The organism is Pseudomonas sp. 05N431 (assembly GCF_056397005.1).
In genome coordinates, this window is sequence record NZ_JBFTMN010000009.1 from 54,173 (window position 1) to 169,273 (window position 115,101).

General features: G+C 59.5%; 96 protein-coding genes, 5 tRNA genes and 2 pseudogenes (2 of these 103 only partly in view). 51 read left to right on the forward strand and 52 right to left on the reverse strand.

What is annotated here, in order from left to right; genetic code table 11:
- From AC1DIG_RS16740 to AC1DIG_RS16750, 3 genes are all read right to left on the reverse strand, one after another.
- On the reverse strand, positions 1-129 hold the 5' portion of the coding sequence (locus AC1DIG_RS16740; protein WP_477768189.1) for a lipoprotein-releasing ABC transporter permease subunit. It extends 1,116 nt beyond the left edge of the window; only the first 129 of its 1,245 coding nucleotides appear in the window; the start codon lies at positions 127-129; its stop codon lies beyond the left edge, outside the window.
- A 66-nt stretch (positions 130-195) separates the two neighbouring features.
- The gene (lolD, locus tag AC1DIG_RS16745; protein ID WP_173859959.1) at positions 196-879 is read right to left on the reverse strand and encodes a lipoprotein-releasing ABC transporter ATP-binding protein LolD; all 684 of its coding nucleotides are present in this window, start codon (positions 877-879) and stop codon (positions 196-198) included.
- 7 nt (positions 880-886) lie between these two features.
- Complete coding sequence (locus tag AC1DIG_RS16750) at positions 887-2,137, reverse strand: lipoprotein-releasing ABC transporter permease subunit (protein ID WP_477768190.1); 1,251 nt, start codon at positions 2,135-2,137, stop codon at positions 887-889.
- A 94-nt stretch (positions 2,138-2,231) separates the two neighbouring features.
- On the opposite strand from AC1DIG_RS16750, the gene AC1DIG_RS16755 reads away from it, so the two are divergent.
- On the forward strand, positions 2,232-2,816 hold the full coding sequence (locus AC1DIG_RS16755; protein ID WP_477768191.1) for a PilZ domain-containing protein: 585 nt from the start codon (positions 2,232-2,234) through the stop codon (positions 2,814-2,816).
- 13 nt (positions 2,817-2,829) lie between these two features.
- Positions 2,830-3,552, forward strand: a complete 723-nt coding sequence (locus AC1DIG_RS16760; protein WP_477768192.1) for a glycerophosphodiester phosphodiesterase — start codon at positions 2,830-2,832, stop codon at positions 3,550-3,552.
- A 42-nt stretch (positions 3,553-3,594) separates the two neighbouring features.
- On the opposite strand, the gene sthA is transcribed toward AC1DIG_RS16760, so the two are convergent.
- A complete protein-coding gene (sthA, locus tag AC1DIG_RS16765) occupies positions 3,595-4,989 on the reverse strand; it encodes a Si-specific NAD(P)(+) transhydrogenase (protein ID WP_216744799.1) in 1,395 nt (464 codons plus the stop codon).
- A gap of 210 nt (positions 4,990-5,199) precedes the next feature.
- The gene (locus AC1DIG_RS16770) at positions 5,200-6,180 is read right to left on the reverse strand and encodes an FAD:protein FMN transferase (RefSeq protein ID WP_477768193.1); all 981 of its coding nucleotides are present in this window, start codon (positions 6,178-6,180) and stop codon (positions 5,200-5,202) included.
- Positions 6,181-6,593: 413 nt separating this feature from the next.
- On the opposite strand from AC1DIG_RS16770, the gene tcuC reads away from it, so the two are divergent.
- On the forward strand, positions 6,594-7,895 hold the full coding sequence (gene tcuC / locus AC1DIG_RS16775; protein WP_477768194.1) for a tricarballylate/proton symporter TcuC: 1,302 nt from the start codon (positions 6,594-6,596) through the stop codon (positions 7,893-7,895).
- Between the two features lie 121 nt (positions 7,896-8,016).
- Here tcuC and AC1DIG_RS16780 read toward each other — a convergent pair whose 3' ends face one another.
- The 6 genes from AC1DIG_RS16780 to AC1DIG_RS16805 all read right to left on the reverse strand — a co-directional run bounded on the left by AC1DIG_RS16780 (position 8,017) and on the right by AC1DIG_RS16805 (position 17,663).
- Positions 8,017-9,456 carry an efflux transporter outer membrane subunit gene (locus AC1DIG_RS16780; RefSeq protein WP_477768195.1) on the reverse strand — a complete coding sequence of 480 codons (1,440 nt, stop codon included), beginning with the start codon at positions 9,454-9,456 and terminating at the stop codon, positions 8,017-8,019.
- 9 nt (positions 9,457-9,465) lie between these two features.
- Positions 9,466-11,616 carry a glycosyltransferase family 2 protein gene (locus tag AC1DIG_RS16785; protein ID WP_477768196.1) on the reverse strand — a complete coding sequence of 717 codons (2,151 nt, stop codon included), beginning with the start codon at positions 11,614-11,616 and terminating at the stop codon, positions 9,466-9,468.
- A 1-nt stretch (position 11,617) separates the two neighbouring features.
- The gene (locus AC1DIG_RS16790) at positions 11,618-12,883 is read right to left on the reverse strand and encodes a hypothetical protein (protein ID WP_477768197.1); all 1,266 of its coding nucleotides are present in this window, start codon (positions 12,881-12,883) and stop codon (positions 11,618-11,620) included.
- On the reverse strand, positions 12,880-14,091 hold the full coding sequence (locus AC1DIG_RS16795) for an HlyD family secretion protein (protein ID WP_477768198.1): 1,212 nt from the start codon (positions 14,089-14,091) through the stop codon (positions 12,880-12,882). The genes AC1DIG_RS16790 and AC1DIG_RS16795 overlap by 4 nt, the downstream gene beginning before the upstream one ends.
- Before the next feature lie 772 nt (positions 14,092-14,863).
- Complete coding sequence (gene ampC / locus AC1DIG_RS16800; protein WP_477768199.1) at positions 14,864-16,030, reverse strand: class C beta-lactamase; 1,167 nt, start codon at positions 16,028-16,030, stop codon at positions 14,864-14,866.
- Between the two features lie 169 nt (positions 16,031-16,199).
- On the reverse strand, positions 16,200-17,663 hold the full coding sequence (locus AC1DIG_RS16805; protein ID WP_477768200.1) for a glyceraldehyde-3-phosphate dehydrogenase: 1,464 nt from the start codon (positions 17,661-17,663) through the stop codon (positions 16,200-16,202).
- A gap of 168 nt (positions 17,664-17,831) precedes the next feature.
- Here AC1DIG_RS16805 and mfd point away from each other — a divergent pair, with 168 nt between their 5' ends.
- From mfd to AC1DIG_RS16830, 5 genes are all read left to right on the forward strand, one after another.
- A complete protein-coding gene (mfd, locus tag AC1DIG_RS16810; protein WP_477768201.1) occupies positions 17,832-21,281 on the forward strand; it encodes a transcription-repair coupling factor in 3,450 nt (1,149 codons plus the stop codon).
- Between the two features lie 10 nt (positions 21,282-21,291).
- On the forward strand, positions 21,292-21,858 hold the full coding sequence (locus AC1DIG_RS16815; RefSeq protein ID WP_477768202.1) for a CsiV family protein: 567 nt from the start codon (positions 21,292-21,294) through the stop codon (positions 21,856-21,858).
- An 11-nt stretch (positions 21,859-21,869) separates the two neighbouring features.
- A complete protein-coding gene (locus AC1DIG_RS16820) occupies positions 21,870-24,560 on the forward strand; it encodes a DEAD/DEAH box helicase (RefSeq protein ID WP_477768203.1) in 2,691 nt (896 codons plus the stop codon).
- Positions 24,561-24,755: 195 nt separating this feature from the next.
- On the forward strand, positions 24,756-25,154 hold the full coding sequence (locus AC1DIG_RS16825) for a MerR family transcriptional regulator (protein ID WP_477768204.1): 399 nt from the start codon (positions 24,756-24,758) through the stop codon (positions 25,152-25,154).
- 150 nt (positions 25,155-25,304) lie between these two features.
- Positions 25,305-26,204, forward strand: coding sequence for a hydroxymethylglutaryl-CoA lyase (locus AC1DIG_RS16830; protein ID WP_477768205.1), 900 nt, complete (start codon positions 25,305-25,307; stop codon positions 26,202-26,204).
- 589 nt (positions 26,205-26,793) lie between these two features.
- On the opposite strand, the gene AC1DIG_RS16835 is transcribed toward AC1DIG_RS16830, so the two are convergent.
- Complete coding sequence (locus AC1DIG_RS16835) at positions 26,794-28,491, reverse strand: AMP-binding protein (RefSeq protein ID WP_477768206.1); 1,698 nt, start codon at positions 28,489-28,491, stop codon at positions 26,794-26,796.
- A gap of 251 nt (positions 28,492-28,742) precedes the next feature.
- On the opposite strand from AC1DIG_RS16835, the gene AC1DIG_RS16840 reads away from it, so the two are divergent.
- From AC1DIG_RS16840 to AC1DIG_RS16855, 4 genes are read left to right on the forward strand one after another with little or no spacing between them, the layout of a single operon-like run.
- Positions 28,743-29,906, forward strand: a complete 1,164-nt coding sequence (locus AC1DIG_RS16840) for an isovaleryl-CoA dehydrogenase (protein ID WP_477768207.1) — start codon at positions 28,743-28,745, stop codon at positions 29,904-29,906.
- An 11-nt stretch (positions 29,907-29,917) separates the two neighbouring features.
- Positions 29,918-31,525: a carboxyl transferase domain-containing protein gene (locus AC1DIG_RS16845; protein ID WP_477768208.1), complete on the forward strand. Its 1,608-nt coding sequence runs from the start codon at positions 29,918-29,920 to the stop codon at positions 31,523-31,525.
- A gap of 13 nt (positions 31,526-31,538) precedes the next feature.
- Entirely contained in the window at positions 31,539-32,354 is an 816-nt protein-coding gene (locus AC1DIG_RS16850) for a gamma-carboxygeranoyl-CoA hydratase (RefSeq protein WP_019689590.1), read from the forward strand.
- The gene (locus tag AC1DIG_RS16855; protein ID WP_477768209.1) at positions 32,354-34,303 is read left to right on the forward strand and encodes an acetyl/propionyl/methylcrotonyl-CoA carboxylase subunit alpha; all 1,950 of its coding nucleotides are present in this window, start codon (positions 32,354-32,356) and stop codon (positions 34,301-34,303) included. Before AC1DIG_RS16850 ends, AC1DIG_RS16855 begins: the two co-directional genes overlap by 1 nt.
- 42 nt (positions 34,304-34,345) lie before the next feature.
- Here AC1DIG_RS16855 and AC1DIG_RS16860 read toward each other — a convergent pair whose 3' ends face one another.
- Entirely contained in the window at positions 34,346-35,011 is a 666-nt protein-coding gene (locus AC1DIG_RS16860; protein WP_477768210.1) for a LexA family protein, read from the reverse strand.
- 129 nt (positions 35,012-35,140) lie between these two features.
- Between AC1DIG_RS16860 and AC1DIG_RS16865 the strand changes: the two genes are divergently transcribed.
- The 3 genes from AC1DIG_RS16865 (at position 35,141) to AC1DIG_RS16875 (ending at position 37,318) form a co-directional block, all read left to right on the forward strand.
- Positions 35,141-35,482, forward strand: a complete 342-nt coding sequence (locus tag AC1DIG_RS16865; protein WP_477768211.1) for a DUF6124 family protein — start codon at positions 35,141-35,143, stop codon at positions 35,480-35,482.
- Between the two features lie 520 nt (positions 35,483-36,002).
- The gene (locus AC1DIG_RS16870; RefSeq protein ID WP_477768212.1) at positions 36,003-37,154 is read left to right on the forward strand and encodes a M14 family metallopeptidase; all 1,152 of its coding nucleotides are present in this window, start codon (positions 36,003-36,005) and stop codon (positions 37,152-37,154) included.
- Entirely contained in the window at positions 37,154-37,318 is a 165-nt protein-coding gene (locus AC1DIG_RS16875; protein ID WP_477768213.1) for a hypothetical protein, read from the forward strand. Before AC1DIG_RS16870 ends, AC1DIG_RS16875 begins: the two co-directional genes overlap by 1 nt.
- Here AC1DIG_RS16875 and AC1DIG_RS16880 read toward each other — a convergent pair.
- Positions 37,312-37,854, reverse strand: a complete 543-nt coding sequence (locus AC1DIG_RS16880) for a cytochrome b (RefSeq protein WP_477768214.1) — start codon at positions 37,852-37,854, stop codon at positions 37,312-37,314. The two genes, AC1DIG_RS16875 and AC1DIG_RS16880, sit on opposite strands and share 7 nt — an antisense overlap.
- A complete protein-coding gene (locus AC1DIG_RS16885; RefSeq protein ID WP_477768215.1) occupies positions 37,851-38,942 on the reverse strand; it encodes a catalase family peroxidase in 1,092 nt (363 codons plus the stop codon). The genes AC1DIG_RS16880 and AC1DIG_RS16885 overlap by 4 nt, the downstream gene beginning before the upstream one ends.
- 160 nt (positions 38,943-39,102) lie before the next feature.
- Between AC1DIG_RS16885 and AC1DIG_RS16890 the strand changes: the two genes are divergently transcribed.
- The 4 genes and pseudogenes from AC1DIG_RS16890 to AC1DIG_RS16905 all read left to right on the forward strand — a co-directional run bounded on the left by AC1DIG_RS16890 (position 39,103) and on the right by AC1DIG_RS16905 (position 42,106).
- Positions 39,103-39,609 carry an RNA polymerase sigma factor gene (locus AC1DIG_RS16890; RefSeq protein ID WP_054596561.1) on the forward strand — a complete coding sequence of 169 codons (507 nt, stop codon included), beginning with the start codon at positions 39,103-39,105 and terminating at the stop codon, positions 39,607-39,609.
- Positions 39,606-40,358 (forward strand): anti-sigma factor family protein, encoded by a 753-nt coding sequence (locus tag AC1DIG_RS16895; RefSeq protein ID WP_477768216.1) that lies wholly within the window; start codon positions 39,606-39,608, stop codon positions 40,356-40,358. The genes AC1DIG_RS16890 and AC1DIG_RS16895 overlap by 4 nt, the downstream gene beginning before the upstream one ends.
- 2 nt (positions 40,359-40,360) lie before the next feature.
- Positions 40,361-40,705 (forward strand): annotated as a pseudogene (gene zapE / locus AC1DIG_RS16900) (AFG1/ZapE family ATPase); the annotation flags it as partial.
- A gap of 87 nt (positions 40,706-40,792) precedes the next feature.
- Entirely contained in the window at positions 40,793-42,106 is a 1,314-nt protein-coding gene (locus AC1DIG_RS16905; protein ID WP_477768217.1) for a leucine-rich repeat-containing protein kinase family protein, read from the forward strand.
- Between the two features lie 64 nt (positions 42,107-42,170).
- Here AC1DIG_RS16905 and AC1DIG_RS16910 read toward each other — a convergent pair whose 3' ends face one another.
- Positions 42,171-42,875 (reverse strand): YebC/PmpR family DNA-binding transcriptional regulator, encoded by a 705-nt coding sequence (locus AC1DIG_RS16910; protein ID WP_347927353.1) that lies wholly within the window; start codon positions 42,873-42,875, stop codon positions 42,171-42,173.
- Between the two features lie 219 nt (positions 42,876-43,094).
- On the opposite strand from AC1DIG_RS16910, the gene AC1DIG_RS16915 reads away from it, so the two are divergent.
- Entirely contained in the window at positions 43,095-44,888 is a 1,794-nt protein-coding gene (locus AC1DIG_RS16915) for a type VI secretion system Vgr family protein (protein WP_477768218.1), read from the forward strand.
- A gap of 139 nt (positions 44,889-45,027) precedes the next feature.
- On the opposite strand, the gene AC1DIG_RS16920 is transcribed toward AC1DIG_RS16915, so the two are convergent.
- Positions 45,028-45,888 (reverse strand): LysR substrate-binding domain-containing protein, encoded by an 861-nt coding sequence (locus tag AC1DIG_RS16920; protein WP_477768219.1) that lies wholly within the window; start codon positions 45,886-45,888, stop codon positions 45,028-45,030.
- A 111-nt stretch (positions 45,889-45,999) separates the two neighbouring features.
- Here AC1DIG_RS16920 and AC1DIG_RS16925 point away from each other — a divergent pair, with 111 nt between their 5' ends.
- The 3 genes from AC1DIG_RS16925 (at position 46,000) to AC1DIG_RS16935 (ending at position 48,842) form a co-directional block, all read left to right on the forward strand.
- Positions 46,000-47,109, forward strand: coding sequence for a 2-aminoethylphosphonate--pyruvate transaminase (locus tag AC1DIG_RS16925; RefSeq protein ID WP_477768220.1), 1,110 nt, complete (start codon positions 46,000-46,002; stop codon positions 47,107-47,109).
- Between the two features lie 149 nt (positions 47,110-47,258).
- The gene (gene phnX / locus AC1DIG_RS16930) at positions 47,259-48,086 is read left to right on the forward strand and encodes a phosphonoacetaldehyde hydrolase (RefSeq protein ID WP_477768221.1); all 828 of its coding nucleotides are present in this window, start codon (positions 47,259-47,261) and stop codon (positions 48,084-48,086) included.
- Between the two features lie 198 nt (positions 48,087-48,284).
- Positions 48,285-48,842: a cytochrome b gene (locus AC1DIG_RS16935; protein ID WP_477768222.1), complete on the forward strand. Its 558-nt coding sequence runs from the start codon at positions 48,285-48,287 to the stop codon at positions 48,840-48,842.
- On the opposite strand, the gene AC1DIG_RS16940 is transcribed toward AC1DIG_RS16935, so the two are convergent.
- Positions 48,829-49,761, reverse strand: coding sequence for a 1-aminocyclopropane-1-carboxylate deaminase/D-cysteine desulfhydrase (locus AC1DIG_RS16940; RefSeq protein WP_477768223.1), 933 nt, complete (start codon positions 49,759-49,761; stop codon positions 48,829-48,831). The two genes, AC1DIG_RS16935 and AC1DIG_RS16940, sit on opposite strands and share 14 nt — an antisense overlap.
- 176 nt (positions 49,762-49,937) lie before the next feature.
- Positions 49,938-51,977 (reverse strand): oxidoreductase, encoded by a 2,040-nt coding sequence (locus AC1DIG_RS16945; RefSeq protein WP_477768224.1) that lies wholly within the window; start codon positions 51,975-51,977, stop codon positions 49,938-49,940.
- Positions 51,978-52,187: 210 nt separating this feature from the next.
- Between AC1DIG_RS16945 and AC1DIG_RS16950 the strand changes: the two genes are divergently transcribed.
- The gene (locus tag AC1DIG_RS16950; protein WP_477768225.1) at positions 52,188-53,303 is read left to right on the forward strand and encodes a nitrilase-related carbon-nitrogen hydrolase; all 1,116 of its coding nucleotides are present in this window, start codon (positions 52,188-52,190) and stop codon (positions 53,301-53,303) included.
- A gap of 3 nt (positions 53,304-53,306) precedes the next feature.
- Positions 53,307-54,347, forward strand: a complete 1,041-nt coding sequence (locus AC1DIG_RS16955) for an AraC family transcriptional regulator (RefSeq protein ID WP_477768226.1) — start codon at positions 53,307-53,309, stop codon at positions 54,345-54,347.
- A gap of 359 nt (positions 54,348-54,706) precedes the next feature.
- On the opposite strand, the gene AC1DIG_RS16960 is transcribed toward AC1DIG_RS16955, so the two are convergent.
- The 12 genes from AC1DIG_RS16960 to AC1DIG_RS17015 form a co-directional block, all read right to left on the reverse strand.
- The gene (locus AC1DIG_RS16960; RefSeq protein WP_477768227.1) at positions 54,707-55,606 is read right to left on the reverse strand and encodes a DUF2242 domain-containing protein; all 900 of its coding nucleotides are present in this window, start codon (positions 55,604-55,606) and stop codon (positions 54,707-54,709) included.
- A 271-nt stretch (positions 55,607-55,877) separates the two neighbouring features.
- Positions 55,878-57,737 carry a SurA N-terminal domain-containing protein gene (locus AC1DIG_RS16965; RefSeq protein ID WP_477768228.1) on the reverse strand — a complete coding sequence of 620 codons (1,860 nt, stop codon included), beginning with the start codon at positions 57,735-57,737 and terminating at the stop codon, positions 55,878-55,880.
- 101 nt (positions 57,738-57,838) lie between these two features.
- Positions 57,839-57,915: transfer RNA gene (locus AC1DIG_RS16970), tRNA-Asp, on the reverse strand.
- Positions 57,916-57,968: 53 nt separating this feature from the next.
- Complete coding sequence (locus AC1DIG_RS16975) at positions 57,969-58,241, reverse strand: HU family DNA-binding protein (protein ID WP_002552737.1); 273 nt, start codon at positions 58,239-58,241, stop codon at positions 57,969-57,971.
- A gap of 147 nt (positions 58,242-58,388) precedes the next feature.
- Entirely contained in the window at positions 58,389-60,785 is a 2,397-nt protein-coding gene (lon, locus tag AC1DIG_RS16980; RefSeq protein WP_477768229.1) for an endopeptidase La, read from the reverse strand.
- A 197-nt stretch (positions 60,786-60,982) separates the two neighbouring features.
- Entirely contained in the window at positions 60,983-62,266 is a 1,284-nt protein-coding gene (clpX, locus tag AC1DIG_RS16985) for an ATP-dependent Clp protease ATP-binding subunit ClpX (RefSeq protein ID WP_105344075.1), read from the reverse strand.
- A 106-nt stretch (positions 62,267-62,372) separates the two neighbouring features.
- Positions 62,373-63,014: an ATP-dependent Clp endopeptidase proteolytic subunit ClpP gene (gene clpP / locus AC1DIG_RS16990; RefSeq protein ID WP_054596540.1), complete on the reverse strand. Its 642-nt coding sequence runs from the start codon at positions 63,012-63,014 to the stop codon at positions 62,373-62,375.
- A 92-nt stretch (positions 63,015-63,106) separates the two neighbouring features.
- Positions 63,107-64,417 carry a trigger factor gene (gene tig, locus AC1DIG_RS16995; protein WP_145019567.1) on the reverse strand — a complete coding sequence of 437 codons (1,311 nt, stop codon included), beginning with the start codon at positions 64,415-64,417 and terminating at the stop codon, positions 63,107-63,109.
- 401 nt (positions 64,418-64,818) lie between these two features.
- Positions 64,819-64,894, reverse strand: a tRNA-His gene (locus AC1DIG_RS17000).
- 77 nt (positions 64,895-64,971) lie between these two features.
- Positions 64,972-65,056 (reverse strand) — tRNA-Leu (locus AC1DIG_RS17005).
- Positions 65,057-65,114: 58 nt separating this feature from the next.
- Positions 65,115-65,190, reverse strand: a tRNA-His gene (locus AC1DIG_RS17010).
- Positions 65,191-65,222: 32 nt separating this feature from the next.
- Positions 65,223-65,299: transfer RNA gene (locus AC1DIG_RS17015), tRNA-Arg, on the reverse strand.
- A 275-nt stretch (positions 65,300-65,574) separates the two neighbouring features.
- On the opposite strand from AC1DIG_RS17015, the gene folD reads away from it, so the two are divergent.
- Both folD and pbpG read left to right on the forward strand, forming a co-directional pair.
- Positions 65,575-66,429 (forward strand): bifunctional methylenetetrahydrofolate dehydrogenase/methenyltetrahydrofolate cyclohydrolase FolD, encoded by an 855-nt coding sequence (gene folD, locus AC1DIG_RS17020; RefSeq protein WP_477768230.1) that lies wholly within the window; start codon positions 65,575-65,577, stop codon positions 66,427-66,429.
- 294 nt (positions 66,430-66,723) lie between these two features.
- Entirely contained in the window at positions 66,724-67,665 is a 942-nt protein-coding gene (gene pbpG, locus AC1DIG_RS17025; RefSeq protein ID WP_477768231.1) for a D-alanyl-D-alanine endopeptidase, read from the forward strand.
- Between the two features lie 82 nt (positions 67,666-67,747).
- Here pbpG and AC1DIG_RS17030 read toward each other — a convergent pair whose 3' ends face one another.
- Positions 67,748-68,425: a peptidase C39 family protein gene (locus tag AC1DIG_RS17030; RefSeq protein ID WP_477768232.1), complete on the reverse strand. Its 678-nt coding sequence runs from the start codon at positions 68,423-68,425 to the stop codon at positions 67,748-67,750.
- A gap of 210 nt (positions 68,426-68,635) precedes the next feature.
- Here AC1DIG_RS17030 and AC1DIG_RS17035 point away from each other — a divergent pair, with 210 nt between their 5' ends.
- A complete protein-coding gene (locus AC1DIG_RS17035) occupies positions 68,636-68,806 on the forward strand; it encodes a hypothetical protein (RefSeq protein ID WP_477768233.1) in 171 nt (56 codons plus the stop codon).
- Between the two features lie 86 nt (positions 68,807-68,892).
- Here the strand turns inward: AC1DIG_RS17035 and AC1DIG_RS17040 are convergent, their stop codons facing one another.
- Entirely contained in the window at positions 68,893-69,642 is a 750-nt protein-coding gene (locus AC1DIG_RS17040) for a TerC family protein (protein WP_477768234.1), read from the reverse strand.
- 29 nt (positions 69,643-69,671) lie between these two features.
- A complete protein-coding gene (locus AC1DIG_RS17045; protein WP_477768235.1) occupies positions 69,672-69,923 on the reverse strand; it encodes a hypothetical protein in 252 nt (83 codons plus the stop codon).
- Between the two features lie 135 nt (positions 69,924-70,058).
- Between AC1DIG_RS17045 and nhaR the strand changes: the two genes are divergently transcribed.
- Positions 70,059-70,958, forward strand: a complete 900-nt coding sequence (nhaR, locus tag AC1DIG_RS17050; RefSeq protein WP_477768236.1) for a transcriptional activator NhaR — start codon at positions 70,059-70,061, stop codon at positions 70,956-70,958.
- 4 nt (positions 70,959-70,962) lie between these two features.
- Here the strand turns inward: nhaR and AC1DIG_RS17055 are convergent, their stop codons facing one another.
- Entirely contained in the window at positions 70,963-72,117 is a 1,155-nt protein-coding gene (locus tag AC1DIG_RS17055) for an MFS transporter (protein WP_477768237.1), read from the reverse strand.
- Between the two features lie 326 nt (positions 72,118-72,443).
- On the opposite strand from AC1DIG_RS17055, the gene sstT reads away from it, so the two are divergent.
- Complete coding sequence (sstT, locus tag AC1DIG_RS17060; RefSeq protein ID WP_477768238.1) at positions 72,444-73,676, forward strand: serine/threonine transporter SstT; 1,233 nt, start codon at positions 72,444-72,446, stop codon at positions 73,674-73,676.
- A gap of 66 nt (positions 73,677-73,742) precedes the next feature.
- Here sstT and AC1DIG_RS17065 read toward each other — a convergent pair whose 3' ends face one another.
- Positions 73,743-74,252, reverse strand: a complete 510-nt coding sequence (locus AC1DIG_RS17065; RefSeq protein WP_477768239.1) for a DUF1993 domain-containing protein — start codon at positions 74,250-74,252, stop codon at positions 73,743-73,745.
- Positions 74,253-74,484: 232 nt separating this feature from the next.
- Between AC1DIG_RS17065 and AC1DIG_RS17070 the strand changes: the two genes are divergently transcribed.
- The 3 genes from AC1DIG_RS17070 (at position 74,485) to AC1DIG_RS17080 (ending at position 77,140) form a co-directional block, all read left to right on the forward strand.
- Complete coding sequence (locus AC1DIG_RS17070) at positions 74,485-75,186, forward strand: VIT1/CCC1 transporter family protein (protein ID WP_477768240.1); 702 nt, start codon at positions 74,485-74,487, stop codon at positions 75,184-75,186.
- A 153-nt stretch (positions 75,187-75,339) separates the two neighbouring features.
- Positions 75,340-75,711 (forward strand): hypothetical protein, encoded by a 372-nt coding sequence (locus AC1DIG_RS17075; protein WP_477768241.1) that lies wholly within the window; start codon positions 75,340-75,342, stop codon positions 75,709-75,711.
- A gap of 61 nt (positions 75,712-75,772) precedes the next feature.
- Positions 75,773-77,140, forward strand: coding sequence for an erythromycin esterase family protein (locus AC1DIG_RS17080; RefSeq protein ID WP_477768242.1), 1,368 nt, complete (start codon positions 75,773-75,775; stop codon positions 77,138-77,140).
- A 6-nt stretch (positions 77,141-77,146) separates the two neighbouring features.
- On the opposite strand, the gene AC1DIG_RS17085 is transcribed toward AC1DIG_RS17080, so the two are convergent.
- Positions 77,147-77,809 carry a dienelactone hydrolase family protein gene (locus tag AC1DIG_RS17085; protein ID WP_477768243.1) on the reverse strand — a complete coding sequence of 221 codons (663 nt, stop codon included), beginning with the start codon at positions 77,807-77,809 and terminating at the stop codon, positions 77,147-77,149.
- On the reverse strand, positions 77,802-78,509 hold the full coding sequence (locus AC1DIG_RS17090; protein WP_477768244.1) for a phosphoribosyltransferase: 708 nt from the start codon (positions 78,507-78,509) through the stop codon (positions 77,802-77,804). The genes AC1DIG_RS17085 and AC1DIG_RS17090 overlap by 8 nt, the downstream gene beginning before the upstream one ends.
- Before the next feature lie 376 nt (positions 78,510-78,885).
- On the opposite strand from AC1DIG_RS17090, the gene AC1DIG_RS17095 reads away from it, so the two are divergent.
- From AC1DIG_RS17095 to AC1DIG_RS17110, 4 genes are read left to right on the forward strand one after another with little or no spacing between them, the layout of a single operon-like run.
- Positions 78,886-79,851, forward strand: a complete 966-nt coding sequence (locus tag AC1DIG_RS17095; RefSeq protein ID WP_477768245.1) for a ribose-phosphate diphosphokinase — start codon at positions 78,886-78,888, stop codon at positions 79,849-79,851.
- A gap of 49 nt (positions 79,852-79,900) precedes the next feature.
- Positions 79,901-80,719 (forward strand): polysaccharide deacetylase family protein, encoded by an 819-nt coding sequence (locus tag AC1DIG_RS17100; protein WP_477768246.1) that lies wholly within the window; start codon positions 79,901-79,903, stop codon positions 80,717-80,719.
- On the forward strand, positions 80,716-81,990 hold the full coding sequence (locus AC1DIG_RS17105) for a putative glycoside hydrolase (RefSeq protein ID WP_477768247.1): 1,275 nt from the start codon (positions 80,716-80,718) through the stop codon (positions 81,988-81,990). The genes AC1DIG_RS17100 and AC1DIG_RS17105 overlap by 4 nt, the downstream gene beginning before the upstream one ends.
- Positions 81,942-84,329, forward strand: a complete 2,388-nt coding sequence (locus tag AC1DIG_RS17110) for an exo-beta-N-acetylmuramidase NamZ domain-containing protein (protein ID WP_477768248.1) — start codon at positions 81,942-81,944, stop codon at positions 84,327-84,329. The genes AC1DIG_RS17105 and AC1DIG_RS17110 overlap by 49 nt, the downstream gene beginning before the upstream one ends.
- 24 nt (positions 84,330-84,353) lie before the next feature.
- On the opposite strand, the gene AC1DIG_RS17115 is transcribed toward AC1DIG_RS17110, so the two are convergent.
- Positions 84,354-85,241: a universal stress protein gene (locus AC1DIG_RS17115; RefSeq protein ID WP_477768249.1), complete on the reverse strand. Its 888-nt coding sequence runs from the start codon at positions 85,239-85,241 to the stop codon at positions 84,354-84,356.
- Positions 85,242-85,481: 240 nt separating this feature from the next.
- Complete coding sequence (locus AC1DIG_RS17120) at positions 85,482-86,393, reverse strand: universal stress protein (protein WP_477768250.1); 912 nt, start codon at positions 86,391-86,393, stop codon at positions 85,482-85,484.
- Positions 86,394-86,707: 314 nt separating this feature from the next.
- On the opposite strand from AC1DIG_RS17120, the gene ftsH reads away from it, so the two are divergent.
- The 3 genes from ftsH (at position 86,708) to fnr (ending at position 89,844) form a co-directional block, all read left to right on the forward strand.
- Complete coding sequence (gene ftsH, locus AC1DIG_RS17125) at positions 86,708-88,531, forward strand: ATP-dependent zinc metalloprotease FtsH (protein WP_477768251.1); 1,824 nt, start codon at positions 86,708-86,710, stop codon at positions 88,529-88,531.
- The gene (locus AC1DIG_RS17130) at positions 88,528-88,953 is read left to right on the forward strand and encodes a potassium channel family protein (RefSeq protein ID WP_477768252.1); all 426 of its coding nucleotides are present in this window, start codon (positions 88,528-88,530) and stop codon (positions 88,951-88,953) included. The genes ftsH and AC1DIG_RS17130 overlap by 4 nt, the downstream gene beginning before the upstream one ends.
- Positions 88,954-89,091: 138 nt before the next feature.
- Positions 89,092-89,844 carry a fumarate/nitrate reduction transcriptional regulator Fnr gene (gene fnr, locus AC1DIG_RS17135; RefSeq protein ID WP_477768253.1) on the forward strand — a complete coding sequence of 251 codons (753 nt, stop codon included), beginning with the start codon at positions 89,092-89,094 and terminating at the stop codon, positions 89,842-89,844.
- A gap of 49 nt (positions 89,845-89,893) precedes the next feature.
- Here the strand turns inward: fnr and AC1DIG_RS17140 are convergent, their stop codons facing one another.
- Positions 89,894-90,814 carry a universal stress protein gene (locus tag AC1DIG_RS17140; RefSeq protein ID WP_477768254.1) on the reverse strand — a complete coding sequence of 307 codons (921 nt, stop codon included), beginning with the start codon at positions 90,812-90,814 and terminating at the stop codon, positions 89,894-89,896.
- Between the two features lie 226 nt (positions 90,815-91,040).
- Here AC1DIG_RS17140 and AC1DIG_RS17145 point away from each other — a divergent pair, with 226 nt between their 5' ends.
- A complete protein-coding gene (locus AC1DIG_RS17145; RefSeq protein ID WP_477768255.1) occupies positions 91,041-91,604 on the forward strand; it encodes an N-acetyltransferase family protein in 564 nt (187 codons plus the stop codon).
- Positions 91,605-91,657: 53 nt separating this feature from the next.
- Here the strand turns inward: AC1DIG_RS17145 and AC1DIG_RS17150 are convergent, their stop codons facing one another.
- Together AC1DIG_RS17150 and AC1DIG_RS17155 are read right to left on the reverse strand one after the other, a co-directional pair.
- Entirely contained in the window at positions 91,658-92,578 is a 921-nt protein-coding gene (locus tag AC1DIG_RS17150; RefSeq protein WP_477768256.1) for a universal stress protein, read from the reverse strand.
- Positions 92,579-92,717: 139 nt separating this feature from the next.
- Positions 92,718-93,956: an MgtC/SapB family protein gene (locus AC1DIG_RS17155; protein ID WP_477768257.1), complete on the reverse strand. Its 1,239-nt coding sequence runs from the start codon at positions 93,954-93,956 to the stop codon at positions 92,718-92,720.
- A 672-nt stretch (positions 93,957-94,628) separates the two neighbouring features.
- On the opposite strand from AC1DIG_RS17155, the gene AC1DIG_RS17160 reads away from it, so the two are divergent.
- Positions 94,629-95,555, forward strand: coding sequence for a universal stress protein (locus AC1DIG_RS17160; protein WP_477768258.1), 927 nt, complete (start codon positions 94,629-94,631; stop codon positions 95,553-95,555).
- Between the two features lie 227 nt (positions 95,556-95,782).
- Positions 95,783-96,430: a YceH family protein gene (locus tag AC1DIG_RS17165; protein WP_477768259.1), complete on the forward strand. Its 648-nt coding sequence runs from the start codon at positions 95,783-95,785 to the stop codon at positions 96,428-96,430.
- Positions 96,431-96,457: 27 nt separating this feature from the next.
- Here AC1DIG_RS17165 and AC1DIG_RS17170 read toward each other — a convergent pair whose 3' ends face one another.
- Entirely contained in the window at positions 96,458-97,276 is an 819-nt protein-coding gene (locus AC1DIG_RS17170; protein ID WP_477768260.1) for a shikimate 5-dehydrogenase, read from the reverse strand.
- A gap of 247 nt (positions 97,277-97,523) precedes the next feature.
- Between AC1DIG_RS17170 and AC1DIG_RS17175 the strand changes: the two genes are divergently transcribed.
- The 3 genes from AC1DIG_RS17175 (at position 97,524) to AC1DIG_RS17185 (ending at position 98,574) form a co-directional block, all read left to right on the forward strand.
- Entirely contained in the window at positions 97,524-97,841 is a 318-nt protein-coding gene (locus AC1DIG_RS17175) for a hypothetical protein (protein ID WP_019692815.1), read from the forward strand.
- A gap of 249 nt (positions 97,842-98,090) precedes the next feature.
- Positions 98,091-98,285, forward strand: coding sequence for a hypothetical protein (locus AC1DIG_RS17180; RefSeq protein WP_054596479.1), 195 nt, complete (start codon positions 98,091-98,093; stop codon positions 98,283-98,285).
- A gap of 106 nt (positions 98,286-98,391) precedes the next feature.
- Positions 98,392-98,574 (forward strand): hypothetical protein, encoded by a 183-nt coding sequence (locus tag AC1DIG_RS17185; RefSeq protein ID WP_477768261.1) that lies wholly within the window; start codon positions 98,392-98,394, stop codon positions 98,572-98,574.
- Here the strand turns inward: AC1DIG_RS17185 and AC1DIG_RS17190 are convergent.
- Positions 98,571-99,632: an AI-2E family transporter gene (locus AC1DIG_RS17190; protein ID WP_477768262.1), complete on the reverse strand. Its 1,062-nt coding sequence runs from the start codon at positions 99,630-99,632 to the stop codon at positions 98,571-98,573. The two genes, AC1DIG_RS17185 and AC1DIG_RS17190, sit on opposite strands and share 4 nt — an antisense overlap.
- A 163-nt stretch (positions 99,633-99,795) precedes the next feature.
- Between AC1DIG_RS17190 and trhP the strand changes: the two genes are divergently transcribed.
- Complete coding sequence (gene trhP, locus AC1DIG_RS17195; protein WP_477768263.1) at positions 99,796-101,121, forward strand: prephenate-dependent tRNA uridine(34) hydroxylase TrhP; 1,326 nt, start codon at positions 99,796-99,798, stop codon at positions 101,119-101,121.
- Between the two features lie 150 nt (positions 101,122-101,271).
- On the opposite strand, the gene AC1DIG_RS17200 is transcribed toward trhP, so the two are convergent.
- The 3 genes and pseudogenes from AC1DIG_RS17200 to AC1DIG_RS17210 form a co-directional block, all read right to left on the reverse strand.
- Positions 101,272-102,093, reverse strand: coding sequence for a methyl-accepting chemotaxis protein (locus tag AC1DIG_RS17200; RefSeq protein WP_371917673.1), 822 nt, complete (start codon positions 102,091-102,093; stop codon positions 101,272-101,274).
- Positions 102,094-102,129: 36 nt separating this feature from the next.
- Positions 102,130-102,954: pseudogene (locus AC1DIG_RS17205) on the reverse strand (cache domain-containing protein); the annotation flags it as partial.
- A gap of 107 nt (positions 102,955-103,061) precedes the next feature.
- Positions 103,062-104,378 (reverse strand): Na+/H+ antiporter family protein, encoded by a 1,317-nt coding sequence (locus AC1DIG_RS17210; protein WP_477768452.1) that lies wholly within the window; start codon positions 104,376-104,378, stop codon positions 103,062-103,064.
- 392 nt (positions 104,379-104,770) lie between these two features.
- On the opposite strand from AC1DIG_RS17210, the gene AC1DIG_RS17215 reads away from it, so the two are divergent.
- On the forward strand, positions 104,771-106,918 hold the full coding sequence (locus AC1DIG_RS17215; RefSeq protein ID WP_477768264.1) for a methyl-accepting chemotaxis protein: 2,148 nt from the start codon (positions 104,771-104,773) through the stop codon (positions 106,916-106,918).
- Between the two features lie 131 nt (positions 106,919-107,049).
- Here AC1DIG_RS17215 and AC1DIG_RS17220 read toward each other — a convergent pair whose 3' ends face one another.
- From AC1DIG_RS17220 to AC1DIG_RS17230, 3 genes are read right to left on the reverse strand one after another with little or no spacing between them, the layout of a single operon-like run.
- Positions 107,050-108,363, reverse strand: a complete 1,314-nt coding sequence (locus AC1DIG_RS17220; RefSeq protein WP_477768265.1) for an ATP-binding protein — start codon at positions 108,361-108,363, stop codon at positions 107,050-107,052.
- Complete coding sequence (locus AC1DIG_RS17225; RefSeq protein ID WP_477768266.1) at positions 108,360-109,028, reverse strand: response regulator transcription factor; 669 nt, start codon at positions 109,026-109,028, stop codon at positions 108,360-108,362. Before AC1DIG_RS17225 ends, AC1DIG_RS17220 begins: the two co-directional genes overlap by 4 nt.
- Positions 109,028-109,342 carry a PepSY domain-containing protein gene (locus tag AC1DIG_RS17230; RefSeq protein ID WP_477768267.1) on the reverse strand — a complete coding sequence of 105 codons (315 nt, stop codon included), beginning with the start codon at positions 109,340-109,342 and terminating at the stop codon, positions 109,028-109,030. Before AC1DIG_RS17230 ends, AC1DIG_RS17225 begins: the two co-directional genes overlap by 1 nt.
- 152 nt (positions 109,343-109,494) lie before the next feature.
- Between AC1DIG_RS17230 and AC1DIG_RS17235 the strand changes: the two genes are divergently transcribed.
- Both AC1DIG_RS17235 and queD read left to right on the forward strand, forming a co-directional pair.
- Positions 109,495-110,574, forward strand: coding sequence for a patatin-like phospholipase family protein (locus AC1DIG_RS17235; protein ID WP_477768268.1), 1,080 nt, complete (start codon positions 109,495-109,497; stop codon positions 110,572-110,574).
- A gap of 94 nt (positions 110,575-110,668) precedes the next feature.
- Positions 110,669-111,025, forward strand: a complete 357-nt coding sequence (gene queD, locus AC1DIG_RS17240) for a 6-carboxytetrahydropterin synthase QueD (protein WP_477768269.1) — start codon at positions 110,669-110,671, stop codon at positions 111,023-111,025.
- Positions 111,026-111,233: 208 nt separating this feature from the next.
- On the opposite strand, the gene AC1DIG_RS17245 is transcribed toward queD, so the two are convergent.
- On the reverse strand, positions 111,234-114,038 hold the full coding sequence (locus AC1DIG_RS17245; protein WP_477768270.1) for a C2H2-type zinc finger protein: 2,805 nt from the start codon (positions 114,036-114,038) through the stop codon (positions 111,234-111,236).
- 144 nt (positions 114,039-114,182) lie between these two features.
- Between AC1DIG_RS17245 and codA the strand changes: the two genes are divergently transcribed.
- Positions 114,183-115,101, forward strand: partial view of a cytosine deaminase gene (gene codA / locus AC1DIG_RS17250; protein ID WP_477768271.1) — the 5' portion only. Its footprint extends 320 nt past the window's final position; 919 of the gene's 1,239 nt are visible here — the first part of the coding sequence; the start codon lies at positions 114,183-114,185; its stop codon lies beyond the right edge, outside the window.

The window sequence follows — 115,101 nt, forward strand, 5'->3', positions numbered from 1 at the left end:
CACGATCATCGCCAGCACGCCCAGGGCGAGGCCGATCATCGAGGTCATCGAGATAAACGAAACAAAGCGATTGCGGCGCTTGGCGCGGGTATAGCGCGTGCCGATAAAGATCGATAACGGTCTGAACATTCGCTGGGGCACCGTATAAAAATAAAAGACCCGACACGCTTTTCAGTCGTGCCGGGTTTCGGCCAATCAGATGGGAGTCAGGCGACCTTCCTGCAGGTGCAGGACACGGTCCATCTGGCGAGCCAGGTTCATGTCGTGAGTCACCACCAGGAACGCGGTGCGCATCGAGGTGCTGAGCTCCAGCATCAAATCCTGAATGCCCTGGGCGGTGTGCGAGTCGAGGTTACCGGTCGGCTCATCGAGCATCACCAGCCCCGGCTTGTTCACCAGCGCGCGGGCGATGGCCACGCGCTGACGCTCACCACCGGACAGTTCAGCCGGTTTGTGCTCCAGACGATGGCCCAGCCCTACCCGCTCCAGCAAGGCCGTAGCGCGCTGACGGGCTTCCGGGATCGCGGTGCGGCCGATCAACAGCGGCATGCAGACGTTTTCCAGCGCAGTGAACTCGGGCAGCAAGTGGTGGAACTGGTAAACGAAGCCCAGCGAGCGGTTACGCAGCAGGCCACGGGCCTTTTCGTTGAGCGCCGACAGCTCTTCACCGGCCAGCCAGACACTACCTTTGGTCGGCGTATCAAGGCCGCCGAGCAGGTTGAGCAAGGTACTTTTACCGGAACCGGAGGTACCGACAATTGCCACGCGCTCACCCGGATGCAGCTCCAGCTGCAAACCGGACAACACCACCACCGATTCCGGGCCTTCCTCGTAGGCTTTACCCAGGTCGCGGCAACTCAAGACTGCTTTAGTACTCATACCCAAATCACTCATAACGTAGCGCCTCCGCAGGCTGGGTGCGCGCAGCACGCCAGGCTGGATAAAGGGTGGCGAGGAAACTCAGGACCAACGCCGCGCCGCTGACCATCAACACGTCTTCGGCCATCAGTTGCGACGGCAAGTAGTCGATGAAGTACACGTCGGCGTTAAGGAATTTGTGCCCGATCAGGCCTTCGAGGGCGGAAATCGCGGCGCTGACATTCAGTGCGGCGAACATCCCGACCACGGCACCGATCGCCGTGCCGACCACGCCGATCACCGTGCCCTGGACCATGAAGATCGCCATGATCTGGCCCGGCGTGGAACCGAGGGTCCGCAGGATCGCGATGTCGCCCTTCTTGTCGTTCACCACCATCACCAGCGTCGAAATGATGTTGAACGCGGCCACCGCAACGATCAGCAGCAACAGCAGGCCGATCATGGCTTTTTCCATGCGGATCGCCTGATACAGGTTGCCGTGGGTGCGGGTCCAGTCACGAGCGTAGTAGTGGTCTCCGCCCAGGTTCTGGGCGATGTTCCATGCGGTGCGAGGCGCCTGGAACAAATCGTCGAACTTCAGACGCAAACCCTGGACCTGATCCGGCTTCCAGCGATGCAGGCGCGCCAGGTCATCCAGATTGGTCAGCCCCAGGTAGCCGTCCAGCTCACCGGCGCCGACATGGAAAATGCCGACCACGGTGAAGCGCTTCATCCGCGGGAACATCCCGGCCGGGGTCACGGTGACTTCCGGCGCAACGAAGGTCAGCTTGTCGCCGAGACCCACGCCGAGCTTGGTCGCGGCCTTGTCACCGATCACGATGCCAAAGCTGCCCGGCGACAAGTCGTCGAGTTTGCCCTGCGTCATGAAGTTGTCGATGATCGAGACTTTGCGTTCCTGATCCGGGTCGACGGCATTGAGCAGGACTTTCTGCACCTGGCCGTTGTTGGTCAGCAAGCCCTGCATCTGGGTGAACGGCGCAACCGCCACCACTTGCGGGTTCTGCTGGACCTTGGCGGCCAGGCTTTGCCAGTCGCTGATGGGCTCACCAGACTCGATGGTCGCGTGGGGCACCATGCCCAGCACGCGGGTGCGCATCTCATGATCGAAGCCGTTCATCACCGATAGCACCACGATCATCACGACCACGCCGAGGGCGAGTCCGATCATCGAGGTCAGGGAAATGAACGACACAAAATGATTGCGACGCTTTGCACGGGTATAACGCGTGCCGATAAATACGAAGAGAGGTCTGAACATGTCGGGGCTTGTTCGGAGGGAAAAGGAACGTCCTTGTGGCGGGGGTCGATAACCAGCTTTACACTCAGACCACCGCCGCTACCATGGGTTCGCCATGTCGACATTAGATGAAGAAGATCGCCGCGAATACTACCGTATCGAGGACACGATCGCACTGGAAATTCGGCCCCTGTCTGCCCCCGAAGCAGCAGGCCAGGAAGTGTTGCAGGATGCTTCCCCGCTGTTCAACCTGCTCAGCGAACTGCACCTGAGCGAATTCGAGTCGCAGCACTTGCTGCGCCAGATCAGTGAGCGGGACCGAAACACCGCCAACTACCTGAAGGTCATGAACAAGCGCATCGACCTGCTGAGTCAGGTCGTGGCGCAAACCGTGCTCGGCAAGTTCGGTGAGCCGCAGCACGTGGTGCTGTCGGAAGGTGGCATCGAGTTCGAGCACCACCTCGCCTACCCGGCCGGCAGCCATGTGGCAATCAAGCTGTTGTTGATGCCGCAAGCGCTGGGCCTGCTGTTGCGGGCCAAGGTTACTCACTGTGAACCGGAAAGCTTCGGCACCTTTGCGATCGGCGCCGAGTTTGAAGCCCTGACCGATGCGCAACGACAACTGCTGGCCCGCTATATCTTGCAGAGGCAGGCGCATGAGCGACGCCTGGCACGCGAGCAAAACGAATCAGGCAATTAATTAAGGAAGACCCGTGACCCTAATCTACGGCCACCGCGGCGCCAAAGGCGAAGCACCGGAAAATACCCTGAGCAGTTTCCAGCAATGCCTCAAGCACGGCGTACGCCGCTGCGAACTGGACCTGCACCTGTCCATGGACGGCGAGTTGATGGTCATCCACGACCCGACGCTCAAGCGCACCACCGAGCGTCGTGGCAAGGTGGTCGAGCATTCGGCGGCAGAACTGGTGACCTACGATGCACGCAAGGGTGGTCCGGGCTGGATCAAGCCCTGCCCGATTCCTACGCTGGAAGAATTGTTCGAAAAATGCGATTTCGAGCACTGGCAGCTTGAAGTCAAAAGCGCTTCACGCACCCGCGCAGCGACGACGGTGCTGGCGATTCGCGAAATGGCGCAGCGGTTTGACTTGCTGGACAAGGTCACCATCACCTCGAGCTCACGCGAAGTGCTGAAAGCCGCAGTGGATCTGGTTCCGGATGTGTCGCGTGGACTGGTCGCCGAATATGCCTGGCTCGACCCGCTGAAGGTCGCGCAAAGTTATGGCTGTGAGATTCTTGCGCTGAACTGGACCCTGTGTACGCCGGAACGCCTGCAGAAGGCGCAGCGACAAGGTCTGCATGTGTCGGTATGGACAGTCAACGAACCCGCGCTGATGCGCAGGCTCGCTGATTTCGGCGTTGACAGCCTGATTACAGACTTTCCCGGTTTGGCCAGCGCCACGCTCGAGAATTGCTGAAATCGGTCTCCCCGGCCGGCTCAGGCCACCGGCCGGAGCCGCTCAAAAAAGCCGGTTGAGGCCATCGTAGGCCGCTACCCGATAGGCTTCGGCCATGGTCGGGTAGTTGAACGTGGTGTTGACGAAGTACTTCAAGGTGTTCTGTTCACCCGGCTGGTTCATGATCGCCTGACCGATGTGGACGATTTCCGATGCCTGGTAACCGAAGCAGTGCACGCCGAGCACTTCCAGCGTCTCGCGGTGGAACAGGATCTTCAGCATGCCTTGCGGCTCACCGGCGATCTGCGCACGCGCCATGCTCTTGAAGAACGCCTTGCCGACTTCGTATGGCACTTTGGCCTGGGTCAGCTCTTGCTCGTTCTTGCCGATCGAGCTGATCTCCGGAATGGTGTAGATCCCGGTCGGTACGTCGTTGACGAAACGCCAGCTGTTGTTATCGACGATGCTGCCAGCGGCCGAACGACCCTGGTCGTGGGCGGCACTGGCCAGGCTCGGCCAGCCAATCACGTCGCCTGCGCCGTAGATGTTCTGGATGCAGGTGCGATAATTCTGGTCAACTTCGATCTGGCCACGGCTGTTGACCTTCACGCCGATGTTTTCCAGGCCCAACGCGTCGGTATTACCGGTACGGCCGTTGCACCAAAGCAAGGCGTCGGCCTTGATCTTCTTGCCGGACTTGAGGTGCAGGATCACCCCGTTGTCCACGCCTTCAACGCGATCGTAATCTTCGTTGTGGCGCACAGTGATGTTGTTGTTACTGAAGTGGTAGCTCAGTGCCTGAGAGATTTCCGAGTCGAGGAAGCTCAGCAACTGACCGCGGTTATCCACCAGCTCGACGAGCACGCCCAGACCACTGAAGATCGAGGCGTATTCGCAACCAATCACGCCGGCGCCGTAAACGATGAGTTTGCGCGGGGTGTGGCCGAGGCTGAGGATGGTGTCGCTATCGTAGATACGCGGGTGATGGAAATCGATGTCGGCCGGGCGATACGGACGCGAGCCGGTGGCGATGATGATGTGCTTGGCCACCAGTTTTTCGACCACGCCGTTGGCGCAGACCACTTCGATGGTCTGCTCGTCAGCGAAGCTGCCGGTGCCGAAGAACACGTCGACCCGATTGCGCGCGTAGTAACCGGTACGCGAGGCGACTTGTTTGGAAATGACTTTTTCGGCGCTTTTCAGTACGTCCGGGAACGAGAACCAGCGCGGCTCACCAATGGCCCGGAACATCGGGTTGGTGTTGAACTGCATGATCTGCCGGACCGAGTGACGCAAGGCCTTGGACGGGATAGTGCCAAGGTGGGTGCAGTTGCCGCCGACCTGGCGACGACTATCGACCATCGCCACTTTGCGCCCTGCTTTGGCGGCGTTCATTGCCGCGCCTTCTCCCGCCGGGCCGGAACCCAACACCACCACGTCGTAGTTGTAGACAGCCATGCGTACTCCTCAGAACAGGCCGCGGCACCCCGTTGGCACCTGCGGCTAAATCATGCCGGCCTTGCGGCATGAAGGAACAATTTGGGGTCAGTCGAGAACCCGGACACAGTCTATAGAAGCGTCAACGCCGCGCACATTAACCCTTGGTCGCGTCGTAGGCTAGTTTTGCCTGCACTACAACGCCAACAATGAGTGTTCATGACAGCATATTTACTTGGCTTTTTCGGCGCTCAGGCGATCAAAAGCCTGACTGGTTCGCGTGACAAAGCCTGTATCGGTTCGAATCACAAAAAATGCACCGATGTCATGCTTTTCGGCGTAGTCCCAACCGCGCTCGGGGCCGAGAATCAGCAACAGCGTCGATAAGCCATCGGCCATCAGCGTCGAAGGATGAATCACCGTGACGGACGCCAGGGTATGGGTAATCGGTGCGCCGGTTCGGGCATCGAACGTGTGGGAATAGCGCCGGCCATCCTGCATGAAATAATTGCGATAGTCGCCTGAGGTCGAAACGCCGTTGCCATCCAGCGTGATCACCCGCTCGACAACCTGCTGGTCATCGCGCGGCTCCTCCAGCGCAATCTTCCAGGGAGTACCGTCGAGTTTCTTGCCGACAGCCTTGAGCTCGCCCGTGGCATCGGCGATGAAACTGTCGATACCCATTTCCTGCAATTTCGCAGCAATCCTGTCGATGGCATACCCGGCGCCAATGCTGCCGAAGTCAACCTCGACCGGCGCGTCTTTGCATAGCTGATCGCCTTCAATCCGCAGATGCGCATAACCGACGCGTTGTCGGGCCAAAGCCAAGGCTTCGGCGCTTGGGACTTTTTCATCGCGCGATTGTGGGCCGAACCCCCAAAGGTTCAGCAGCGGCTCCACTGTCAGGTCGTAGGATCCATCGCTGGTCTCTGACAGTTGCTCGCCAACCTTGACCAATTGCAAGACCGGCGCCGGCATTGGCTGACAGCTATTGGCCGGCAAACCATTGAATCGCTCGATGTCGGAGTCACTGCGGTAGGTCGACAGCTGCCGGTCGATCTCGGCCAGAATCAACTCGACCTGCTTCTGCACCTCGACCGGCCCGGGCGTCCCCGAATGGCGGATGTATTTGATCGAATACGTGCTGCCCATGGTCGGGCCGCCAAAGCTCTCCATGGAATCGCCGCTACCGCAGCCTGACAGAGCACCCATCAGCACAATGAGACCGCCCAGCTTCCTGTTCAACAAATCCCACGCCCCCCAATGAACTCCCTGACAGAACGCCAAGGCCAGCCATTATGCGATAGAAGTGTGGGAGCGGGCTTGCTCGCGAAGAACGATGACGCGGTCCCCTGGTGGACCGCGGCGCCCTCTTCGCGAGCAAGCCCGCTCCCACATTTGATCGGCATCGCTCATTTCACTGTTTTTAAATTCACTCGCGTCCGGGAATTGGCCTGGCTAATGGCTATAACGTTTAAGCAGCACGCTAACTATTGGTTGCCTACCGTTCCTCTTACACATATCGTTACAAAACTGTTCGAGGCACCGGCGCAGACCAGACCCGTCAGTAAGGATGTTTCAAGACCAGGGATTTCTAACAAGACAGCCAAAGTGAGTAAGATCAAATGGCCTCGACTACGGGCAAAGGCAAAGCGATTTTTCGCGTTGTCAGCGGCAACTTCCTAGAGATGTTCGACTTCATGGTCTATGGCTTCTACGCCACGGCCATCGCAAAAACCTTCTTCCCTGCAGACAGCGCTTTCGCTTCCCTGATGTTGTCACTGGCCACCTTCGGTGCCGGCTTCCTGATGCGCCCACTGGGTGCAATCTTTCTTGGCGCCTACATCGACCGTCACGGCCGTCGCCAAGGCCTGATCATTACCCTCGCGCTGATGGCTGCCGGCACCGTGTTGATTGCCTGTGTGCCGGGTTATGCAACCCTTGGCGTCGCCGCGCCCCTGATCGTGCTGCTCGGTCGCTTGCTGCAAGGCTTCTCGGCCGGCGTGGAGCTGGGCGGTGTGTCGGTTTACCTGGCAGAAATCTCGACGCCTGGCCGCAAGGGCTTTTTTGTCAGCTGGCAGTCCGCCAGCCAACAAGCAGCGGTAGTGTTTGCCGGTTTGCTGGGCGTAGGCCTCAACCACTGGCTGAGCCCCGAGCAAATGGGCGATTGGGGCTGGCGCGTACCGTTCCTGGTCGGCTGCATGATCGTTCCGGCGATTTTCATTATTCGTCGCTCGCTGGAAGAAACCCCTGAGTTCCAGGCGCGTAAACATCGCCCTTCCCTGCAGGAAATCGTCCGCTCCATTGGTCAGAACTTCGGTATCGTACTGGCCGGCATGGCGCTGGTGGTCATGACTACCGTGTCGTTCTACCTGATCACCGCCTACACCCCGACATTCGGCAAAGCCGAACTGCACCTATCGGACTTCGACGCGTTGCTGGTCACCGTATGCATCGGCCTGTCGAACTTCTTCTGGCTGCCGGTAATGGGTGCGCTGTCCGACAAGATCGGTCGTAAACCACTGCTGCTGGCGGCGACCATTCTGGCGATCCTGACGGCTTACCCGGCACTGTCCTGGCTGGTCGCCAACCCGAGCTTCAGCCATCTGCTGATCGTCGAGTTGTGGTTGTCGTTCCTCTATGGCTCGTACAACGGCGCCATGGTGGTGGCCCTGACCGAAATCATGCCGATTGAAGTCCGTACCACCGGTTTCTCCCTGGCCTACAGCCTGGCGACCGCGACCTTTGGCGGCTTCACTCCGGCGGCCTGTACCTACCTGATCCATGTGCTGGACAACAAGGCAGCACCGGGTATCTGGTTGAGCGGCGCTGCGGTGCTTGGCCTGATCGCAACGCTGGTGCTGTTCCGTGGCAACCGGCATGAGTTGCGGACTGCGCAGGCGGCTGTAGTCGGCGGCGCCCGCTAAGTCGTCTTCGCGGGCAAGCCCGCTCCCACAGGTTCGGTGGCGTTCACACAATCGTGATCCCACCGCGATTCCAATGTGGGAGCGAGCTTGCTCACGATGAGGCCAGCACAAACATCCCACATCATCGATTCGCCATTTTCACCGACTGACTCCACCCCCCGCCCAGCGCCTTGTACAAGTCCACCTGATTGATCTCCCGCGCCAGCTCCATTTGCGTCAGCTTCTGCTGCGCGTCGAATAACGAACGCTGCGCGTCCATCGTCGAAAAATAGCTGTCCATCCCCGCCTCGAAGCGCAATCGGGATTGTCGGTAGGCTGCTTGATAATCCGCCACCAGACGCTTCTGATAGTCGACCTGGGTGAGCATCTCCTGACGGGCGTTAAGGGCATTGGCGGCTTCGCGGAAAGCGTTCTGCACCGTGGCTTCATACGCCGCCGTCTGCCCGTTGAACCGTGCATGGCTGGCGTCCACCTGCGCCTTTCGCGCACCGCCGTCGATCAGGGTCAACGACCCCGCCAGAGCCACCGACCAGAACTCGGCCGGCGCACTCAACAATCGCGAAAAATCACCGGTCAGACCGCCTACCGCCGAGGTCAGCGAAAAGGTCGGGAAGTACGCGCTGCGGGCTGCGCCGATGTCCGCATTGGTAGCTCGCAACAAGGCTTCGGCCGCCATGATGTCGGGCCGCCGCGCAATCAGTGACGACGGCAACCCGGCGGGCACATCGGCGGTTGCCAACTGCTCACCCAGAACGCCAGTGGGCAACAACCCAACCGGCACCGACTGCCCGACCAACACCTGCAGCGCATTCATGTTCTGCGCCACCTGCATGCGGTACGTGTTGATCTGAACCGCCGCCGTGTTGGTCTGCGCATCCGCCTGGTGAACATCGATTTGAGCACTGGAACCCATGTTGTAGCTCTTGCGCAACAACTCACCGTAGTGGTCCTGGGACTTGTAGGTGTTTTGTGCGAGATCGAGCAGATTCTGATTGGCCTTGAGGCTAAGCCAGGTGCTGGCCACTTCACCGATCAACGCCAGGCGAGCTGTCTGATAGTCCGCCTCGGTCGCCTCGAAGCGTGCGCCTGCGGCGTTTCGCTGACTGCGGATGCGCCCGAACAGGTCCAACTCGTAAGACGTGAAGCCACCGCTGGCCTGAAAGGTGTTGGACGTGCTGCCTGAACTCACGCCACCTCCCTGCGTCCTGACCTGTGACGGAAACTTGCTGCGGCCGGCGTAGGTGTTGAGTCCGATGGAGGGAAACAACCCGGATTCGGCACCGGCGTACCCTGCCCTCGCCTCCTCGACGCCCGCCTCGAACTGACGCAGGCTGCGATTATTCTTCAAGGCCAGGTCGATCAACTGGCGCAGTCGGTCATCGAGCACGAAGCCGTGCCAATCCTTGTCGAACGCCTGTTTGGCGCTGCAACAGTCGCTGGCCGAACTGGCTGGCCATTGCTGATCGATCGGCGCCTCCGGTTTCTCGTATTTGGGTTCCAGAGAACAACCACCGAGCAATAACAGCGACATGAAACATGAGGTGGATAAGCGTCTATTCATGAGGCGCACCTACAAACGTTGGCCGAGCAAGGCTCGTAACGGAGTGAGAAGGAAAGCCCAAAGACCTGAGCGGGTGGCGCTGATTTGCGGCAGTGGTTGCTGACGCGAACGGAGGCTGATCGGGCGTAATCCAGGCAGTGAGCTGTAGGACGGCGCCTTGACCGGCCGCCACGAAGGCGGCGCCGTGCGCTTCTCGCCGAGCAACGAACGCCGCAACAAGGTGCCGAAAGCCAGGCCTGGTTCAGCCTTGCCGACCACGTTTACCGGCGCGTCACTGAACAACCGCGCGATCAGCCGGCGCCGAAGCGTTTCGTCAAGGTCGACGAACCTCAAGCCCAAACGGTCCTCGCCGTGATGACGCATGACCTCGATATCCAGCCAGCCAAGTTTATTGATCCATACCTGCCCCCGCAGCCCGGGCTTGATCAATGACGCAACGGCACAGGAAATAGAGGCGCCACTCAGCGAAATATCCACCAGTTGGCCCGCCAGGGTTTTGCCGGCGAAGCGCAATCCACTGGGTTTATCGAAAGGAAAGCGCTCTTCGCCGTGCAAGCGCGGCCGGTCAACACACGCCACCAGGGTGGCCAGGTTGTAGATCAGCGCGACCACCGTCCAGCACAGGTTGAACAGCATATTGCCGTCGAACGCAGCCGCGTTGCTGATGGTGATATAAGCGCCTATTTGCGAGAACAGTGTCAGTGCAAAAAAGAATCCGAACAGTTTCCAGTGGACCGTTGTGCGTGAACGATCCAGGCCCTTTGCCGTGACCTTGAAGGGGCGCCCGAACGGCCGGACCATGGCGCTGATAATCGTCGCCGTCACCGCCAGTGAGGCGACGATTTGGGTGACCTCGGTAAAAATCGGCAAGGTTCGCCGGTCAGTGACCCACGTCCCGTAGCCCCAGAATGCAATCAACGCCGGCATGCCGAAGGCCATGAAATCCGCCGGATGAGCGTAGAACCCGGCAATACCGAAATACCAATACAACACCGGCGACACCAGCATCATCAGGATGAATGGCTTGGAGAACCAGTGCATCAAGCCATGCACGAAGTGCAGCCGTTCATTGAGTGAGTAGCCACGACCGCGCAAGGGGCCCTCTTTGAGCAGCGCGACCTGGATCGTCCCCAGGCACCAGCGCCCACGCTGATTGATGTACTCGGTCAACCCCTCGGCGGACAAGCCGATCGACAGCCGCTCATTCAACCAGCGGGTGACGTAGCCTTTTTGCTGCAGACGTAAGCTGGTGTAGATGTCTTCGCAGACCGAACCCGTCGGAAAGCCACCCATTTCAGTGATCAGATCACGCCGCACGACAAACGAAGTGCCCACGCAAAACGCGGTATCCCAACCATCCTTGGCCGGCTGGTAGACGTCGAAGAACACTCGCTGCTCATCGACCCAGCAATTGGATGAACCGAGGTTGTGCTGAATCGGATCGGGGTTGTAGTAGAACTGCGGCGTCTGCACCAGGCCGACCTTGGGGTCTTCGAACAATCCCAGGGTGCGCATCAGGATCGGCTGCTGCGGGGCGAAGTCGGCGTCGAGCACCAGTATGTACGGCGCATTGCTGCTGGCCGCCGACAGACGCAGGCCGTTGTTCAGGTTACCGGCCTTGGCGTGGGAATTATCGGGACGTCGGGCGTATTGCACACCGACCTCGGCGCAATAGTCACGCAACCAGTCGCGGCGGGTATCGTCGAGCACCCAGATAGTCACGTTGGGGTAGTCGATCGCCTGGGCGGCGATGATGGTTTTTTCCAGGATCTCGAGGCCTTCGTTGTAGGTGGCAATGAACACATCCACCGCCGGCACCGAGTGGCCCAGGGCGCGCAAGCGTTGTTCCCCGGCATCGGCACTGGCGTGGTGATCCGAGCGACAGAGCAGGACGATGATCGAAAATAGCGTGTAGCCGATCGCCAGCATTTCGAAAAACAGGAACGTGTAAGCCCAGACCGTGGCAAACCCTGCGTGTCCATCGGGCAAGGTGTCGCGAATCCGCCAGGCCACGTAATTGATCAACAACAGCGCGGTCAAGGCGCCGAAACCGGCACGTGCCGCCCATTGATCACGGTGCGTCAGGCTGGCGAACAGAATCACCGCGACCACGGTCCAGAAATTGATTTGCACAAGTTGCAGCGTGTCCAGTGCCTGCATGTCAGTCAGCCTCTTGAAAACCGGTAAAGGGGTTGATGCCGGTAGCAGCGATCGCGGCCCATGCTGTAGCGCCCAAGTGAGGCAGGTGGTAATAGAAAAAGTCGTTGGTTGTTGAGTCCGGGCCGATGGCCAACCCGGTGCTGATACGCGGGGCGGGTGTTGCAAACAGCCAGCCATTGCCGGCCTGTTGGGCCAGCAACACATTCCACAGCGGCTGCGCCTTTTCCTTCATACCGCTCAAGCCCGCCACGGCGGCGGTTTGCGCGGTGCCCTCGGTCCATAAACCGTCCGGGTCGCGGTTGAAGCCATACCCGGCACCCGAGCGGTGCGCCTGATCGACAAACGTGAAGACGCGTCGCCAGTCCGCAGGAGGATCACTCAAGGCGATCAAAGGCCAGATCTGTGCGTCCAATCCCGAACGCTGACGATCCGAGGTTCGACCATCCTTCCCGGTGCCAATCAGAAAGCGCCCTTCCCCCGCATCCCACTGACTCGACACGAATTGCCGGGCAATCTGCGCCTGGTGCGCCGAGCCCGGGTCAGGCGCAACCGTGTTGAGTGCAGCCCAGGCCGCCGCCAGGTCGACGTTGTGTTCGGTGGACTTCCAGGTCTGCTGGATCTGCTTGGGGAAATACCCGTAGTAACCGCCGCTGAAACCAGCCGGAGCCTGTCCGTCATAAGTGTTTTTCCCGGACCACTGCAACACCCTGCGAGCGGCCTCCAGGTAGGAGGAATCACCGCTCTGGCGCAACGCCTCCAACAACGCCAACGCGGCCCAGGCCTGATTACCGGTGGCACTGCTGACCTGATAGGCGTCCTGATTCCAGGCATTGCGCTCGATGCTCCAATAGCCTGGCAGGCGCATCGACGACGAACCCACCGGGCCTGCCGCGTAGGCATTGCGCAAGCGTCCATCCTGATATTCCGGGTCATGAGTCGTGGCGAAAGCCAGTGCATCGGCAATCCGTCGCGCCGACTCGGCTTTACCACAGGCAAACAAGGCGATGCTGGCCAGAGCGTTGTCGTAGGTGAACGCAACCCCACGCAACGCCTGGATCGGCGCCGGCTGACCATCCAGCGGCGGGTAGCTGGCCAGCAACACCGGCCCCTCCGCTTGCGATTGCACCGCATGATCCAGCGCTGCACACGTCATCGCCGCCAGTTGCGGCTTGGCCGGCGTCGCCAGCGCAGATCCCCCGCTGCTCATCAGCATCACCCCGATCAGGCCCGGCAGCCACGGCCATTGCACAACGTTGCGCGGACTCATGAGTGAGACACCTCGGCACTGGCCCACATCCCTGGATTGCAGGTCATGGCGCGCTGGCTGTCGGTGAGGTCAGCGGCAAAAGTACCGACGACGTACACCGAGTTCTGCTCGGCAAACGGGAAAGGAACGCTGTAGCTGTTAGGGCGAATATCCTTGGTGCTGGATAACAACTGCACGACATTGGCCTTGAGTGGTTCGTCCAGGCCATGGATTCTCACCGTCAGGACACTGTCGTGATCAATCTTGCTGGCCATGCGTTCAGGAAATACTGCAACGACATAGCTTTCTTGGCAGTTGGTGGCGCGCAGCAAGGTCGACCCGGCCTGCACCACCGTCCCTTGGGGCGCCAACAGCTCTTGAACGGTGCCGGACGAATACGCCGTGACCTCATAGCCAGCCGTCAACTTGACCCGATTCTGTTCGGTTTCGATCAGGTGGTTGAGATTGTCGAGTTCGCGTTGATAGGTCTCGCGGTTGCGGGCCTGATTTTCCAGGCTCAGTTTCAGGGTGGTCATCTGCGCGCTGAGGTCAAACATGCGCAACTGATCAGGGTCAAGGTAGACCTGCTTATTGGCGGCATTGACATCACCGTCATTGATTCGCAGCTGTGAACGGACGGACTCTGCCGCCCCCTCCAACGAGGCCAACTTGGCTTTCGAGGCGGCGACGACCGCGCCACTGACCGCCCCTTGAGTGAACAACTCGAGGTTGCGATCGAGGGTTTCCTGTGCGTCCGTCAAGCGCGCGCTGGCGGCAGTGCTCTCGGCCTTCAGCGCACGTTGTGCATAGAGCTGACGAGTATGAAACGCCGATTGATAGCGCTGACTGGTTTTCTCCAGTTCGTCGTAATACTGCTGGTCGTGCTCAGCCTGGCTGGCCGATGATGATAGCTCCTGCTCCAGGGTCAAACGCCGGGTTTGCAGGGTCAACAATGTCTCCTGGTTAGCCCGCGGGTTTTCAACCACCGCAATCTTCTGGCCCTGGGCGAAGGTCGAACCGGGTTTGACCTCAAGCGAATTCACCACGCCCTCGATAGGTGTCGTCAGCAGAATGACCGGTGCATTCAAAATTGCCCGTGTCGCCGATGTCGACACCAGCGGCATCAGCAACGTCGAGAGCAACAGCCAGATGATAAATACCAGGACACCCAAGCCCACCAGACGCGGCAACAGGGACCATGAAAAAAACCTTGAGCGTTCTTCTGCCATGTTTAATTCTCCCAATAAGCCATGAATACACACGGCTATATGTCAGCACTGCGCAGCCGTCATGCCCGATTAGAACGTAACCGCGAAACACATTAAGCAGGATCAACGAAAGCGGATCATCAACTCCCCGGACAGCAATAAAGCCAGCACGGTTTATTTAGATTCAGTGTGATGTGAGCAGGAATAAGTTCCCTGTCTTTTTGGAGTATTAGTTGCCATCATGACGCACATTAAAACGCCACCATCTTTAAAACAGCACTGCCAAAGTTGTGCCAAAGTTGTAAAAGTCACCGTGAATACTTGCCCGACAGTACAGGCTATTTGCTGTCACCCAGCCCCGGCCGATGCCGACGCTGACAGGGGGAGACACTAATTTCAGCACTAGTCGCTGTCAAGCATCGAGCCATTCAATAAAATGGCGTCAATTATTGAACGCGCCCTGTATTGGATCCACGCAAAGCAAGTAACAGCACTCGCCCATTGCAACTGCTTATTTTATTTGAGGATTTTTTTATTATTGAATTTTTATAGCTGTGACATGTCGGGATTTACAGCGCTCTGATTGGGCAGGCATCAAGAATAAAACGATATAACTACACCACACCGACCGGACATAGCAGACGACGCATGAACACTTCCAATTTAATAGATGATGTCTAATTGCTCCCTATAATGAACCGCTGCACATGAAAACGCCCCGACAAGTCGGGGCGTTTTCATGTGCAGCCAAGGCTTAGCGCAGCAACGCTGGCGGGTTCACACCGGCCGCCACTCAGTTCTCTGCCAGCTCACTCAGGATTCGATGCGCCAGACGAACCCGGGGCTCGTTGGGGTAACTCTTGTTGGCCAGCACCACGATGCCAAACTTCTTCTCGGGGACGAAGGCTGCATAAGCAGAGAATCCGCCGGTCGAGCCGGTCTTGTTGACCCAGACTGCCTCCTGGGGTGCCAGGGGCGGGTTCAATGCCGTGACGACATGGCTGTCGTAAATCATCTTGTCGGCGTTGCCTTCAACCAGTGCACTCAGTTGCACCGGGTAGTCGTACTGCTCCCAGATCAGGTCTTGAGTCATCGGCCCCACCTGGAAATAGCCCTTGTGCGTTTCCATCAGTGCGCGCCCAAGTTTTGCTTCGACCTTCGCGACTCCCAGATTGGCTTCGACAAAGCGAATCAGGTCCGTGGAGCTGGTTTTTACCGAGTAGGCCTCGTCACCCAGCACACCGGAATTCAACCTGACCGGGACATCCTGCTTGTTGTAACCCTGAGCATAGAGCGACAGCTTGCTCGCCGGGATGTTGATGAAGCTATTAGGCATACCGAGTGCCGGGAAGAGTCGCTGCTCCAGCGCCACCGCGAACGGCATCTTCATGCTGATCGCCGTAATCATGCCCAGCGCCCCGATGCTGGGGTTGGCATAGGTTCGTTGAGCACCCGGCGCATACGTCGGCTGCCACGCCTTGAAGTAGTCCATCAGCTGTTGGTTGTTCTGTACCTGATCAGGTACCTGCAAGGGGAAGCCGCCTGCGGTATGGGTCGCCAGGTTGATCAGCGTCGCTTTATCGAACGCGCTACCCGCAAGCTCGGGCAGGTACTTGCCGGGGTGGTCAGTGAGTGAAAGCTGACCGTTGACCTCGGCGTAGGTCGCCAGGGTGACCGTGAAGGTTTTACTGATCGAGCCGATTTCAAACAGTGTGTCGCTCGTGACCTTCTGCTGTGTTTCCTTTGAGGCCACGCCGAAATTGTAGAATTGCTGCTTGCCATTGTCGGTCACCGCAATGGCCAGGCCGGGAATGTTGTACTGCTGCATGACCTTCTGAGCGGCATCTTGCACGATGCGATCGATAGCCGACGGTTCGGCATTCGCCATGGCGAGGTTACCGAAAGAGACGGTGGCCGCCAGCAATAGCAATGCTGCGCAAGGTTTTCCGATAAAACGCATTCAATTTGCCCTCAAGTCTTTTTATTCGCGGACAAACCTATCACCTTGATGCGAAGGCTCCAGCAGCGATGTATCACAGAATGTTTCGCCAACGCGGTTGGCCGGCCAGACAAACCGCACAAACAAAAACGCCCCGACAAGTCGGGGCGTTTTCAGGTGCGGCTAAGGCTTAGCGCGGGAATGCTGGCGGGTTTACACCGGCCATGTCTTCCATCACGCGAACCACCTGGCAGCTGTAACCGAATTCGTTATCGTACCAAACGTACAGAACAACGCGGTTGTCTTGGGTGATGGTTGCTTCAGCGTCCACAACACCTGCGTGGCGCGAGCCAACGAAGTCGGTGGAAACCACTTCCTGCGAGTTGACGAAGTCGATTTGCTTATGCAGATCGGAGTGCAGCGCCATGTAGCGCAGGTACTCGTTCATCTCTTCACGGGTGGCGGCTTTCTCAAGGTTCAGGTTGAGGATTGCCATCGACACGTTCGGTGTTGGAACACGGATCGCGTTACCGGTCAGCTTGCCGGCCAGCTCAGGCAGGGCCTTGGCAGCAGCGGTCGCAGCACCGGTCTCGGTGATTACCATGTTCAACGCGGCGCTACGACCACGGCGATCGCCTTTGTGGAAGTTGTCGATCAGGTTCTGGTCGTTGGTGTACGAGTGAACTGTTTCAACGTGACCATTGACGATGCCGAACTTGTCGTTCACAGCCTTGAGCACCGGCACAATGGCGTTGGTGGTGCAAGAGGCCGCGGAAACGATCTTGTCGTCAGCGGTGATTTCACCGTGGTTGATGCCGTGAACGATGTTCTTCAGCTTGCCTTTGCCAGGCGCGGTCAGAACAACGCGGTCGATACCCGGGCAGGCCAGGTGCTGGCCCAGGCCGTCGGCGTCACGCCACACACCGGTGTTGTCCACCAGCAAGGCGTCTTTGATGCCGTACTGGGTGTAGTCCACTTCAGTCGGGCTCTTCGCGTAGATAACCTGGATCAGGTTGCCGTTGGCGGTGATGGTGTTGTTGGCTTCATCGATGGTGATGGTGCCGTTGAACGAACCATGAACCGAATCGCGACGCAGCAGGCTGGCGCGTTTGGTCAGGTCGTTTTCAGCGCCTTTACGCACAACGATGGCGCGCAGACGCAGGCCGTCGCCACCACCGGTTTTTTCAATCAGGATGCGCGCCAGCAGACGGCCGATACGACCGAAGCCGTACAGTACAACGTCGGTGCCTTTACGTGCGCTAGCGTTCTGCTGGCCTACAACGTCAGCCAGTTCTTCACGGACGAACTGCTCGGCAGTGCGGCCTTTGCCTTCGGCCTTGAATTTGACCGCCAGCTTGCCCAGGTCAACCGAAGCGGCGCCGAGCTTGAGCTCGCTCATCGCTTTGAGCAGCGGGAATGTTTCGTGAACGGACAGTTCGGCGTCATCGGACTGACGATGGCGAGCAAAGCGGTGAGCTTTGAGAATCGCGATGACAGACTGGTTGATCAGGCTGCGGCCATAGATCGAGCTCACCACGTTGTTATTGCGGTAAAGCTGACCGATAAGCGGAATCATCGCTTCTGCGAGTGCTTCACGGTCGATCCATTCACCAAGACACTGGTCGGGCTTCTGAGTCACGGGAACCTTCCACATGTAGGGGCTGAAAAAAGGGGCTACATTATGCCGCCGAGTCGTCTGCGGAGCAATGCACGCCTATCGCAACATGGTTTTCCTTTCGTCGGCAGTAGTCTGCAACTGACAGCCGGCACTTTCGCCCGCTACAATTACCGACTTTGTCGCAACGCTGGAGCTCAACCTTCCGTGCCCGTTCTGCGTCTACCGCTTCTCCCTGCCGCGGCAGGTAAACAGCATTGGGGCAACCTGCCCGGTGCCGCCCTGAGCCTGGCCATTGCCGAGGCCGCCAGCGCTGCCAAGCGCTTTACCTTGCTACTGACCGCCGACAGCCAAAGTGCCGAACGGCTGGAACAGGAGCTGAGTTTCTTCGCCCCCGATTTGCCGGTGCTGCATTTCCCGGACTGGGAAACCCTGCCTTACGACCTGTTCTCGCCGCACCAGGACATTATATCGCAGCGCATCGCCAGCCTGTATCGCCTGCCCGAGTTGAGCCATGGCGTTTTGGTAGTGCCGATCACCACCGCCCTACATCGCCTGGCCCCCACCAAGTTCCTGCTCGGCAGCAGCCTGGTGCTGGATATCGGCCAGAAGCTCGACGTCGAGCAAATGCGCACGCGACTGGAAGCCAGCGGCTATCGCTGTGTCGACACCGTTTATGAGCACGGCGAATTCGCGGTGCGCGGCGCGCTGATCGACCTGTTCCCGATGGGCAGCAAACTGCCCTACCGCATCGACCTGTTCGATGACGAAATCGAGACCCTGCGGACCTTCGACCCGGAAAACCAGCGCTCCATCGACAAAGTCGAATCGGTCCGGCTGCTGCCCGCCAAAGAATTCCCGCTGCAAAAAGAAGCCGTGACCCGTTTCAAGGCACGCTTCCGTGAGCGCTTCGATGTCGATTTCCGTCGCTGCCCGATCTTCCAGGACCTGAGCAGCGGGATTACACCGGCCGGTATCGAGTACTACCTGCCGCTGTTCTTCGACGAAACCTCGACGCTGTTCGACTACCTGCCGCAGGACACCCAGGTGTTCTCCCTGCCGGGCATCGAACAGGCAGCGGAGAATTTCTGGAACGACGTGCGCAACCGCTACGAAGAGCGCCGCGTCGATCCATCCCGACCATTGTTGCCGCCGGCCGAGCTGTTCCTGCCGGTGGAAGACTGCTTCGCACGTCTCAAGAGCTGGCCACGGGTGGTCGCCAGCCAGCAAGACGTCGAAACCGGTGTCGGCCGCGAACGTTTTCCCGCTACACCGTTGCCAAACCTGGCCATCGAAGCCAAGGCCAACCAGCCGCTGGAAGCACTGGCAAACTTCCTCGATGGGTTTTCCGGTCGTGTGCTGTTTACCGCCGAGTCGGCCGGTCGCCGCGAAGTGCTGCTGGAACTGCTGGAACGCCTGAAGCTGCGGCCGAAAACCGTCGACAGCTGGCCGGATTTCGTTGCCAGCAAAGAACGCCTGGCGATCACCATCGCACCGCTGGACGAAGGCCTGGTGCTGGACGATCCGGCCCTGGCACTGATCGCCGAAAGCCCGTTGTTCGGTCAGCGAGTGATGCAGCGCCGTCGCCGCGAGAAACGCGCCGACGCCAATAACGATGCCGTGATCAAAAACCTCACTGAACTGCGCGAAGGCGCGCCAGTGGTGCATATCGATCATGGCGTTGGCCGTTATCTGGGCCTCGCGACCCTGGAAATCGAAAACCAGGCCGCCGAGTTCCTGACCCTCGAATACGCCGAGGGCGCCAAGCTTTATGTGCCTGTGGCCAACCTGCATTTGATCGCCCGCTACACCGGCAGCGACGACGCACTGGCGCCGCTGCACCGCCTCGGCTCCGAAACCTGGCAGAAAGCCAAACGCAAAGCCGCCGAACAGGTGCGTGACGTCGCCGCCGAACTGCTCGACATTTATGCTCGCCGCGCGGCCCGCGAAGGTTATGCCTTCGCCGATCCGAAAGCCGATTACGCCACCTTCAGCGCCGGCTTCCCGTTCGAAGAAACCCCGGACCAGCAAACCACCATCGACGCAGTGCGCGAAGACATGCTCGCGCCGAAACCGATGGACCGCCTGGTCTGCGGTGACGTCGGTTTCGGCAAGACCGAAGTGGCGATGCGCGCGGCATTCATTGCCGTGCACGGTGGCCGTCAGGTGGCGATCCTGGTGCCAACCACCCTGCTCGCCCAGCAACACTACAACAGCTTCCGCGACCGCTTCGCCGACTGGCCGGTAACCGTGGAAGTGATGAGCCGTTTCAAGTCGACCAAGGAAGTGAATGCCGCGGTCGCCGATCTCGCCGAAGGCAAGATCGACATCGTCATCGGCACGCACAAACTGCTGCAAGACGACGTCAAGATCAAAAACCTCGGGCTGGTGATCATCGACGAAGAACACCGCTTCGGTGTTCGTCAGAAGGAACAGCTCAAGGCCCTGCGCAGCGAAGTCGACATCCTGACCCTGACCGCCACGCCGATTCCGCGGACGCTGAACATGGCGGTGTCGGGCATGCGCGATCTGTCGATCATCGCCACGCCACCAGCGCGACGCTTGTCGGTACGGACCTTCGTCATGGAACAGAACAAGAGCACGGTCAAAGAGGCCCTGCTCCGTGAGCTGCTGCGTGGCGGCCAGGTCTATTACCTGCACAACGATGTGAAAACCATCGAGAAATGTGCAGCCGATCTCGCTGAACTGGTGCCGGAAGCACGGATCGGTATTGGCCACGGGCAGATGCGCGAGCGCGAACTCGAACAGGTGATGAGCGACTTCTACCACAAGCGCTTCAATGTGCTGATCGCCTCGACCATCATCGAGACCGGCATCGACGTGCCGAGCGCCAACACCATCATCATCGAGCGTGCCGACAAGTTCGGCCTGGCGCAGTTACACCAGCTGCGTGGCCGCGTCGGTCGCAGTCACCACCAGGCTTACGCCTACCTGCTGACACCGCCGCGCCAACAGATCACGCCAGACGCGGAGAAACGCCTGGAAGCGATTGCCAATACTCAGGATCTCGGCGCGGGCTTCGTGTTGGCCACCAACGACCTGGAAATCCGTGGCGCCGGCGAACTGCTGGGCGACGGCCAGAGCGGGCAGATCCAGGCCGTCGGTTTCACCCTGTACATGGAAATGCTCGAACGCGCGGTGAAATCCATCCGCAAGGGCGAGCAGCCAAACCTTGATCAACCGCTGGGTGGCGGTCCGGAAATCAATCTGCGTTTGCCGGCGCTGATCCCGGAAGACTACCTGCCGGACGTCCACGCACGACTGATCCTCTACAAACGCATCGCGTCGGCGACCGACGAGGATGGCCTCAAGGACCTGCAAGTGGAGATGATCGACCGCTTCGGCCTGCTGCCGGAACCGACCAAGAACCTGGTGCGCATGACCTTGCTGAAACTGCAGGCCGAGCAACTGGGGATCAAGAAAGTCGACGGCGGCCCGCAAGGCGGTCGTATCGAGTTCGGCGCACAAACGCCGGTCGATCCGCTGGTGCTGATCAAGCTGATCCAGGGTCAACCCAAACGCTACAAATTCGAAGGCGCCACGATGTTCAAATTCATGGTGCCGATGGAGCGCCCGGAAGAGCGCTTTAATACAGTGGAGGCGCTGTTTGAGCACCTCACTCCAAAATCTGCTTGAAGGACGCCGCATGCGCCTGTTTCGCTCATTGACCCTGTTGTTGACCCTCGTAGCCCCGACGGCTTTTGCCGACAGCTTGTATCAGGTTGAAATGATCCTGTTCCGCCAGAACGCCGTGCCGGCCATTACCAGCCGCACCGCACCGGAAGACTGGGCTGCCGGCGCACGGCCGATCAGTGCCGACAGCCTGCGCACCCCAAGCCTCAATGCCGAGGCCGAAAAACTGCGCGCCAGCGGCGATTACACGGTGCTGCTGCACAAGGCCTGGCAACAGAGTCTCGGCGAGGACGCGAGAAAAATCTCGATCAGCGACGGCAAGGAGCACTTCGGCCAGTTTCCGATCGAAGGCTCGCTGAACCTGAAGCTCGGGCGCTTCACTGATGTCGATGCGAACTTCTGGGTCAACCAGTTCGATGCCTATGGCCGGGTTACCGCCAGCGAACGCCTGAAGCAGCAAAGCCACACCAAAAACGGTCAGCTCAACTACCTTGACAACGGCCACCTGGCGCTGCTGATCAAAATCACTTCGCTGACTGCACCTGCGCGTTCGCCAGTCCCTGACGTTCTCCCGGACTGATTGAAGTCCCCATGCCCCCGAACCTGAGCAAACCCTTGGCCCCCTCATGGGTCAGCCGATTCAAGGAACAAAGCCTGGAGCGTGGCCGCCGCTACGCACTGGAAAATCGCGTCAGGATCGTCGAGGCCGGCGACAGCACCATCACCGCCAGTTGCGAAGGCTCTGGCGGCAATGTTTACCGCCAGACCATTACGCTGCGCGAATCCACCAAAGGCACTCTGTTACTGGTCGATGCAACGTGCAGTTGCCCGGTGCGCGTTAACTGCAAGCATTGCGCTGCAGTGCTGCTCAAAGTCCAGGAAACCCTTGAGTACCCGGCCGCCGCCAAAGACGCCGAGCTGCTGGAAAAACTTCAGGCGGTCCTGGAAAACCGTACACCCGCACCTTTGCCACAATTGCTGGTGGACAATGTGCAACCGGTGCCGCGCCTGTGGCTGGCGAGCATCGAGTTCAGCGCCTTCGAACCGCGCAACGGCAAAATGCAGCGCTACATTCAGCACCGTGCCGCGCTGTCGTTCAACTATCTGGATGAATATGTCAGCGGGCAGAAAAATGCCGACATCCTGATCCGACAGGAACAGCAAACGCTACGAGTCAAACGTCAGCCGGACGTCGAAAAAGCCTACCGGGAACAGCTGAGAATCCTCGGATTCAGAGTGGCGACCCGCCAAAGTAAAGCCTTGCCGGAAAGCGCCGGCGAACTTTATGAGATGGTCAACGACAGCGCCTGGCTGACGTTCACCCTCAATGAGCTGCCCAAGTTGCGCACCCTAGGCTGGGAGCTGCAGATTGACGAAGACTTCGGCTTTGACCTGACGGCGGTCGATGACTGGTACGCCACGGTCGAAGAGGCGCCAGAGCGCGACTGGTTTGATCTGGAGCTGGGGATTATCGTCAACGGCGAGCGCCTGAGCCTACTGCCGATCCTGCTGAACCTGATGCGCTCGCACACCGAGATTCTCAACCCGGAACGCCTGGCCAGACGCCGCGACGACGAGTTGATTCTGGTGAACATTCCGCACCGTCCGAACTCCGAATACGGCCCGCTACAGGTCGCGCTGCCGCTCGGCCGTTTAAAGCCGGTACTGGCGACCCTCGGCGAGTTTTACCTGCAAGAGCCCGGTGAAACCAAACTGCGCCTGAGCAGCGCCGATGCCACCCGCCTGAATCCGCTGGAAGATATGCCCCTGCTTTGGGAAGGTGGCGAGCACATCCGCACCTTCGCCCAGCGCCTGCGTGACATCAAGGACTACACGACCGAGGCACCCGAAGGGCTGAACGCCACATTACGGCCTTACCAGCTTGAAGGCTTGAGCTGGATGCAGTCGCTGCGGCAACTGGAAGTCGGCGGCATCCTTGCGGACGACATGGGCCTAGGCAAAACCCTACAGACCCTGGCGCATGTGCTGACCGAGAAAAACGCCGGCCGCCTCGACCGGCCATGCATGGTGGTGATGCCCACCAGCCTGATTCCCAACTGGCTCGACGAAGCGGCGCACTTTGCTCCGCAACTCAAAGTGCTGGCGCTGTATGGCACCGGACGCAAAAAACACTTCGAGCAGTTGGCCGAATACGACCTGATTCTCACCACATACGCGCTGCTGCCCAAGGATGTCGAACGCCTGGCGGCGCAGCCATTGCACGTGCTGGTGCTCGACGAAGCGCAATACATCAAGAATCCCAACAGCAAGGCCGCTCATGCGGCGCGAGAGCTCAATGCCCGCCAGCGCCTGTGCCTGAGCGGCACTCCGCTGGAAAATCACCTGGGCGAGCTGTGGTCGTTGTTTCACTTCCTGCTGCCCGGCTGGCTGGGCGACGTGAAAAGCTTCAATCGCGATTACCGCGTACCGATCGAAAAACGCGCCAGCGATGTACGACTGCAACACCTGAACGGTCGGATCAAACCGTTCCTGTTGCGTCGAACCAAGGAACAGGTCGCCACCGAACTGCCGCCGAAAACCGAGATCGTCCATTGGGTCGAGCTCAACGAGGCGCAGCGCGACGTTTACGAAACCATGCGCCTGGCCATGGACAAGAAAGTCCGCGACGAGATCACCCGCAAGGGCGTGGCTCGCAGTCAGATCATCATTCTTGAAGCGCTGCTCAAGCTGCGTCAGGTGTGCTGCGATCTGCGCCTGGTCAATGAGGCCGCCCTGCCCACGCGCGGCAGCACCTCGGGCAAGCTCGACAGCCTGATGGAAATGCTTGAGGAGCTGTTCGAAGAAGGCCGCAAAATCCTGCTGTTTTCACAGTTCACCTCGATGCTGTCGCTGATCGAAGACGAACTGAATAAACGCGGCATCGCTTACGCGCTGCTGACCGGGCAAACCCGCGATCGACGCACGCCGGTGAAAGACTTCCAGAGCGGAAAGCGTCAGATTTTCCTGATCAGCCTGAAGGCAGGCGGCGTCGGCCTGAACCTGACCGAGGCCGACACGGTGATCCACTATGATCCGTGGTGGAACCCGGCGACGGAAAACCAGGCCACCGACCGCGCATACCGGATCGGCCAGGAGAAGCCGGTGTTCGTCTACAAGATGATTGCCCGCGGCACCGTCGAAGAGAAAATCCAGCACCTGCAAAAGGAAAAATCCGACCTGGCGGCCGGTGTACTGGATGGGCGTTCGACCGGGGACTGGAGGCTGCAGACCGACGATATTGAAGCGTTGTTTGCACCGCTGCCGCATAAGTCGAAAGGATAGCGACGGCGGCCAGACTGCCTTTGCGAGCAAGCACACGCTAAACCGGGCTCAAACATCAAATCCCATGTTCAACACCGATCCAGTGTGTACGGGCTTGCTCGCGAAGGGCCCGCCGGAGTAATGAAGATCATCACCCTTGACGTTTACGTCAACCTGACATTAGCTTAGCGCCATGACCTTTTTGCGAGCGCGTCCATGAGCAGCCAGACCTACAGCATTTCCGACCTCGCCCGCGAGCTCGACATCACCACCCGCGCCATTCGCTTTTACGAAGAGCAAGGCCTGCTCAGCCCCGAGCGTCGCGGCCAGGAACGTATCTACTCGCCACGTGACAAGGTCAGCCTGAAGCTGATCCTGCGTGGCAAGCGCATCGGCTTTTCCCTGGCTGAATGCCGCGAACTGATCGAACTCTACGACCCCACCAGCGGCAATCAGAAACAGCTGCACAGCATGCTGGCAAAAATCGCCGAGCGCCGTGAACAGCTTGAGCAGCAACTGCTGGACATCGAGCAGATGAAACTGGAACTCGACACCGCCGAAGAGCGCTGTGTCCAGGCGCTGGAACAGACGATCAAGAACCAGCAGACGGTTTAGCAGGTCTACGCAATCCACTGTGGGAGCGAGCTTGCTCGCGATGAGGGTGTGACATTCAACATTGATGCTAGCTGAGAGTCCGCCATCGCGAGCAAGCTCGCTCCCACAAGGTTCTCCGAACATTCAAGCAATCACAACAGGTCCATTGCCATGTCCCTCCCCACCCACGTACGCCTGATCGAAGTCGGCCCACGCGATGGTCTGCAGAACGAAGCCCAACCCATCAGCGTCGCGGACAAGGTGCAGTTGGTCGATGCACTCAGCGCTGCTGGCCTTGGCTATATAGAAGTCGGCAGTTTCGTTTCGCCGAAATGGGTACCGCAAATGGCCGGCTCGGCCGAGGTGTTCGCGCAGATCCAGCGCAAGCCTGGTGTGACCTACGGCGCACTGGCGCCGAACCTGCGCGGGTTCGAAGACGCGGTGGCTGCCGGGGTCAAGGAAGTCGCGGTGTTCGCCGCCGCGTCCGAATCCTTCTCGCAACGCAACATCAATTGCTCGATCAGCGAAAGCCTGGCGCGCTTTCTGCCGATCATGGACGCCGCCCGGCAACACGGTGTCAGCGTGCGCGGTTACGTGTCCTGTGTGCTCGGCTGCCCTTACGAGGGTGATGTGGCGCCTGAGCAAGTCGCCCTGGTTGCACGCGAGCTGTACGCCATGGGCTGCTACGAGGTCTCCCTCGGCGACACCATCGGCACCGGCACCGCTGGCGCGACACGCAAGATGTTCGAGGTGGTCTCAGCCGACGTGCCGCGGGACAAACTGGCCGGGCATTTCCACGACACCTACGGTCAGGCCATGGCCAACATCTATGCCAGCCTGCTGGAAGGGATTGCGGTGTTCGACAGTTCCATCGCCGGCCTTGGCGGCTGCCCATACGCCAAGGGTGCCAGCGGCAACGTCGCCACTGAAGACGTGCTGTACCTGCTCAACGGCCTGGGTATCGAGACCGGCGTCGACCTGGAAAAACTGATTCTGGCCGGCCAGCAGATCTGCAACGTCCTGGGCCGCCCGACCGGTTCACGCGTGGCCAAGGCCCGTAGCGCCCAGTGATGTATCCGGGTGTTACCGCAACCGCAACAAAACGAGTAACACGGAAACAACCTGACCGAATTTTTATGAACGATTTGTCCTACAAAATTCTAAGATGTTGTTTTTAAAGGACTTTAAAAAGTTGGCATGGCTTCTGCTATCTCTATGGCATAACAAGAATAAAAAGCAGCAAACCTAATAAAAATAAGACGTAACGACTCTGACATAACAAAAACAACACGGCAGAGACGCAGCTAACAGATTTTTTTGGAGAAGGTGTGCTTTTCAGGGTGCTGCTTGCAGTAACCCGCAACCGGGCAGAGAACAATAAAACTACCTTCAGGTAGCTCCCGAACTGGTTGGATCGCTTGGCGAAAAAGCAGATCAGCGCTCAAAAAAATACGTTTGCTCTTGACCCCGGATGGGGGTCGCCCGAAACAGCGGTAAAGGGTCACGGTTGCCAAAAACAACAACAGACCGCCCCTTAATAATAAAAAAAGAGCAGGCAACGACAAATTAAAGGGGAGCTTCGGCTCCCCTTTGTGCTTCCTGGCGTTCAGGTTTTGGTCGCGCATCCTGTGGGAGCGAGCTTGCTCCCACAGGATTGTCGTTAGCCTTTATTGGCTTTCAGCTCCTCGATACTGATCTCGCGCATCCGGAATTTCTGGATCTTGCCGGTCACGGTCATCGGAAACTCCTCGACGAACTTGAAGTAGCGCGGCGTCTTGAAGTGCGCGATGCGCTCCTTGCACCAGGTTTGCAGCTCTTGCTCAGTGGCGCTGTGGCCCGGGTGAAACTTGATCCAGGCAACGATCTCCTCACCGTACTTCTCACATGGAATGCCGATGATCTGCACATCCGCTACCGCCGGATGGGTGAAGAAAAACTCTTCCAGCTCTCGCGGGTAAATATTCTCACCACCGCGAATGATCATGTCCTTGTTACGTCCGGCGATGCAGACGTAACCCTCTTCGTTCATGGTCGCCAGATCTCCGGTGTGCATCCAGCCAGCCTGATCGATCGCCTCGGCCGTGCCTTGCGGGTTGTTCCAGTAACCGAGCATCACGCTGTAACCGCGAGTGCACAGCTCACCGATGGTCCCACGGGGCGCCAGATTGCCCGCCTCATCGATGATTTTGCTTTCCAGCTGCGGCTGGGTGCGGCCGACCGTGGTGACGCGCAACTCCAAATCGTCTGACGGACCGGTCTGTAACGACACCGGACTGGTTTCCGTCATGCCATAGGCAATCTGCACTTCGCTCATGTGCATTTCGCTGATGACCCGGCGCATGACTTCAATCGGGCACGTTGCCCCGGCCATGATCCCGGTACGCAGCGTCGACAGGTCGAACTCTGCACGGCGCGGTTGATCGAGCATGGCGATGAACATGGTCGGCACACCGTACAACGCGGTGGCTTTCTCTTGCGCAACAGTGGTCAACGTCAGCAACGGGTCGAAGGCGTCGTTGGGGTAAATCATGGTGCTGCCATGAGTAACGCAACCCAAATTGCCCATGACCATGCCGAAGCAGTGATACAGCGGCACCGGGATCACCAGGCGATCATCGGCGGTCAGCCCGAGGCTTTCGCCGACCATGTAGCCGTTGTTGAGGATGTTGTAGTGACTGAGGGTCGCGCCCTTGGGGAAACCCGTGGTGCCCGAGGTGTATTGAATGTTCACTGCCTGGTCGAAATGCAGGCTGCTTTGCCGTGTCTTGAGCTGTTCAACCGGCACCCCGACGCCAAGATCCGCCAGTTGCGACCAAGGCAAAAAGCCTGATGGCGGTTGCGCGTCGAGGCTGATCACGCCGCGCAAATCCGGCAGGCGCTCAGAGTGCAGGCGGCCAATGGATTGCTCGGCCAGTTCCGGTGCCAGGCCTTGCAGCATAGCGTGGTAATCGGACGTCTTGAACGAGCCAGCACACACCAGCCATTGGCAGCCGGACTGCTTCAGCACGTACTCGAGTTCGGAACTGCGATAAGCCGGATTGATGTTGACCAGAATCACCCCGATCTTCGCGCTGGCAAACTGGCTGATGCACCACTGCGCACAGTTGGGCGCCCAGATACCGAGACGGTCCCCCGTCTGTAAACCCAGCGCCAGTAGCGCTCTGGCGCGCAAATCGACCACTTCGGCCAATTGCGCCCAGCTGTAGCGAAGTTGCTGATGACGCACCACCAATGCGTCACCCTGAGGATACTTCGCGACGGTGTTATCGAACGCTTGGCCAATGGTCATCGCCAGCAAGGCTTTATCCTGTGAACCACGGCTGTAGCTGTGCTGTGGGGGAGCACTGTGTTGATCCATGACGACCCCTATTGTCTTTTTTAGTGGGTGAGACGGTTGAACCTTTGCCAGTGACAGGCTTAGCTGCTCCTACACAAACGGTTCGATTTTCAACCTCGAAACTGCCCCTACTCTCGCTCAAGTTGACGTTAACGTAAAGGGTGATTGACAGCCATTCGTCACAGGCTTACGTTAACGTAAAGGTGACAGTCGATTCGGCGCGCAGTGCAGTCCGATTCTCCATTTATAAAAACAAGTTTGAAGGTGCCCCCATGAGCTATCCGACCCTGAACTTTGCCCTCGGCGAAACCATCGACATGCTGCGTGACCAGGTCCGCTCCTTTGTCAGCAAAGAGATCGCCCCGCGCGCAGCACAGATCGATATCGATAACCTGTTCCCGGCTGACTTGTGGCGTAAATTCGGCGACATGGGGTTGCTGGGGATTACCGTTCCAGAAGAATACGGCGGCGCCGGTCTGGGCTATCTGGCGCACGTGGTGGCCATGGAAGAAATCAGCCGTGGCTCGGCCTCGGTTGCCCTGTCCTACGGCGCGCATTCCAACCTCTGCGTCAACCAGATCAACCGCAACGGCACCCATGAACAGAAAGCCAAATACCTGCCAAAGCTGATCAGCGGCGAGCACATCGGCGCCCTCGCCATGAGCGAGCCGAACGCCGGCTCCGACGTGGTTTCGATGAAACTGCGCGCCGACAAACGTGGCGACCACTATGTGCTCAACGGCAGCAAGACCTGGATCACCAACGGCCCGGACGCCAATACTTACGTGATCTACGCCAAGACCGACCTGGAAAAGGGCCCGCACGGGATCACCGCATTTATCGTCGAACGCGACTGGAAAGGTTTCAGCCGCAGCAACAAATTCGACAAGCTCGGCATGCGCGGTTCGAACACCTGCGAGCTGTTCTTCGATGACGTTGAAGTCCCGGAAGAAAACATCCTGGGCGTGCTCAACGGTGGCGTAAAAGTGCTGATGAGCGGCCTCGACTATGAGCGCGTGGTGCTTTCCGGCGGGCCAACCGGGATCATGCAGGCCTGCATGGACCTCATCGTCCCGTACATCCACGACCGCAAACAGTTCGGCCAAAGCATCGGCGAATTCCAGCTGATCCAGGGCAAGGTCGCCGACATGTACACCCAACTCAATGCCAGCCGCGCCTACCTGTACGCAGTGGCACAAGCCTGCGAGCGTGGCGAAACCACCCGCAAGGACGCTGCCGGCGTGATCCTTTACAGTGCCGAACGCGCCACGCAAATGGCTCTCGATGCGATCCAGATTCTGGGCGGCAACGGCTACATCAACGAATTCCCGGCAGGCCGTCTGCTGCGTGACGCCAAGCTGTATGAAATCGGTGCGGGCACCAGTGAGATCCGTCGCATGCTGATCGGTCGTGAACTCTTCAACGAAACCCGCTAACGGAGCTGTCCATGGCAATCCTGCACACCCAGCTCAACCCCCGTTCGGTGGAGTTCGCGGCCAACAGCGCGGCGATGCTTGCCCAAGTCGACGCCCTGCACACCCTGCTCGCTCAGGTCCAGCAAGGCGGCGGCGCCAAGGCCCAGGAACGGCATACCTCACGCGGCAAACTGCTGCCTCGTGAGCGGATCAATCGCCTGCTCGACCCCGGTTCGCCTTTTCTGGAAATCAGCCAACTCGCCGCTTACGAGGTCTACGGCGAAGATGTCCCTGCCGCTGGAGTGATCGCCGGCATCGGCCGGGTCGAAGGCGTCGAATGCATGATCGTCGCCAACGACGCGACCGTGAAAGGCGGCTCGTACTACCCGCTGACGGTGAAAAAGCACCTGCGCGCCCAGACCATCGCCCAACAGAATCGCCTGCCGTGCATCTACCTGGTGGACTCCGGCGGCGCCAACCTGCCGCGTCAGGATGAAGTGTTCCCGGACCGCGAGCACTTCGGGCGGATCTTCTTCAACCAGGCCAACATGAGCGCCATGGGTATCCCGCAGATCGCTGTGGTCATGGGCTCCTGCACCGCCGGTGGCGCTTATGTGCCAGCCATGGCCGATGAAGCGATCATGGTCCGTCAGCAGGCAACGATTTTCCTTGCCGGCCCGCCGCTGGTGAAAGCCGCGACCGGTGAAGTGGTCAGCGCCGAAGACCTGGGCGGTGCCGATGTGCACTGCAAGATTTCCGGTGTGGCCGACCACTATGCTGACAGCGACGAACACGCGCTGGCGCTAGCTCGGCGCAGCGTTGCCAATCTCAACTGGCGCAAGCTGGGCGAATTGCAACAACTTACGCCTATCGCACCGCTCTACAGCAGCGACGAGTTGTACGGCGTGGTGTCAGCCGACGCCAAGCAGCCGTTCGATGTGCGTGAAGTCATCGCGCGGCTGGTCGACGGTTCGGTGTTCGATGAGTTCAAGGCGCTGTTTGGTACGACGCTGGTCTGTGGTTTTGCACACCTGCACGGCTACCCGATTGCGATTCTCGCCAACAACGGAATCCTCTTCGCCGAAGCTGCGCAAAAAGGTGCGCACTTCATCGAACTGGCCTGCCAGCGCGGGATTCCCTTGTTGTTCCTGCAAAACATCACCGGCTTCATGGTCGGTCAGAAATACGAAGCCGGCGGCATTGCCAAGCACGGCGCAAAACTGGTCACCGCCGTGGCCTGTGCCAAGGTCCCGAAATTCACCGTGATCATCGGCGGCAGCTTCGGCGCTGGCAACTATGGCATGTGTGGACGGGCCTACGATCCGCGGTTCCTGTGGATGTGGCCGAACGCACGCATCGGCGTGATGGGCGCCGAGCAAGCCGCGGGCGTGCTGGTACAGGTCAAGCGTGAACAGGCTGAACGCAGCGGTCATCCGTTCTCCGACGCCCAGGAAGCCGAGATCAAGCAACCGATCCTCGATCAGTACGAAGAACAGGGCCACCCCTACTATTCCAGCGCCCGGTTGTGGGACGACGGCGTCATTGACCCGGCGCAAACCCGCGACGTGCTGGCCCTGGCCTTGTCCGCATCGCTGAATGCACCTATCGAACCGAGCCGCTTCGGCGTGTTCCGGATGTGATCTGGAGAAAACCATGAGCGACTTCAATACCCTGGAACTGCTGACCGACCCGCGTGGTTTCGCCACACTGTGGTTGAGTCGCGAGGCGAAAAACAACGCCTTCAACGCCGAAATGATCCGCGAACTGATCCTCGCGCTGGACAAGGTCCAGAGCAACCCGAGCCTGCGTTTTCTGCTGGTGCGCGGGCGTGGCAAGCATTTCAGCGCTGGCGCTGACCTGGCCTGGATGCAGCAATCGGCCGAACTCGATTACCACACCAACCTCGACGACGCCCGCGAGCTGGCTGAGTTGATGTACAACCTGGCCAAGCTGAAAATCCCGACGCTGGCGGTAGTCCAGGGTGCGGCCTACGGCGGCGCATTGGGCTTGATCAGTTGCTGCGACATGGCGATTGGTGCCGATGACGCGCAATTCTGCCTGTCGGAAGTGCGCATCGGTCTGGCGCCGGCGGTGATCAGCCCTTTCGTTGTGCAAGCCATCGGCGAACGGGCCGCGCGCCGTTATGCACTGACCGCTGAACGTTTCAGTGGCCAACGTGCTCAGGAAATCGGCCTGCTCAGCGAAAGCTATCCGGCCAGCGAACTGGAGTCGCAGGTCGAACAATGGATCAACAATCTGTTGCTCAATAGCCCACACGCCATGCGCTCAAGCAAGGAGCTGCTGCGTGAAGTCGGCAACGGTGCCTTGAACCCGGCGTTGCGCCGCTACTGTGAAAATGCGATCGCCCGAATTCGTGTCAGCCCTGAAGGTCAGGAAGGCTTGCGGGCGTTCCTGCAGAAACGTCCGCCCAGTTGGCAGCCCGAATCCACTACCAAGGAGCTGCGTTGATGAGCGCCCCTGTTCTCACCACCTTGCTGGTTGCCAACCGTGGCGAAATTGCCTGCCGAGTGATGCGCACCGCCAAGGCGCTGGGCCTGACCACCGTGGCCGTGCACAGCGCCACCGATCGCGATGCGCGGCACAGTCGCGAGGCAGACATCCGCGTTGACCTGGGTGGCAGCAAAGCTGCTGACAGTTACCTGCAAATCGACAAACTGCTCGCTGCCGCCAAGACCAGCGGCGCTCAGGCGATTCACCCGGGTTATGGCTTTCTCTCGGAGAACGCCGGATTTGCGCGCGCCATTGAAGCCGCCGGTTTGATTTTCCTCGGCCCACCCGCTTCGGCCATTGACGCCATGGGCAGCAAATCCGCCGCCAAAGCCTTGATGGAAACTGCGGGTGTGCCGCTGGTACCGGGTTATCACGGCGAAGCTCAGGACCTGGAAACCTTCCGCGATGCCGCCGAGCGCATCGGCTATCCGGTGCTGCTCAAGGCGACTGCCGGTGGCGGCGGTAAAGGCATGAAAGTGGTCGAGGACGTCAGCCAATTGGCTGACGCCCTGGCCTCGGCGCAGCGTGAGGCGCAATCTTCGTTCGGCGATTCGCGGATGCTGGTGGAAAAGTACCTGCTCAAACCACGGCATGTGGAAATCCAGGTCTTCGCTGATCAGCACGGTAACTGCCTGTACCTCAATGAACGTGATTGCTCGATTCAACGTCGCCACCAGAAAGTCGTCGAAGAGGCGCCGGCCCCCGGCCTGAGCGCGCAACTGCGCAAAGCCATGGGGGAAGCGGCAGTCCGTGCGGCGCAAGCGATCGGTTATGTCGGCGCAGGCACCGTGGAGTTTCTGCTGGATTCGCGCGGTGAGTTCTTCTTCATGGAGATGAACACGCGCCTGCAGGTCGAACACCCGGTCACCGAAGCCATCACCGGTCTCGACCTGGTGGCGTGGCAGATTCGCGTCGCCCAAGGCGAGCCGCTGCCCATGACGCAGGCGCAGGTGCCGTTGCGCGGCCATGCGATTGAAGTGCGTTTGTATGCCGAAGACCCAAGCAATGACTTCTTGCCGGCCACCGGCCACCTGGCGTTGTACCGCGAGTCAGCCGCGGGCCCGGGCCGGCGCGTCGACAGTGGTGTCGAGGAAGGCGACAGCATTTCGCCGTTCTACGATCCGATGCTCGGCAAGCTGATCGCCTGGGGCGAGGACCGCGAACAGGCACGTTTGCGGCTGCTGAGCATGCTGGATGAGTTCGCCATTGGCGGGTTGAAGACCAACATCAGCTTTCTGCGTCGAATCATCGGACACCCAGCCTTCGCTGCGGCTGAGCTCGACACCGGATTCATCCCACGTTATCAGGACCAATTGCTGCCAGCGCCAAACGAACTCAGCGATGCGTTCTGGCAAGCCGCCGCTCAAGCCTTTGCGCAAAGCCAGGCACACCACGTACGCGCTGATGACCCGGGTTCGCCATGGGCTGTTGGCAGCGGTTTCCGTGCCGGGTTGCCGGCAGAAACCACGCTGCACTTAAGCTGCGAAGACCAGGACCGGGCCATCATCCTGGCACCGGCCGACACCCGTAACGCGGAGCTCAACGGTGAGCAATTGCTGGTCGAACATCACGGCGTGCGCCGTCAGCATCGCGCCATCCGCCAGGGTGAAATCCTGTACCTGCAATGGGAAGGTGAGCTGCGCTGCATCAAGCCTTACGACCCTATTGCCGCGGTGGAAGCCAGCCATAGTCATCAGGGCGGCCTTACGGCGCCAATGAATGGCAGCATCGTCCGTGTATTGGTAGCGCCGGGGCAAACGGTCGAAACCGGTGCGCAACTGGTGGTACTGGAAGCCATGAAAATGGAGCACAGCATTCGTGCGCCCCATGCAGGTGTGGTGAAGGCCTTGTATTGCCAGGAAGGCGAGATGGTCAACGAAGGCAGCGCGTTGGTGGAACTGGAATAATCGCGGTCTGATGACAGGTCCTACGCCGTAGGACCTGTCTGATTAGAACTTGGCAGTTGCCTGCACCACAACTCCGATAATTCGGCACTCGTCGGTAAACAGGGCTTTCGGATAGGTCGGGTTCAGCGGCACGAGATACCGTTGACCGCCCTCTTCGATCAATTTGCGGAACGTCGCTTCGGCGCTGTCTGGCCACTGCGCGATCACCAGTTTTCCGGGCACGGCTTCAACCGCCGGGTCGACCAGAATCAGCATGTCTTGCGCAATACTGATGCCACTCGGTGCAGTCATCGCATCACCGACCACGACCAGCCAGAACGCCGGACCTTGGGCGTGATAATCCGATAACTCGTGACGCCCCTTGGCATAAGCAGCTGGCGCAGCCTCGCGCACCTCACTGATACCCTGCCAGTCACTGACAGGGTAACGGAAGTACGGGTTGTACTTTTGCGCCAGCGACACTTCGTAATCGCCCTCTTGCAGCTCGTCATTCGCAAGCTCGGGCTCCCTGATCACCAGGGCGACTTCGAGAAACCCCAGCCCCAGCTCCCGAAGCACCCGGTTCATATCCTCGAGGCTGGGCTGGCGACGCTTGTTCAGCCAATGGCCGACGCCGCCCTGAGACATTGCGAGACGCTCTGCGAGCTTTTCCTGAGTGATTTTGAGTTCACTCATCTTGGCCTTGACCAACTCAATCCATTTATCCATGGGCGGAACAATACTTCGTGTAGTCGGACCCTCAACACACACATTGTAGTATTTAATTTCTCGTCATAAATACAGATTGTACTAGGATTAAGGTTATTCAATCGCCCCACCTACGGAGCATTACCCACCATGGACAGCACCCGCAAAGACACGACCGAACAAGACATCGACACTAACTTCACCTCGCTCAAGGGCTGTGCAGCAGCCCAGCGCGCCCTGGATTATTACTTGAAACCAACTGTTTCAGAATTTGAAGTCGCAGAACGTTTTTTCGATGTAAACCGTAACGTCAGCAGTGAAGAGGCTCTGGTCCATGCATCGGACTTGCTGCGCTGTGCGGCCGCGACCGCTTACGAGTCGGCAGACAACCTGCATGGCGCAAGCCGCGATCTGGCATTTTCAGTGGTACACATGATCGACATGGCCAAGGCCATGGTGGACAGGTCCCTGGACGGTGACCGGAAAGATTGAACGGAGAAAAACGATTAGAGAACGCTGCGATTTGAATCAAGCCGCAGACGTTTGGGGACGCCACAGGAAAATTTTCCAATGAGGCGGATGAAAACATTTGACTTGCAAATGATAATGATTATTATTGCATGCAGCTGGTCGCGAGATCAGTCGATAGACCAAGAGACCTTAGGTCGGACTCCTGGAATATCTCCTCATCAGGCTAATCACGGTTTTTGACCCGGCTTTTTGCCGGGTCTTTTTTTTGCCAGTTATTCTGGCTATGGCTTCAGGCTAATGAAGTCGGGTACTGCTGAATTCGATGGCGCGGATGATATCAAAAGAACATCTTTTTGCAACAAACCGCTCAAGCACGGGCTTGAGACCGCCAAAATAGCACTTGAGAATCAATCTCATAAACACTAAGCTGCGACTGCGTCAAGGACGACGCCCCCACTCTATCTCCCCCGCAAATTGCCCTCGGCTTTCCCACCCTTGCGTGTAAAGTAGCAGCCATAAAAATCATACTCAGGAATAGATTATGACCGTGGCTCACCGCTCCTTTGAGATCACTGCAAACTTCGACAGCGGCAACATCGAGGTGCTGGACCTCAGCAATCCATTGCAGGCCCTGCTGGCCATCAAACCCGACACCCGCAGTCAGCATTTCCAGTGGTTTCACTTCAAGGCCAGTGGTCTTCACGTCGGCCAGGAACATTGGTTTCGACTGAACAACGCCAGTAAATCCTCCTATCACAAGGCATGGGACGGTTATCAGGCGGTGGCCTCGTATGACCACGTCAACTGGTTCCGTGTGCCGACGATCTTTGAAGGCGACTGCCTGCGCTTCAGCCTTGAAGCCACTGAAACTCACGCCTGGTTCGCCTACTTTGAACCCTACAGCCGCGGACGCCACGATTGGCTGATCGACCAAGCGTTGAGCAAGGCTGGCACCGAACTGCTGGCCACCGGCAAAAGCGTCGAAGGTCGGGATATTCAATTGTTGCGCAGAGGCAGCGGCGCCGAGGGTCAGCGCAAGGTCTGGATCATCGCCCAGCAGCATCCCGGCGAACACATGGCCGAGTGGTTCATGGAAGGTGTCATCGAACGTCTGCAACAACACAATGATCCTGAGTTGAACAAACTGCTGGCCAGTGCCGATTTGTACCTGGTGCCGAACATGAATCCGGACGGCGCCTTCCATGGTCACTTGCGGACCAACGCCATGGGCAAGGACCTCAACCGCGCTTGGCAGAGCGCAAGCCAGGACACCAGCCCGGAAGTACTCTTCGTTCAACAGCAAATGGAGAAGTACGGTGTCGACCTGTTCCTCGATATCCACGGCGATGAAGAAATCCCCTACGTGTTCACTGCTGGCTGCGAAGGCAACCCGGGCTATACCCCGCGAATCGCAAAGCTCGAAGAGCACTTTCGCAGTCATCTGAAACACCTGACCCGCGACTTCCAGACCACCCATGGCTACACCCGCGACCTCCCGGGCAAGGCCAACATGACCCTGGCCTGCAACAGCGTCGGCGAGAAGTTCGATTGCCTGTCGTTGACGCTGGAGATGCCATTCAAGGACAACAACGACGCACCGAATGCACTCACCGGCTGGTCGGGCAAGCGCTCGATGCAATTGGGCAAGGATGTGTTGTCGACTGTGGCAGAGATGGTCGGCACCCTGCGCTGATGCCTCTCAATGGCTGCGCGCCGGTTACGGCGTGCAGCCATTTTTCACTCGGCGGCGCTGTTCCATGGCTGGACGCGGCGATCAACGCCGTGGCGCTGGTGTATTGGCTGCTGACACTGAAAAGCGGCGCACCTGAGCGATGCGCCGTGCCAGCCGATCAGTGATCCTTGCCGTGCAACATGCTTTGCAACACCCCATCACGACGCACCCAGCCATGAAACAACGCCGCTGCCAGGTGCGACAGAACGGTCAGAAACAGCACGTACGCCAGATACCCGTGAGCCGTGCGCAAAAAGGCGAACAGCAGCGCATTCGCCGGCACAATCGAGGGTAACTGCCACGAACTGCCGAGCATCACCGGATCCCCGGCTGCCGAAATCATCGCCCAGCCCAGTAATGGCAGGATCAGCATCAATGCGTAAAGCAACCCATGCGACGCCTTGGCCGCCAGCACTTGCCAGCCCGGCAAGTCTGTCGGCAACGGCGGCTGGCGAGTCGAGAAGCGTACAAACAGACGCACGATCACCAACAACAAAATCGCAATACCCAATGGTTTGTGCAGATGAATCAGCCATTCGTGGCGCTCGGAGACTGACGCGACCATGCCGGCACCGATAAACAACATGGCGATGATCATCACGGCCATCAGCCAATGCAGCAGCCGCGCCAGCGGAGCGAAATGATGAGGGTGCGCGCTCATTGTGGCGACTCCTGTTTGGCGGTGGGTAACTGATCGACTTGAGCGGTTCGACGCAGGTAAGAACGGGCATAAGCCGCCGAACGCGCGGCCAGCAACGGGTCATCGGAACCCTCGATACCGCTCGGCAAGACCAGCGGGTCGTAATTGATGTCGCGGCATTCGCCATCGTTTTGCGCCTGGGCGCTTTCCAGCACCAGCGTCCCGGCGTTCAAGACCTTGCGCTCCCCCAGCCAGGTCTTGCTGGCGTCGTTGGTCGGGTCAGCAGCCGTGGCCAGCGTGATATTCAACTGCCAACGCAACGGCCCGCTCTTCAAGCGCTGGAGCAGATCCTTTTCAAGAAAGTCCGCACCTTCAGGGGCACTGGCGCCGACCGCATCTCGCGCCACGGGAACCACGCTCCAGCGCACTGCCTGACGCTGACCTGCGGCGTTGACCAGATAAAAAGCGTTGATGCCATTGTAGGTCTCGGTCACGTAACTGGCCGACGGCTTGGCGCTCTTGACCCATTGCAGGAAAGGCGCGGTTTCCGGGTGTGTGGCAAAAAATGCCGGGACGCTCGCAGGATTAGGTTTGCCGGTGGCCGGATCGGGTGTCTGAGCCTGTTGTAGCTGATAGAAGGCTTCAGGCGTGCCCACCGGGAACACCGGCATGCTGTTCATCCCCGTGCGCCATTGCTGACCGTTGGCCTGCTTGAAGCGCAACGCCAGGCTGCGGATCGGCACGCTGCTGTCCGGCGCGTAGGGATTGCCGCTGGGCAACGCAAAGCGCCCGACAACCGGCGTTCGTGCCGCACTGAAGACCTGAGCGGTTGAATACGGACGCGCCTCGCTGCTGCTTTCAAAATACCCGGCCACGCACACGCCCTTGGCGTGATTGCGCCGAAAGCCCGGGTGTACGCCATTGTTTTTCTCCAGCACGTCGACCAGCGCTTTTGGTGTCAGACGCTGTGGGTCAAACGTGCCATTGACGTAGGCAAAGGCCCCGGCCAGTGTGGCGACTACCGCGCCGATACCGGCCAGGCGCAAAGCCAGGCTCACGCGGCTCAAGGGGATTTTGTCAGGCCGTGGCGGCGGTGAACGATCAACCATGTGAACATCTCCAGGGCCGTGGGCCACCGGTGGGAAGGATCAATCAGACGAAGCCCGCAGAGGTTTATTCCCTGACCCGGTATTTATTTTTCCACTGCTGGAATAACCTCCACTGCCGGGCGTCTTCCTGATCCAAAGCGTAATGACTAGCCAGCATTCCATGAACGATCTTGACGAACCGTTACGTGAACTCATCCCCAGACTACGGCGCTTTGCCGTGTCGCTGACGCGCAACCCCAGCAACGCTGACGATCTGGTGCAGTCGTGCCTTGAGCGAGCGCTATCAGGTTGGGGCGACAAACGCCCGGACGGCGACTTGCGCGCCTGGCTGTTTTCGATTCTGTATCGACAGTTTCTCGACGCCCATCGACGCTCAAGGCGCTATGCACGAATGCTTGAGTTCTTCACCGGTCGCGACGATGCCCAGCCCTCGGTCGAGCGCACGGTGTTGGCGCAATCGACGCTGCAAGCCTTCGATAAACTGACCACCGAGCAACGCGCGCTGTTGCTCTGGGTCTCGGTGGAAGGCTTGAGTTACAAGGAGGTCGCCGAGATTCTCGACGTTCCTACCGGTACCGTGATGTCTCGCCTGTCCCGCGCTCGCCAGGCCTTGCGCCAGCTCAGCGACGGCGAAATCACCAGCCCCTCTTTGCGGATACTCAAATGATCAGCATGCCCCCAAGCGTCAATGACCTGCACGCCTACGTCGATCATCAACTCGACGACGCGGACCGGCGACGGGTGGAAACGTACCTGGCGGCCAACCCGCACGTTGCCGAGCAGGTTCAGGCCTGGCAACAGGACGCCCAGCAACTGCGCGCAGCCTTGAGCGGTGCCTTGCAGCAACCGCCCAACCCGAACCTCGACCCCGGCGTGATTCGCCAGCGTCTGAAACGACAGTCACGCCGCCATCTGGCCAGCGCCGCGGTGTTGCTGATCGCGGTCAGCGTCGGTGGCCTGGGCGGCTGGCAAGCACGGGAAATGACCATGGTTGGCGCAGCACTGCCGATGACCGATGCGATGCAGGCGTACCGGATGTTCGCCCAGCAAGGCATCCTGCCGGCCGATTACACAGTCACCGAAGACGGCGATATGCAGGGCTGGCTCGACCATTACTTCTCCCAGGCCAATCGCCTGCCAAACCTCGCCAACTCGGGGTTCAAACCGGTCAGCGGACGGTTGTTGAGCACCGAGCAAGGCCCGGCAGCAATGGTGATGTACGAGGACCAGAGCGGCCGCAAGATCAGTTTCTACGTCCGTCCGCCAGGCCCGAAAAACTACTTGCTGCCACGCGGCAGTCGCAGCGACGGCGAGCTGCAGGCCGAGTACTGGTCCGGGGCCGGCTACAACTATGCGATGGTCAGCGAAGCCCGGGATCCGGCGACGCAGATGCTCAAGCAGGAGCTGAGGTTCTAATGCTCACAGTCGGTACTCGCCAGCTACAGGCTCTGCATTGCGAGGATCGAACCATTGCCTTCACCTTCAACGACCTGTGCGAACAACCCACGGCCGTGATGGACTACCTGGAACTGTGCCGACGCTTCGACACCTGGATCATCGAGGCACTGCCCGATCTGGCGGACTGCTCGATTGCGACCCAACAACGCTTCATCAACCTGATCGACGTGCTTTACGACCAGGACAAGCGCCTGATCCTGCTTGGCGAACGGCCGCTGCGTGAACACCTGAGCGGTGACGCCATCGACCTGGCGCGTACCCGCAGTCGCCTGGGGCAACTGGTGGACGTCGGGCCAGCGCTATAAAGCGTCCAGTGCAGCGGGTTTTGCCGCTATCATGGCGGCGTTTTTGTGGGCGACTTGCCGTTCTCTTCTCATTGGTTGGATGTGTTCATGCATACCCTTGCACAACTGCGGGCCGGCGCGCTTGCGGGGCTCAAACGTCTGGATCTGTCGTGCGGCCTGACCGAGTTTCCCCGGGAAATCTTCGACCTGGCAGACACGCTGGAGGTGCTCAACCTCAGTGGCAATGCCTTGAGCAGCTTGCCGGATGACCTGCATCGCCTGACGCATCTGCGCGTACTGTTTTGCTCGGACAATCAGTTCCGCGAACTGCCGACCTGCCTGGGCCAGTGCGCGCTACTGACGATGATCGGCTTCAAGGCCAATCGTCTGGAGCGTGTCCCGGCCGCGGCCCTGCCACCGCTGCTGCGCTGGCTGATCCTGACCGACAACTGCATCAGCGAGTTGCCGAGCGAACTGGGCGAACGCCCGCACCTGCAAAAACTGATGCTGGCCGGCAACCACCTGCAAAGCCTACCGGCAAGCTTGAGCCAGTGCCATCAGCTGGAGCTGATCCGCATCGCCGCCAACCGCATGACCGAACTGCCGCAGTGGTTGCTGACATTGCCCGGGCTGGCATGGCTGGCGTACGCCGGCAACCCGCTGGAAACCGAGGCCGATGCCGCCGCGCTCGAAGCCACGCCGAACATTCCCTGGTCGCAACTGCACCTGCAGCAGCAACTGGGCGAAGGCGCTTCAGGGGTGATTCACCAGGCCGTGTGGGAGCAACCGTCGCAGCCAGAGCGCAAGGTCGCAGTGAAACTCTACAAGGGGCACATGACCAGCGACGGCTCACCGCTGCATGAAATGAATGCCTGCATTACCGCCGGCCTTCACCCCAACCTGATCAAGGTCGAGGGCCGGATCGTCGGGCATCCGCAGGCACAGGCCGGCCTGGTCATGCACTTGATCGAGCCGAGCTATCGCAATCTGGCGGCGTTGCCGAGCCTGGCCTCGTGCAGCCGTGATGTGTACGCAGAGGACACGCGCTTCAGTGCAGCGGTGGCGCTGCGGATCGCCAGCGGCATTGCCTCGGCCGCCGCGCACCTGCATCAGCAAGGCATCACCCACGGCGACCTGTACGGCCACAACACACTGTGGAATGAGCACGGTGATTGCCTATTGGGCGACTTTGGCGCCGCGTCCTTCCATGCCACGTCGGACACGCTGGAGACGCGCGCACTGCAACGCATCGAAGTGCGGGCCTTCGGGATTCTGCTGGGTGAGCTGCTGGAGCGGATCGACTCAGGCTTGAGCGTTGAACGTCGTGAGCGCTTGATGGACCTACAAGAGCGCTGCTGTCAGCCGGACGTGCTGGCGCGCCCAGGTTTTGAGGAAGTCGAAGCCGCATTGCGCGCGGCCTGAAACGAACGCGGGCATCGCAATGATGCCCGCGAAGACAGCCTGTCAGGCGACAGTAGCCGTCGGTTTAACCCGCCAACCCGACAAACATGTCCTGCACGTCGTCATGGTTATCGAGGCCTTCGAGGAAGGCTTCGACTTCTTCCATTTGGGCGTCGGTCAGGCCGCTGACCGGGTTCTTCGGCTTGTAGCCGAGCTTCGCCGACAACACGGTGAAACCCTGCTCAGGCAAGGCTTTCTGAACGGAGTCCAGGTCGGTGGCTTCGGTGATGAACAGCGTCGCGCCGTCTTCACCCGGCTCGAAATCCTGTGCGCCGGCTTCGATAGCGGCCATTTCCGGATCGGCATCCGGGGTGTCCGGGGACGCCTCGATCATGCCCACGTGGTCAAAGTCCCAGGCCACGGAACCGGAAGCCCCGAGCTGGCCTTTACGGAACGCCACGCGGATTTCTGCCACGGTACGGTTGATGTTGTCAGTCACGCATTCAACGATCAGCGGCACCTGATGCGGGGCGAAGCCTTCGTAAGTCACGCGGTGGTACTGCACGGTTTCGCCGAGCTGGCCCGAGCCTTTCTTGATTGCACGCTCCAGGGTTTCACGCGGCATCGAGGCTTTTTTCGCCTGTTCGACCACCAGGCGCAGGTGCGCGTTGGTGCTGACATCAGCGCCGTTACGTGCCGCAATGGTGATTTCCTTCACCAGTTTGCCAAAGATCTTGCCCTTGGCGTTGGCTGCCGCTTCTTTGTGTTTAACCTTCCACTGTGCGCCCATTACTCACTCTCTTGATCTGTGGCGCCGAGACATCTATTGGCCGACGCTTTGTGCAAGTTTATACGGCAAAAAGTTGGCAATCGACCAAAAAGTGTTGTGAGCGATCGACATCGTCACAACCTGTTGTAGGGCTTTTCTGAAAAGCAGGTTTACGGTGACTATTGAGCGCCGGTGTTTCGTAACCTCTGTGCCCCGTACTTCATGGCAGAAGAGAGTTTGATGCACACCGACATGGAAAGTCCCTTCATCCTGACGCTCACCGAGCTCGCCTTGAGTTTTCAGGTCCGACAGTTCAGCGGTCGCGAAGCCCTCAATCAGGTCTATCGTTTCGACATCGAAATGCGCGGCCCGCAGCCCGCGATGAGTCTTGACCTACTGCTGCAGCAACCGGCATTCCTCCGCCTGAGCCCCACCACCGGCATCCACGGCATCATCCACAGCGCCGGTTTGCAGTACTGCGGCGCGCAGCAGATCGGCTACAGCCTGAACCTAGCCCCCCGCCTGATTACACTTGAGCAACAGCATCGTCGAAGGGTATTCCAGCACCTGAGCGTGCCGGAAATCTTGCGCCAGTTGCTGGCCGAGCATCGACTGCCGCCCGACAGCTACCGCTTCGAGTTACCGAACGGTGAATATCCGCCGCGCCCGTTTTGCATCCAGTACGACGAAACCGATCTGAACCTGCTGCAACGGCTGTGCGAAGAGGAAGGCATCCACTATCACTTCGAGCATCAACACGACCGGCACGTGCTGGTGTTCGCCGATGACAGCGAGAGCTTTGCGCAGCGACCGGTCGAGAGCGTTTTTCACCCCGCCGCACGGGATGCCGAACAGCCGCGGATCAGCCGGCTCTTTCAATGCCATAACCGGCCGACCACAGGGCCGCACACCACCTTTGCGCAGCGCGCCAACGCTGACCCCGCATCCATCGCACCTGACGCCTGCGCCAACCAGACCTACCTCGCCAGCCTGCACCCAACAGGTCGAATCGACCCGGCGCAAGCCCGTCGCAACCAACTCGGTCGCCGCGAACTTGAACGTCTGCGCAGCCTGCATCGTCTGGTTCAGGGCCACAGTACACTGCCCGAACTGCTCAGCGGGCGGCTGCTGCAAGTCACCGGGCATCCCGTCCCGGCGTTCAACGATCAATGGTTGTTAAGCGAAGTGCTGCACCAAGGCGAAACACCTGGCACCGACACGGCGTTGTCCGAGGCAGCGGGTTATCGCAATCAATTCAAGGCAATCCCTTGGTCGACCGCGTTCCGCCCAGCCCTGAAACATTCCAGACCGTGTATCAATGGTTACCAGAGGGCTCGTGTCCTCGGCCCGCCAGGAATGCCGCCACACCTCGACCAACACGGACGAATCAATATCCGTCTGTGGCCCGACCCGCAATCCGACGGGTGCGATTGCTCAGGTATCTGGCTGCCGATCGCCCACACGGGGACGGGGCGCCCGGCCTTGCCACTGACCGGCAGCGAGGTACACGTGAGTTTCCTCGACGGTGATCCTGATCGACCGGTGCTTTGCGCAAGTTTCACGGGTCTACAACCGGGCGAACCGCAGCCGATGGTGGCCGCTGAACCGAAGGCGTCGCCGACAGGCTGGAGCGGCGAGATCTACTTGTTCGAGCGCCCCCCCGCCATCACCGAACGCCTGGCCGACACCACGTGGTACATCGTGCGCATGCCGCGTCCTGGCCTCAAGGAACTGGGGAGCCTGAACCGTGACGATGTGCTGATGACCGGTAAAAGCCAGGCACTGGGCAACCTGTCGCTGACGATAGAACAGAAACAGCGCCTGGCCATCGAGTTCGCCAGCACACCCGAACAACTCTGCCTGCTGTATCCAAGGCAATGCGTGGCGTTGGCCGATTATTTCCAGCAACACTGGAACAGCGAGCAACGCCTGAGCTTCATCGAAAGCGCCAACCCCGCCAGCGCTCAGCACCAACCGCGTGAAGCGCGTCTGCTGTTCGATTGGCTGGTGAACCGTCCGGACGCTGTACCCTAGGGTTTGAGATGGCGCGCGACAGCCTTGTGTAGTCAGTACCGGCCTCATCGCGAGCAAGCTCGCTCCCACATTGGATTTGTGGTGGTTCAGACGCCCCCTGTGGGAGCGAGCTTGCTCGCGATGGCCGCGCCGTGGTCTGTTAGGTCGGTGCGAGGTCGAAAAACGCCTGAATCAGCCGTAGATCCCGCCGCCGTTCCATGCAACCAATCATGTGCCGGTTGACCAGTCCTTCGCTAATTATTGGCACTGCCCGCACACGCGGGTCGTGACTGACTTCCACCGAAGACACCACGCCCACCCCCAACTCGGCCGCCACCGCTTCGGTCACCGCCTCACGGCTGTCCAGCTCCAGCAGCACCCGAGGATTGACACTGGCCTGAGCGCAGGCCTCATCGAACGTACGACGGGTGATCGAATTCGGCTCGCGCAACACCATGATCACCTGATCCAGTTGCTTGAGCGCGACGCCTTCGTGCAGCACCGACCATGGGTGCCCCGCCGGCACCAGCGCGCAAATCCGCGACTCGCTCAAGACTTGCAGGTGCAAGCCTTTGCGCGGCTCGACCTCGGTCAACACCGCCACGTCGGCGTGCTCGGACAACAATGCTGCGAGGGTTTCCTGGGCATTGCCCAGCCGCAAATTCACGGTGATCCCCGGATACCGCGCACGCAGGCTGGCGAGCATCGGCATGACCAGGTGCGGGCCGTCCGCCGCCACTTCCAGCCGACCGGTCAACAGCTGCCGATTGGCCTCAAGCATCACTTGCGCCTCTTCAGCCAGGCCGAACATCGCCCGGGTAATCGCCGCGAGCCTGGTGCCCTCCTCGGTCAACTCGACCCGTCGCGCGGTGCGCCGCAGCAAGGTGACCTGATAGTGCTCCTCCAGCGCCTTGATATGCCCGGTGACCGCCGGCTGGCTGATGAACAAACGGGCAGCGGCCCGGGTGAAGCTGCCTTCGCGGGCCACGGCATCAAACGCACGGAGTTGGAACAGGTTCATAGCTATCGGCCTTACTGATGGCTGGCATAACAACAAACAATTTGATTGATGGAACGGCAAATTGCAATTTATCTCCCGCAGCTTGATCCCATTGATTTCGAGAACACCCGAATGAGTACTGCCGCCGCCATCCTGCTCACCCCCGGCCCCTTGACCACCTCGCAGCGCACCCGTCAGGCGATGATGGTGGACTGGGGTTCGTGGGATGAACGCTTCAACCAATTGACCGCCAGCGTCTGCGAACAGCTGCTGGCGATCATCAACGGTGCCGACAGCCACCACTGCGTGCCGTTGCAGGGCAGCGGCACCTTCGCTGTCGAAGCGGCTATCGGCACCCTGGTGCCTCGCGACGGCAAAGTGTTGGTGCTGATCAATGGCGCTTACGGCAAACGCCTGGCGAAAATCTGCGAAGTGCTCGGTCGTTCCTTCAGTACGTTCGAAACCGCTGAAGACGAACCGACCACCGCCTCCGACGTCGACCGCCTGCTACACGCCGACAGCAGCATCACCCACGTTGCGCTGATCCACTGCGAAACCAGCACCGGGATTCTCAACCCGTTGCCGGAAATCGCCCAGGTCGTCGCCCGGCACGGCAAACGTCTGATCATTGATGCCATGAGTTCATTCGGTGCGCTGCCGATCGATGCTCAGCAAGTACCGTTCGACGCGCTGATCGCCGCCTCGGGAAAATGCCTGGAAGGCGTACCGGGGATGGGTTTCGTCTTCGCCAACAGGTCAGCCCTGGAGAAAGCCGCCGGCAATTCCCACTCGCTGGCGATGGACCTGTTCGACCAACACGCCTACATGGCCAAAACCGGCCAATGGCGCTTCACCCCGCCGACCCACGTGGTCGCGGCGCTGCACGAAGCGTTGCTGCAATACAACGAAGAAGGCGGCCTGCCGGCGCGGCATCAGCGTTATGCGAACAACTGCCAGGTGCTGCTCGATGAAATGGCCAAGCTCGGCTTGCGCAGCTTCCTGCCCGCCGCGATCCAGGCGCCGATCATCGTCACCTTCCATGCGCCGAACGATCCGCGTTACCAGTTCAAAGCGTTCTACGAACGCGTGAAAGCCAAGGGTTTCATCCTCTATCCAGGCAAGTTGACCCAGGTCGAAACCTTCCGCGTCGGCTGCATCGGCCACGTCAATCAGGCCGAGATGCGTGCGGCAGTGGCGGCGATCGGCGAGGTGCTGCGCGAAATGGAAGTCCTCGATATCTGACTCACCCCCGCCCCCTGTGGGAGCGAGCTTGCTCGCGATAGCGGTGTGTCATTCAACATTGATGTCGGCTGACATGGCCTCATCGCGAGCAAGCTCGCTCCCACAAAAAACGCTCTCCAATAGTCAGTTTGCACAGGATCTTGATCACCATGAACTACAACAATCCAACTCAGCTGCAAGCCGCCATCCTCGACTGGGCTGGTACCGTGGTCGACTTCGGCTCTTTCGCGCCGACCCGGATCTTCGTCGAAGCCTTTGCCGAATTCGACGTCCAGGTGTCCATCGAAGAAGCTCGTGGGCCGATGGGCATGGGCAAGTGGGACCACATCCGCACGCTCTGCGATCAGCCGGAAGTAGCCGAGCGTTATCGCCGGGTCTTCGGTCGTACGCCGACCGACGATGACGTGACCGACATCTACCAACGCTTCATGCCGCTGCAGATCGAAAAAATCGCCGAACACTCGGAACTGATTCCCGGCGCCCTGGACACTATCGCCAACCTGCGCCAGCAAGGGATCAAAATCGGCTCGTGCTCCGGTTATCCGAAGCAAGTCATGGACAAAGTCGTCGAATTGGCCGCCTCCAACGGCTATGTGGCTGACCACGTGGTCGCCACCGACGAAGTACCGAATGGCCGCCCGTGGCCGGCTCAGGCCCTGGCCAACGTGATCGCCCTGGGTATCGACGATGTTGCTGCGTGCGTGAAAATCGACGACACCGTGCCGGGCATTCTCGAAGGTCGCCGTGCCGGTATGTGGACCGTCGCGCTGATCTGCTCGGGCAACGCGCTGGGCCTGACCTACGACGGCTATCGAGCGCTGGGCAGCGACACACTGGCCAACGAACGCAAGCGTATTCACGCCCTGTTCGAAAGCTCGCGCCCGCACTACATGATCGACACCATCACCGACCTGCCGGAAGTGATCGCCAACATCAACAAGCGCCTGGCCAACGGTGAGATGCCGCAAAGCAGCTGATTACCGCGTCAAGTGCCAAAAAAGCGCCAACTCCTGAACCGGGGCTGGCGCTTTTTTGTCCAATAGTCTGTCGCAGAGCGCTCGATGAGGAACAAAAGCCTGATCTGTCTCAGGCAAACCCACGCAAACAGGATTACAGTTAAGGCACTCCGTCGCATAAGAACGGAGACTTCAGACCTGAAATGCGAGGAATACTGTATGCCCTGGAAGAATTCCGAATCACGCTACAGCACCGTATCAATCGCGCTGCACTGGTTGATGCTGGTACTGCTGGTGGTGGTTTACGCCTGTATCGAACTGCGGGGGATGTTTCCCAGGGGCAGTGGCGGTCGAGCCCTGATCACCGAAGCGCACTTCATGCTCGGCCTGACCGTGTTCGTGCTGGTCTGGTTACGGCTGTTTGCCCGCAGCCTGGGACGCGCTCCGCAAATCTTCCCGGCATCGCCCCAATGGCAAACGGTGCTCGCCCGATTGATGCACTGGGCGTTGTATATTTTCATGATCACCACGCCGATTCTCGGTTGGCTGGTCACCAGTGCCAAAGGTCAGCAAGTGATGTTCTACGGCATTGACCTTCCATTGCTGATCGGGGAGAACAAACCGCTGGCCAAGCAAATCCAGGGCTGGCACCAGCTCGCGGGCACCATTGGCTATTGGCTGATCGGCCTGCATGCCGTGGCCGGGCTGTATCACCATTACGTGGTGCGCGATAACACCCTGCTGCGAATGATGCCCAAGCGCATCAGCCCTGACTGAGCGGCGCAAAACCCCGGCGCCCCTGCAAGCCGCCAGTGTGCACGAAGATAAAGCGTGTGCCGGCGGCAAAACGTCCAGCATCAACCTGTTGCTTGAGTGCCCATAGCGCTTTACCGGTGTACAGCGGCTCCAGTGGGATACCGCTGGCCCGCTCGCAGTTTTCGATAAACTCCAGCAACGCCGGGGCGACTTTGGCAAAACCGCCGCAACTGCCGTCGAACAGTTCATATCCCCCGTCCGGCAAGCCGCATTCGTCGAGAATTGCCTCGACCTGCTGTGCTACCCCATGATCATCGGGCACCGCCAGCACACCATACACCGGATGCCTCCCCGCCTCGGCCAGCACCAACCCGGCCAGCGTGGTGCCGGTCCCACAGGCCAGCCACCAGCCGTCATGGTCACTCCAACCCAACTCGTTCAACTGTTCGCCGACCTGAGTCAGTAACTGCCCGCAACCACGCGCACCGAGCAGACCGCCACCGCCTTCGGGGACCGGATGCAGATGCGGGTATTGCGCTTGCCACGGCTGCCAGAAACCCGGCTCGTGGCGCGCACGATAACCGCCGTAACCCAACCAGTGCAGTTGCATGCCAAAGGCCTGTAAATCCTCCACGGTCGGGTTGTCTTGCGGATGCCCACGCAGCAGACCGACGGTAGGAAAACCAAAGCACTCGCCCGCTGCCGCCAACGCATGCAGATGATTGGACCAGGCACCGCCCAGGCTGATCACACCTTCGGCACCGGCCTCGTGGGCGACCCTTAGATGCTCAATGAGCTTGAACCATTTGTTGCCGGAGATCAGCGGGTCGATCCGGTCCAGACGCAGGATTGCCACCTCGATACCGGCGGTGGCGAGCCAGTCGAGATGAAGACGTTCAAGCGGGGCATGGGGGAGCCAGTCGCTGGGAGGAGAAAGCATTGATGCCGGCTCTTTGGGAAAGAGCCGGCATCTTAACAGCAGACAGAACGCCTTCGCGGGCAAGCCCGCTCCCACAGGGGTTCAGAGTTGAACCACCATTGGGTGAACAACATCAATCCAGTGTGGGAGCGAGCTTGCTCGCGATAGCCATTGGCACGCTTAACCCGCGGTCACTTTCAAAGCTCGGCAGCCAAACGCGAACCCTGATTGATCGCACGCTTGGCATCCAGCTCCGCCGCCACATCCGCACCACCAATCAAATGCACGTTCTGCCCGGCGGCCACCAGGCCGTCGTGCAATTCGCGCAACGGATCCTGTCCGGCGCAGATCACGATATTGTCCACCGGCAGTACCTGCGGCTCACCGGTTTCACCGATGCGGATGTGCAGGCCTTCGTCATCGATCTTCAGGTACTCGACGCTGTTGAGCATCTGTACGTGCTTGTTCTTCAGCCCCGTGCGGTGAATCCAGCCCGTGGTTTTGCCCAAACCGTCGCCGACCTTGGATTTCTTGCGCTGCAACAGGAACACCTGGCGTGCCGGCGCGTGAGGCTCGGCCTTGATCCCGGCAACACCGCCACGGGCCTCAAGGTGGGTATCGATGCCCCACTCTTTCCAGAACGCTTCACGGTCCTGGCTGGTGGCGACGCCTTGATGCACGAGGAACTCCGAGACGTCAAAGCCGATACCGCCAGCGCCAATCACTGCAACGTTCTTGCCGACCGGTTTGCGTTCGAGGATCACGTCCAGGTAGCTCAGCACCTTGGCATTCTCGACGCCCGGAATCGCCGGTACACGCGGCGCAATGCCGGTGGCCAGAATCACCTCGTCATAGCCGCCGTCCACCAGCTGCGCGACATCGACCCGCGTATTCAGGCATACCTCGACATTCGTGGTCTGTAATTTGCGCTTGAAGTAGCGCAGGGTTTCGAAGAACTCTTCCTTGCCCGGCACACGCTTGGCGACATTGAACTGACCGCCGATTTCGCTGGCGGAATCGAACAGCGTCACTTGATGGCCACGCTCGGCAGCCACAGTGGCTGCGGACAAACCCGCAGGGCCAGCGCCGACCACGGCAATTTTCTTGATCTGCTGCACCGGCAGGTAATTCAGCTCGGTTTCATGGCACGCCCGCGGGTTGACCAGGCACGAGGTCAATTTGCCGCCGAAGGTGTGGTCCAGGCAAGCCTGGTTGCAACCGATGCAGGTGTTGATTTCATCAGCGCGACCGGCAGCGGCCTTGTTGACGAACTCGGGGTCCGCGAGGAACGGCCGCGCCATCGACACCATGTCGGCATCGCCTTCGGCGAGGATCTGCTCGGCGACTTCCGGGGTGTTGATGCGGTTGGTGGTGATCAGCGGAATACCTACCTCTCCACGCAACTTGGCCGTGACCTTACTGAAGGCTGCACGTGGAACCTTGGTGGCGATGGTCGGAATCCGCGCTTCGTGCCAGCCGATCCCGGTGTTGATAATGGTCGCGCCCGCCTGTTCGATGGCCTTGGCCAACTGAACGATTTCTTCCCAGGTGCTGCCGCCTTCCACCAGGTCGAGCATCGACAGGCGGAAGATGATGATGAAATTCGGGCCGACCGCTTCGCGTACGCGACGGACGATTTCCACCGGCAGGCGCATACGGTTTTCATAGCTGCCGCCCCAGCGATCGGTGCGGTGGTTGGTATGGGCAGCCAGGAACTGGTTAATGAAATACCCTTCCGAGCCCATGATCTCGACACCGTCGTACTCGGCTTTTTGCGCCAGGGTCGAACAGGTGACGAAATCGCTGATCTGCTTCTCGATGCCTTCCTCATCCAGCTCTTTGGGCTTGAACGGATTGATCGGTGCCTGGATGGCACTCGGCGCGACCTGTTTCGGGCTGTAGGCATAACGCCCGGCGTGCAGAATCTGCATGCAAATCTTGCCACCCGCCTCGTGCACGGCACGGGTGACGACCTGGTGCTTGAGCGCCTCATCGAGAGTGGTCAGCTTGGCAGCGCCGGAGTAAACCCCGCCCTCATCGTTCGGACCAATACCGCCGGTAACCATCAGGCCAACGCCACCGCGAGCACGTTCGGCGAAGTACGCCGCCATGCGCTCGAATCCGCCAGGCTTCTCCTCAAGGCCGGTGTGCATCGAGCCCATCAGGGTGCGGTTGCGCAGCGTAGTGAAACCCAGGTCCAGCGGGGCCAACAGGTGCGGGTAATGAGCGGCGGTCATCGGTAGCTCCACAACGAACGATCACGGAAAAAGTGCGGGGGCTCTTTGGCACCCATCGGTTATGTGCCACAGACTAAAAGCAGGCCGAGCATCGCTCAATGACCGTAACTGACAACTTATTGATCTAAACGCGCAGCAGCGCTTGGCATTCGTCGGCATGGGGCCTACCCTAGTCGGCGAATCCTGCACGCGGCCACTGACTGTTTCCCCATGCGCAAACTTCTTTATCTGACCGTCACCATGGCGTTTGTCGCCGTCATCGCTGCTTACGCGATGTGGACCGCTGATCGTCCGGTTGGCCATTACCTCTCGGACCTGCGCATCAACCTCGCCGTCAACCAGGGCGTTCCTGCCGATCGCGGCAATTTGCTGGGCATCCAGCCCGAGTTGTTCCCCACCGATTATCAAAGCCCCGAGCACCTGCACCGCAAGCTCGCGGCCTATCTGCAGCAAGCTCGCGAACAAGGCCTGCTGAACGAAAAGACCATCGTCGTGCTGCCGGAACACATCGGTACCTGGCTGCTGGTCAGCGGCGAGAAAGATGAGCTGTACCAAGCCAGCACACTAGACGAAGCCATGAATTGGCTGGCAGTGAGCAATCCCCTGAGCTTTTTGCGCGCGTTGATCAGCGCCAAGGGCGACAACCGACTGGATGACGCGCACCTGCGCATGAAAGCCAAAAGCATGGCCCGGCAGTACCAGGCGCTGTTCGGTGGGTTGGCCAACGAGTTCGGCATCACTCTGGTGGCAGGCAGCATCGTGTTGCCCGCCCCCAGTGTCAGCGACGGCACACTGAAAATCGGGCGTGGTGCGCTGTACAACAGCAGTCTGGTGTTCGGTCGCGATGGCTTGCCGATCGGCCAACCGCAGCGCCAGTTGAACCCGGCCTTCGATCAACGGGGCTACATCCAGCCGAGCACCGATCAAGTGATCAATGTCATCGACACTCCGGCCGGACGTCTGGGCGTATTGATCGGCAACGACAGTTGGTACCCGGACAACTATCGCAAACTCAACGATCAGGGCGCTCAGTTGATCGCCGTGCCGGCCTTTATCATCGGCCGAAATGCCTGGGACAAACCTTGGCGCGGAGACAAAGGGCTATCGACCCCGAGCCCCGGCTCGCTTAGCGAGGGCCAGGCCTGGCATCGCCTGACGCTGACCAGTCAGCGCCCGGCCAGTCAGGCCAACGCCGGTGTCAGCGTGTTCCTGCGTGGACAATTCTGGGATCAGGGCAGCGCCGGCCAGAGCTTTCTCAGCAGCAACGGCCAACATTTCGCCGATCGCGAAGCCCACGGCGCGCGTTTGCTGAACATTTGGTTGTAAGTGATGAAACCAGTGCCGATGCGCCTCGGGGATCTGTCGGTCGGCTTCGTCCATAGCCTGGCTGACGCAGTGTCCAGCCATGGTCTGGACCCGCAGCCGCTGCTGGAACAATACGGACTCGACCCGGCGCGGCTAGCCGAAGCCGGTGCACGGCTGTCGATCCCGCGCTACATGCGCCTGGGCCATGCGGCTATTCAACTGACTGGCGACCCGGCGCTGGGTCTGCGTATGGGCCAATTGAGCCGCCTCAGCCAGGTCGGGCTGGCCGGGGTCACTGCCGCTCAGGCGCCAACCGTGCGCGAAGCGGCGCGTTGCCTGATTCGCTTCGAGGCCTTGTACGGCTCCAATTACCGCGGCCAGTCGAGTTTCCATGAAGATGCCCAGGGTGCATGGCTACGGTTCTATTCCATCAGCCCGTACAACGCCTATAACCGCTTTGTGGTGGATTCGATCATCGCCAGCTGGTTGCAGCAGTTATCCAGCCTCAGCCACCAGCCGCTGCGCGCCGAACGCATCGACATCGAGTTCGCCGAGCCGGATTACCGCGAGCGCTACGCACTGCTGGGTGATTGCCCGATCCAGTTTGGCGCCGAGCACAACCAACTAAGGCTGAGTCAGGCCAGCCTGGCACTGCGCAACCCCGAGCACTGCCCGAGTACCTGGCGACATCTGCTGCAACTGTGTGAGCGGGAACTGGAGCAATTGACCCGCACCCGCAGCCTGCGTGAACGCATCACTCAGTTGCTGGGGCCGTTGCTCAATGGGGGGCGTGAACCCGACCTGGAAGAAGTGGCGGCACGCCTGAAGCTGCCGACCTGGACCTTGCGTCGCAGGCTCGCCGAAGAAGGTACGCAGTTTCGCGCCATTCTCAACGACACCCGCCGCGATCTGGCCATGACCTACATCCGTGACACGGAACTGGCCTTTGGCGAGATCGCCTACTTGCTGGGGTTTGCCTCGGCCGAAGCCTTTCAGCGCGCCTTCAAACGCTGGAACAACCAGACACCTGGCGAGTTCCGTCGCAGTCACAGGCACTCAGCCTGACGGCTGGCCTGCAGCTGCTTTGTTACAACTCGGTGGCGTCTTCGGCGGGTTCCAGAGGGTCCAGTTCAAATGCCTGGTATTCGAGCAGCTCTTCTTGATAATCGTCCATTGAGATGTCCTTTTGAGTCGAGTTAAACCGTTATACCAATGACCTTCGCCTTCAGCATAAAGTGCCCGCATGAAAGAAAAATGACGCGGGCACAGCGGTACGTTCCTGCTAGTAAAACGTAGCAGGCACTCAAGGATTTTTCACGGGAGACTTTGAATAAAAGCTGAAGAAAATCAGCCTCTGGCAGCGCAGATACATCCGAAGAAATACTGTGGGAGCAGAATTTGCCCCCACAGTGCTCGACTTCAGATTACTTGCCGGACGATGGCAGTGCCGGAATTGGCTCGGTCGGTGCCGGCAACGAACTCGGATTCGCCGGTGGCGTGATGACCTCGGACGCCGGTGCCGGTTCAACATTGCTCGCCGATGCAGTTGGCGAGGCCTCAGGCGCTGGCGCTGATACCACCGGTGTTGATGCAGCGGATACAGGCACTATTGGCGCACTCACCGCCGGCACAGCCGTCACCGGTTCGGCCGCGGCTGGCACAACCGGTGCCGGAGTTGGCGCCGGGGTTGGCGTCGCTCCAGGCGTTGCTGCGGGCGCGGAGGCTGGCGCTGCGGGGGCTGCCGCGGGTTCAGGCACACCCAGATCGGCCTTTGGTTTTTCGACGATATGCGCCTCTTTCTTCGCCTCAGGCGGCAGGAACAGCTCGACCAACGTGAAAAACCGCTCGTAGAACTTCCCGGACGACACGGTTTCACTGGCGACCTTGACCATCGAGTCATCGGAAGAGCCAATCGGCATCGACACCGAGCCCAGCACACCGACGCCAAGACTGGCGGAGTTGTTGGTTTTCTTCAGCGCATAGCGGTCCTGCAAGGCATTGGCGAACATTGTCGCGTGATGCTTGCTGTCTTCGGCACAGACCACATTGAAGCTGATCTCCATATGTGTGTCGCCGGTCTGCTGAAAGCTCTTGTGACCGCTGACCAGTTTCGGGTCTGTGCTGGTGATGATGTAGCCCTGGCTCAACAACGCCCGGCGGGCGGCCTCGCACGAAGCAACATCGGTAACCGGGTATTTGCGCGAAAACGTCCCGGAGTCATCGAAATTTTCATGCTCATAGATGGCCTGGTCCTTGGTACAACCGGCTGCAGCTGCCAGTACCAACGCCAGCCCGGCGGCACGCACATGGAATGATTTGAACATTGAACATCCTGAAGAAAACGATCCGGGGTGTATTGTGCAACAGATCACCCCGTAACGGCGCATGGATTAGTGTCTTGTAAACGATACAAGTCTACTGACCATCGTTTACCGGAAAAAGTCGCACGCATAAATGACTGATGAACGTCCGCAAATTGGCCGCTGCGCGCCGACGGGATGGCCAAAGACTCCAGCCAGCGTTGAACCGCACAAAACAAAAGACCCCGGCCTTTCGGCCAGGGTCTTTGTTTACCGCTAACGGGTCAGTCAGGCATCAGTAACGCTTGATGTCTGCCTGGCTTTCCAGCTGCTTGCGATAGGCCGCAAAGTCTTGCTGGCCAACACGCGACGCGAGGAAGCGACGATACTGAGCCTTCTCTTCTTCAGAAGGCGCTGCGGCTTCGCTTACACCGTTCAGACGCACGATCACCAGACTACCATCAGGCAGGGTCACGCTGCTGAAAGTCGGCTTGTCCTTGGCGACAGGCTTGGGCATGCGGAACAGCGCTTGCAGTACGGTTGGGTCAACCCCTTCCTGAGCACGTGTTGCCGCGTTGGTGACTTTCCAGCCCTGGCTATCGAGCGGCGTCTTGCCATCGCGCAGGCTGGCGATCAACTCATCAGCCTTGGTCTTGGCAGCAGCACTGGCGTGCTCCTTGGTCAATTGCACGCGGATGCTCGCAGCGACGCTTTCCAGCGGCAACTGTTCAGGTTTGCGATGCTCTTTGGCACGCAGCACCACAACTGTTTCCGGATCCAGCTCGATACCGGTGCTGTTGGCACCTTCATCCAGTACTTCCGGGCTGAACGCAGCAGTGACCACGGCACGGTTGGCCGCGATGCCTTCACCACCTTCACGGCCAAACGGTGCGGACGTGTGAACGGTCAGCTTCAGGTCCGCAGCTGGCTGAGCCAGATCGGAGGCTTCGAACGCGGCATCTTCCAACTGCTTGGTCGCATCCACAAAACGCTGCTCGACCTGTTGGGTTTTCAGCTCCTTGGTCAGCTTGTCTTTCAGGCTGGCGAAGCTCGGCACTTGAGGTGCTTCAACGCCCAACAGCTTGATCAAGTGGAAACCGAAGTCAGTGCGTACCGGCGCCGACACCTGGTCCTTGCTCAGCGCATACAGCGCTTTCTCGAAGGCCGGGTCGTAAACGCCAGGGCCAGCGTAACCGAGGTCACCGCCGCTGGCAGCCGAACCAGGGTCCTGCGAGAACTCCTTGGCCAGGGCCTCGAAGCTTTCACCCTTGGCCAGACGCCCCTGAATCTCTTCGATCTTCGCCTTGGCTTGCGCCTCGTTCACCTTGTCATTCACTTCAATCAGAATGTGCGCAGCCCGGCGTTGTTCGGCCAGGTTCGCGGTTTCTTTCTGATACAGCGCTTGCAGGTCTTCGTCCTTGACGGCGACCTGATCAAAGAAGGAAGCCTTCTTCAACTCGAGGTAATCGATGACTACCTGATCAGGCGTCATGAACTCTTTGGCGTGTTCGTCGTAGTAGGCCTTGACCTCTTCGTCGGTCAGTTTCACCGCCGCAGGATCTGCCTTGACGTTCAGGGTCGCGAAATCGCGGGTCTGTTTTTCCAGACGAGCGAAAGCCTGCACCTGTGCATCGGTGACGAAACCGCTACCTGCCAGGCCGGCGCGCAGCTGGCCGATCAGCATTTCCTGAGCCAGCATCTGACGGAACTGCATCCGGCTGTAGCCCAACTGACGGATCACCTGGTCGAAACGCTCAGAACTGAACTTGCCGTCGACCTGGAATTCAGGCGTTTGCAGGATCACTTGGTCCAGTGCAGCTTCGGAGAAAGCGAATTTCGATTTTTCTGCGCCTTGCAGCAACAGTTTGCGGTCGATCAGCCCTTTCAAAGCAGCTTCGCGCAGCATTTTTTCATCAAGCAAGGATGCATCGAAATCCTTGCCCAGCTGTTGCATGAGTTGACGGCGTTGCATATCAACCGCCTGACTCAGCTCGTTCTGGCTGATTTCTTCACCATTCACCTTGGCCGCATCATTACGGTGGGTAGTGGCCTTGAAGATGGCGTCGAAACCGGTCAAAGCCATCAGTGCAACGATGACCCCGATAATGGTCTTGGCAATCCAGCCTTGTGAATTGTCCCTGATATTCTGCAGCATGCGTCCCCCAGAAACGGTTGAACTTCAAATTAGGCAACCGTGGAGCGTGGGTAGAATCCGGATAGAAGAAAGGCGCATCCGAGGATGCGCCTTCTCGTAACTGGCGGAGCGGACGGGACTCGAACCCGCGACCCCCGGCGTGACAGGCCGGTATTCTAACCGACTGAACTACCGCTCCGCTGCCAAGTCAGGAATGACCCCGACCCGGATAGGCAAAAAACCGAGTGAGGCTTAGTTAACAGCTTCTTTCAGTGCTTTACCGGCTTTGAAACCTGGTTTTTTGGCTGCTGCGATTTCCAGCGTCTTACCGGTCTGTGGGTTACGACCAATGCGAGCTGGACGATCAGTCACGGAGAAAGTACCGAAACCAACCAGAACAACAGAGTCGCCAGCCTTGAGAGCGCCAGTGACGGATTCGATTACAGCGTCCAGCGCGCGGCCAGCAGCAGCTTTCGGGATATCAGCGGATGCAGCGATAGCATCAATCAGTTCCGACTTGTTCACTCTAAGTCCCCTTATATCTATTTGAGATGATTCTAAGTTTTTTGGTGAAAGCAAAAACGAGTGCTGAATGGCCTACAGACACTTAAGAGCCGCTTTATAACAAGGGCTCTAAAAAGCTGTCAAGAAAGCCCCCCAGGCTAATACGTACTAGTGCGTGCTAATTCTTTCCTTAGAGTCAGACTCGCGTTTCTCATCCTTTGCAACTATCTCGGGAGCCACATCCGGCAAGGGCTCCGGCGCGTATTGCAGCGCAATTTGCAGGACCTCGTCAATCCATTTAACCGGTTTGATCTGAAGATCTTGCTTGATATTGTCAGGAATTTCCTTCAAATCGCGAACATTCTCTTCAGGAATGATCACAGTCTTGATCCCGCCGCGGTGTGCCGCCAGCAGTTTTTCCTTAAGTCCACCAATCGCCAGAACCTGGCCGCGCAAAGTGATTTCGCCGGTCATGGCAACATCAGCGCGCACAGGAATCCCGGTCAATGCCGAAACCAGTGCCGTACACATGCCTACACCCGCACTAGGACCGTCTTTGGGCGTCGCCCCTTCCGGCATGTGGATGTGGGTGTCGCGCTTCTCGTGGAAGTCCAGCGGGATCCCCAGGCTTTTCGCGCGACTGCGAACGACCGTCAACGCAGCAGTGATCGATTCGACCATCACATCGCCCAGCGAACCGGTCTTGATCAGTTGACCTTTACCCGGCACCACCGCAGCTTCGATGGTCAGCAACTCGCCACCCACCTGAGTCCAGGCCAGGCCAGTCACCTGCCCCACCTGATCCTGCTGCTCGGCCAGGCCGTAGCGGAATTTGCGCACGCCAAGGAAGTGCTCAAGCATCTCGCCAGTGACTTTCACCGAGAAGCGTTTTTCCATCGCATGTTCTTTGACCGCCTTGCGGCAAACCTTGGCAATCTGGCGCTCAAGCCCACGCACACCAGCTTCACGGGTGTAGTAACGAATGATGTCGCGGATCGCCTCGGCGTCGAATTCCAGCTCGCCTTTTTTCAGGCCATTGGCCTGAATCTGCTTGGGCGCAAGGTATTTGACGGCGATGTTGATCTTCTCGTCTTCGGTGTAGCCCGGCAGACGAATCACTTCCATCCGGTCGAGCAGCGCCGGCGGAATGTTCATCGAGTTCGAGGTGCAAAGGAACATCACATCGGACAGGTCGTAGTCGACTTCCAGATAGTGATCGTTGAAATTGTGGTTTTGCTCGGGATCGAGCACTTCCAGCAAAGCCGATGCCGGATCGCCACGCATGTCGCTGCCCATCTTGTCGATTTCATCGAGCAGGAACAGCGGGTTGCGCACCCCCACCTTTGTCATCTTTTGTATCAATCTTCCTGGCATCGAACCGATATAAGTCCGGCGATGACCACGAATTTCCGCCTCATCGCGCACGCCGCCGAGGGCCATACGTACAAATTTGCGGTTTGTCGCGTGAGCAATCGACTCCGCCAGAGAGGTTTTACCCACACCAGGAGGACCGACCAGGCACAACACCGGACCGCGGATTTTCTTCACGCGTTTTTGTACGGCGAGGTACTCGAGAATCCGCTCTTTGACTTCTTCCAGACCATAATGGTCGGCATCAAGAATGTCTTCTGCGCGCGCAAGATCCAGGCGAACCTTGCTTTGCGCCTTCCACGGCACCTGAACCAGCCAGTCGAGGTAGGAGCGCACAACGGTCGCTTCAGCAGACATCGGCGACATTTGCTTGAGCTTGTTCAGCTCAGCCTGGGCCTTGATCAGCGCGTCCTTTGGCAAGCCAGCGGCATCGATGCGCTTTTTCAGCTCTTCGACTTCGTTATGGCCTTCTTCGCTATCGCCCAGTTCTTTCTGAATGGCCTTCATCTGCTCATTCAGGTAGTACTCGCGCTGGCTGCGTTCCATTTGTTTTTTGACGCGGCCACGAATGCGTTTCTCGACTTGCAGCAGATCGATTTCGGCGTCCAGCAATGCCAGAACGTGCTCGACCCGGGCCGACAAATCGATGATTTCAAGGATTTCCTGCTTCTGCTCGATCTTCAGCGCCATGTGTGCGGCCATGGTATCGACCAGGCGGCTTGGCTCATCGATGCTGTTGAGCGACGACAGGACTTCAGCCGGAACCTTCTTGCCCAGCTGAACGTATTGTTCAAATTGAGACAGCAAGCTGCGGACAAACACTTCCGACTCGCGCTCGGGAGCGTCGACTTCGTCAATCAGCGAAACCTCGGCACGGCAATGGCCGTCAACTTCGCTGAAACGCTCGACCGCGCCACGCTGCTCACCTTCAACCAGCACTTTGACCGTGCCGTCAGGCAGCTTGAGCAGCTGCAGAACCGTTGCGATCGTACCGACGCGATAAAGTGCATCTTCACCGGGATCGTCGTCGGCAGGGTTTCTCTGGGCCAGCAGAAGGATCTGCTTGTCGCCCGTCATCGCGGCCTCGAGGGCTTCGATAGATTTCTCGCGCCCCACGAACAGCGGGATAACCATGTGCGGATAAACCACAACATCACGCAATGGCAGGAGAGGCAATTCGATGGTTGTCTTCATGATTTCGCCTCTACGGCGGCCATAAGGCCGGAAACAGATGGAAGTAAGCTTGAAACCAAGATGGGGGCTGCTTTCGAAAAAAACAAGCTGATTAAAAGACCGCGGTAAAGATCGTCCGAACGCGGCCCAAACTTTCGGCAGTTCCTGCAAAAGCAAAGGGGCCCGAAGGCCCCTTCTTGAATCCGGCAGTGCGACGCTTACGCGTCTGGCGCTGCCTTGGCAGCCGGCTCACTGTTTTCGTAGAGATACAGTGGTTTGGACTTGCCTTCGATAACGCTTTCATCGATCACTACTTTACTCACCTCGGACTGCGAGGGAATTTCGTACATAGTGTCGAGCAGCACGCCTTCGAGGATCGAACGCAATCCACGAGCACCGGTTTTACGTTCCAGTGCGCGCTTGGCGACCGATTTCAGTGCATCGGCCCGGAACTCCAGGTCTACGCCTTCCATCTCGAACAGCTTGGCATACTGTTTGGTCAGAGCATTTTTCGGCTCGGTGAGGATTTGCATCAGCGCAGCCTCGTCGAGCTCGTCCAGCGTTGCAAGAACCGGCAGACGGCCGACGAATTCCGGGATCAGCCCGAACTTGACCAGATCGTCAGGCTCGACTTCACGCAGGGACTCACCCACCTTCTTGCCTTCTTCCTTGCTGCGAACTTCTGCGTTGAAACCAATGCCGCCACGGGTGGAACGGTTTTGAATAACCTTTTCCAGACCGGAGAACGCACCGCCGCAGATGAACAGGATGTTACGGGTGTCGACCTGAAGGAATTCCTGCTGCGGGTGCTTGCGACCACCTTGAGGCGGAACGGAAGCGACCGTACCTTCGATCAGCTTGAGCAGGGCCTGCTGCACGCCTTCACCGGAAACGTCCCGGGTGATGGACGGGTTGTCAGACTTGCGCGAAATCTTGTCGATTTCATCGATGTAGACAATGCCCATTTGAGCTTTTTCTACGTCGTAATCGCACTTCTGCAACAGTTTCTGAATGATGTTTTCAACGTCTTCACCCACGTAACCCGCCTCGGTGAGGGTGGTTGCGTCAGCGATGGTGAAAGGCACATTCAACAAACGGGCCAGTGTTTCAGCAAGCAGGGTTTTACCCGAGCCTGTAGGGCCGATCAGCAAGATGTTGCTTTTGCCGAGTTCGACATCGTCATTCTTTTTGTCACGCTGGTTGAGGCGTTTGTAGTGGTTGTACACCGCTACGGCCAAAACCTTTTTCGCACGTTCCTGACCAATCACGTACTGATCAAGGATGCCGCTGATTTCTTTAGGCGAAGGCAATTTATGCGCGCTGCTTTCGGCCTGTGCTTCCTGCACCTCCTCGCGGATGATGTCATTGCACAGGTCGACGCACTCGTCGCAGATAAAGACCGAGGGGCCGGCAATCAATTTGCGCACTTCATGCTGGCTTTTGCCACAGAAGGAGCAATAGAGCAGCTTGCCGTTGTCCTCGCCGTTGCGGGTGTCAGTCATTCGATCGATCCAAATCCGATAGGCTTGCAACACAAGATGAAGGCAATTGCGGGCTTTTTCAAGCCCGCTGGTGGCCAGTTAAACCAACCACCTGCATTTGAGCTGCTTAGGCGGGCATTTTACGTTTGTCGATCACCGAGTCGATCAGGCCGTATTCAGCCGCACGCTCTGCGCTCATGAAGTTGTCACGCTCGGTGTCGCGCTCAATGGTTTCGAGGCTTTGACCGGTGTGATAAGCCAACAACGAGTTCAGACGCGAACGGATATGGAGGATTTCCTTGGCATGGATGTCGATGTCCGACGCCTGACCCTGGAAACCGCCCAATGGCTGGTGAATCATCATGCGCGAGTTCGGCAGGCAGTAACGCTTGCCCGCAGCACCACCGGCAAGCAGGAAAGCACCCATGCTGCAGGCCTGACCGATACAGGTGGTGGAAACGTCAGGCTTGATGAACTGCATGGTGTCGTAGATCGACATGCCCGCAGTCACCGAACCGCCCGGTGAGTTGATGTAAAGATGGATGTCCTTGTCCGGGTTTTCCGCTTCAAGGAACAGCAGTTGCGCCGCGACCAGGTTGGCCATGTAGTCTTCTACCGGGCCAACCAGGAAGATCACTCGCTCCTTGAGGAGGCGCGAGTAGATGTCATAGGCACGTTCGCCACGGGCGGACTGCTCGATAACCATCGGGACCAGACCACCTGCGGCCTGGATGTCAGAGCTCTGCTGATAATAAGAATTGCGGGACATGTCTCGCAGTCACTCCCAAATAGTTATGTCTTGAATACGCATAAGCCAGCTCGAAAGCTGGCTTATGGTGTGTGCTTCTAACGCAAAAACAATCAGTCGGCTTGTGGAGCTTCTACCGGCTTGACCGCTTCTTCGTAAGAGACCGATTTGTCGGTCACGCTAGCTTTCTGAAGAACAGTATCCACAACTTGCTCTTCCAGCACAACCGAACGGACTTCGTTCAGTTGCTGGTCGTTCTTGTAGTACCAGGACACAACTTGCTCAGGCTCCTGATAAGCCGAAGCCATTTCCTGGATCAGCTCGCGAACGCGGGTTTCGTCAGGCTTGAGGTCGTATTGCTTGACCACTTCAGCCACTACCAGACCCAGCACTACGCGGCGCTTGGCTTGCTCTTCGAACAGCTCGGCCGGCAGTTGATCAGGCTTGATGTTGCCACCGAACTGCTGAACCGCCTGAACGCGCAGACGATCAACCTCGTTGGACAGCAGAGCCTTCGGCACTTCGATCGGATTGGCGGCCAGCAGACCGTCCATTACCTGATTCTTGACCTTGGATTTGATCGCCTGACGCAGCTCGCGCTCCATATTCTTACGAACTTCGGTGCGGAAACCGTCGATGCCAGACTCTTTGATACCGAACTGAGCGAAGAATTCTTCAGTCAATTCAGGCAGTTTCGGCTCGGAAACAGTGTTCACAGTGACGGTGAACTCAGCGGCCTTGTTAGCCAGGTCCAGGTTCTGATAGTTCTCAGGGAAGGTCAGGTTCAGAACGCGCTCTTCGCCCGCTTTAGCGCCAACCAGGCCTTCTTCGAAGCCAGGGATCATGCGGCCGGAACCCAGAACCAACTGGGTGCCCTTGGCGGAACCACCGGCGAACACTTCACCGTCAACCTTGCCAACGAAATCGATGTTCAGTTGGTCTTCGTTCTGAGCGGCACGATCGGCAACTTCAAAACGAACGTTCTGCTTGCGCAGGATTTCCAGCATTTTGTCCAGATCGGCGTCCGCCACGTCAGCACTCAGGCGCTCGACTGCGATGGATTCGAAACCGGCAACGGTGAACTCTGGGAACACTTCGAACGTTGCTACGAATTCCAGATCCTTGCCCTTCTCCAGGACTTTAGGCTCTACCGAAGGAGCGCCAGCCGGGTTCAGCTTTTGCTCGACAATAGCTTCGTAGAAAGAAGCCTGGATCACATCGCCTACAGCTTCCTGACGCGCATCAGCTTCATAACGCTGACGGATCACGCTCATTGGCACTTTGCCAGGACGGAAGCCTGCAATCTTGGCCTTTTGGGCAGTCTGCTGCAGACGCTTGTTGACTTGAGTCTCAATGCGCTCAGCTGGCACGGTGATGCTCATGCGGCGCTCAAGAGCAGAAGTATTTTCAACAGAAACTTGCATGGATATTCCTCGTTGCACAGACGTTAGCCGGCCGTTGTCCGACCCTAGAATCAAGGGCATGCATTCTAGTGGGTCAAACTCAAGAAGTCACCCTACTGAAAACGGGTAAAAACGCAGCAGGCAATTTATGGGTGCGAATGCACGAATGCACCTCGCCCCAGAGGCAAATACAGCCAATCACGCCAGGGCTCTGCGCCAACCCTTCTTATATAGAAGGAGTGCCAATCATCTCCCTGGCAGCCGACCTTGCAAGCAAAGCCGGCGGGCAAGGCGGCATCATCGAGTAACATGAATACGACGAAACGCCCTGCCCTTGCGACCCGGAACCTGCAGTCGCCGAACTTACAAACCGCTGAAACAAAAAAGGCGCCAGACTGTTAAATCTGGCGCCTTTCGAAATATGGGGTGGACGATGGGGATCGAACCCACGACAACGGGAGTCACAATCCCGTGCTCTACCAACTGAGCTACGCCCACCATATTGCGTAACAAAGAAGCCAAACAACTTCTTTGCTGAACTCCAACCCGCCCAACGGCCAGACTGAAGCTTTAATTGGTGCGGATGAAGAGACTCGAACTCTTACGCCTCGCGGCGCTGGAACCTAAATCCAGTGTGTCTACCAATTCCACCACATCCGCGGTTCGCTACTGTTAAAGCAAAGGCGCCAGACGGTTAAATCTGGCGCCTTTCGAAATATGGGGTGGACGATGGGGATCGAACCCACGACAACGGGAGTCACAATCCCGTGCTCTACCAACTGAGCTACGCCCACCATATCGCGTTACTTGTGCCAAAGCTGCCTAATGGCGCACCCGGCAGGACTCGAACCTGCGACCATCCGCTTAGAAGGCGGATGCTCTATCCAGCTGAGCTACGGGCGCCTTGTTAGCTGTACCCTTGAAGGACTACAAACTAAGTGCTTTTCAGCCTTGCAGAACCGTAATTCCGCCTGACCTTATCAACCAGTGCTAGGCTGTGCCCGACAAGTGCGACGAATAGTATAGGCACCCCTGGAGACCGTCAAATCCTTTTTGAAAAAAATTCATTTAATTAAAGGGCTTAGGGGAATTTGCGGACCAAGCGCCTTTGCCCTCACGTTCTGACATGCGAGAATGCGTTCTCTTTTCTTCCCCCTCTCGATGGTTAATCACGCGCAATGACTGCACAACTAATCGACGGCAAATCGATCGCCGCCAGCCTGCGCCAGCAGATCGCCAAACGTGTCGCCGAGCGTCGCCAGCAAGGCCTGCGCACGCCAGGCCTCGCGGTGATCCTGGTCGGCAGCGATCCCGCCTCTCAGGTTTATGTCTCGCACAAGCGTAAAGACTGTGAAGAGGTTGGCTTCCTCTCCCAAGCCTATGACCTGCCCTCCGACACCACCCAGCAGGCCCTGACCCAACTGATCGACCGTCTTAATGACGACCCGAACATCGACGGCGTGCTGCTGCAGCTTCCTCTGCCTGAGCACCTGGACGCCTCCAAACTGCTGGAGCGCATTCGTCCGGACAAAGACGTGGATGGTTTCCATCCTTATAACGTCGGCCGCCTGGCACAACGCATCCCTCTGCTGCGCCCGTGCACCCCTAAAGGCATCATGACCTTGCTGGAAAGCACCGGTGCCGATCTTTACGGGATGGATGCAGTGGTTGTTGGCGCCTCCAATATCGTCGGTCGCCCAATGGCGATGGAATTGCTGCTGGCCGGTTGCACTGTGACCGTCACCCACCGCTTCACCAAGGATCTGGCCGGCCACGTCGGTCGCGCCGATCTGGTCGTAGTCGCCGCCGGCAAACCGGGCCTGGTCAAAGGTGAGTGGATCAAGGAAGGCGCCATCGTCATCGACGTCGGCATCAACCGCCAGGAAGACGGCAAGCTGGTGGGCGATGTGGTTTATGAAACCGCCCTACCCCGCGCCGGCTGGATTACTCCAGTACCCGGCGGTGTCGGCCCGATGACGCGCGCCTGTCTGCTGGAAAACACGCTGTATGCAGCGGAAACCCTGCACGGCTGAGTCAGGCTTGTTCTGCAGCGCCAACCAGAACCCCGCCAATTGGCGGGGTTCTTTGTTTGATGCCAACAAGCCGTATCGTCGTACGCCAAAGCAACCGCATTACGGACCTCCCGAGCATCGGCGAAGCCCCTGAATCAGACCGTTACAGGGCCGATACACTATTAAATATATTTCATCTGAAGCACCGCTACAGCAGGCGTATAGCGCTTTCCTGTCTCATACTCATAAAATGTTACGTTTTATCTAGAAAGCCCGTTGCAGAACGGCATATCCACCCTTAGCGAGTCCGCCCGCGTGAAAATCCGTCTATCTATCCTGAGCCTATTTTTTGTACTTACAGGCCCTCTTGTCACCTCAAACGTCTACGCACGTGAAACCACCGCGGCACCTCGAGACACCTCACATCTTCGCATCGCTTCCGGCAGCGCAATGCTGATCGATCTGCAAACCGACAAAGTCATCTACGCCAGCAACCCGGACGTGATCGTGCCGATCGCCTCGGTGACCAAATTGATGACTGGGCTGGTCGTGCTGGACGCCAGGCAGAATATGGACGAATACATTTCCGTAACGATCAGCGAAACCCCGGAAATGAAAGGTGTGTTTTCCCGGGTCAAACTCAATAGCGAACTGTCGCGCAGGGAAATGCTGCAGATTGCACTGATGTCCTCGGAAAATCGCGCCGCCGCGAGTCTGGCCCACCACTACCCTGGCGGATACGCAGCCTTTATCGCCGCGATGAACGCCAAGGCCAAGGCGCTGGGCATGACCAGCACCCATTACGTCGAACCGACCGGCCTGTCAGTCCACAACGTTTCCACCGCCCGCGACCTGAGCAAATTGCTCCAGGCTGCACGCAAGTACCCGATGCTGAGCGAACTGAGCACAACCAAGGAAAAAACCGTGACGTTCCGCAGGCCCAGCTACTCCTTGGGCTTTCACAACACCGACCACCTGATCAACAAAGCAAACTGGGACATCAAGCTGACCAAAACCGGCTTTACCAACCAGGCTGGCCACTGCCTGGTATTGGTGACGAGCATGGGTAATCGCCCGGTTTCGCTGGTGATTCTCGATGCCTTCGGCAAGTACACCCACTTCGCGGACGCGGCGCGGATTCGTCAATGGGTTGAAACCGGCAAGAGCACTTCCGCGCCAAGTGTTGCCCTGCAATACAAAGCCGAGAAAAACCTGCAGCATCGCCAAGGTAGCGGCATGGCGCAGACCGGTAAATAAGCGCACGAAAAAAGGCCCGCGACGTAAGTCGGGGGCCTTTATCGAGAACGGCGCCTCCAGGCGCCGTTTTTATTCGGCTCGATTAATGGGCAGCCAGTGCTTTGGTCGCATTGGTTGCCGCCTGCTCCTGCCCAGCGCGAGCCAGTTCGTCAGCGGCTTTGAGCCAGCGCTGCGAGTCAACCTTGGCCGGAATCTGGGTCGGCCCCTGAATCAACACCGCCCAACCGCCAGCGTTCTGGAAGGCGGATTCAAACGAGTTGAAGCTCATCAGCAAATGTCGGTCCATTCCGGAGCGCAGCAGTACCGTCTGCTTGTGACGGTTGTAGCCGGCGAGAATCGCGTACCTCGGCTCTTTCCAGAATGCCGAGCCCTCACTTAAGCGCAGCAGCACCGGGTAACCCGCCGCGACCTGGGTCAACAGCGCCGGCAGATTGCTGTCCAGCGGATACACGACCATCCCGTATTCACGCGCCAGGTTCTGCATGTTCTGCTGCAACTGCGCCTCGGCGCCCGGCAAATGCAGCGGTTTGTCGAGCAGCCCAGGGGTAATCACGATGCCTTGCTGGGAAAGCATGCTCGCCAGGGATTGCGGCCCGCTCTGGTAGGCTTCGCCACGGTAAAACGGCATGCCACTGAGCTCGACGCGCTCAGGCAGACGCTGGATTTCAGGTTGCACGCTCCCGGCACAACCGGCCAGGCTCAAGACACAGGCCGCAGCCAGCAAGGCGCAGCGGATTCGGGGAAATACCGGCAACATCATCACTCACTTGTTCAGGCGCCAGGTAAACGGTCTCCCGGCTTCGCCCATGATCATAGCAGCGGTATAGCCTTTAACGGCAGTCACGTGCAGCTGATAGAGCGAACTGGTTGGAGACTCACGACCTTTGGTCAATTGCCTGCAACACATCAGCGACTAGACTGACCCTTGCACAGAGTGTGTGCCCGATGCAGGGCAAAGAGGAGGCACTGAATGAGCCTGACGATGATAATCCTGATGCTGATCGGTGGCTGGCTGGCCGTTGCCGCCGCCATGCTGTGGGGTGTGCTGCGCGTTACCCGCAGACACCATCATGCCTACGTTCCGCCTTCAGCACCTGCCAAAGCCGAGAAACCTGCCCGGCACCACGCGACAGCGCACTGATCGATTCGGTTTAAATCCCCCACAAATGAAAACGGTCGCCTGCACGCTTTCGAGCGCAGACGACCGTTGTGTTTTTACCTTACCGCTTACGCTTGTGCAGCGACCCGTTTCTCCCGGGCCCGACGCGACAGCATGTTCAGACCTTCAATCGTTGCCGAGAATGCCATGGCCGCATAGATGTAGCCTTTCGGTACGTGGGCACCGAAACCTTCGGCGATCAGGGTCATGCCGATCATGATCAGGAAGCCCAGGGCCAGCATCACCACTGTCGGGTTGTCGTTGATGAACTTGGCCAGAGGCTCGGCCGCCAGCAACATCACCATCACCGACACCAACACCGCGATGATCATGATCGGCAAATGCTCGGTCATGCCGACAGCGGTAATGATGCTGTCGATGGAGAACACCAGGTCGAGCATCAGGATCTGGCCGATTGCCGCGGCAAAACCCAGTGTCACGCCGGACGTTTTCGATGTCGGATCCTCGGCTGGCGGGTCCATGCTGTGATGGATTTCAGTGGTCGCCTTCCACAACAGGAACAGACCACCGGCGATCAGGATCATGTCTTTCCACGAAAACGCGTGGTTGAACAGTTCAATCACCGGCTCCGTCAGTTGCACGATGAACGCGATGGTACTCAGCAAGCCCAGACGCAGGACCAAGGCCATGCTGATACCGATACGGCGGGCCTTGGCACGGTGCTGCACGGGCAGCTTGTTGGTCAGGATCGAGATGAAGATCAGGTTGTCGATGCCGAGCACGATTTCCATCACGATCAATGTAGCCAGGGCGACCCAGGCTGTAGGGCTTGCTGCGAGTTGTAAAAGATAGTCCATGGGTCAGTCCTGACTCGGTGTTGAACGGGTTAGATTTCCTGCGATGTGCCAGGCGTTTTCTCTCTGTCGTCAGCGGGTTTTTCCTTGTGGCCAATGATGTTCCCGGTGGCGTCGCTCAATGCTTGTTCCGCCGCCTTGTGCGTATCGTCGATCGCCTGCTTGGCGGTTTCGGCGGCTTTGCCCATCAATTGCTGGGCACTTTTCTCGGCCTGGTCACAGCCCGTCAGCGCCAGTGCAGAGAGGGCCAGCAACGAAGCGGCGGCCAGGGAGTTGAGTTTCATCATGCTTTCCTCGATAGAGCAGACTTGGCCAAGGAAGTGGCCCGTCGATAGCGAGGCATTCTAAGGAGGCAAACACTTCAGGAAAATTCGTATTTTTAGCAGCTATACTTCGGTTTTTACGAATCGTCAGCGCACATGCTCAATTATCGGCAATTGCATTACTTCTGGGTCGTGGCCAAAACCGGCAGCATCGTGCGTGCCTGCGAACAACTGAACCTGACTCCGCAGACCATCAGCGGGCAGATCAGTCTGCTCGAGCAAACCTATGGGATAGAGCTGTTTCAGCGGGTCGGTCGGCAACTTGAATTGACCGAGGCCGGGCGACAGACACTGCCTTACGCCGAGCAGATGTTTCAGCTGGGTGGCGAGCTGGAGGCCATGCTCCGGGCGCAGCCCAACGAGCAACAGATTCTGTTTCGGGTGGGTGTCGCCGACGTGGTGCCCAAATCCATCGTCTATCGCCTGATCGCACCGACCATGGAGTTGACTGAGCCGCTACGCATCACCTGTCGCGAGGACAAACTGGAGCGCTTGCTGGCCGATCTGGCCATTCAGCGGCTGGACCTGGTGATCTCCGACAGCCCGATGCCGTCGCACCTGGACATCAAGGGTTACAGCCAGAGGCTCGGTGAATGCGGCATCAGTTTTTTCGCCACGAAGGAGCTTGCTCAACGCTATGGCAAAGACTTCCCGCACGGCCTGCACGGCGCGCCCCTGTTGATTCCAGGGCAGGAAACCGTGGTGCGCAGCCGCTTGCAGCGCTGGTTCGCCGAACAGCAGATTCAGCCACGCATTGTTGGTGAGTTCGATGACAGTGCCTTGATGCAGGCGTTCGGCCAATCCGGCAGCGGGATTTTCATCGGCCCGAGCGTGATTGCCGACGAGGTGAGACGCCAGTACGGCGTCGAGTTGATCGGGCAGACCGATGCGGTGACCGAATCGTTTTACGCGATCTCGGTGGAGCGCAAGGTCAAGCACCCCGGCATTGTCGCGATTACCGAAGGTGCCCGACGCGAACTGTTTACCGCGCTTTAACGCCTCAGGCGCAAACGGCCGGGGCTTTGATCTTCATCAGCAACAACGCCAATACAATCGACACCAGGATAAAACCGGCCGCCGCAAACCCCAGGCTGCCCAGGCCCAAGGTGTCGATCACGTGCCCACCGACCATCGCCCCCAGGCCAATTCCCAGATTGGCCCCGGCGATGTTCAGCGACGCAGCAAAGGCTGGCGCCTGCGGGGCGGCTTTCATCAAGCGCACGTGACTGACCAGGAACAGCGCGGCCTGAGTCACGCCCCAGATGCCCATCGCCGCGGCCAGTCCCAGTGTCGAATGGATACTCGGCACCAGCGCCACCATGCCGCCGATCATGAAGCCACAGAACACCATCGACGCGATCAACGGATGGCGATCGACCATGCGCCCGCCCAACGAGTTACCGATCAGCCCGACCGCACCAAAGCCCATCAGGCACCAGCCGACCACGGTGCCGTTGAAACCGGCCAGCCGCTCAAGGATGTCGGCCAAATAGGTGTAAGCGGTAAACATCCCGCTGAAGACCAGAATCGACAACAGAACATGCCCTTGCATCAGTGGGCTGCGCAAAATCTTGAACTGTGAACGCAAGCTCACCTGCTGGTTGTGCAGGTTGGTTTTCGGCAAATAGATAAACAGCAGCAGCGCCTTGGCAAAGGCAATGACCGCGAGAATGCCGAACGCCGTGCGCCAGCCGAACGCATCGGAAATCAACGTGCCGACGGGGATCCCGAACACGGTCGCGCAGACAATCCCGAAACCGATCTTGGCAATCGCCCGTCCGGCGTAGTCCGGCCCGACAATGTCCACTGCCGTTTCACTGGCCAGCGCCCAGAACACCGGCAAACCCAGCGCCGGTATCAGCCGCGCGATGGCCATCACGCCAATGTTCGGCGCCATGGCAGCCAGGGTGTTCGCCAGCCCGAACATGATCAGCACGCTGATAAACAGACGCCGACGTTCAAAACGCGCGAAGTACGCGGTCAGGAAGGGTCCGAAGGCGGCAACGGTAAACGCGAACAAGGTCACCAGCAGTCCCGCCTGGGAAACGCTGACATCGAGGTCGCGAGCAATCGACGGTAACAGACCGACAATGATGAATTCTGTGGTCAGCACGGTGAAACCGGCGGCTGACAACAACAGGATGGGCAACAGCATGGGGTAACTCCAGAAAACGACAACGCCAGCGACAGCCCAAGGGCTCACTGAGGGGAGATGAAAAAGTGGATGGCGAAGCTTAACAGAGTGTGTCCGACAGCGCTGGCGCAAACCTGACCTATCGGTTTAAACACTCTGGTGGCAGATCGTCACAGGTCTGAAGGATCGCGACTACGCTGTGATAAAGTCCGCGCCCGCAAAAAAATTCAACCTTGCTCATCCGCCACCGCAGATGACGCAATGTGCGCTTGCCCGGTCAGCCTGCCCGCTTTTTGCTGGCCGGGTTTCTCGATTCACGGCACCTTAAAAAAATCAGAGATACCGCTATGACTGCTGCTCCGCCTACTCTTTTGCAAAGACTCAAACACACCAGCCTGGTCACGCAAATCGTCATTGGCCTGATCGTCGGCATTGCCTTGGCGCTGTTTGCGCCTGAGGTGGCGAAATCCACCGCGTTCATCGGCAAAGTGTTTGTCTCGGCACTGAAAGCCGTCGCACCGATTCTGGTGTTCGTGCTGGTGATGGCCTCGATCGCCAACCACAAACACGGCCAGGAAACCCACATCAAGCCGATTCTGTTCCTGTACCTGCTGGGCACCTTTGCCGCAGCCGTAGTGGCAGTGGTGGCCAGCAGCCTGTTCCCTTCGAGCCTGGTGCTGTCCACCCACGACGTGGCGATCAGCGCGCCCGGCGGAATCTCCGAGGTCTTGCAAAGCCTGCTGCTGAGCGTGGTCGACAACCCGATCAGTGCGCTGATGAACGCCAATTTCATCGGCATTCTGGCGTGGGCAATCGGCATGGGCATCGCCATCCGGCATGCCGGCGAAACCACCCGCACCGTGCTCGGCGACCTGTCCAACGGCGTCACGGTGATCGTGCGCCTGGTGATTCGTTTTGCTCCGCTGGGGATCTTCGGCCTGGTCGCCTCCACCCTGGCCACCTCGGGTTTCGGCGCGCTGATCGGTTACCTGCATCTGCTGGCCGTACTGCTGGGTTGCATGCTGTTCGTGGCGTTGGTGATGAACCCGGTCATCGTCTTCTGGAAGCTGCGCCGCAACCCTTACCCACTGGTGCTGACCTGCCTGCGGGAAAGCGGAATCACCGCGTTCTTCACCCGCAGCTCGGCGGCTAATATTCCGGTCAACCTGGAACTGAGCAAGCGTTTGGGCCTGCATGAAGACACCTACTCGGTTTCGATCCCGCTGGGCGCGACCATCAACATGGCCGGTGCGGCGATCACCATCACGGTACTGACCCTGGCGGCCGTACACACGCTGGGGATTGCCGTGGACATCCCGACCGCCGTGCTGCTCAGCGTCGTCGCGGCGATCTGTGCCTGCGGTGCTTCGGGTGTGGCCGGTGGTTCGCTGCTGTTGATTCCGCTGGCGTGCAGCCTGTTTGGCATTCCGAGTGAAATCGCGATGCAAGTGGTGGCCGTCGGCTTCATCATCGGTGTGTTGCAGGACTCGGCAGAGACCGCGCTGAACTCCTCCACCGACGTGCTGTTTACCGCGGCGGCTTGCCTGGCCCAGGAAGAGAAAACCGTACAGACCGCGTAACAAACCGCCCTCATAAAAAAACCCGCCAAGGTTCACACCTTGGCGGGTTTTTTGTTACTGGCGGGTTTAGAACGCGCCCATGTAATCGCGCTTGCCGACTTCAACACCGTTGTGACGCAGGATCGCGTAGGCGGTGGTGACGTGGAAGAAGAACTGCGGCAAGCCGTAGGTCAGCAGGTAAGCCTGGCCACTGAAGCGTTTTTCTTTCGGGGTGCCTGGGCGGGTAACGATCTCGATACCTTCCTTGCCGTTGATTTGTTCAGGCTTGATGCCGTCGATGAAGGACAGCACTTTGGTGAGCAGTGCTTGCAGCTCGGCGAAGGTCACTTCGGTGTCGTCGTACTTCGGCAGTTCGACTTCGGCCAGACGGGCAGAAACGCCTTTGGCGAAATCAACAGCGATCTGCACCTGACGCACCAGCGGGAACATGTCCGGGTACAGACGCGCTTGCAGGAAGGCATTCGGGTCAATGTTTTTGGCGGTGGCGTGAGCTTCGGCCTTGTTCAGAACATCACTCAACGCGTTGAGCATTTGCTTGAAGACCGGAACGGAAGCAGCGTACAGAGAAATAGTCATGGCAGTCTCGTAGGGTGGAGGGTGTTGTGAAAGGAGTAAAACGTGGGCGCGATTATAGCCCTGCTTGCAGCGATGTGCGGCGTGGTCTTTGATCTCACAAAGGGAAATACCGGTTGTTGCCGGACGGCTCCAGGCGCAGATTGAAAATCGCTGAAACGAGCAGGCCAGCGGTTCATTTTGTCGGGTGTTTTTTGATCGGCATTGATTCAACGACACTGAGCAGGTTTCAACGATGAAGTTCTATCGCAGACACGCTGAATCCCATAGACATGAGCGAATCGGCTGGCTCCGGGCCTCGGTATTGGGTGCCAACGACGGCATTGTATCGACCGCCAGTCTGCTGATCGGCGTCGCCGCCGCCAATGCCACCCACAGCACGTTGCTCGTCACGGGTGTGGCCGGGCTGGTGGCGGGTGCGATGTCGATGGCGGCGGGCGAATACGTCTCTGTGCATTCCCAGGCCGATACCGAACGGGCTGATCTGTTGCGCGAACAAACCGAGCTTGAGACCGCGCCGCTTGCCGAACACCGGGAGTTAGCGGCCATCTATGTGGATCGCGGTGTCGAACCCGAGCTGGCCAGTAAAGTCGCCACGCAGCTCATGGCACACGACGCACTGGGCTCACATGCGCGCGACGAACTGGGCATTTCCGATGCGCTCAGCGCAAAACCGTTGCAAGCGGCAATGTCCTCGGCGGCCAGTTTTATTGTGGGCGCCGCACTGCCGCTGGGCGTAACCATGCTTGCACCGTCCGACAGTGTGATTGCCTGGATATCCGGCATGTCACTGGTATTCCTCGGCGCTTTAGGCGGCATTGCTGCCAAGGCAGGCGGCGCCAATCTGCTGATCGGCGCCTGGCGGGTGACGCTGTGGGGCGCGCTGGCGATGGCCATTACCGCGGTGGCAGGTATTTCATTTGGAGCCGTTGCTTAGCGTTTATATGGCATGTACTTGGGTGAAGCCCGTCAGATCGCCCCCGTCTATCCGCTTGCCCGTTCGAATGCCTGTTTTCTGATGTGGATCAGATTCTCCCTCTGACCAACTCCTATTCTCGAATTGACCCCACGGTATTGGGAGGAGCGGGAGATGAAGAAGTCAGGCGTGATAGCGGCGATCCTGATCGCCACGTGCCTTGCATTACCGGCCAACGCCGACCGACACGGAGGCGGTCGTGGCGGCGCTCCATTCTGGTGGGGCATTGGTCTTGGCTTGGGCCTGGGCTGGGAAGCCGCGTACCTTCGCGGTCCGTATTACTACCCTTCCTATCCGGTTTACTACTACCCGCCCCCTGTCTATTACTACCCGGCCAACCCGCCTGCGGTGGCCGTGCCCCCCAACACCCAGGCTGCGCCAAGCTGGTATTACTGCCCTTCAGCCAAAGGCTATTACCCCTATGTACGCCAATGCCCTGAAGCGTGGCGTTTGGTTCCGGGAACACCCTCCGGCCCCATACACTGATAAGCGCAGCTGATTTCGAAGAGGCGGCGCCGGGTATCCCACTCTTATGGGGATGACGCTCATGAGCTCAACGTCCCAACGCTTGCTGGAAAAACTGTACGGCCCACGCAGCACTGTTGCGAAGGCCTCTATTGCCCCTCTGCTACGTCACTATGCAGAACCGCTGCCGGAATTGAATTCAGGCGCCTTCGGTGAAATGTTCGACCGTTACGCCGATGCGCACGTGGTGATGATCGGTGAGGCCAGCCATGGCACCAGCGACTTCTACCGAACCCGGGCGGCGATTACCCAAAGGCTGATTGAACAGCACGGGTTCACGATTGTGGCGGTTGAAGCTGATTGGCCAGACGCCGAGCATGTTGACCGCTATGTACGCGGGCGGGCCCATTCGGCCTGGAAACGGCACATCTTCAGCCGATTCCCGACCTGGATGTGGCGCAACACCGATGTGAAAGCGTTCGCCCATTGGCTGCATCAATACAACCACAAGCACGCCCCCGAGCGTCGAGTCGAGTTTCGCGGGTTGGACGTTTACAGTTTGCGCAACTCCATTCACGAGGTCCTGAGTTATCTGGATCGGGTCGATCCGCAACTGGCACACGAAGCACGACGGCGCTATGGCTGTCTGACTCCCTGGCAGGATAAACCTGCGTTGTACGGCCGCTTTGTCGAAGACGGCGGCGTGATGCCCTGTGAACAAGCGGTGGTCGAGCAGCTCAATGCCATGCTGGCCGAGCAACTGGCCGGGCTTGTCCGCGACGACGAGGCGTTCTTCGATGCCACGCAAAACGCCCGGGTCGTTCGGGCGGCGGAACACTACTATCGAACGATCTATCGAGGCTCGACCGCCTCCTGGAACCTGCGTGACCAGCACATGTTCGACACGCTGCAGGCGTTGCTTGAGCACCGCGGCCCTCACGCCAAGGCCGTGGTGTGGGCGCACAACTCCCATATCGGCAATGCCGCTGCCACGAAAATGGGCTGGAAGGGGCAGTTCAATATCGGTCAGCTGTGCCGCAGCGCCTATGGACGCGATGTCGTTCTGCTCGGTATGAGCACCGACCGTGGCCAGGTGGCGGCAGCCGATGACTGGGACACCGACATGCTCATCAAGGACGTTCGGCCGTCTCGTGCAGACAGTTGGGAGCATCAGTTCCTCAAGGCCGGCGTCCCCGCGTCATTGACCGACTGGCGAGATCCCCAGCGCGAAGACCTGCGCAAGGCACTGTCCGAGCCTTTGCTGGAACGGGCCATCGGGGTGATTTACCGCCCCGAAAGCGAGCGCAGCAGCCACTACTTCGAGGCAGTGCTGGCCGAGCAATTTGACGCCATGGTGTGGATTGAACAGACACAAGCGGTGACGGCACTGCCGCTGCCGAAAAGCCAGGCACTGGAACCGGAAGACGAAACCTTTCCGTTTGGCGTGTGATGCCGGTCAAAGGCGGGCAGCGGTCTTTAGATGCCTCTCGAACCAGTCGCCAGCAAGTCTGGCGACTTCCTCGAGGGTGCCTGTTTCTTCAAACAGATGCGTAGCGCCCTCCACGATTTCCAGACGCTGGTCACACCGCAGAATCTGACTGCTCTGGACGTTCAGACGCACTACCACCGGGTCCTGAGCGCCGACAATTTGCAAGGTCGGAGCCCTTACCTGGGGCAGCGCCGCACCTGCCAGGTCGGTCCGCCCTCCTCGGCTGACCACCGCATGGACCACGTCCTGGCGCTCGGCCGCCGCCATCAGCGCTGCAGCAGCGCCGGTGCTTGCGCCAAACAACCCGATCCGCAGCGATTGCAGCTCAGCGTCCCGGCCAACCCAGTCGATCACCTGCACCAGGCGCCGGGAAAGCATCGCAATATCGAAACGCAATTCCCGGGTCTGGTTATCCAGACACTGCTCCGGCTCCGTGAGCAAATCGAACAACAACGTGCCCAGCCGCCGGCTGCCCAGAGACTCTGCAACCCGCTGGTTACGGGGGCTTGAACGACTGCTGCCGCTGCCATGGACAAAAACCACCAGACCGGCAGCGTTCATCGGCAGACGCAGGTCGGCTGACAGTTCAACGTCCTCAAGGTCCAGCTTTCGATAATGGGACTCAAGCATCGGAACCCTCCTGAGGGGCAGGGACAGTGCTGGATTCTCGTTGCCAGGCTCTTTGCAGAAGATCGATAACTTCCCCGTCCGTGGTCTGGGTGAAGTTCATGTACCAATAGCCGATCGACATCAGCCACTCGGGAATGAGCGGACACACCAGTTCATCCACTTCGGTGCGCAACGCCTCGACCGTCTCAAGCGGTGCCACCGGCACGGCAACGACAATGCGCGACGGTGCTTGCAGGCGCACGGCGTGGATCGCAGCCATCATCGAGGCTCCTGTCGCCAGGCCGTCATCGATCAGAATCACCACCTGGTCCTTGAGTTCTACCGGCGCACGCGTTGCCCGGTACAAATGCTCACGACGAGAGAGTTCCCGGGTTTCCCGTGCGACCACGGCATCGAACGTGTCCTGGTCAATCGGATGAGCCCGTAGCGCACCTTCATTGACGATTTGTACGCCGCCGCTGGCAATGGCGCCCATCGCGTATTCTGGCTGGGAAGGAACCCCCAGCTTGCGGACCAGCATCAGGTCCAGGCGAACCTCCAGGGCCGTGGCCACTTCAAAGGCCACCGGAACCCCGCCACGGGGCAAGGCCAGCACGATGACATCCGGTCGATGAGCGTATTTGAGCAGCGGTTCGACCAAGGTTCGACCGGCAGCAGTCCGGTCGCGCAAGGTGGTTTGCAGTAAGGGACTGTGTGTCATTTGAAAACCTCCTGAAGCCATCGGGCCAAATCCACACCGCCAGAACACTGCAAGGCGCCCGATACAGGACATGTTCAGGCGTACTGCCGAGCAGCTTTTCCAGGCCATGAACATGTGGGAGGTGCCCAGCCGTGCATCAAACCCGTTTTTATTCAGATTCCTCCCATGAAGTCTCCCCGGTCTTGATTTATATCAAGTCCCCGTCACCACCATCGGCAACACAGTCCCTGCGCTATGATTAATCCACCGGCTCCCGACGGTAGACCGCTATCCGCGCGTATCTGGCGCAACCCGGTGCTCGTCGGGTCTACACAGCAGTAGACCGTAAGCCGTCCAGGCGAGGCGTGTTCGATGAGTGCCTCGAAGGAGCCAACACATGCTCACCGAACGCCCGCTTCTGTTTGCCCTGCAAGGCAGTGAGCACTACGCGAGCCGCGTCGCGCAGCGGCTGGGCTGTCAACTGGCGCTCCACGAGGAGCGCGACTATGAAGATGGCGAGCATAAATGCCGCCCGCTGGAGTCAGTCAACGGGCGCGAGGTGGTGGTGTTCCATTCCTTGTATGGAGATGGCCTGCAGAGCGCAAACGACAAGCTGTGTCGCCTGCTGTTTTTTTGCGGCGCGCTCAAGGATGCCGGCGCTCGCCATGTGCAGGCCGTGACGCCCTACCTCTGCTATGGGCGCAAGGACCGTCGCACACAACCTCAGGACCCCACGATCACCCGCCACCTGGCAGCCATGATTGAAGCCTGCGGCGTGGATCGTCTGGTTGCCCTGGAGGTGCACAACCCGGCAGCGTTTGATAACGCCTTTCGCATTCCCACGTGGAACGTGGAGTGCGCAGAATTATTCGCCGGGCATTTCGCCGGGCTCGTCGGCGACGCCGAGGTGGTGTCGGTTTCCCCGGACACCGGTGGCGCCAAGCGGGCCGAGCAGTTTCGTCAGGCCCTGGAGCGGCAACTGGGACGCGCGGTGGGCGCTGCGCTGATGGAAAAGCACCGTGGTCAAGAGACGTTCAGCGGTACGCTGCTGGTTGGCGACGTCCTGGGCAAGACCGCGATTATTTTCGACGACCTGATCAGCACCGGTGCAACCCTGATGCATGCGGGCCTTGCCTGCCAGCAGGCCGGTGCCGCCCGGTTGTTCGCAGCCGCCACCCATGGTTTGTTCACCGGTGGCAGCGATCTGCTCGACAAGCCCCTGTTTGAACACCTGGCGGTCTCTGACAGCGTGCCTCCGTTTCGCCTGCCTGCCGACTGTGTCACGCGCCGTTTGCACGTACTCGACAGCACCGCCCTGGTGGCCACGCTACTGGCTGAATCCGCATCATTGAGCATCGTATGAACGTGTTCGGACCGGGCCCCTCTGAGCGCCCATACGCTGGATTGCTGATATGAACGGTTCGATCCGGCTGCTGGTGTGCGCCATGCTGGTGTGCATCTGCGGGCTGGCCAGGGGAACGGACGCAGCTGCACAAAACGCCGAACCGCGCGTCACGATCCTCGTTTACCACCGTTTTTCGCAGACACTGGACGACTCGATGACCGTGCGCATGAGCACCTTCGAAACCCAGTTACACGTCCTCCACGAGCATGGCTACCACATCGTGCCGCTGCGTGAGGTGGTCAATTGGTTGCAGGATCCAAGTGCGACGCTACCGCAGAAGCCGGTAGTGATCACCGTCGACGACGGGCATCGCTCGGTATTCGAAAAGCTGCTGCCCATCGTGCAGCGCGAGCGTTTTCCGGTCACGCTGTTCATCTATCCATCGGCGATCTCGAACGCCTCCTATGCAATGACCTGGGAACAATTGCGCAGCCTGAAACAAACCGGACTCTTTGACATCCAGGGGCATACGTACTGGCATCCCAATTTCAAGGTCGAGCGCAGACACCGTACGCCGGCAGATTTCCAGCAATTCGTGCGCATGCAACTCGACAAATCCCGTCAACGCCTCGAGGCGCAAACCGGTACGCATATCGACATGCTCGCGTGGCCGTTCGGGATCTACGATGACGAGTTGATCGCACTCGCCTCTGACGAGGGTTACGTCGTCGCCTTCACCCTGGACGCGCGCAAGGCGGACCGGCATGCGCGGCTGCTCGCGCTACCGCGCTTTCTGATGACCGATGCCTACGGCGCCAGCGCATTCGCGCACCTGCTTGGCGAACCGAACACCCCGGCGATACCCGCAACGGAGAGCACACGATGACCTTCATCAGCGCAGTGAGGCGCTATACGATCCCGACGCTGCTCGTCGTCTTTACTACCCTGTTGAGCCAGCGAGGCGCTCTGGCCGTCACGGGTGTCGTGCTCGACTCAAGCACACAGAATCCGATCGCCGACGCGATCATCACCACATCGGCGGGTGTGATGCGCACCGACGAACACGGTCGGTTCGAGACGGCTGAAGCGGTCAAGAGCATCGCGGCCCGCGCCCCTGGGTATCTGCGCACCGAGGCCAAGGTGTCCGGCGATTCGCCCGTGACGCTCGCGTTGACCCCGTTTCGCCCGAAAGCGCTGTATTTGTCGGTGTTCGGCGTGACCAACAAGGCGATGCGCAATAATGCCGTCAGCCTTGCCGCAAACACCTTGATCAATGCACTGGTGATCGACGTCAAGGGCGACCGCGGCCTGACGCCCTATCGCAGCGCGGCGCGCGAGGCGATCGGCGCAGCAGCGCACGTGACGGTGCACGCCCCGCAGGAACAGGACTTTGCGGCGCTGCTGGCCGAGCTGCATGCGCAACACCTGTATCTGATCGCGCGTATCGTGGTGTTCAAGGACGACCCACTCGCCACCGCGCATCCGGAGTGGAGCGTGCACACCACCGAAGGCGAGCCGTGGCGCGATGGCGAGAACCTGCAATGGATGGATCCGTTTTCGTACGCCGTACGGCAGCACAATCTCGACATCGCCGAGGAGGCGGCGAAGATGGGCTTCGACGAGGTGCAGTTCGACTATGTACGCTTTCCCGACAAGAGCGGGCTGCACTTTGTCCTCTCCAATACCCGGCGCAACCGGACCGCGGCGATCGTCGGTCTCCTGCAGGCCGCACGCACCCGGCTCGCGCCCTACAATGTATTCGTCTCCGCGGACATCTTCGGCTACGTTTGCTGGAACCTGGACGATACCGCGATCGGCCAGCAAATCGAATTGCTCGGCGAGCCACTCGACTATATTTCGCCAATGCTCTACCCGTCCGGTTTTACCTGGGGGCTGCCGGGCTTGACCGACCCGGTCACCGACCCCGGCCAGATCGTCAGGCGCTCCCTGACAGAGGCGATAAAACGCACCCATCTGCCGGGCGTGCGTTTTCGTCCATGGCTACAAGCCTTTCGCGACTATGCGTTCGATCGTCGCCTGTTTGACGCGGCGGCAATCAGTGCACAGGTCAACGCCGCCGATACAGCCGGCACCGATGGATGGATGTTATGGAACCCTCGCAATCACTACGACGCCGCCGATTTGCCACACCGTTGATCGGTGCGCTGCAACGCTGGGCGATGCTGGTTGGAATGGCGGCGGCGCAGATCGCGGGAGCCACCGATTTCGATACGGCGGCGCGCCTGCAAGCCGCACAGATCGTCGAGGGGCAGATTGCCGCCGGACGCGTTCCGGGGGCCGTCGTCCTGATCGGGGATGCCACGCACGTGTTCTATCGCCAGGCCTTTGGGCAACGCGCGACAACGCCTGACCCCGAACCGATGACGCTGAGCACCGAGTTCGATCTCGCGTCGCTGACCAAAGTCATTGCGACCACCACGGCGATCATGCAACTGGCCGAAGCGGGCCGCATCGACCTGGACGCACGCGTTGCACAGTATTGGCCAGCCTTTGCGGCTTTCGACAAAGACGCGGTGACGGTGCGCCATCTGCTGGCACACACCTCCGGGCTGTTGCCAGACCTGCCTGTGCGGCCACTGCATCCGGACCGCGAAGGCGTGCTGAGCGCGATTGCGGCGCAGCGTCTGCGTAGCGTGCCAGGTGAGCGCGTCATCTACAGTGACCTGAATTTCGTGGTACTGGGCGAACTGGTCGAGCGCCTCACGCACAGCACCCTCGACGCGTATTGCCAGGCTCACATCTTCGGCCCGCTCGGCATGCGCGACACGGTGTTTGTGCCGGACGCCGGGCGAGCGGCCCGCAGTGCGCCGACACTCGCCAACAAGGCCGGTATCCGTCGCGGCCGCGTGCACGATCCAACCGCCGAATGGATGGGCGGTGTCTCCGGCAACGCCGGGTTGTTTTCCACTGCGGATGACCTCGCCCGCTTCGCACAGATGATGCTCAACGAAGGGCGCGCTGGCGGCGTGCAGATTCTGCGGCCAGCAAGCATCGCCGCGCTCGCCAGTGCCGCCTCGCCGCTCGCGACTCCACCGTGGCGCGGACTCGGCTGGGACCTCGCCGCACCGTTTGCGTCGAACCATGACCGTCTGCCACCGATTGGCATGCTCGGTCACACCGGATACACCGGCACCGGCCTGTGGATCGACCCGGTAACGCGCCAGTTCATTGTTATCCTGACCAACCGCGTGTACCCGAACGACCGCGGTGACGTCCGCCCGCTTCGCGCGCAATTGCTTGCGCTGTTGGCAAGCCGGGCCCCGCCTGTGAGCGTCGCGCAAATCGGCCAATTACTGCCATCGACATTGCTGGCACTGAGTGCCGCCGATCGCCTGCCGATCTCGACGGGCCCGGTGCAGACCGGCATCGACGTGCTCGAGGCGCAGCGGTTTGCGCCGCTCGCTGGCAAGCGCGTGGGCTTGATCACCAATCGCAGCGGCTTCGACGCCGAGGGTCGGCGCACCGTCGACGTGCTCGCGCACGCGCCAGGCGTCAGGCTGGTAGCACTGTTCTCGCCGGAGCATGGGCTGAATATCGATATGGACGAGCGAGTCGGCGACACCCTCGACACCGCGACAGGCCTCACCGTACACAGCCTCTACGGCGCGGCGCGGCGCTTTCCGGCCGGCTCGCTCGCTGGACTGGATGCGCTGATATTCGACATTCAGGATGCCGGCGTGCGCTTTTTCACCTACGAGACGACGCTCGGCTACGCACTCGAGGCCGCTGCGGCGCGGCGCATTCCGCTGTTCGTGCTGGACCGGCCCGATCCGCTCGGTGCGCAGCAATTCGGCGGACCGGTGCTGGACAGCGGTCAAGAATCGTTCACCGGTTATTTCCCGGCGCCGCTGCAACCCGGCATGACGGTCGGCGAACTGGCGAGTCTGTTCAACCGCAACAAGCACATTGGTGCGGATCTGCGCGTGGTGCCAATGCAGGGCTACCGGCGCACGATGACCTTCGCCGACACCGGTCTCGGTTGGGTGCCGCTCTCGCCCAACCTGCGCACGCTGTCCCAGTTGGACCTCTACCCGGATGTCGGTTTACTCGAGGGCGCGAGACTGAGCGTGGGGCGCGGCACAGCGCATCCGTTCGAGTGGATCGGCGCGCCGTGGATCGACGCAACCCGGCTCGCCCATGCGCTGAATGCCCTTGACCTCGGCGCACATTTCGAGCCGATCGACTTCGTACCCACAGAGTCGACCTGGCATGGTCAGCTCTGTCATGGCGTGAGCATCACTCCCAACCCAGTGCCTGAGCAACGTCCCGTCGCGCGCCTGGGATTGGCGCTACTCTCCACACTGCATGCGCTCTATCCCGGCACGTTCGATATTGCAGCGACCCGTGGTTCAATTGGCTCGCAAGCCGTGTGGCAAGCCATTCGCGACGGCGTAGCGCCTGACGCCGCGCAAGCGCTCGATGCCGCAGCGCTTGAGCGCTTCGCGCGACTGCGGCAGGAGAACTTGCGCTATTGATCTCGTCGCAATACACCACAGCCCCTAGACCGCGAGAACGCTGCAAGGCACCTGATACAGGATATGTTCGGTCGTACTGCCGAGTAGTTTTTCCAGCCCATGGGACTGGACTCTGCCCATTACGATCACATCCACCTGCTGCTCGTCGGCAAACTCGCTCAACGCCGAGACTGGGCTCCCCATGATGAAATGTCGACGGTCAGAGGGCACACCGAACCGACCGGCCAACCTGAGAAATGACTTTTCCAGCTCTCTGCGCAGTTCCCGGGTAAGGTCCGCCAGCGTCAGCCCGTCGCCCATATCCCCGAGATAGGCCGCCGAAATGTCACAGGCATACAGCAGATGCAACTCGGCATTGCACTGCAGCGCAAGGCTGGTGGCCTGCTGGATGATCCGGTCATTCAGTTCGCTGTTCGAAGACTCGGTATCTGAAGCGTCAACCGCTGCCACCACCTTGCGCGGCAAGGCGTGGCCGCTCGCACCCACCAGATACATCGGTATCGGGCAGTGGCGCAGCAAGTGCCAATCCAGGGGGGTGAAGAATGCGCGCTTGAGCGCTGGCTCATGCTCCACTTGCTTGATCAACAGGTTGGGCTGCATTTCGCTGACGTGATCAAGGATCGCCTGCTGCATGTCGTCGGCCCATGCCACCTCGGTTGTCACCTCGACCCCTCTGCCGCGCATTTTTTGCGCCTGATCCTTGAGCCAATCGCTATGGTCCTGGAGGTAACTCTGCCGAGCCTTTTCCCGGACGCCTTCTTCAAGCAGTGCAAGAATATCCAGCGATTTGATTAAGGCGGCGATATGCAAGCTTGCCCCGCTGGCCTTGGCCAGGGCAGCGGCATGGTGTATCGCAGGGGAATGGCGCAGGACCGGGTTGATGATCAGTAATAACCGTTGATACTGGCTCATGCTCTGAACTCCAGACAGGTTGTACTTCGACGCCTGCCGCTGCCTTTTGCCGGTGGTCAGCCATTGCGTCCTCGCTGGATCAAGCACCAGCGTCCTCCCCTGATGCCTGCTTGATCTTGATTTATATCAAGTCACTGCGCACCCAGAGCTTCCTCGGGGTCTTGCAGGTGCCTGCATGTGGCGCGTTTTATCAGGACGGGACTAAACGCTGTCACAGTACACCGCCACCGCTAGACGCCATCAAGACGGCGGTTTGATGATCATCAGGCTGCAGGGAGCCCGGTTCAGGGTGTTCTCGGCGGTACTGCCGAGAAATATGTTCACGCCCCGATAGTGCACGGTGCCCATCACAATCATGTCGAATGCATTACTCGCCGCGAATTGTTCGATCATCTTGTGCGGGACTCCGGTCAACAGATGCCGTTTCGCCTCTGGAATCTCATAGCGTTCAGCAAGCGAATCAAAGGCTTCAATCTGGGCATCGCTGACGGCGTCTCTCAAGCTTTCCCGCATGGTCAGGTATTGCAGGTTCACGCCGGAGTCGCCGTTGACGATCCAGCCGCTGACATTGAGCAGGTGCAACTTCGCGCCGCAGGACAAGGCCAGCTTCGAAGCAATGTCGAGGATCTGGTCATTCAGCCCCTGCGTCAGCTCTTCAAGATGGGAAAGGTCGATCGCCGCCAGTATTTTCAAGGGCAACGGGTTTCTGGCATCGGTGACCAGGTGCAAGGGCGCCGGGCAGTCGCGCAGTAACAGCCAGTCCAGAGGCCTGTAGAAAACCCGTTGAAATGCCGATACGTGCTGCACATCCTTGATCACGATGTCTGCCCCGAAGTCATTCACGTACTCGAGCATCTCCTCGATACCCGGTTTGGCCCAGACCACTTCGGTGGTCACGTGCAGGCCTTTGCACTGCCCAAACCGGGCCTGCTGCTCAAGCCAGTGACGGTGCACCTGCAAATATCCCTCACGCGCCTGCACCATGGCCTGATGGTCAAACAGGCCAGCGACCGCCAGCGCTTCGACATAATCGAATGCCACGATGTGCAGCATCGCGCCTGTCGCTCTCGCCAGGGACTCCGCCCGATCAAACGCGGGGGTACGGGACATTTCGCTCGGAGCGATCAGCAGTAAACGGCGAATTTCGAACATCACACACCTCGTCGGCAGATGCTTGGTCAGTTGAACCTGATGGGCAGCACTCCTGTGCCGGCCTTCCATCAGCAAACGAATCGACGAACACCCTCTCTGGTTAATGTCGATAGTGAGCGGGCAGGTGCTGGCGGAGGTTGATAAAAATCACAAAAAATTGTCGTCATGCGCTCAAGACAAGAAGTCCCGGGACTGTCAGCCCAGAGGAAAGCGTAAAACCCGGCGTTCGAGCGGGTGGCGTCTAAAATTCTATTTATATGCCCATGGGGGTTAAGGATTGAATCGCCACGCATCGTGCCCCTTGAGCCAAGGCCATGAAGAAGAATCATCAGTGGAACCTTTCCTACTTCGCGATCACCTTTCTGGTCCTGGCGCTCGCTCAGCTTTTCTTGGTTGAACGCCATTCCGTGCAGAACATTCCTTACAGTCAGTTCCTGCAACTGTTGGACGAGCACAAGGTCAGCGAATTGCGGGTCGACAAGGAGCAGATCAGCGGCAAGCTGCAAGAGCCCATCGACGGCCACGACCTGTTCACCACCGTGCGGGTCGACCCCACGCTGGCAACTGAACTGGCCCAGTCAGGCGTCGGCTTTTCCGGCATCAGCGAAAACACGCTGTTGAACGCTCTGCTGGGTTGGCTGCTGCCCTTTGCCATGATCATGGTGCTCTGGAACTTCCTGTTCCGCGGCATGGCCGAAAAACAGGGCCTTGGCGGGCTGATGAATGTTGGCAAGTCGCGGGCCAAGGTCTTTGTCGAACGCGATACCGGGGTGACCTTCGCCGATGTCGCGGGCATCGATGAAGCCAAGGCCGAGCTGGTGGAAATCGTCTCGTTCCTGAAAGACAAGGCCAGATACGCACGCCTGGGAGCGCATATTCCCAAGGGCACCCTGCTGGTCGGCCCACCGGGCACCGGCAAGACCCTGGTGGCCAAGGCGATCGCCGGTGAAGCCGGCGTGCCGTTTTTTTCGATTTCCGGTTCCGAGTTCGTCGAAATGTTCGTCGGTGTCGGCGCCGCTCGAGTGCGCGACATGTTCGAGCAGGCACGGCAGGCGGCACCGTGCATTATCTTCATCGACGAACTCGACGCCCTGGGCAAAATGCGCGGTATCGGTGCGTTTGGCGGCAACGACGAAAAAGAACAGACCCTCAACCAGCTGCTGGCCGAACTGGACGGTTTCGACCCGCGCGAAGGTGTGGTCCTGCTGGCGGCGACCAATCGACCGGAGGTCCTCGATCCGGCGCTGCTAAGGGCCGGTCGCTTCGACCGTCAACTGGTGATCGACCGCCCCGATCGAAAAGGCCGACAGGCCATCCTCAAGGTCCATCTGAAAAAAATCACTGTAGCGCCCGACATCGACTCCGAACGCATCGCCGAAATCACCACCGGCTTCACCGGTGCGGACCTGGCAAACCTGATCAATGAAGCCGCCATCGTGGCCACCCGTCGGGGAGGCGAAACCGTCAGCCTCGACGACTTCACGGTCGCGGTGGAACGCATCGTCGCCGGGGTCGAACGCAAGAGCAGCCTGTTACGGCCTGACGAGCGCCTGGTGGTGGCCTATCACGAAATGGGCCATGCCCTGGCGGCGGGCACGTTGCCGGGGATGGACCCGGTCCACAAAGTCTCGATCATCCCCCGCTCCATCGGCTCGCTGGGTTATACCTTGCAGCGACCGACCGAGGATCACTTCCTGATCAGTTGTCAGATGCTCAAGGACCGAATCGCCGTGCTGATGGCCGGTCGGGCTGCCGAGTACATCGTCTATGGCCAGATTTCCACGGGTGCCGCCGACGACCTGACCCGGGCGACCGACATCGCCCGGCAGTTGATCACCCGTTTCGGCATGAGTGCCGAACTCGGTCAATCGGTACTGGAACGGCAAACCCCGACTTACTTGGGCGAACACATGGCCGGACTTGGCCAGAAAGACTATTCGGAACAAACCGCGCGGGAAATCGACCTGGGCATCCGCGCCTTGCTCGAAGAAGCCTATAACCGTGCCAAGGTGCTGCTCGACAGTCGTCGGGCCGACCTGGATGCCGGCGCTCATTTACTGCTGGAAAAGGAAACGCTGACACCAGAGGAGTTTGCGCCGCTGCTACCGCTCAAGGCCACCCCCGATGGATCGCCATGATTGAGGTCACGCTGATCAATACGCTGGTGGTCATCGTTGCCGTGGTGATTCACTACGAATGCCTGTCACGCCTGAACGACTGGCTCCCCAGGCTCAGGGCCTGGAGTCGATTCAGAATCGTCGTCGGTGTATTCGGCGCGATGCTGGCCCATGCGCTGGAAGTCTGGTGCTTTGCGCTGGCCTATTACCTGATGGTGCGCTCCGGCGACTGGGGCAGCCTGAACGGTAACTTTGATGGCTCGTTCATGGATTGCGTGTACTTTTCCTTCACCACCTTTACCACCATCGGTTTTGGCGATATCTCGCCTATGGGGAAACTCAAGTACCTGACCGGGTTGCAGGCACTGACCGGCCTGGTGCTCATCACCTGGACGGCGTCCTTTCTGTTCCTTGAGATGCAGAAATACTGGAAGAACAAATAGCAGCCTTGAGCGGATGACCGCTTTCAGAGGACCCGAGGTCCCTTCTCCGCTCGTCGTACAACCGCCCCCGTTTTACACATTAAGAGGGTGACCGGGCTCCCAACACCTATGCTTATTGCATTGATTGAGGGCCGCACCATGTCACAGTATGACCTCCGCCCCCTTCATGCCCATTACCTCAAGGCTGCATGTTCCAACTGCAGCGTGCTGGAGCTGTGCCTGCCGATTGGTCTGACCGAAAAGGAGTTGGAGCGGCTGGAGACCCTCATAATCCAGCGCGTGAAAGTCAAAAAGGGTTCAGCGCTGTACCGCACGGACGATCCACTGCGTTCGCTTTATTCGGTGCGCATCGGATCATTCAAGACCACGGTGTTGTCGCTCGACGGTCGCGAACAAGTCACCGGTTTTCAAATACCCGGCGAAATGCTCGGCCTGGACGCGATCAGCGCAGAGCGGCACACCTGCAGCGCGTTCGCCCTTGAGGACAGCGAAGTGTGCCCGATCCCGTTCACCCAGCTGGAGAAGCTCGCCGGCGAGGTGCCTTCGCTGCTGCACAACCTGACCAAACTCCTGAGCCGCGAGATCGTGCGCGATCACGACATGCTGATGCTGATGGGCAAAATGAACTCCGACGAACGTCTGGCGGCCTTCCTGCTGAACCTGTCGCAGCGGCTTAGCCTGCGCGGTTATTCGTCCAGGGAATTCGTGCTGAAGATGCGTCGCGAAGAGATCGGCTCCTACCTTGGGCTGCGTCTTGAAACCATCTGCCGAGGCATTGCCCACCTGCGGGACCAGGCACTGGTCGAGATTTCCGGTCGTAACGTCACAATCCTCGACATGGACAGGCTCAAGCGACTGGTCACCGGCTGTCATCGGGACGCGCCAGTTTGACAGCCTGAATGCCTTTGCCTCTGGAGAATCGTCATGCGCGCCATGGTGCTTACCCCCTGACACCCCAACCGGGTGACCTGACCGCCAGAATGCTGCCGGGCACCGAGTAAAGCGCCCGTTCGGTGGTGCTGCCGATCAACCGATCCAGCCCGACCCGGTGCACGGTGCCCATCACCACCACGTCGGCCAGGTACTCTTCGACAAACTCGGTCAATGCCCGAACCGGTTGGCCCATGACAAAGTGCCGGCGTTCGGGCGGTATAGCATAGCGGTCGGCCAGGGTCACAAATGCCAGGTGCAGGGATTCACGCAGCTCCTCCATGTAATCCATGCTCCAGCTGCCGCTGACCAACGGTGCATCGCCATTGAACGCTGGCGACAGGTCATAGGCGTACAGCAAATGCAGCGGTGCATCGCACTGCAGGGCCAGGGCGTTCGCGGTTTGAATGATGGTGTCGTTGAGGCCACTGATCGTGGTTTGCGGGTCGAAGGGGTCGACCGCCGCCACGATCCGGTGAGGCAAACTGTAACGGGCCTGGTTCACCAGGTGCACAGACACCGGGCATTCGCGCAGCAGGTGGCAATCGAGTGGCGTGATGAACACCCGTTTGAGCACCGGTTCCAAACTGGCGTCCTTGATCAGCAGGTCAGGCTTGAACTCCTCGACATGCCTCAGGATATCCAGCAGCGGATGGGTGGTGAAGACCACTTCCACCGAGACTTTCAGTCCCTCACCGCTCAGCCGCTGGATTTCCTCCGACATCCAGCGGCGATAGCGGCGCAGGTAGCTCTGAAACGCCGCCTCATCAACTTTTTCATCCCACAAATGAACGATCGGCACCGGCTCGACAAAGGCACATACGTGCAGGACCGCCCCACTCGCCTTGGCCAGGGCGACCGCGCGCAGCAAGGCTGGAGATTGATGCAAGGTTCGATCGGCGATCAGCAGTAACCGTTGATATTGACCCATCACACACCTCGGCTCGGCGCCGGTCGATCCCGCCGGCATGCTCCTAGACTGCACTCATTGTCCCCTCAGTCGGGTTGATTTACATCAAACCCGAACGTTTGAGGAAGCCGATGCCGAGTGTCTGATCCAGATCAGATTCGAGGGCCGTCAGCGGCGTAAAAAGTACAACAACACGCGTGAACTCATGCCACACGCGAGCTTTGTACGCCCAACGGAGGATCACACCATGCTTACCGTCAAAGACCACAACGAACGGGCGGCGGCCGTCTATGCCGCTGTCAGCGGGAACTACTGGATTGAAGCGCTCAGGGACGGTCGGCATGTACTGATCCGGCCATTGACGGAAAAAGACCGCGAGCGCGAATACGCGTTCATCAAGCGCCTGTCGCCGGAATCCCGTCATATGCGCTTTCTGGCGCAAATCAACGAGCCCGGTAAAGTCATGCTCGATCAGTTGATGGACATCGACGGCAAGCAGCGTATGGCCTACATCGCATTGGTCCACGAAGACGGCAAACTGATCGAAATCGGCATCAGTCGCTACGCTGCCACTGCCGAACATGAATGCGAATGCGCGATCACTGTTGCCGATGAATGGCAGCATCTGGGGCTGGGTACGCTGTTGATGGAGCATCTGATCAGGGCAGCCCGCAAGAACGGTTTTCATCAGATGTATTCCGTTGATGCCTCGAGTAATGCCCCCATGCGCGATTTGGCAAAAGCCCTGGGATTTGAAGTCCATAACGATCCTGACGATGCCCGCCAGGTCATTCACCGCCTCATGTTGTAAAAAAAACGCCCCTTGGAGCACCAGACATTGGCGCGCCAAGGGGCGATTCAACACTACTGCAGCGGCTCGCCCGGCTTGATCGCCAGCACACTGCACGGCGCCCGATGCAAGAGATGTTCGGCGGTGCTGCCCAAGAGTTTGCTCAAGCCCTTATGGTGCACCGTTCCCATGACGATGACATCGATCTGATGATCAGTCGCAAACTCGCAGATGCTCTGCAGGGGCGCCGCCTCAATGAAGTGACGACGATCTGCCGGCACGCCATGGCGTTCGGCCAGCGCCGCAAATACCTCGTGTTGAGCCTCTCCCAATGCTTCGTAGATGCCGGTCGCGAGAGGCAATGCACCAACGCCCATGTCCGTGGCGTACACCGCTGCCCAGTCATACACATGCACCAAATCAAGCTGGGCGTTGCACTGTTCGGCCAACTTCACTGCCGCGTCGATTATCTGATCGTTGAACAGCAGGTCCTGGTCTTCACTGCGCAACACATCGACGATCGCCAGAACCTTGTACGGCCGTGGGTTGCGGGCATTGGTGACCAGATGCACCGGCACCGGACAGTCGCGCAGCAACTGCCAGTCCAGCGGAGTAAAGAAGATCCGTTTCAACGCGAACTCCTCCTGGGCGTCCTTGATGATCAGGGCCAGGGGCATCTCGCTGACGAAGTGAAGGATCTCTTCATAAAGGTTATGGACCCAGACGACTTCACTGGTGACCTCGACCCCTTGTTTCTTCGCCAACCCGGCTTGCTGCTCAAGCCATTGTCGATGGTTTTCCAGGTAGCCATCACGGACTTGCCGGATTTGTTCGGGGGCGAACAGACCGGCCACCGCCAAGGCTTCGCTGTAATCGAACGCCACGATATGCAACGGTAGTTGCGCCGCCAGAGCCAACGCCGTAGCGCGCTCGAACGCCGGAGTACGGGTCATCGCAGGTGGGGCAATCAGCAATAAACGTTGAGTCTGAGACATAAGGCACCTCGGCGCTCGGCCATTTCAATGCAGTCGGTACGACGTTAGATTGAACGTTCCGGGTGCAGGCGACTTGATCTTTATCAGCTCCATGCGCTCTTTGCAGGACCTCGATTGATACGGCAAGCCATCGAACGCTTCAGTGCAGCAAGGTGCCCGCCCACATCGCCGCCGTCATCAATACCTGACCCGGGATGACATAGGTGGCGAACCGGCGACCGCCGCTGACCCACGCCACCACACATTTGCTCAGCGAATTGCTGCTCACCGCCATCAGCACGGGGCCGGCAATGGCATCGAAAGGCAACTGACCGGCCTTGGCCAGGGAAGCAATGGACGCCGTAGAAGAGTGGGCATCGGCAAATCCGCTGAGGGCCGCCGTCAGTATCACGCCCACCTGGCCAAAGTGACTCAACATCACAGAAGACAGGAAGGTAATGCCGGTCATGGCCAGCGTCACGATCAAGGCCAGCCGGAGATTGAACGCACCACCGACCTTGATCGGCTGGTTGGCGCCCCCCGCGGCTTTGGGGAACATCAAACAAACGCCATACAACGTTGTGGCGACAATGCCCAACAGCATCGGCCCCCACATACTGCGCAACAGGCCAGGATCGACCGTCCCGAGGATCAGGCCCATCTGAATCACGGTCGCCAGATTGGAAAGCACTGCGGCGGCGCTCAGGACCTTGATGTGCGCCGGCTCCTTGGCGTTGATATTTCCCATGGCTGCGATGGTTACGGTACCGGAAGCGAACCCTGAAGCGATTGCACTGATCGGATAACCGTAGCGGGTGCCCATGGCGCGAACCGCGATATGCCCCACCGCCCCTATCGCCATCAACAGTACGGTCAGGGTGCAAATGGTGCGCAAATTGATTGCGGCATAGGGTCCGATGAAACGATCCGGCGCCAGTGGCAGCACCACCAGTGCGGCGACCAACAGCACCAGGCCGTCGCGAATTTCCGCGTCGGTCAGCTGATGGTGCGCGAAGTGATGCAACCGCTGGCGATAAGTCAGCAACCCCGCCATCACCACACCAATTGCAATGGCCAGGTCTGGCGCGGTGCCACACAACGCCCCCAGTAGCAACACCGTGAGCAGCGCCACTTCACTGGTAATGCCAGGATCCTTTTCAAGGCTTCGCCAATAAGCCACGGTGAGCAGTAACGCCACACAGATCGCGATGATCCCCAGCAGCAGACCGCCGCCAACCTGCGGGGTGATGTAGCCCAATAGTGCGGTAATCGCGAATGTCCGCAATCCGGCACAGGCGCGGCTCTCGCCCCGTCCCTTATGGCGCTCGCGCTCAAGACCGACCAGCATGCCGATCCCCAGCGCAGCGGCGGCATTGGTCAGGGCGAAGGTTTCACTCATTGGCAACGCACCCGGTCATCCTCCCTGACCCCGGCGCTTATCTCGCGAGGTCAGCCAGCACCCTTTGCTCGACAGCCGGGTCGGATCGAGCGCCGGGGGGATGTCGGGTCAATGGCTTCGCGACAGTGGTTGCCGGCCAGGCATGAGGCGCATTGATGCGCGCCTTGAGTTGCCGGACGAACGCCTCTGCGTCATCCCGACTGTCGAAGCCCACCTCCCACACATCCATCTGTACGAGCCAACGGTGTCTTGCCAGTTGTTCTGTTATCTCAATAATCATAGCCGGCCTCGGATCAAGCCTCGCAATCGGGTCTGCGGGTAATGCGTCCTGGCGTCCAGACACGCCATCACGGCGTAATCGCGACCTTGCGTTGGTCGCTGAGCGTGATGGCAGATGATCTCTCCTGCGCTGTACGCAAGCGTGAAATGCGCACGAATTTCAGACTGCGCCGGGTTCGCAAGCGAGAGATTGATCATGGTCAATAATCAGGAGGTTGGAGGTGCAGCTAACGACCGTATGTCGGATCACAAGACCGGCCTCTCGCCGGTTTGACACAGATCAAGCTCGGGCACCCGGCCAGCGACACGATCAGGCCATGGTTTCAGGAACTGACAACTCATCGTGCCTACCGTACAGCCGCCGACTTTGTGTCGACTCAGGAGAGGTTTGTCATGTCTGGTCAATCACGCTTCATGCTGATCGTCTCACCGCTGATGCAGAACAGCCCGGCCTTCGACAGGGCCGCCGCACTGGCCAAGGCCGAAGGCGCGGCGCTGCACATCGTGGCTTTCGACTACCTGGAAGGCCTGGCGACTGCCAGCCTGGTCAACGACCAGGCCCGCGAAGAGATGCGCCTGGGTTACATCGAACGTCACCGCCTGTGGCTGGAGGAACAGGCCAGGCCCCTGCGCAAGATTGGCCTGGAAGTCACCACCGAAGTGGTCTGGGTCGAACGCCCGCTGCAGGAAATTCTGATCCACCTCAAAGAGCAGCCGATCGAGTTGCTGATCAAAGCGCTGCAACACGAGTCGCTGCTCTCGCGACTGATGTTCACGCCGCTCGACGTGCATTTGCTGCGCGAATGTCCAGTACCGCTGCATTTCGTCAGTAACGCCATTCATGCCTTGCCTCGCAAGGTGGTTGCAGCGGTCGATCCCTTCCATCGCGATAAACAGTACCAAGGCTTGAACGACCGGATACTCCACGAAGCGGTCAAACTGGCGAGTACCTGCAATGCCGAGATCGACGTCGTCTATGCCTATGACCTTTCCTCCATCAGTGCCGATGAATTCGATTTCAACAACGTTTCGACCTTCTTCTCTTCAGGCAAAGCCAAGACCCTGTTCGACGCTCAGGGGGAGGCATTCGACGAACTTGCCGAGCGCAACGGCATCCCGCCGCAACAGCGTCACATGATTATGGGCAACCCGGCCAAGGTCCTGGTCAACTATGCCGACGTCAATCAGGTCGATGTTATTGTCATGGGGCGGGTCAGCCATCGCGGGATAGACCGGCTGGTCGGCAGCACGGCAGAAAGCCTGTTGTACAAAATGCCCTGCAGCGTATGGATCGTGTCGCCCGAAGAATTTGATGAATGAGGCAAACAGCACGCTCAACGATCGCTATGCCGACGGCGAGAAGAACCGTGTCTGCGCCAGAAGATTGAGCAACAGTGCGCTAAGATTGCCGCACTCGCCCTCCCCACGAGGTTCTGAACGTCAAACAGAACGACGTGAACGGGGAGCGATCTGACCCACAAACACGGGTCTGTTGCTAAATCAGGGAGTCAACAATGGAAGAAACGGTCAGCAAGGGCCCAGAACGCATGAGCACAGAATTAGAGGCGTCCACCGATGCACTGCGGCTGAGCAGCACGGAGCTGCGCATTCTCGGCTCTTTGATCGAGAAACAGGCGACCAGCCCGGAGACCTATCCACTAACCCTTAATGCGCTGGTCATCGCCTGTAACCAGAAAACCAGCCGGGAACCGGTGATGAACCTCAGCCAGGGCCAGGTCGGGCAAAGTTTGCGCACCCTGGAAGGTCGAGGCTTCACCAAGCTGGTCATGGGCAGCCGCGCCGATCGCTGGGAGCATCGACTCGACAAGGCACTGGAGCTGGTGCCGGCCCAGGTAATTCTGGCCGGCTTGCTGTTTCTGCGTGGTCCGCAGACGGTCAACGAACTGCTGACACGCAGCGGCCGCATGCATGACTTCGAAGATGCCGAACAGGTTGTGCATCAGCTGGAACGCTTGATTGCCCGCGGTCTCGCGCTGTTGCTGCCACGCCAGTCGGGCCAGCGCGAAGACCGCTACATGCACGCACTGGGCGACCCGGCAGATATCGAAGCGATCCTCGCCGCCCGTCAGAACCCGGCGGAACGTGGCGCCAGCAGCGGCGTGTCGGTTGAGCGCATCGAAGAACTCGAAGCGCGGATTGCAGCCCTCGAAGAGCGCCTGGCGCGCCTCGAGTAACTCGCCCCCCTGCCCCGCAGCGCCTGATCAGCTGCGGGCGAACGCCACGGCCTTCTGGAACTGCTCTTCGCTGGGACGCACGCCGGTGTACAGCACAAACTGCTCAAGGGCTTGAATGGCGATGACTTCAAGCCCGGTGATGACCCGTTTTTCTGCGGCACGAGCGCGCACGATCAGCGGTGTTTCCGAGGGGATCGCCACCACATCGAAGACAGTTTCCGCACAATCGATGGCGTCAGCTTCAAAAGCCAGTTGCTCGGCCTCCGCGCCGCCGCTCATGCCAATCGGCGTGACATTGACCAGCATCTGCGGGCGCTCGCTGCCGAGTTCTGCCTGCCAGCGATAACCCAGCGAGTCGGCCAAGGCGCGCCCGGCACTTTCGTTACGGGCCACGATCAAACCGTTTTGAAAGCCTCCGTCGCGCAAGGCACTGGCCACCGCTTTGGCCATCCCGCCGCTGCCGCGCAAGGCGAACGTCGAGTCCTGCGGCACGGCATGGGTTTTCAGCAGTTGCTCGATGGCGATGTAATCGGTGTTGTAAGCCTTGAGGTGACCGTGGGTATTAACGATGGTGTTGATCGATTGAATGGCCTCGGCCGATGCATCCAGTTCATCGACCAGTGCGATGCAGGCTTCCTTGAAGGGCATCGACACGCCGCAGCCGCGAATCCCCAGGGCACGAATCCCGCCAATCGCCCCCGGCAGGTCCTGACTGCTGAACGCCTTGTAATAGAAGTTCAGGCCCAGTTGCTCATACAAATGATTGTGGAAACGCAGGCCGAAATTCCCGGGGCGCCCAGACAGTGACATACACAGTTGGGTGTCTTTATTCGGGTTCATCAGCATGTGGATCTCCTTCGAATTACACTTTCAGATGGACGGGATTGGCCAGCCCATCGGGTTTATCGGATCATAGCGAGGCCTCTGGCCCGGCTGGCATGTAAAGGTAAAGATGCCGGTACAGACCTTACACAATATTTACTCTGACGCGTCGCAGATTCGCCAAAAAACGCTGTCTTAGAGTTATCCCCGCAACTATCCTTGGATCTATTGAAGGCTCAAGCACGTTGGGGCGAAAACACGAGGAATTATCATGATCCGCAAACTCCCTGTAATAGCCTTGCTGATCGGTGCATTTGCTGTCGCAGGACAGGCGCAAGCCCATGGCTACTATTATGGTCATGGTCGTGGCGGCGGCTGGGGCTGGGGTGCACCGCTCGCCGTCGGCGCTGTGGTAGGCGCGGTGGTCGCGGGATCAGTCATGTCCAACGAGCGTCCGGTTTACGTACAACAACAACCGGTCTACGTTCAACCGCAGCCAGTCTACGTTCAACCGCAGCCGGTGTACGTCCAGCCAGCACCGGTTTACGTCCCGCCACAACCGGGGTACTACATTCAGCCTCGCTACTGAGGCAATCACTGCAGTTTACACAACACAGGCTCCGTCTCGACGGGGCCTGTTTTCGTTTCAGCCGTCGAACAATGTCTGAATAAATCTCGCCAAGGTCGCTGCCGGGACAGTGACTGCGGTTAAATTTGACATGATTGATCCGACGAATGCCCTGGCTTGCGCGCAACAACCGTCATATTTATGTCATGACAGTGCAGCAAGCTTTGAATTGTCCGTAATAAACAGTTCATAAAAACAAGGACGACCCGTATGCCCACGCAAAACCCGCACCGCATTGTTGGACTCTGTACCTCAAGCAAGGTCTATAACGCACTGACCGAGCTCAAACACCTGGAAGGCCATCGCAGCGCCAAGTTTCTCTCGCTGCTCGCCGAAAACCTGGTGCGTAAAGGCCTGCTCAATGATCATGAAGTGATGAACATGCTCGACCAGGTCGTCGACTGACAGCGGCCATTCGCCACGTTGTCGTCAATGTCCACTATCGAGCGCGTTGATTTTCCGTTGAACCGCCGGGTCAGTAAGGTAGCTCCATAGATTGATGGAGGTACTTATGCCCAAGGTTCAGATCATGTCCGTTATTGGTAGCGCCGTTCCTGCACCGCTGAGAGAGCTGGGATTGCTCGCCTGTTGGTATCTGGTTCAGGACGGCGTCGCGATCAGCGGCCCGCTCACTTCACTGCCCGCCGCCCAGGCCCTGTCGCAACGTATCGGCACCTACGCGCTGGACGCCTAAGGCAACTGCACGCGTGGCCTGGTTTCGATGTACAAGTCCCAACTCGACATGAACAGCGCGGCGATCAACGGCCCAATGACAAAACCATTGAGACCGAAGATCGCCAGACCGCCCAGGGTCGAGATCAGGACCAGATAGTCCGGCATCCTGGTGTCCTTGCCCACCAGGGTCGGACGCAGAATATTGTCTACCAGACCGATCACGAACACCCCGAACAGCCCCAGCACCACGCCCTGCCAGATCGCGCCGCTGAGCAGGAACCAGGCTGTCACCGGCACCCAGACAATCCCCGCCCCCACTGCCGGTAGCAGCGACAGAAACGCCATGATCACCGCCCAGAGCAATGCACTGGGAATGTCCAGAAACCAGAAAATCAACCCACCCAGCGCGCCTTGCGTGATCGCCATCAGCAGGTTGCCTTTGACCGTGGCTCGCACCACACGGTTGAACTTGAGCTGCAAGCGACGCTTTTGGTGTTCCGCCAATGGCACGGCCGCGCGGACCTTGCGCGACAGTTCGGCACCGTCACGCAGAAAGAAGAACAACAGGTAGAGCATGATGAAAAAACTCACCATGAACTCGAACGTGCCCTGGCCGAAGCTGAACGCCTGACTGGCAAAAAACTCGCTGCCCTGCATTGCGCTCTTGACGATCTTCTCGCGCAAAGTGCTCAGCTCACCCATGCCAAAGCGGTCCAGCAGGTGCTGAAAGTACGGCGGCAGGCTGTGCTTGAACTGCGCCAGATAGCCGGCGATGTCCAACTGGCCACTCTCGATATTCTTGTAGAGGGTCGCCCCCTCTTGTACCAAGAGGACGCTGGTTATGATCACCGGCAAAATGGCAATGACCAGGCAGATGCTCAGGGTACAGAGGGCCGTCAGGTTGCGGTGCCAGCCAAACTTCACTTGCAGCCGGCGCTGCAAGGGCGCGAAGACAATGCCGAGAATCACCGCCCAGAACACCGCGCCGTAGAACGGCAGCAGAATCCAGATGAAAGCGGCGGTCACCAATACCAGCAGCACCAGCAGCGATCTGTCTCGCACAACGGTTTGGTTCATGTCCGCACCCTGCCAGTAACACCCAGACACTGACTGCCTGTTCTAGGTTAGTCAGCCGCCACGCGCCCAAGTGCCCTGCTTTTTTTCACCCGGCATAGATCCAGATCAATAAACGCCTTGCGCGACTGCTCTACCCTCGCGAGCTTTTGTGATCGAGCCCCTCATGCCCCTCGCCACGCCCGAACTGCTCGCCCCTGCCGGCACCCTGAAAAACATGCGTTATGCCTTCGCCTATGGCGCCGATGCGGTCTACGCCGGCCAGCCGCGCTACAGCCTGCGCGTGCGCAATAACGAGTTCGATCATGCCAACCTGGCCCTCGGTATCCGCGAGGCCCAGGCGCAGGGCAAGCGTTTCTATGTGGTGGTGAACATCGCCCCGCACAACGCCAAGCTGAAAACCTTCCTCAAGGATATTGAGCCGGTCATCGCCATGGCCCCGGATGCGCTGATCATGTCCGACCCCGGATTGATCATGCTGGTGCGTCGGCATTTCCCGCAGATGCCGATTCACCTTTCGGTGCAAGCCAACACGGTGAACTGGGCCAGCGTCGAGTTCTGGCAGCAGCAAGGCCTGAGCCGGATCATCCTGTCGCGGGAGCTGTCGCTGGAAGAAATCGCCGAGATTCACCAGCAAGTCCCCGCCATGGAGCTGGAAGTGTTCGTTCACGGCGCGCTATGCATGGCCTATTCCGGGCGCTGCCTGCTGTCGGGTTACATGAACAGGCGTGATGCCAATCAGGGCACCTGCACCAACGCCTGTCGCTGGAAATACTCCGCTCAGCCGGCCACGGAAAACACTGTGGGCGAGATTGTTCAGGCGTTTATCCCGGAGCCAACGCTGGGTATCGGCACGCCCACCGACCAGGTGTTTTTGCTCCAGGAAGCCAACCGCCCCGATGAACTGATGCCGGCCTTCGAAGACGAACACGGCACCTACATCATGAACGCCAAGGATCTGCGCGCGGTGCAGCATGTCGCTCGCTTGACGCAGATGGGCGTCCACTCATTGAAGATCGAGGGCCGGACCAAATCGCACTTCTACTGCGCCCGGACCACTCAGGTCTATCGCCGCGCCATCGACGATGCCGTGGCCGGCCGCGAGTTCGATCGCAGCCTGATGACCGACCTCGAATCCCTGGCCCAGCGTGGCTACACCGAAGGTTTCCTGCGCCGCCATGTGCATGACGAATACCAGAACTACCAGAACGGCAGCTCGGTGTCGGAGCGTCAGCAGTTCGTCGGTGAACTGACTGGCGAGCGCCGTGATCGGCTGGCCGAGGTCAAGGTGAAGAACCGCTTTGGTTTGGGCGATCACATGGAATTGATGACGCCCAAAGGCAATTTCCACTTCGACCTGCATCAGTTGCAAAGCGCCAAAGGCGAAGCGATTGAAGTGGCGCCGGGGGACGGGCACACCGTGTACCTGCCGATTCCGGATGCGGTGGATTTGCGATTCGGGTTGTTGATGCGGGATGTGTGTGGGGATTAAACCGCAATTGAGGGGGCCTGGGCGGGCCTCATCGTCGGATCGCCGCCCGGAGCAAGCTCGCTCCCACATTTGATTGATGGTGTTGTCGCAATTTGCGGCAACGCACAAATCTACTGTGGGAGCGAGCTTGCTCGCGATAGCGGTAGGCGCTTAGATCCGAAACTGCCCTACCAGCTTACCCAACCGCTGCCCCAAATCCGCCAGGCTGCGGGAGGTTTGCGCGCCGAGCTGGGTTTCGTCGGCGACGCTGTCCACGGCGACGGCGATCTGATGCACGCTGCGGTTGATCTCTTCGGCCACAGCGGTTTGCTCTTCGGCGGCGCTGGCGATCTGTGCGTTCATCGAATTGATGGTGCCGATCAACTGGGCCATGGTGTCCAGCGAAGCGCCCGCCTGATTGGCCTGCGCCGAGGTGCCGTCACCGGCCTCGCTGGAGCGGCGCATGGCATCGACCGCCGACTGTGTGCCAGCCTGCAAGCGGTCGATCATGCCCTGAATTTCCTGAGTGCTTTGCTGCGTGCGACTGGCCAGCGCGCGCACCTCATCGGCGACTACCGCAAAGCCACGCCCGGCCTCACCGGCGCGAGCGGCTTCGATGGCGGCGTTCAGCGCCAGCAGGTTGGTCTGATCGGCAATCGAACGGATCACCCCCAGCACGCTGACAATCGACGACACGTCCTGCTGCAAACTGTCGAGTGAAACCCCGCTGCTGCGAATATCTTTCACCAGCGCATGGATCTGCGAAATGCTCCCTGCGACCACGCGTTTGGCCGCCTGACCTTCTTCGTCGGTTTGCTGGGCCGCCACCGCAGCGCCTTGGGCGCTTTTCGCCACTTCCTGCGCTGCCGCCGACATCTCGTTGATCGCCGTGGCCACCTGATCCGTCTCGTGACGTTGGCGCTCCATGGCCTGATCCGAACGCTGGGCCTGATCGGAGACCTGATTGACCAGCCCGGTCAACTGCGAGGTCATCTCGGTAATCTGCCGCACCAGGCTGTGAATCTTGTCGACAAAACGGTTGAACGAACCGGCCAGCTCGCCCAGTTCATCTTGAGAGGTAATCGCCAGCCGGCGCGTCAAATCGCCCTCGCCTGCCGCGATATCGTCGAGATTTGCCTTCATCAGGTGCAGCGGACGCAAAATGGTATTGGCTACAAACAGACCGACCGCCGCGATCACCAGCAGCACCACCGCCGCGATGCCGATGATGCTCAACAGCACGCCTTCCATGCGCTCGCGAACCTCGGCCTGGACCGTTGCGACCTGGGCTTCGACACCATCGAGATTCACCGAGGTACCGATGGCCATGTCCCACTTGGACAGGTATTCGGTGTAACCCAGCTTGGGCACCAGGACTTTGCTGTCGCCCGGTAACGGCGAGCTGTATTGCAGGTAGTGCGTCCCTTCCTTGGCGACTTTCACCAGGTCACGGTTGACGTACACACCGTTCGGATCGCGATTGTCCTTGAAGCTCTGGCCGACGCCTTCCGCGCTGTTGGCCTTGAACAGGCGCACGGTGTTGGAGTCGTAGCCGAAGAAGTAACCGTCCTTGCCGTAGCTGATGCTCGACAGCAACTTGATCACTTGCGCGCGAGCCGCCGCATCGCCAGGCGCTGCGGCGTCATACAGCGGCTTGATCGCCGTCATCGCCACCGCAACGTAACTTTGCAGGGTGGCCTTGGCGTCGTTCATCAACCGCTGACGGGTTTCTTCGACTTCTTTACGGGCCTGTTCTTGCAAGATGAAGGCAGTGGTCAGACTGATCACCAACGCAAAGAGCAAAACCGGGAGGACGGAGAGGGACAATACTTTGGCTTTAAGGCTCAGGCGCATGTGTTGTTCACTCTGGATAGTATTGGCGTAGTTAAAGCATTAACGGCCGGCCTGCGCAAAACTGTAGGCGCAGGCCTGTCGCTGATGAAAACCACACGGTCAATCCGTTACAACACCATTGCTGCCACCCAGCCAAACGCCAGCAGCGGCAGGTTGTAGTGCAGGAACGTCGGAACCACGGTGTCCCAGATATGGTGATGCTGGCCGTCGATATTCAGACCGGAGGTCGGGCCCAGGGTTGAATCGGACGCTGGCGAGCCGGCATCGCCCAAGGCGCCAGCAGTCCCGACGATGCAGACGATCGCCAACGGGCTGAAGCCCAGTTGCACGCACAACGGCACGAAGATCGCCGCAAGAATCGGCACCGTGGAAAACGATGAACCGATGCCCATGGTCACCAGCAATCCGACCAGCAACATCAGCAATGCACCGACACCTTTGCTGTGACCGATCCACGAAGCCGAGGCCTCGACCAGGGTTTTCACGTCGCCGGTGGCCTTCATGACCTCGGCGAACCCCGAGGCGGCGATCATGATGAAACCGATCATCGCCATCATCTTCATGCCTTCGGTGAACAGGTCGTCAGTTTCGCGCCAGCGCACGACGCCCGATACCGAGAAGATCAGAAACCCGGCCAATGCGCCGATAATCATCGAGTCCAGCAGCAACTGAATGATGAACGCAGCGGCAATCGCCAGGCCCGCTACCATCAAGGTCAGCGGGTTGTACTGCACCGCGACCTGCTCGACCCGCTCGATTTTCTCCAGGTCATACACGCGCTTCTTGCGGTAGCTGACAAACGCCATCAACAACCCGAACACCATGCCCAACGCAGGAATCCCCATGGCATGAGTGACGTTGACGCCACTGATGTCCACCCCGCTTCTACTGACGTTGGCCAGCAGGATTTCATTCAGGAAGATGTTGCCAAAGCCCACCGGCAAGAACATATACGGTGTGATCAGGCCAAAGGTCATGACACAGGCAATCAATCGGCGATCCATTTGCAGCTTGGTCAGTACATAGAGCAGTGGCGGCACCAGCAGCGGAATGAAGGCGATGTGGATCGGCAGGACGTTCTGCGAAGCGATGGCCACGACCCAGAGCAATGCGATCAGCAGCCATTTGACCTGCCCGCCACCCGCAGCGTCCTGTCGGTCGACCAGCAGCAAGGCTTTGTCCGCCAGGGCGTGGGCCAGGCCGGATTTGGCAATCGCCACCGCGAAAGCGCCGAGCAACGCATAGGACAAGGCCACGGTCGCACCGCCGCCCAGGCCACTGTTGAAGGCCTTGAGCGTGGCATCGATGCCCAGGCCGCCCGTCAAACCGCCCACCAGCGCGCCGACGATCAGCGCGATCACCACATGCACGCGGGACAGGCTAAGTACCAGCATGACGCCGACCGCGGCAATTACTGCATTAATCATCGTTACCTCAAAACAGGGCGACGGGTAAATCCGGCGCAAACAGGATGAGTCCGTCCAGCCAGCTGCATGAGCCGACGGCGGATTGAAGAGAGGGTTTTATTAGAGGGCACGCACTGTGCAACAGCAGGCCTGGCTTGTCAAAACCAACACCGATCCCTGTAGCAGCTGGCGCAGCCTGCGTTCGAGTGCGCAGCAGTCGTGAATCCAGGCGATGCGGTGTTTCAGGAATACCGTGCAGGCAGGGTTTACGACGGCTCCGCCGCCGAACGCAGGCTGCGCCAGCTGCGGGATTTGTGTGATTTCTTATTTATTCGAATGGATAAAGAAAGTCGAATTGCCGCCGCTACAGTGCAAAGTCTCAGATATTTATCGAATAAAAGGACGTTCCCATGTCGCTCAGACAACTTTCCATTCAATGGAAAATCACCCTGCTCGCCGGGCTGTGCCTGGCTGGCATCGTCACCTTGCTGGTCGGTCTTTCGCTGTATCGCATGGAGCACAGTTCGCAGCTGGTAAAAGCCTCGAGCATGGAGATGCTCACCGAAGCGGCTCAAGCACGCATCGAGGCACAGGGTGAAGTTCAGGCGCTGGGGATTCGCCAGCAGTTCATGGACGCCTACCAATATGGTCACGGCTTTGCGCGCCAGGTGTTGTTTTTGCGCGAGCAGGCCGAGAAGCGCTTCCTCGACGCCTTCGACCTGCGTGAAGACCTGACCCGTCAGGTCAAGTCGGCGCTGCAAGCCAACCCGCAATTGCTCGGCCTGTCGCTGGTGTTTGAAGCCAACGCACTGGACGGCAAGGACGAACTGTTCAGCGGCCAGAAAGAAATCGGCAGCAACGACAAGGGCCGCTTCGCCCTGTACTGGTCGCAACCGACCGCCGGCAAGCTGAACTCGATGGCGCTGCCGGAAAGCGACATGGCCGACACCAGCACCGGCCCCAGCGGCGAACCCGCCAATGCCTGGTTCACCTGCCCGCGCACCACCCTCAAGCCGTGCGTGATCGAACCCTATTTCTATGAGATCGACGGCCAGAACGTGCTGATGACCAGCATCGTCTTCCCGCTGCTGGTCGACGGTAAGGTCATTGCATCGCTGTCGGTCGACATCAACCTCAACAGCCTGCAAGCGGTCAGCCAGCAAGCGAGCAAAAAGCTCTATGACGGCCAGACCAGTGTCAGCATCCTCAGCCCGGTGGGTCTGCTCGCTGGTTACAGCCCGGACGCCAGCAAACTCAGCCAGCGTCTGGACAGCGTGGACAAGGACAACGGTGCCGAGCTGATCCGCCGGCTCGCCGCCAGCACTCAGACCCAGAGTCTGCACAACAATCAACTGCTCAAAGTGCTGTCGCCATTCCAGCCGATTCCCGGTGGCAAATCGTGGGGCGTGTTGCTCGACGTGCCGGAGAAAGTCCTGGTCGGTCCCGCCGAAACCCTGAAGCAGCAACTCGACGAGCGCAACACCGCTGGCACCCTGATCGAGCTGAGCCTCGGCGTTTTGGCGGCGGTCATCGGCTTGTTGCTGGTGTGGCTGATGGCACGCAGTGTGACCCGTCCGATTCTTGGCGTGGCGCGCATGCTGGAAGACATCGCCAGCGGCGAAGGCGACCTGACCCGCCGTTTGGCCTACGACAAACAAGACGAACTCGGGCAACTGGCCGGCTGGTTCAACCGTTTCCTCGACAAGCTGCAACCGATCATCGCGCAAGTGAAACGCTCGGTGCAGGACGCGCGCAGCACGGCGGATCAATCGTCAGCCATCGCCACCCAGACCAGCGCCGGCATGGAACAGCAATACCGTCAGGTCGATCAGGTGGCCACCGCGTCCCATGAAATGAGCGCCACCGCCCAGGACGTCGCCCGCAGCGCCGCCCAAGCAGCTCAAGCGGCACGCGATGCCGATCAGGCAACCCGTCAGGGCCTGACCGTGATCGACCGCACCACCGCCAGCATCGACAGCCTGGCGGCAGACATGAGCACGGCGATGACCCAGGTCGAAGGCCTGGCCGCTAACAGTGAGAAGATCGGTTCGGTGCTGGAGGTGATTCGCGCCATCGCCGAACAGACTAACTTGCTGGCGCTGAACGCCGCCATCGAAGCGGCTCGCGCCGGTGATGCCGGGCGTGGTTTTGCGGTGGTGGCCGACGAAGTGCGCAACCTGGCACGGCGTACGCAAGAGTCGGTGGAAGAAACCCGTCAGGTGATCGAGCAACTGCAAAGCGGCACGCAAGACGTGGTCGGCTCGATGAGCAACAGCCATCGCCAGGCCCAGGGCAGCGTCGAGCACGTCAGCCAGGCGGTCACCGCCCTGCGGCAGATCGGCGACGCAGTGACGGTGATTACCGACATGAACCTGCAAATCGCCAGCGCTGCCGAAGAGCAGAGCGCCGTGGCCGAGGAGATCAACAGCAACGTGGCGACCATTCGTGACGTGACGGAATCGCTGTCGGGGCAGGCCAATGAATCGGCGCGGGTCAGCCAGTCGTTGAACAGTCTGGCTAACCAGCAGCAGGGTTTGATGGATCAGTTCCGAGTGTGATGTAGCAGGTTCATGTGGGAGCGAGCTTGCTCGCGATGGCGGTATGACAGTCAACATCAATGTTGAATGTCACGGCCTCATCGCGAGCAAGCTCGCTCCCACAGGTTAATCGGGTGCGTCTGAGATCGGTGTCAGCGTCCAGGCAGCTTCACCACCACCTTCAACCCGCCCCACTCGCTCTCCTGCAACACCAACTCCCCGCCCCACGCCTCGACGATATCGCGCACGATCCCCAGCCCCAGGCCATGTCCGTCGGTCTGCTCATCCAGCCGCGTGCCACGACTGAATACCTGATCGCGCTGCGCTTCGGGAATCCCCGGCCCATCGTCTTCCACGGCCAACACAAACCCATCAGCCGTCTCGACGATGCTCAAGCGCACCTCGGCATCCGCCCACTTGCAGGCGTTATCCAGCAGATTGCCGAGCAGCTCCAGCACATCCTCACGATCCCAAGGCAAGTGCAAACCGGACGGTGCCGTGGAGCCCAGATGCAGGTGGTCGCCGTGGATCATGTTCAGGGTCGCCAGCAATCCCGGCAGCTCGGCAGCGCAATCGAACTGCGCGCCCGGCAAAGCATCGCCGGCCAGGCGCGCGCGATTCAGTTCGCGATTGAGTCGCTGCTGAACCTGTTCGAGTTGCTCGCGAAGGATCTTGCGCAGTTCGGGATGGGCGTCGAACTTTTCGCACGATGCCAGGCTCAACAGCACCGCCAGTGGCGTCTTCAGCGCATGACCAAGGTTGCCCAGGGCATTGCGCGAACGCTTGAGGCTGTCTTCGGTGTGCGCGAGCAAATGGTTGATCTGCGCCACCAAAGGCTCCAGCTCCAGCGGCACTTGAGCGTCCAGTTGCGAACGTTGCCCCTGCTGCAACTGGGCGATCTGCTCGCGGGCGTTTTCCAGCGGTCGCAAGGCACGCCGCACGGTGACCCGCTGCAACACCAGAATCAGCAGCAAACCTGTCAGCCCCAACCCGAGCCCGACCTGGCGCATACGCTGGAAGCTCTCGCGCACCGGCGTGTAATCCTGCGCCACGCTGATGGAAATGGACTGCCCCAATCGCCGATAGTCCGCACGCAGGACCAGCAATTGCTGGCCTTCCGGGCCCAGTTGCAGGTTGCTGTGCAGCCCGGGATGATCGAGCAGCGGTAATTCCTGATCCCACAGCGAACGTGAGCGCCAGTGGTTGTCGGCGAAGTCGATATGGAAGTAATGCCCGGAGAACGGTCGCTGGTAAGCCGGTGACAGGCGCCGTTCGTCCAGCTGCAAACCCTGCGGCCCACGCACCAACGCCATCAGCAGGTTTTCACTGTCATTGCGCAACCCGGCTTCCAGATAACGCTGCAAGCCCACTTCGAACAACCACAGACTGGTTTGGGCCAGCACCAGACCAACCACCACCATGACGCTGATCAGTCCCAGGCTCAAACGCCGTTGAATCGACCTCACCGGGTTTGCCCACCGAACAGGTAACCCTGACCGCGCCGGGTGTCGATCACGCTGCGCCCGAGTTTGCGGCGCAGGTGATTGACGTGAACTTCCAGCACGTTCGAGTCGCGTTCGGTTTCACCGTCGTAGAGGTGTTCGGCCAGGTGGCTTTTGGAAAGGATCTGCTCCGGGTGCAGCATGAAATAGCGCAACAGGCGGAACTCGGCAGCGGTCAGCTGAATGTCGGCGCCGTCGCGAATCACGCATTGACGGCCCTCGTCCAACTGCAACCCGGCCGCCTTGAGCGTCGGCTGATTGGCCTGGCCATGGGAGCGTCGCAGCAGCGCTTGAATCCGCAGGTGCAGTTCTTCCGGGTGAAACGGTTTGCTCAGGTAGTCGTCGGCGCCGGCCTTGAGCCCTTCGATACGTTCGGCCCAGGAGTCGCGCGCGGTCAGCACCAGCACTGGCGTGGCCAGGCCCGCCGCCCGCCATTGGCCGAGCACCTCAAGCCCCGGCAAGCCTGGCAGCCCGAGATCGAGAATGATCAGGTCGTAGGGTTCAGAACTGCCCTGATACACCGCATCGCGGCCATCGGCCAACCAGTCGACGGCGTAACCCTGGCGATCGAGCCCGGCCATCAATTCATCGGCCAGCGGTACGTGGTCTTCCACCAGCAGCAGGCGCATCAGTCATCGTCCTTGTCTTTGATCAAGCGCCCGGTGGCGGCTTCCAGGTCCAGCTCACGTACCACGCCGTCGGCGGTCAGCAACTCGACTTCGTAAATGTAGACGCCATGCTTTTCATCAAGCCCGGCTTCGAGCAATTTAGCGCCGGGGTGGCGGTCCATGGCCTGCTGCAACAGCTGTTCAAGCGGTAGAATCACGCCTTTCTGACGCAGGCGCAGGGCCTCGTCCTGGTCCAGGTCACGGGCAGCTACCACCGAGCAAAATGCCAGGAGCGTCAGGGTCGCCAGACCATACGCGCGCAGATTAGCCTTCATTACATATCCTGAGCATGGAGTGCCTGCGTATTCTTCATAAATTACCCGGGGAGTCACCCTAGCTGCGTCAACTTAACTGAAACTGAATTGCCATCATTGATGCGTTTACACTTCATTTCTGTGCACACACCCTGCAAAAAATCGAGACCGGTATGACCGCCATCCACATCAAATTCCCTGCCCTGACCCTCAAGGCCGGCCCACGAGCCTTTACGCGGATCCGCGAAAACGGCTTGAGCGCCCTGGAGGTCGGCACGCTGCCGGGTGCCGCCGGTGGACCGAAGGCCCTGGGGATTCAAGGTCTGGACCTGGCGTTGTTCGGGCAGTGGCTACCGGCCGCACCGCGCGAGCGCTCGTTGATCGGCGCTTCGGTCGGTTCCTGGCGCTTCGCCAGTGCCTGCTTGCCGGACGCTGCCGAAGGCATCAGACGTCTCGGTGAGCTGTACAACGCGCAGAGTTTTGCCAAGGGCGTGAGCATGGCGCAAATCAGCCAGAGCTCGCAGCGCATGCTGCATGACTTGCTCGGCGGGCACGATGCGCGGTTGCTGGACAACCCGCTCTATCGGTTGAACATCATGGTTGTGAAAAGCCACGGCCTGCTCGCCGACGACCATCGCGGGCGACTCGGGCTGGGCTTGTCATCGGTGATCGCCGACAACCTGCGCGGGCGCTCACGGTTGTCGCGGCACTTCGAACGGTTGATCGTGCATGACCCTCGGCTGGCACCACCGCTCAACGCGCTGCATGACTTCCCGTCGCGTTTCGTCCCGCTGAACGCCGGCAACTTGCGTCAGGCCTTGCTCGCATCGGGCTCGATCCCGATGGTCATGGAAGGGGTACGTGACTTGCCCGGTGCAGGCGCCGGGACTTATCGCGATGGCGGCTTGCTGGATTACCATCTCGACTTGCCGTACAGCGGTGACGACATCGTGCTTTACCCGCACTTCACCGATCGGGTGATTCCCGGCTGGTTCGACAAAACCCTGCCATGGCGACGCGGCAATTCCGGGCGTTTGCAGGATGTGCTGTTGGTGGCGCCGTCGAAAGCCTATCTGTCGCGCCTGCCCCACGGCAAATTGCCCGACCGGAACGACTTCAAGCGCTTCATGGGTGACCCGGCCAGCCGCCGGAAATACTGGAAAACCGCCATGGACGAGAGCCAGCGGCTCGGCGACGAGTTCCTCGAACTGACCGCCAGCGGGCGTTTGGGTGAGCAGCTGTTGACCCTTTAGTCAGTGTTTTCCCGCAACCCCGAACCCAAGCTGTTAAACTCGCGACCTGCCCCATCGCCGCGGGCGATAGCCACCTGACAGAGCTCAAACCACTGTGGAAATCTTCAAAGAGTTTACCTTCGAATCCGCCCACCGCCTGCCTCACGTCCCGGAAGGCCACAAGTGCGGCCGCCTGCACGGTCACTCGTTCAAAGTGGCGATTCACCTGAGCGGCGACCTCGATCCGCATACTGGCTGGATCCGCGACTTCTCGGAAATCAAGGCGATCTTCAAGCCGCTCTACGAGCGCCTGGACCACAACTACCTGAACGATATTCCAGGCCTGGAAAACCCGACCAGCGAAGTCCTGGCCAAGTGGATCTGGAACGAGCTGACGCCATTGCTGCCGGAACTCAGCGCCATTCGCATCCACGAAACCTGCACCAGCGGCTGCATCTACCACGGCGAATAAGCCGATGATGAAAAAAACCACCGATTGCGGTGGTTAATGAGCGCGTCACCCCACACCCTGCGAGGGCCAGGCTTTCGCAGGGTGTTTTGTTTTCGCAGGCCATCATCGTGAGCGAGTCGGCACTGAATAGGGATCGATTTCGGCTGGCACTGGATTCACCCGCATGGCCAGGTCAAATCGCACAGGTCCAAGGCTGGGCTGGTATCTCTTACCGGTGCGTTTTCTGATGCTTAATCATATTGTTTTTTTGAGTAAAGCCTCGTTCGCACACGGGACAGACGAAAGGCTTCTCGCCGGTATGCCTTCGCCTATGTACAGTCAGTTGGCTACTCTTCTTAAACGCTTTACCACAATCCGGCTCAGTGCAAAGGAAGGGCCTCTCGCCGGTATGCTCTAGCATATGTACATTCAGGTGGCTACTCTGCGTAAACGCTTGACCACAATCCGGCTCAGTGCAATGGAAGGGCCTCTCATCGGTATGCTTTCGCTGATGTACAGCCAGGCTGCAACGCTTTGTAAACGCTTTACCACAACCCGCCTCAGTGCAAGGGAAGGGCTTATCGCCGGTATGCGTTCGCTTATGCTTGGTTAAGTCGCTGCTCTGCGAAAACGCTTTGCCACATCCCTCCGCCGGGCAGACAAAAGGCCTCTCGCTGGTATGCGTTCGCCTATGTACAGTCAGATTCGACTTCGTCGTAAACGCTTTATTGCATGTAGGACAGGAATAGTCCTTGGCTGCCCCGGACGACACCGCTGACGAAGGACCGGCAACAGGCTCTGGTGTACTGCGCCGCAAATCCCCTCCCAGCTCTATTTCATCAATACCAGTAGGAGATACATTCCCTAGCACGGCAAAAGACGTCACACCGTCAATCGACCCCATGGAGCTGACTGACGCTTGCGAGTCAAAATCGTAACTCTCAATCATGGCCGACGACGTAACCGAAGCAACAACCGGCTGGATTTCGTCAGCGACATCCATCCACACCATTCGAGCAGCGTCAGCTGCCAATTGCTGCGGCGTACGCAGTTCCCTGCCGCTGGCCTGCACGGCGCTCGCGAGCTCCTTCATCCGCCCATCACCATCCACATGCCCCACCGGTGAATTCCCGACAAACACATACGGATTCAACCCATCCACCGCCCCCGCCGGGTCCGGGTTGATCCAGCGGCTCAGCCATGGCGCGAAATAGCGGTAACCGTAGTAATACAACCCGGTGACATCGCGCTCCTTGCCCGAGTAACGGATGGTTTTGTAAGCGCCGGTCTGATCGCGGTGATCTTCCGAGGCCGTGCCGCCGAACGGGTAATACACTTCGCGGCTCAGCACCTTGGCCTGTTCATCGAGTTCCAGCGTGCCGGAGCCCAGATGGTCGGTCAGGTGGTAACGCAGCTGACGCTCGCCGCTGGGCCATTGCAACCACTTCAGCCGGTTTCGCCCCGCCTCGAGGTCAAGCACCTGCCGCACCTCGACGCCGTTGCTGCGATAGATTTCCAGTCCCGGCAGGTAACGTACCTCAGCCGTCACGCGGCGGGCATTGGTCAGTTCGGTGCGGACCTTGCGCAGGCGTTTGCCCCCGCCGCCGTAGACATACTGTTCGCAGTCGTCGTCTTCGTCTTCGCGCACCACCGGCGAGACACCGGACAACTGGTTGCGCAGGTCCCAGTTCATGACCTGGCCACGGTGCAAACAGCGTAAATTGCCGTTGCCATCGAAAGCGTTATCGAAATCCGGCGGCTGGTCGTCCTCGAGCAAACTGCGGTTGCTGTCCGGGGCGATGATCCAACTGCGGGTGAACGGTTGCGCGCCGAGATGCCGCAGCTGCGTCATGTTGCCCGCCGCGTCGTAGTCGTATTCTTCGCGATAGTTGGTGAGCGCTTGAGGATCGTTCGCGGTGCGATACTGCCCCGTCAGCCCTGGACCGGAGGACGGTCTTTGCGCTTCCCAACCACTGGCACCGATCAACTGGTACAGGCTGTCGTAGCCGAAAGTGCTGACAGGGTCGATGCGCTGGTTCTTGAAATAACGGATCGGCAACGCCCGGTCTTCGATGTGCAGAATATTGCCGGCCGGATCAAAGCCATACCGCAGGTCTTGCAGCGGCGGCGCATTCGGCAGCCCGGCGGACAGCCGCAACAAGCGGCCATCGCTGAGCTGATACTGCGCCTCGGTCACCACCCCGTTACCCGCAGTTTCCCGCTCGACCTGCCCGACGGCGTTGTAACGGATATCCCGCACCAGGCACTGCCCCGGCGCCGGGTTGGCGGCCGGTTGCAGCCAGCCTTCCTTGAGTTGACCGGCCACCGTGTAGCTGAACTGCCGGCGATTGCCCTTGGCGTCGGTCAGGCTCAGCAATTCACCGACAGGGTTATAGGCCCAGCGACTCTCGACGCCGGGACCGGGTTCCAGCAAGGCGTCGCGTGCCGCGGGCAACTGCGGCCAGTCGGGCGGGCCCAGTGTGTCAAGAAAGTGGCTGATTTCAAGCTGTGCCAAGCCCTGCAGATCATAGGCCGGCATATGCCGGGTGCCGGCCGGATCGTCGTGACGAATCAACCGGCCACACGCGTTGCCCGATTCCGTGGCCGCGCCATATTCAAAACGCTCAACCACCCGCGCGACTTCACCCCGCGCCTGCTCTTTCACCGTCAGGGGACGCCGCGAGAGGTCGTACTCATAAGTGTGCTGACTGCCCCGACTGTCCCAGGCATTCACGGTTTCGCCGTCCTGCCCAAGCAACGACACACGCCAACCGGCATCCACGCTATCGGTGGATAACACCTGGCCGGGCAGGTTGTAGTGCGTGATCAACGCCGCAGCTGAACCCTCGCCCCACAAACGCGGGTCCCACTGCTCAGTCGCACGCCCTGCGGCATCAAAAGCCTGCCGTGTAACCCGCGCCTCGGGCACTTGCTCACGCGTCGAACGGCAGTACGCCACGCTGCGCACAGGCAGACCCCGAGCGTCCGTTACCCACAGGGTGGGTGTCGCGTGATGAAAGCCAAAGTCGTCCATGAACACTGGATAGCATTGGGTATCAGAAACTGTCTACTGTCAGAGTTGACAGGTGCCGCTGGCCGGTACGGTCACCGCTACGCTAACGTATAGCCATCGATCGATGCCCTCCGAATACAGCACTAGCCCAAAGGACCTGACCCCATGCACATCATCAATGCCCGCCTGCGCAACCATGAAGGCCTGCATGAATTGCACCTGGAAAACGGCCTGATCGCCAACATCGCCCGTCAGACCGAAGCGCCAACCCTCGGCCCCGAAGACCTCGATGCGGGTGGCAATCTGGTGGTGCCGCCCTTCGTCGAGCCGCACATCCACCTCGATGCGACGCTGACCGCCGGTGAACCGCGCTGGAACATGAGCGGCACGTTGTTCGAAGGCATCGAATGCTGGGGCGAACGCAAGGCGACCATCACGGCTGAAGACACTAAAACCCGCGCCAAAAAGACCATCAGCGCCCTCGCCGCCCACGGCATCCAGCATGTTCGCACCCACGTCGACGTTACTGACCCGCAGTTGACCGCGCTCAAGGCGATGCTTGAAGTGCGTGAAGAGAGTCGACACCTGATCGACCTGCAAATCGTCGCCTTCCCTCAGGAAGGCATCGAGTCCTATCGCAACGGCCGCGATTTGATGGAGGAAGCCATTCTGCTGGGCGCCGATGTGGTCGGTGGCATTCCGCATTTCGAGTACACCCGCGATCAAGGCGTCAGCTCGGTGAAATTCCTGATGGACCTGGCCGAGCGCACCGGCTGCCTGGTGGATGTGCATTGCGACGAAACCGACGACCCGCACTCGCGCTTTCTTGAAGTGCTGGCCGAAGAAGCCCGCAGCCGCGATATGGGTTCACGGGTGACCGCCAGCCACACCACGGCCATGGGCTCCTACGACAACGCTTACTGCGCCAAGCTCTTTCGCCTGCTCGGGCATTCGGGGATCAGTTTTGTTTCCTGCCCGACCGAAAGCATTCACCTGCAGGGGCGCTTCGACACGTTCCCGAAACGCCGTGGCGTCACCCGCGTCAACGAGTTGCTGGAAGCCGGGATGAACGTGTGTTTCGGTC

Excerpts from the sequence above, each read along its gene's own strand:
- lolD (WP_173859959.1), bottom strand. The coding sequence starts at position 879 with ATGAGTACTAAAGCAGTCTTGAGTTGCCGCGACCTGGGTAAAGCCTAC.
- AC1DIG_RS16750 (WP_477768190.1), bottom strand. The coding sequence starts at position 2,137 with ATGTTCAGACCTCTCTTCGTATTTATCGGCACGCGTTATACCCGTGCA.
- AC1DIG_RS16755 (WP_477768191.1), top strand. The coding sequence starts at position 2,232 with ATGTCGACATTAGATGAAGAAGATCGCCGCGAATACTACCGTATCGAG.
- sthA (WP_216744799.1), bottom strand. The coding sequence starts at position 4,989 with ATGGCTGTCTACAACTACGACGTGGTGGTGTTGGGTTCCGGCCCGGCG.
- AC1DIG_RS16770 (WP_477768193.1), bottom strand. The coding sequence starts at position 6,180 with ATGGGTGCTCTGTCAGGCTGCGGTAGCGGCGATTCCATGGAGAGCTTT.
- tcuC (WP_477768194.1), top strand. The coding sequence starts at position 6,594 with ATGGCCTCGACTACGGGCAAAGGCAAAGCGATTTTTCGCGTTGTCAGC.
- AC1DIG_RS16780 (WP_477768195.1), bottom strand. The coding sequence starts at position 9,456 with ATGAATAGACGCTTATCCACCTCATGTTTCATGTCGCTGTTATTGCTC.
- AC1DIG_RS16785 (WP_477768196.1), bottom strand. The coding sequence starts at position 11,616 with ATGCAGGCACTGGACACGCTGCAACTTGTGCAAATCAATTTCTGGACC.
- AC1DIG_RS16790 (WP_477768197.1), bottom strand. The coding sequence starts at position 12,883 with ATGAGTCCGCGCAACGTTGTGCAATGGCCGTGGCTGCCGGGCCTGATC.
- AC1DIG_RS16795 (WP_477768198.1), bottom strand. The coding sequence starts at position 14,091 with ATGGCAGAAGAACGCTCAAGGTTTTTTTCATGGTCCCTGTTGCCGCGT.
- ampC (WP_477768199.1), bottom strand. The coding sequence starts at position 16,030 with ATGCGTTTTATCGGAAAACCTTGCGCAGCATTGCTATTGCTGGCGGCC.
- AC1DIG_RS16805 (WP_477768200.1), bottom strand. The coding sequence starts at position 17,663 with ATGTGGAAGGTTCCCGTGACTCAGAAGCCCGACCAGTGTCTTGGTGAA.
- AC1DIG_RS16815 (WP_477768202.1), top strand. The coding sequence starts at position 21,292 with ATGCGCCTGTTTCGCTCATTGACCCTGTTGTTGACCCTCGTAGCCCCG.
- AC1DIG_RS16820 (WP_477768203.1), top strand. The coding sequence starts at position 21,870 with ATGCCCCCGAACCTGAGCAAACCCTTGGCCCCCTCATGGGTCAGCCGA.
- AC1DIG_RS16825 (WP_477768204.1), top strand. The coding sequence starts at position 24,756 with ATGAGCAGCCAGACCTACAGCATTTCCGACCTCGCCCGCGAGCTCGAC.
- AC1DIG_RS16830 (WP_477768205.1), top strand. The coding sequence starts at position 25,305 with ATGTCCCTCCCCACCCACGTACGCCTGATCGAAGTCGGCCCACGCGAT.
- AC1DIG_RS16835 (WP_477768206.1), bottom strand. The coding sequence starts at position 28,491 with ATGGATCAACACAGTGCTCCCCCACAGCACAGCTACAGCCGTGGTTCA.
- AC1DIG_RS16840 (WP_477768207.1), top strand. The coding sequence starts at position 28,743 with ATGAGCTATCCGACCCTGAACTTTGCCCTCGGCGAAACCATCGACATG.
- AC1DIG_RS16845 (WP_477768208.1), top strand. The coding sequence starts at position 29,918 with ATGGCAATCCTGCACACCCAGCTCAACCCCCGTTCGGTGGAGTTCGCG.
- AC1DIG_RS16850 (WP_019689590.1), top strand. The coding sequence starts at position 31,539 with ATGAGCGACTTCAATACCCTGGAACTGCTGACCGACCCGCGTGGTTTC.
- AC1DIG_RS16855 (WP_477768209.1), top strand. The coding sequence starts at position 32,354 with ATGAGCGCCCCTGTTCTCACCACCTTGCTGGTTGCCAACCGTGGCGAA.
- AC1DIG_RS16860 (WP_477768210.1), bottom strand. The coding sequence starts at position 35,011 with ATGGATAAATGGATTGAGTTGGTCAAGGCCAAGATGAGTGAACTCAAA.
- AC1DIG_RS16865 (WP_477768211.1), top strand. The coding sequence starts at position 35,141 with ATGGACAGCACCCGCAAAGACACGACCGAACAAGACATCGACACTAAC.
- AC1DIG_RS16870 (WP_477768212.1), top strand. The coding sequence starts at position 36,003 with ATGACCGTGGCTCACCGCTCCTTTGAGATCACTGCAAACTTCGACAGC.
- AC1DIG_RS16875 (WP_477768213.1), top strand. The coding sequence starts at position 37,154 with ATGCCTCTCAATGGCTGCGCGCCGGTTACGGCGTGCAGCCATTTTTCA.
- AC1DIG_RS16880 (WP_477768214.1), bottom strand. The coding sequence starts at position 37,854 with ATGAGCGCGCACCCTCATCATTTCGCTCCGCTGGCGCGGCTGCTGCAT.
- AC1DIG_RS16885 (WP_477768215.1), bottom strand. The coding sequence starts at position 38,942 with ATGGTTGATCGTTCACCGCCGCCACGGCCTGACAAAATCCCCTTGAGC.
- AC1DIG_RS16890 (WP_054596561.1), top strand. The coding sequence starts at position 39,103 with ATGAACGATCTTGACGAACCGTTACGTGAACTCATCCCCAGACTACGG.
- AC1DIG_RS16895 (WP_477768216.1), top strand. The coding sequence starts at position 39,606 with ATGATCAGCATGCCCCCAAGCGTCAATGACCTGCACGCCTACGTCGAT.
- AC1DIG_RS16905 (WP_477768217.1), top strand. The coding sequence starts at position 40,793 with ATGCATACCCTTGCACAACTGCGGGCCGGCGCGCTTGCGGGGCTCAAA.
- AC1DIG_RS16910 (WP_347927353.1), bottom strand. The coding sequence starts at position 42,875 with ATGGGCGCACAGTGGAAGGTTAAACACAAAGAAGCGGCAGCCAACGCC.
- AC1DIG_RS16915 (WP_477768218.1), top strand. The coding sequence starts at position 43,095 with ATGCACACCGACATGGAAAGTCCCTTCATCCTGACGCTCACCGAGCTC.
- AC1DIG_RS16920 (WP_477768219.1), bottom strand. The coding sequence starts at position 45,888 with ATGAACCTGTTCCAACTCCGTGCGTTTGATGCCGTGGCCCGCGAAGGC.
- AC1DIG_RS16925 (WP_477768220.1), top strand. The coding sequence starts at position 46,000 with ATGAGTACTGCCGCCGCCATCCTGCTCACCCCCGGCCCCTTGACCACC.
- phnX (WP_477768221.1), top strand. The coding sequence starts at position 47,259 with ATGAACTACAACAATCCAACTCAGCTGCAAGCCGCCATCCTCGACTGG.
- AC1DIG_RS16935 (WP_477768222.1), top strand. The coding sequence starts at position 48,285 with ATGCCCTGGAAGAATTCCGAATCACGCTACAGCACCGTATCAATCGCG.
- AC1DIG_RS16940 (WP_477768223.1), bottom strand. The coding sequence starts at position 49,761 with ATGCTTTCTCCTCCCAGCGACTGGCTCCCCCATGCCCCGCTTGAACGT.
- AC1DIG_RS16945 (WP_477768224.1), bottom strand. The coding sequence starts at position 51,977 with ATGACCGCCGCTCATTACCCGCACCTGTTGGCCCCGCTGGACCTGGGT.
- AC1DIG_RS16950 (WP_477768225.1), top strand. The coding sequence starts at position 52,188 with ATGCGCAAACTTCTTTATCTGACCGTCACCATGGCGTTTGTCGCCGTC.
- AC1DIG_RS16955 (WP_477768226.1), top strand. The coding sequence starts at position 53,307 with ATGAAACCAGTGCCGATGCGCCTCGGGGATCTGTCGGTCGGCTTCGTC.
- AC1DIG_RS16960 (WP_477768227.1), bottom strand. The coding sequence starts at position 55,606 with ATGTTCAAATCATTCCATGTGCGTGCCGCCGGGCTGGCGTTGGTACTG.
- AC1DIG_RS16965 (WP_477768228.1), bottom strand. The coding sequence starts at position 57,737 with ATGCTGCAGAATATCAGGGACAATTCACAAGGCTGGATTGCCAAGACC.
- lon (WP_477768229.1), bottom strand. The coding sequence starts at position 60,785 with ATGAAGACAACCATCGAATTGCCTCTCCTGCCATTGCGTGATGTTGTG.
- clpX (WP_105344075.1), bottom strand. The coding sequence starts at position 62,266 with ATGACTGACACCCGCAACGGCGAGGACAACGGCAAGCTGCTCTATTGC.
- clpP (WP_054596540.1), bottom strand. The coding sequence starts at position 63,014 with ATGTCCCGCAATTCTTATTATCAGCAGAGCTCTGACATCCAGGCCGCA.
- tig (WP_145019567.1), bottom strand. The coding sequence starts at position 64,417 with ATGCAAGTTTCTGTTGAAAATACTTCTGCTCTTGAGCGCCGCATGAGC.
- folD (WP_477768230.1), top strand. The coding sequence starts at position 65,575 with ATGACTGCACAACTAATCGACGGCAAATCGATCGCCGCCAGCCTGCGC.
- AC1DIG_RS17030 (WP_477768232.1), bottom strand. The coding sequence starts at position 68,425 with ATGATGTTGCCGGTATTTCCCCGAATCCGCTGCGCCTTGCTGGCTGCG.
- AC1DIG_RS17035 (WP_477768233.1), top strand. The coding sequence starts at position 68,636 with ATGAGCCTGACGATGATAATCCTGATGCTGATCGGTGGCTGGCTGGCC.
- AC1DIG_RS17040 (WP_477768234.1), bottom strand. The coding sequence starts at position 69,642 with ATGGACTATCTTTTACAACTCGCAGCAAGCCCTACAGCCTGGGTCGCC.
- AC1DIG_RS17045 (WP_477768235.1), bottom strand. The coding sequence starts at position 69,923 with ATGAAACTCAACTCCCTGGCCGCCGCTTCGTTGCTGGCCCTCTCTGCA.
- nhaR (WP_477768236.1), top strand. The coding sequence starts at position 70,059 with ATGCTCAATTATCGGCAATTGCATTACTTCTGGGTCGTGGCCAAAACC.
- AC1DIG_RS17055 (WP_477768237.1), bottom strand. The coding sequence starts at position 72,117 with ATGCTGTTGCCCATCCTGTTGTTGTCAGCCGCCGGTTTCACCGTGCTG.
- sstT (WP_477768238.1), top strand. The coding sequence starts at position 72,444 with ATGACTGCTGCTCCGCCTACTCTTTTGCAAAGACTCAAACACACCAGC.
- AC1DIG_RS17065 (WP_477768239.1), bottom strand. The coding sequence starts at position 74,252 with ATGACTATTTCTCTGTACGCTGCTTCCGTTCCGGTCTTCAAGCAAATG.
- AC1DIG_RS17070 (WP_477768240.1), top strand. The coding sequence starts at position 74,485 with ATGAAGTTCTATCGCAGACACGCTGAATCCCATAGACATGAGCGAATC.
- AC1DIG_RS17075 (WP_477768241.1), top strand. The coding sequence starts at position 75,340 with ATGAAGAAGTCAGGCGTGATAGCGGCGATCCTGATCGCCACGTGCCTT.
- AC1DIG_RS17080 (WP_477768242.1), top strand. The coding sequence starts at position 75,773 with ATGAGCTCAACGTCCCAACGCTTGCTGGAAAAACTGTACGGCCCACGC.
- AC1DIG_RS17085 (WP_477768243.1), bottom strand. The coding sequence starts at position 77,809 with ATGCTTGAGTCCCATTATCGAAAGCTGGACCTTGAGGACGTTGAACTG.
- AC1DIG_RS17090 (WP_477768244.1), bottom strand. The coding sequence starts at position 78,509 with ATGACACACAGTCCCTTACTGCAAACCACCTTGCGCGACCGGACTGCT.
- AC1DIG_RS17095 (WP_477768245.1), top strand. The coding sequence starts at position 78,886 with ATGCTCACCGAACGCCCGCTTCTGTTTGCCCTGCAAGGCAGTGAGCAC.
- AC1DIG_RS17100 (WP_477768246.1), top strand. The coding sequence starts at position 79,901 with ATGAACGGTTCGATCCGGCTGCTGGTGTGCGCCATGCTGGTGTGCATC.
- AC1DIG_RS17105 (WP_477768247.1), top strand. The coding sequence starts at position 80,716 with ATGACCTTCATCAGCGCAGTGAGGCGCTATACGATCCCGACGCTGCTC.
- AC1DIG_RS17110 (WP_477768248.1), top strand. The coding sequence starts at position 81,942 with ATGGAACCCTCGCAATCACTACGACGCCGCCGATTTGCCACACCGTTG.
- AC1DIG_RS17115 (WP_477768249.1), bottom strand. The coding sequence starts at position 85,241 with ATGAGCCAGTATCAACGGTTATTACTGATCATCAACCCGGTCCTGCGC.
- AC1DIG_RS17120 (WP_477768250.1), bottom strand. The coding sequence starts at position 86,393 with ATGTTCGAAATTCGCCGTTTACTGCTGATCGCTCCGAGCGAAATGTCC.
- ftsH (WP_477768251.1), top strand. The coding sequence starts at position 86,708 with ATGAAGAAGAATCATCAGTGGAACCTTTCCTACTTCGCGATCACCTTT.
- AC1DIG_RS17130 (WP_477768252.1), top strand. The coding sequence starts at position 88,528 with ATGATTGAGGTCACGCTGATCAATACGCTGGTGGTCATCGTTGCCGTG.
- fnr (WP_477768253.1), top strand. The coding sequence starts at position 89,092 with ATGTCACAGTATGACCTCCGCCCCCTTCATGCCCATTACCTCAAGGCT.
- AC1DIG_RS17140 (WP_477768254.1), bottom strand. The coding sequence starts at position 90,814 with ATGGGTCAATATCAACGGTTACTGCTGATCGCCGATCGAACCTTGCAT.
- AC1DIG_RS17145 (WP_477768255.1), top strand. The coding sequence starts at position 91,041 with ATGCTTACCGTCAAAGACCACAACGAACGGGCGGCGGCCGTCTATGCC.
- AC1DIG_RS17150 (WP_477768256.1), bottom strand. The coding sequence starts at position 92,578 with ATGTCTCAGACTCAACGTTTATTGCTGATTGCCCCACCTGCGATGACC.
- AC1DIG_RS17155 (WP_477768257.1), bottom strand. The coding sequence starts at position 93,956 with ATGAGTGAAACCTTCGCCCTGACCAATGCCGCCGCTGCGCTGGGGATC.
- AC1DIG_RS17160 (WP_477768258.1), top strand. The coding sequence starts at position 94,629 with ATGTCTGGTCAATCACGCTTCATGCTGATCGTCTCACCGCTGATGCAG.
- AC1DIG_RS17165 (WP_477768259.1), top strand. The coding sequence starts at position 95,783 with ATGAGCACAGAATTAGAGGCGTCCACCGATGCACTGCGGCTGAGCAGC.
- AC1DIG_RS17170 (WP_477768260.1), bottom strand. The coding sequence starts at position 97,276 with ATGCTGATGAACCCGAATAAAGACACCCAACTGTGTATGTCACTGTCT.
- AC1DIG_RS17175 (WP_019692815.1), top strand. The coding sequence starts at position 97,524 with ATGATCCGCAAACTCCCTGTAATAGCCTTGCTGATCGGTGCATTTGCT.
- AC1DIG_RS17180 (WP_054596479.1), top strand. The coding sequence starts at position 98,091 with ATGCCCACGCAAAACCCGCACCGCATTGTTGGACTCTGTACCTCAAGC.
- AC1DIG_RS17185 (WP_477768261.1), top strand. The coding sequence starts at position 98,392 with ATGCCCAAGGTTCAGATCATGTCCGTTATTGGTAGCGCCGTTCCTGCA.
- AC1DIG_RS17190 (WP_477768262.1), bottom strand. The coding sequence starts at position 99,632 with ATGAACCAAACCGTTGTGCGAGACAGATCGCTGCTGGTGCTGCTGGTA.
- trhP (WP_477768263.1), top strand. The coding sequence starts at position 99,796 with ATGCCCCTCGCCACGCCCGAACTGCTCGCCCCTGCCGGCACCCTGAAA.
- AC1DIG_RS17200 (WP_371917673.1), bottom strand. The coding sequence starts at position 102,093 with ATGACCTCGCAGTTGACCGGGCTGGTCAATCAGGTCTCCGATCAGGCC.
- AC1DIG_RS17215 (WP_477768264.1), top strand. The coding sequence starts at position 104,771 with ATGTCGCTCAGACAACTTTCCATTCAATGGAAAATCACCCTGCTCGCC.
- AC1DIG_RS17225 (WP_477768266.1), bottom strand. The coding sequence starts at position 109,028 with ATGCGCCTGCTGCTGGTGGAAGACCACGTACCGCTGGCCGATGAATTG.
- AC1DIG_RS17230 (WP_477768267.1), bottom strand. The coding sequence starts at position 109,342 with ATGAAGGCTAATCTGCGCGCGTATGGTCTGGCGACCCTGACGCTCCTG.
- AC1DIG_RS17235 (WP_477768268.1), top strand. The coding sequence starts at position 109,495 with ATGACCGCCATCCACATCAAATTCCCTGCCCTGACCCTCAAGGCCGGC.
- AC1DIG_RS17245 (WP_477768270.1), bottom strand. The coding sequence starts at position 114,038 with ATGGACGACTTTGGCTTTCATCACGCGACACCCACCCTGTGGGTAACG.